123 protein-coding genes and 3 riboswitches (2 of these 126 only partly in view) are annotated in these 115,343 nt (G+C 41.7%); of the genes, 115 read left to right on the forward strand and 8 right to left on the reverse strand.

From position 1 onward, the window contains the following. From EKQ44_RS15250 to EKQ44_RS15340, 19 genes are all read left to right on the forward strand, one after another. Positions 1-54 carry the final stretch of a pyrimidine-nucleoside phosphorylase gene (locus EKQ44_RS15250; protein WP_237664409.1) on the forward strand. Its footprint begins 1,251 nt before the window's first position, so the window shows 54 of its 1,305 coding nt (coding positions 1,252-1,305); its start codon lies off the left edge, out of view; its stop codon occupies positions 52-54. 149 nt (positions 55-203) lie between these two features. After that, complete coding sequence (locus EKQ44_RS15255) at positions 204-1,367, forward strand: D-alanyl-D-alanine carboxypeptidase family protein (protein WP_237664410.1); 1,164 nt, start codon at positions 204-206, stop codon at positions 1,365-1,367. Positions 1,368-1,492: 125 nt separating this feature from the next. Beyond that, on the forward strand, positions 1,493-1,843 hold the full coding sequence (gene spoIIAA / locus EKQ44_RS15260) for an anti-sigma F factor antagonist (RefSeq protein ID WP_063560591.1): 351 nt from the start codon (positions 1,493-1,495) through the stop codon (positions 1,841-1,843). Continuing rightward, positions 1,843-2,283, forward strand: a complete 441-nt coding sequence (gene spoIIAB / locus EKQ44_RS15265; RefSeq protein ID WP_063560592.1) for an anti-sigma F factor — start codon at positions 1,843-1,845, stop codon at positions 2,281-2,283. Before spoIIAA ends, spoIIAB begins: the two co-directional genes overlap by 1 nt. 12 nt (positions 2,284-2,295) lie before the next feature. Beyond that, complete coding sequence (gene sigF / locus EKQ44_RS15270; protein WP_063560593.1) at positions 2,296-3,051, forward strand: RNA polymerase sporulation sigma factor SigF; 756 nt, start codon at positions 2,296-2,298, stop codon at positions 3,049-3,051. A gap of 124 nt (positions 3,052-3,175) precedes the next feature. After that, complete coding sequence (locus EKQ44_RS15275) at positions 3,176-3,796, forward strand: stage V sporulation protein AA (protein WP_237664411.1); 621 nt, start codon at positions 3,176-3,178, stop codon at positions 3,794-3,796. Continuing rightward, positions 3,786-4,208, forward strand: coding sequence for a stage V sporulation protein AB (locus EKQ44_RS15280; RefSeq protein WP_237664587.1), 423 nt, complete (start codon positions 3,786-3,788; stop codon positions 4,206-4,208). The genes EKQ44_RS15275 and EKQ44_RS15280 overlap by 11 nt, the downstream gene beginning before the upstream one ends. Positions 4,209-4,225: 17 nt before the next feature. After that, positions 4,226-4,684 carry a stage V sporulation protein AC gene (gene spoVAC / locus EKQ44_RS15285; protein ID WP_237664412.1) on the forward strand — a complete coding sequence of 153 codons (459 nt, stop codon included), beginning with the start codon at positions 4,226-4,228 and terminating at the stop codon, positions 4,682-4,684. Between the two features lie 12 nt (positions 4,685-4,696). Continuing rightward, positions 4,697-5,704: a stage V sporulation protein AD gene (gene spoVAD / locus EKQ44_RS15290; RefSeq protein WP_237664413.1), complete on the forward strand. Its 1,008-nt coding sequence runs from the start codon at positions 4,697-4,699 to the stop codon at positions 5,702-5,704. Further along, positions 5,705-6,055: a stage V sporulation protein AE gene (spoVAE, locus tag EKQ44_RS15295; RefSeq protein WP_237664414.1), complete on the forward strand. Its 351-nt coding sequence runs from the start codon at positions 5,705-5,707 to the stop codon at positions 6,053-6,055. A 6-nt stretch (positions 6,056-6,061) separates the two neighbouring features. Next, positions 6,062-6,673, forward strand: coding sequence for a stage V sporulation protein SpoVABEA (gene spoVAEA, locus EKQ44_RS15300; RefSeq protein ID WP_237664415.1), 612 nt, complete (start codon positions 6,062-6,064; stop codon positions 6,671-6,673). Next, positions 6,621-8,096 (forward strand): spore germination protein, encoded by a 1,476-nt coding sequence (locus EKQ44_RS15305; RefSeq protein WP_237664416.1) that lies wholly within the window; start codon positions 6,621-6,623, stop codon positions 8,094-8,096. The genes spoVAEA and EKQ44_RS15305 overlap by 53 nt, the downstream gene beginning before the upstream one ends. Positions 8,097-8,321: 225 nt before the next feature. Further along, positions 8,322-9,647, forward strand: a complete 1,326-nt coding sequence (gene lysA, locus EKQ44_RS15310; protein ID WP_237664417.1) for a diaminopimelate decarboxylase — start codon at positions 8,322-8,324, stop codon at positions 9,645-9,647. A gap of 455 nt (positions 9,648-10,102) precedes the next feature. After that, the gene (locus EKQ44_RS15315; protein WP_223489689.1) at positions 10,103-10,543 is read left to right on the forward strand and encodes a peptidylprolyl isomerase; all 441 of its coding nucleotides are present in this window, start codon (positions 10,103-10,105) and stop codon (positions 10,541-10,543) included. A gap of 229 nt (positions 10,544-10,772) precedes the next feature. Beyond that, a riboswitch (FMN riboswitch) is annotated at positions 10,773-10,923 on the forward strand. A 321-nt stretch (positions 10,924-11,244) separates the two neighbouring features. Then, entirely contained in the window at positions 11,245-12,351 is a 1,107-nt protein-coding gene (ribD, locus tag EKQ44_RS15320) for a bifunctional diaminohydroxyphosphoribosylaminopyrimidine deaminase/5-amino-6-(5-phosphoribosylamino)uracil reductase RibD (RefSeq protein ID WP_237664418.1), read from the forward strand. A 4-nt stretch (positions 12,352-12,355) separates the two neighbouring features. Further along, positions 12,356-13,015: a riboflavin synthase gene (gene ribE / locus EKQ44_RS15325; RefSeq protein WP_237664419.1), complete on the forward strand. Its 660-nt coding sequence runs from the start codon at positions 12,356-12,358 to the stop codon at positions 13,013-13,015. 15 nt (positions 13,016-13,030) lie between these two features. Then, positions 13,031-14,233 (forward strand): bifunctional 3,4-dihydroxy-2-butanone-4-phosphate synthase/GTP cyclohydrolase II, encoded by a 1,203-nt coding sequence (locus EKQ44_RS15330; protein WP_237664420.1) that lies wholly within the window; start codon positions 13,031-13,033, stop codon positions 14,231-14,233. A 54-nt stretch (positions 14,234-14,287) separates the two neighbouring features. Continuing rightward, positions 14,288-14,752 carry a 6,7-dimethyl-8-ribityllumazine synthase gene (ribH, locus tag EKQ44_RS15335; protein ID WP_237664421.1) on the forward strand — a complete coding sequence of 155 codons (465 nt, stop codon included), beginning with the start codon at positions 14,288-14,290 and terminating at the stop codon, positions 14,750-14,752. A gap of 155 nt (positions 14,753-14,907) precedes the next feature. After that, positions 14,908-15,270, forward strand: a complete 363-nt coding sequence (locus EKQ44_RS15340; RefSeq protein ID WP_237664422.1) for a GNAT family N-acetyltransferase — start codon at positions 14,908-14,910, stop codon at positions 15,268-15,270. Between the two features lie 285 nt (positions 15,271-15,555). On the opposite strand, the gene EKQ44_RS15345 is transcribed toward EKQ44_RS15340, so the two are convergent. Then, the gene (locus EKQ44_RS15345; protein ID WP_237664423.1) at positions 15,556-16,086 is read right to left on the reverse strand and encodes a DUF309 domain-containing protein; all 531 of its coding nucleotides are present in this window, start codon (positions 16,084-16,086) and stop codon (positions 15,556-15,558) included. A 114-nt stretch (positions 16,087-16,200) separates the two neighbouring features. Here EKQ44_RS15345 and EKQ44_RS15350 point away from each other — a divergent pair, with 114 nt between their 5' ends. The 19 genes from EKQ44_RS15350 to EKQ44_RS15440 all read left to right on the forward strand — a co-directional run bounded on the left by EKQ44_RS15350 (position 16,201) and on the right by EKQ44_RS15440 (position 34,233). Further along, entirely contained in the window at positions 16,201-16,986 is a 786-nt protein-coding gene (locus tag EKQ44_RS15350) for a segregation/condensation protein A (RefSeq protein WP_237664424.1), read from the forward strand. Continuing rightward, entirely contained in the window at positions 16,973-17,551 is a 579-nt protein-coding gene (gene scpB, locus EKQ44_RS15355; protein WP_269151686.1) for an SMC-Scp complex subunit ScpB, read from the forward strand. Before EKQ44_RS15350 ends, scpB begins: the two co-directional genes overlap by 14 nt. A 134-nt stretch (positions 17,552-17,685) precedes the next feature. After that, a complete protein-coding gene (locus EKQ44_RS15360; RefSeq protein ID WP_237664425.1) occupies positions 17,686-18,117 on the forward strand; it encodes a hypothetical protein in 432 nt (143 codons plus the stop codon). A 91-nt stretch (positions 18,118-18,208) separates the two neighbouring features. After that, positions 18,209-18,697, forward strand: coding sequence for a YpuI family protein (locus EKQ44_RS15365; protein WP_237664426.1), 489 nt, complete (start codon positions 18,209-18,211; stop codon positions 18,695-18,697). Between the two features lie 116 nt (positions 18,698-18,813). After that, positions 18,814-19,704 (forward strand): superoxide dismutase, encoded by an 891-nt coding sequence (locus tag EKQ44_RS15370; RefSeq protein WP_237664427.1) that lies wholly within the window; start codon positions 18,814-18,816, stop codon positions 19,702-19,704. A gap of 137 nt (positions 19,705-19,841) precedes the next feature. Next, on the forward strand, positions 19,842-20,996 hold the full coding sequence (locus EKQ44_RS15375; protein ID WP_237664428.1) for a D-alanyl-D-alanine carboxypeptidase family protein: 1,155 nt from the start codon (positions 19,842-19,844) through the stop codon (positions 20,994-20,996). Then, positions 20,990-21,580: a nucleoside recognition domain-containing protein gene (locus EKQ44_RS15380; protein WP_237664429.1), complete on the forward strand. Its 591-nt coding sequence runs from the start codon at positions 20,990-20,992 to the stop codon at positions 21,578-21,580. Before EKQ44_RS15375 ends, EKQ44_RS15380 begins: the two co-directional genes overlap by 7 nt. A 3-nt stretch (positions 21,581-21,583) precedes the next feature. Next, complete coding sequence (locus EKQ44_RS15385) at positions 21,584-22,117, forward strand: spore maturation protein (protein ID WP_063560623.1); 534 nt, start codon at positions 21,584-21,586, stop codon at positions 22,115-22,117. 250 nt (positions 22,118-22,367) lie between these two features. Continuing rightward, positions 22,368-23,096, forward strand: a complete 729-nt coding sequence (rluB, locus tag EKQ44_RS15390; protein WP_237664589.1) for a 23S rRNA pseudouridine(2605) synthase RluB — start codon at positions 22,368-22,370, stop codon at positions 23,094-23,096. 686 nt (positions 23,097-23,782) lie between these two features. Further along, complete coding sequence (resA, locus tag EKQ44_RS15395; protein WP_237664430.1) at positions 23,783-24,310, forward strand: thiol-disulfide oxidoreductase ResA; 528 nt, start codon at positions 23,783-23,785, stop codon at positions 24,308-24,310. Between the two features lie 16 nt (positions 24,311-24,326). After that, positions 24,327-25,988, forward strand: a complete 1,662-nt coding sequence (gene resB, locus EKQ44_RS15400; RefSeq protein WP_237664431.1) for a cytochrome c biogenesis protein ResB — start codon at positions 24,327-24,329, stop codon at positions 25,986-25,988. Between the two features lie 2 nt (positions 25,989-25,990). Then, the gene (ccsB, locus tag EKQ44_RS15405) at positions 25,991-27,154 is read left to right on the forward strand and encodes a c-type cytochrome biogenesis protein CcsB (protein WP_237664432.1); all 1,164 of its coding nucleotides are present in this window, start codon (positions 25,991-25,993) and stop codon (positions 27,152-27,154) included. 69 nt (positions 27,155-27,223) lie between these two features. Then, on the forward strand, positions 27,224-27,943 hold the full coding sequence (locus tag EKQ44_RS15410) for a response regulator transcription factor (RefSeq protein ID WP_064097607.1): 720 nt from the start codon (positions 27,224-27,226) through the stop codon (positions 27,941-27,943). After that, on the forward strand, positions 27,940-29,709 hold the full coding sequence (locus EKQ44_RS15415; RefSeq protein ID WP_269151687.1) for an ATP-binding protein: 1,770 nt from the start codon (positions 27,940-27,942) through the stop codon (positions 29,707-29,709). The genes EKQ44_RS15410 and EKQ44_RS15415 overlap by 4 nt, the downstream gene beginning before the upstream one ends. A gap of 91 nt (positions 29,710-29,800) precedes the next feature. Beyond that, positions 29,801-30,001: riboswitch (cobalamin riboswitch) on the forward strand. A gap of 171 nt (positions 30,002-30,172) precedes the next feature. Further along, entirely contained in the window at positions 30,173-30,589 is a 417-nt protein-coding gene (locus EKQ44_RS15420) for a DUF4430 domain-containing protein (RefSeq protein ID WP_237664433.1), read from the forward strand. Positions 30,590-30,591: 2 nt separating this feature from the next. Then, complete coding sequence (locus EKQ44_RS15425; RefSeq protein WP_237664434.1) at positions 30,592-31,143, forward strand: ECF transporter S component; 552 nt, start codon at positions 30,592-30,594, stop codon at positions 31,141-31,143. 266 nt (positions 31,144-31,409) lie between these two features. Then, positions 31,410-31,946: an RNA polymerase sigma factor SigX gene (gene sigX / locus EKQ44_RS15430; RefSeq protein ID WP_047968999.1), complete on the forward strand. Its 537-nt coding sequence runs from the start codon at positions 31,410-31,412 to the stop codon at positions 31,944-31,946. Continuing rightward, complete coding sequence (locus EKQ44_RS15435) at positions 31,936-33,213, forward strand: hypothetical protein (protein ID WP_237664435.1); 1,278 nt, start codon at positions 31,936-31,938, stop codon at positions 33,211-33,213. Before sigX ends, EKQ44_RS15435 begins: the two co-directional genes overlap by 11 nt. A gap of 207 nt (positions 33,214-33,420) precedes the next feature. Then, entirely contained in the window at positions 33,421-34,233 is an 813-nt protein-coding gene (locus EKQ44_RS15440; RefSeq protein ID WP_237664436.1) for a histidinol-phosphatase, read from the forward strand. A 50-nt stretch (positions 34,234-34,283) separates the two neighbouring features. Here the strand turns inward: EKQ44_RS15440 and serA are convergent, their stop codons facing one another. Further along, positions 34,284-35,858 (reverse strand): phosphoglycerate dehydrogenase, encoded by a 1,575-nt coding sequence (gene serA, locus EKQ44_RS15445; protein ID WP_237664437.1) that lies wholly within the window; start codon positions 35,856-35,858, stop codon positions 34,284-34,286. A 198-nt stretch (positions 35,859-36,056) separates the two neighbouring features. After that, positions 36,057-36,189: riboswitch (FMN riboswitch) on the forward strand. A 176-nt stretch (positions 36,190-36,365) separates the two neighbouring features. On the opposite strand from serA, the gene EKQ44_RS15450 reads away from it, so the two are divergent. Further along, complete coding sequence (locus tag EKQ44_RS15450) at positions 36,366-36,950, forward strand: ECF transporter S component (protein ID WP_237664438.1); 585 nt, start codon at positions 36,366-36,368, stop codon at positions 36,948-36,950. Positions 36,951-37,008: 58 nt separating this feature from the next. Here the strand turns inward: EKQ44_RS15450 and EKQ44_RS15455 are convergent, their stop codons facing one another. Continuing rightward, complete coding sequence (locus EKQ44_RS15455; protein ID WP_063560637.1) at positions 37,009-37,257, reverse strand: ferredoxin; 249 nt, start codon at positions 37,255-37,257, stop codon at positions 37,009-37,011. Positions 37,258-37,512: 255 nt separating this feature from the next. Here EKQ44_RS15455 and EKQ44_RS15460 point away from each other — a divergent pair, with 255 nt between their 5' ends. The 10 genes from EKQ44_RS15460 (at position 37,513) to EKQ44_RS15505 (ending at position 47,202) form a co-directional block, all read left to right on the forward strand. Then, the gene (locus EKQ44_RS15460) at positions 37,513-38,604 is read left to right on the forward strand and encodes a YpbB family protein (RefSeq protein ID WP_237664439.1); all 1,092 of its coding nucleotides are present in this window, start codon (positions 37,513-37,515) and stop codon (positions 38,602-38,604) included. Beyond that, positions 38,576-40,105: a RecQ family ATP-dependent DNA helicase gene (locus tag EKQ44_RS15465; protein ID WP_237664440.1), complete on the forward strand. Its 1,530-nt coding sequence runs from the start codon at positions 38,576-38,578 to the stop codon at positions 40,103-40,105. Before EKQ44_RS15460 ends, EKQ44_RS15465 begins: the two co-directional genes overlap by 29 nt. Continuing rightward, the gene (locus tag EKQ44_RS15470) at positions 40,102-40,719 is read left to right on the forward strand and encodes a CPBP family intramembrane glutamic endopeptidase (RefSeq protein ID WP_237664441.1); all 618 of its coding nucleotides are present in this window, start codon (positions 40,102-40,104) and stop codon (positions 40,717-40,719) included. The genes EKQ44_RS15465 and EKQ44_RS15470 overlap by 4 nt, the downstream gene beginning before the upstream one ends. Continuing rightward, positions 40,712-41,398, forward strand: a complete 687-nt coding sequence (locus tag EKQ44_RS15475) for a LysM peptidoglycan-binding domain-containing protein (protein WP_237664442.1) — start codon at positions 40,712-40,714, stop codon at positions 41,396-41,398. Before EKQ44_RS15470 ends, EKQ44_RS15475 begins: the two co-directional genes overlap by 8 nt. A 71-nt stretch (positions 41,399-41,469) precedes the next feature. Continuing rightward, positions 41,470-41,925, forward strand: coding sequence for a DUF2663 family protein (locus tag EKQ44_RS15480; RefSeq protein ID WP_237664444.1), 456 nt, complete (start codon positions 41,470-41,472; stop codon positions 41,923-41,925). Positions 41,926-42,142: 217 nt separating this feature from the next. Beyond that, positions 42,143-42,919, forward strand: coding sequence for a metallophosphoesterase (locus tag EKQ44_RS15485; protein WP_237664446.1), 777 nt, complete (start codon positions 42,143-42,145; stop codon positions 42,917-42,919). Positions 42,920-43,026: 107 nt separating this feature from the next. After that, positions 43,027-43,938, forward strand: a complete 912-nt coding sequence (locus EKQ44_RS15490; protein ID WP_237664447.1) for a MerR family transcriptional regulator — start codon at positions 43,027-43,029, stop codon at positions 43,936-43,938. A 110-nt stretch (positions 43,939-44,048) separates the two neighbouring features. After that, positions 44,049-44,639 carry a genetic competence negative regulator gene (locus EKQ44_RS15495; protein ID WP_237664448.1) on the forward strand — a complete coding sequence of 197 codons (591 nt, stop codon included), beginning with the start codon at positions 44,049-44,051 and terminating at the stop codon, positions 44,637-44,639. 200 nt (positions 44,640-44,839) lie between these two features. Further along, positions 44,840-46,120 (forward strand): Glu/Leu/Phe/Val family dehydrogenase, encoded by a 1,281-nt coding sequence (locus EKQ44_RS15500; RefSeq protein WP_237664449.1) that lies wholly within the window; start codon positions 44,840-44,842, stop codon positions 46,118-46,120. 95 nt (positions 46,121-46,215) lie between these two features. Beyond that, positions 46,216-47,202, forward strand: a complete 987-nt coding sequence (locus EKQ44_RS15505) for a YpdA family putative bacillithiol disulfide reductase (RefSeq protein ID WP_237664450.1) — start codon at positions 46,216-46,218, stop codon at positions 47,200-47,202. Between the two features lie 421 nt (positions 47,203-47,623). On the opposite strand, the gene EKQ44_RS15510 is transcribed toward EKQ44_RS15505, so the two are convergent. Then, entirely contained in the window at positions 47,624-48,598 is a 975-nt protein-coding gene (locus EKQ44_RS15510) for an asparaginase (protein WP_237664451.1), read from the reverse strand. A gap of 124 nt (positions 48,599-48,722) precedes the next feature. Here EKQ44_RS15510 and prsW point away from each other — a divergent pair, with 124 nt between their 5' ends. The 9 genes from prsW to fni all read left to right on the forward strand — a co-directional run bounded on the left by prsW (position 48,723) and on the right by fni (position 57,331). Further along, a complete protein-coding gene (gene prsW, locus EKQ44_RS15515; RefSeq protein ID WP_237664453.1) occupies positions 48,723-49,397 on the forward strand; it encodes a glutamic-type intramembrane protease PrsW in 675 nt (224 codons plus the stop codon). Positions 49,398-49,752: 355 nt separating this feature from the next. Beyond that, on the forward strand, positions 49,753-50,802 hold the full coding sequence (locus tag EKQ44_RS15520; protein ID WP_237664591.1) for a cell wall hydrolase: 1,050 nt from the start codon (positions 49,753-49,755) through the stop codon (positions 50,800-50,802). Between the two features lie 18 nt (positions 50,803-50,820). Beyond that, the gene (ypeB, locus tag EKQ44_RS15525; RefSeq protein WP_237664454.1) at positions 50,821-52,161 is read left to right on the forward strand and encodes a germination protein YpeB; all 1,341 of its coding nucleotides are present in this window, start codon (positions 50,821-50,823) and stop codon (positions 52,159-52,161) included. Between the two features lie 187 nt (positions 52,162-52,348). Beyond that, positions 52,349-53,002: a flagellar brake protein gene (locus EKQ44_RS15530; RefSeq protein WP_237664455.1), complete on the forward strand. Its 654-nt coding sequence runs from the start codon at positions 52,349-52,351 to the stop codon at positions 53,000-53,002. 69 nt (positions 53,003-53,071) lie between these two features. After that, complete coding sequence (locus tag EKQ44_RS15535; RefSeq protein WP_237664456.1) at positions 53,072-53,254, forward strand: DUF5359 family protein; 183 nt, start codon at positions 53,072-53,074, stop codon at positions 53,252-53,254. A 95-nt stretch (positions 53,255-53,349) separates the two neighbouring features. After that, positions 53,350-54,042 carry a (d)CMP kinase gene (gene cmk, locus EKQ44_RS15540; RefSeq protein ID WP_237664457.1) on the forward strand — a complete coding sequence of 231 codons (693 nt, stop codon included), beginning with the start codon at positions 53,350-53,352 and terminating at the stop codon, positions 54,040-54,042. Continuing rightward, complete coding sequence (locus EKQ44_RS15545; protein WP_237664458.1) at positions 54,039-54,620, forward strand: lysophospholipid acyltransferase family protein; 582 nt, start codon at positions 54,039-54,041, stop codon at positions 54,618-54,620. Before cmk ends, EKQ44_RS15545 begins: the two co-directional genes overlap by 4 nt. Positions 54,621-54,912: 292 nt before the next feature. Next, entirely contained in the window at positions 54,913-56,055 is a 1,143-nt protein-coding gene (gene rpsA, locus EKQ44_RS15550) for a 30S ribosomal protein S1 (RefSeq protein WP_237664592.1), read from the forward strand. A 220-nt stretch (positions 56,056-56,275) separates the two neighbouring features. Then, on the forward strand, positions 56,276-57,331 hold the full coding sequence (gene fni, locus EKQ44_RS15555) for a type 2 isopentenyl-diphosphate Delta-isomerase (protein ID WP_237664459.1): 1,056 nt from the start codon (positions 56,276-56,278) through the stop codon (positions 57,329-57,331). A gap of 222 nt (positions 57,332-57,553) precedes the next feature. Here the strand turns inward: fni and EKQ44_RS15560 are convergent, their stop codons facing one another. Then, positions 57,554-57,685, reverse strand: coding sequence for a YpzI family protein (locus tag EKQ44_RS15560; protein WP_064497390.1), 132 nt, complete (start codon positions 57,683-57,685; stop codon positions 57,554-57,556). 124 nt (positions 57,686-57,809) lie between these two features. Here EKQ44_RS15560 and EKQ44_RS15565 point away from each other — a divergent pair, with 124 nt between their 5' ends. The 38 genes from EKQ44_RS15565 to EKQ44_RS15750 all read left to right on the forward strand — a co-directional run bounded on the left by EKQ44_RS15565 (position 57,810) and on the right by EKQ44_RS15750 (position 92,871). Continuing rightward, the gene (locus EKQ44_RS15565; protein ID WP_237664460.1) at positions 57,810-58,415 is read left to right on the forward strand and encodes a YphA family membrane protein; all 606 of its coding nucleotides are present in this window, start codon (positions 57,810-57,812) and stop codon (positions 58,413-58,415) included. Further along, on the forward strand, positions 58,412-59,308 hold the full coding sequence (locus tag EKQ44_RS15570; RefSeq protein WP_237664461.1) for a YIEGIA family protein: 897 nt from the start codon (positions 58,412-58,414) through the stop codon (positions 59,306-59,308). Before EKQ44_RS15565 ends, EKQ44_RS15570 begins: the two co-directional genes overlap by 4 nt. After that, positions 59,298-59,489, forward strand: coding sequence for a capping complex subunit for YIEGIA (locus tag EKQ44_RS15575; protein ID WP_237664462.1), 192 nt, complete (start codon positions 59,298-59,300; stop codon positions 59,487-59,489). Before EKQ44_RS15570 ends, EKQ44_RS15575 begins: the two co-directional genes overlap by 11 nt. 258 nt (positions 59,490-59,747) lie before the next feature. Continuing rightward, a complete protein-coding gene (der, locus tag EKQ44_RS15580; RefSeq protein ID WP_237664463.1) occupies positions 59,748-61,058 on the forward strand; it encodes a ribosome biogenesis GTPase Der in 1,311 nt (436 codons plus the stop codon). A gap of 17 nt (positions 61,059-61,075) precedes the next feature. Further along, entirely contained in the window at positions 61,076-62,110 is a 1,035-nt protein-coding gene (locus tag EKQ44_RS15585) for an NAD(P)H-dependent glycerol-3-phosphate dehydrogenase (protein ID WP_237664464.1), read from the forward strand. Between the two features lie 605 nt (positions 62,111-62,715). After that, positions 62,716-62,922 (forward strand): DUF2768 domain-containing protein, encoded by a 207-nt coding sequence (locus EKQ44_RS15590; RefSeq protein ID WP_237664465.1) that lies wholly within the window; start codon positions 62,716-62,718, stop codon positions 62,920-62,922. A gap of 22 nt (positions 62,923-62,944) precedes the next feature. Further along, positions 62,945-63,676, forward strand: a complete 732-nt coding sequence (locus tag EKQ44_RS15595) for a hypothetical protein (protein ID WP_237664466.1) — start codon at positions 62,945-62,947, stop codon at positions 63,674-63,676. A gap of 447 nt (positions 63,677-64,123) precedes the next feature. Beyond that, on the forward strand, positions 64,124-65,602 hold the full coding sequence (spoIVA, locus tag EKQ44_RS15600; RefSeq protein WP_148988355.1) for a stage IV sporulation protein A: 1,479 nt from the start codon (positions 64,124-64,126) through the stop codon (positions 65,600-65,602). A 362-nt stretch (positions 65,603-65,964) separates the two neighbouring features. Further along, entirely contained in the window at positions 65,965-66,237 is a 273-nt protein-coding gene (gene hbs, locus EKQ44_RS15605; protein WP_010193643.1) for a non-specific DNA-binding protein Hbs, read from the forward strand. A gap of 328 nt (positions 66,238-66,565) precedes the next feature. Continuing rightward, entirely contained in the window at positions 66,566-67,132 is a 567-nt protein-coding gene (gene folE, locus EKQ44_RS15610; RefSeq protein ID WP_237664467.1) for a GTP cyclohydrolase I FolE, read from the forward strand. Positions 67,133-67,164: 32 nt separating this feature from the next. After that, positions 67,165-67,386, forward strand: a complete 222-nt coding sequence (mtrB, locus tag EKQ44_RS15615) for a trp RNA-binding attenuation protein MtrB (RefSeq protein WP_237664468.1) — start codon at positions 67,165-67,167, stop codon at positions 67,384-67,386. Between the two features lie 231 nt (positions 67,387-67,617). After that, complete coding sequence (locus EKQ44_RS15620; RefSeq protein ID WP_237664469.1) at positions 67,618-68,436, forward strand: heptaprenyl diphosphate synthase component 1; 819 nt, start codon at positions 67,618-67,620, stop codon at positions 68,434-68,436. Between the two features lie 3 nt (positions 68,437-68,439). Beyond that, complete coding sequence (locus EKQ44_RS15625) at positions 68,440-69,153, forward strand: demethylmenaquinone methyltransferase (RefSeq protein ID WP_237664470.1); 714 nt, start codon at positions 68,440-68,442, stop codon at positions 69,151-69,153. 18 nt (positions 69,154-69,171) lie between these two features. Then, positions 69,172-70,134 carry a heptaprenyl diphosphate synthase component II gene (gene hepT / locus EKQ44_RS15630; RefSeq protein WP_237664471.1) on the forward strand — a complete coding sequence of 321 codons (963 nt, stop codon included), beginning with the start codon at positions 69,172-69,174 and terminating at the stop codon, positions 70,132-70,134. 136 nt (positions 70,135-70,270) lie between these two features. After that, positions 70,271-70,717: a nucleoside-diphosphate kinase gene (gene ndk / locus EKQ44_RS15635; protein ID WP_063560669.1), complete on the forward strand. Its 447-nt coding sequence runs from the start codon at positions 70,271-70,273 to the stop codon at positions 70,715-70,717. A 390-nt stretch (positions 70,718-71,107) separates the two neighbouring features. Next, complete coding sequence (locus EKQ44_RS15640) at positions 71,108-71,890, forward strand: CheR family methyltransferase (protein WP_237664472.1); 783 nt, start codon at positions 71,108-71,110, stop codon at positions 71,888-71,890. A 189-nt stretch (positions 71,891-72,079) separates the two neighbouring features. Then, a complete protein-coding gene (aroC, locus tag EKQ44_RS15645; protein WP_237664593.1) occupies positions 72,080-73,252 on the forward strand; it encodes a chorismate synthase in 1,173 nt (390 codons plus the stop codon). Beyond that, positions 73,236-74,330, forward strand: a complete 1,095-nt coding sequence (aroB, locus tag EKQ44_RS15650; protein WP_237664473.1) for a 3-dehydroquinate synthase — start codon at positions 73,236-73,238, stop codon at positions 74,328-74,330. Before aroC ends, aroB begins: the two co-directional genes overlap by 17 nt. 21 nt (positions 74,331-74,351) lie before the next feature. Continuing rightward, entirely contained in the window at positions 74,352-74,732 is a 381-nt protein-coding gene (gene aroH / locus EKQ44_RS15655) for a chorismate mutase (protein WP_237664474.1), read from the forward strand. 290 nt (positions 74,733-75,022) lie between these two features. Continuing rightward, entirely contained in the window at positions 75,023-76,537 is a 1,515-nt protein-coding gene (gene trpE, locus EKQ44_RS15660) for an anthranilate synthase component I (RefSeq protein ID WP_237664476.1), read from the forward strand. Beyond that, entirely contained in the window at positions 76,530-77,555 is a 1,026-nt protein-coding gene (gene trpD, locus EKQ44_RS15665; RefSeq protein ID WP_237664478.1) for an anthranilate phosphoribosyltransferase, read from the forward strand. Before trpE ends, trpD begins: the two co-directional genes overlap by 8 nt. Further along, a complete protein-coding gene (gene trpC, locus EKQ44_RS15670; protein ID WP_237664480.1) occupies positions 77,545-78,309 on the forward strand; it encodes an indole-3-glycerol phosphate synthase TrpC in 765 nt (254 codons plus the stop codon). The genes trpD and trpC overlap by 11 nt, the downstream gene beginning before the upstream one ends. Next, complete coding sequence (locus tag EKQ44_RS15675) at positions 78,302-78,967, forward strand: phosphoribosylanthranilate isomerase (protein ID WP_237664482.1); 666 nt, start codon at positions 78,302-78,304, stop codon at positions 78,965-78,967. Before trpC ends, EKQ44_RS15675 begins: the two co-directional genes overlap by 8 nt. Continuing rightward, complete coding sequence (trpB, locus tag EKQ44_RS15680) at positions 78,942-80,141, forward strand: tryptophan synthase subunit beta (protein ID WP_237664483.1); 1,200 nt, start codon at positions 78,942-78,944, stop codon at positions 80,139-80,141. The genes EKQ44_RS15675 and trpB overlap by 26 nt, the downstream gene beginning before the upstream one ends. Further along, entirely contained in the window at positions 80,138-80,944 is an 807-nt protein-coding gene (gene trpA / locus EKQ44_RS15685; RefSeq protein ID WP_237664485.1) for a tryptophan synthase subunit alpha, read from the forward strand. Before trpB ends, trpA begins: the two co-directional genes overlap by 4 nt. Before the next feature lie 9 nt (positions 80,945-80,953). After that, on the forward strand, positions 80,954-82,048 hold the full coding sequence (gene hisC / locus EKQ44_RS15690; RefSeq protein ID WP_237664487.1) for a histidinol-phosphate transaminase: 1,095 nt from the start codon (positions 80,954-80,956) through the stop codon (positions 82,046-82,048). 57 nt (positions 82,049-82,105) lie between these two features. Beyond that, positions 82,106-83,218: a prephenate dehydrogenase gene (locus tag EKQ44_RS15695; RefSeq protein ID WP_237664488.1), complete on the forward strand. Its 1,113-nt coding sequence runs from the start codon at positions 82,106-82,108 to the stop codon at positions 83,216-83,218. A 15-nt stretch (positions 83,219-83,233) separates the two neighbouring features. Then, the gene (gene aroA / locus EKQ44_RS15700; RefSeq protein WP_237664489.1) at positions 83,234-84,526 is read left to right on the forward strand and encodes a 3-phosphoshikimate 1-carboxyvinyltransferase; all 1,293 of its coding nucleotides are present in this window, start codon (positions 83,234-83,236) and stop codon (positions 84,524-84,526) included. Between the two features lie 372 nt (positions 84,527-84,898). Further along, a complete protein-coding gene (locus EKQ44_RS15705) occupies positions 84,899-85,810 on the forward strand; it encodes a hypothetical protein (RefSeq protein WP_237664490.1) in 912 nt (303 codons plus the stop codon). Between the two features lie 63 nt (positions 85,811-85,873). Then, the gene (locus tag EKQ44_RS15710) at positions 85,874-87,133 is read left to right on the forward strand and encodes a tetratricopeptide repeat protein (protein WP_237664491.1); all 1,260 of its coding nucleotides are present in this window, start codon (positions 85,874-85,876) and stop codon (positions 87,131-87,133) included. Between the two features lie 32 nt (positions 87,134-87,165). Beyond that, complete coding sequence (locus EKQ44_RS15715) at positions 87,166-87,702, forward strand: ReoY family proteolytic degradation factor (protein ID WP_237664492.1); 537 nt, start codon at positions 87,166-87,168, stop codon at positions 87,700-87,702. 154 nt (positions 87,703-87,856) lie between these two features. Next, on the forward strand, positions 87,857-88,315 hold the full coding sequence (locus EKQ44_RS15720) for a YpiF family protein (RefSeq protein WP_237664493.1): 459 nt from the start codon (positions 87,857-87,859) through the stop codon (positions 88,313-88,315). A 247-nt stretch (positions 88,316-88,562) separates the two neighbouring features. Next, a complete protein-coding gene (locus EKQ44_RS15725; RefSeq protein WP_237664494.1) occupies positions 88,563-89,072 on the forward strand; it encodes a ubiquinol-cytochrome c reductase iron-sulfur subunit in 510 nt (169 codons plus the stop codon). Positions 89,073-89,075: 3 nt separating this feature from the next. Then, the gene (qcrB, locus tag EKQ44_RS15730; protein ID WP_047968947.1) at positions 89,076-89,750 is read left to right on the forward strand and encodes a menaquinol-cytochrome c reductase cytochrome b subunit; all 675 of its coding nucleotides are present in this window, start codon (positions 89,076-89,078) and stop codon (positions 89,748-89,750) included. Positions 89,751-89,787: 37 nt separating this feature from the next. Beyond that, a complete protein-coding gene (locus EKQ44_RS15735; protein WP_237664495.1) occupies positions 89,788-90,582 on the forward strand; it encodes a menaquinol-cytochrome c reductase cytochrome b/c subunit in 795 nt (264 codons plus the stop codon). A 76-nt stretch (positions 90,583-90,658) separates the two neighbouring features. Next, positions 90,659-91,252, forward strand: a complete 594-nt coding sequence (gene lhaT, locus EKQ44_RS15740; RefSeq protein WP_414491340.1) for a lipoprotein heptaprenylglyceryl N-acetyltransferase LhaT — start codon at positions 90,659-90,661, stop codon at positions 91,250-91,252. Positions 91,253-91,311: 59 nt separating this feature from the next. Then, complete coding sequence (ypjB, locus tag EKQ44_RS15745) at positions 91,312-92,109, forward strand: sporulation protein YpjB (protein WP_237664497.1); 798 nt, start codon at positions 91,312-91,314, stop codon at positions 92,107-92,109. Between the two features lie 81 nt (positions 92,110-92,190). Next, complete coding sequence (locus tag EKQ44_RS15750) at positions 92,191-92,871, forward strand: zinc metallopeptidase (RefSeq protein WP_237664498.1); 681 nt, start codon at positions 92,191-92,193, stop codon at positions 92,869-92,871. A gap of 398 nt (positions 92,872-93,269) precedes the next feature. Here the strand turns inward: EKQ44_RS15750 and EKQ44_RS15755 are convergent, their stop codons facing one another. Beyond that, positions 93,270-94,145: a YitT family protein gene (locus tag EKQ44_RS15755; RefSeq protein ID WP_237664499.1), complete on the reverse strand. Its 876-nt coding sequence runs from the start codon at positions 94,143-94,145 to the stop codon at positions 93,270-93,272. Positions 94,146-94,329: 184 nt separating this feature from the next. Here EKQ44_RS15755 and EKQ44_RS15760 point away from each other — a divergent pair, with 184 nt between their 5' ends. The 19 genes from EKQ44_RS15760 (at position 94,330) to EKQ44_RS15850 (ending at position 112,139) form a co-directional block, all read left to right on the forward strand. After that, complete coding sequence (locus EKQ44_RS15760; RefSeq protein WP_237664500.1) at positions 94,330-94,668, forward strand: nucleotide pyrophosphohydrolase; 339 nt, start codon at positions 94,330-94,332, stop codon at positions 94,666-94,668. After that, positions 94,668-95,471, forward strand: a complete 804-nt coding sequence (gene dapB / locus EKQ44_RS15765) for a 4-hydroxy-tetrahydrodipicolinate reductase (RefSeq protein ID WP_237664501.1) — start codon at positions 94,668-94,670, stop codon at positions 95,469-95,471. The genes EKQ44_RS15760 and dapB overlap by 1 nt, the downstream gene beginning before the upstream one ends. Before the next feature lie 14 nt (positions 95,472-95,485). Next, positions 95,486-95,905 (forward strand): methylglyoxal synthase, encoded by a 420-nt coding sequence (gene mgsA, locus EKQ44_RS15770; RefSeq protein WP_237664502.1) that lies wholly within the window; start codon positions 95,486-95,488, stop codon positions 95,903-95,905. Further along, the gene (gene bshB1 / locus EKQ44_RS15775; RefSeq protein WP_237664594.1) at positions 95,898-96,608 is read left to right on the forward strand and encodes a bacillithiol biosynthesis deacetylase BshB1; all 711 of its coding nucleotides are present in this window, start codon (positions 95,898-95,900) and stop codon (positions 96,606-96,608) included. Before mgsA ends, bshB1 begins: the two co-directional genes overlap by 8 nt. After that, a complete protein-coding gene (bshA, locus tag EKQ44_RS15780; protein ID WP_237664503.1) occupies positions 96,609-97,748 on the forward strand; it encodes an N-acetyl-alpha-D-glucosaminyl L-malate synthase BshA in 1,140 nt (379 codons plus the stop codon). Between the two features lie 10 nt (positions 97,749-97,758). Continuing rightward, the gene (locus tag EKQ44_RS15785) at positions 97,759-98,970 is read left to right on the forward strand and encodes a CCA tRNA nucleotidyltransferase (RefSeq protein WP_237664504.1); all 1,212 of its coding nucleotides are present in this window, start codon (positions 97,759-97,761) and stop codon (positions 98,968-98,970) included. A gap of 2 nt (positions 98,971-98,972) precedes the next feature. Further along, entirely contained in the window at positions 98,973-99,926 is a 954-nt protein-coding gene (locus EKQ44_RS15790) for a biotin--[acetyl-CoA-carboxylase] ligase (protein WP_237664595.1), read from the forward strand. A gap of 426 nt (positions 99,927-100,352) precedes the next feature. After that, the gene (panB, locus tag EKQ44_RS15795; RefSeq protein ID WP_237664505.1) at positions 100,353-101,183 is read left to right on the forward strand and encodes a 3-methyl-2-oxobutanoate hydroxymethyltransferase; all 831 of its coding nucleotides are present in this window, start codon (positions 100,353-100,355) and stop codon (positions 101,181-101,183) included. A 5-nt stretch (positions 101,184-101,188) separates the two neighbouring features. After that, positions 101,189-102,052: a pantoate--beta-alanine ligase gene (gene panC / locus EKQ44_RS15800; protein WP_237664506.1), complete on the forward strand. Its 864-nt coding sequence runs from the start codon at positions 101,189-101,191 to the stop codon at positions 102,050-102,052. Positions 102,053-102,055: 3 nt separating this feature from the next. Then, entirely contained in the window at positions 102,056-102,439 is a 384-nt protein-coding gene (panD, locus tag EKQ44_RS15805) for an aspartate 1-decarboxylase (protein ID WP_237664507.1), read from the forward strand. Positions 102,440-102,570: 131 nt separating this feature from the next. Next, on the forward strand, positions 102,571-105,144 hold the full coding sequence (locus tag EKQ44_RS15810; protein WP_237664508.1) for an exonuclease domain-containing protein: 2,574 nt from the start codon (positions 102,571-102,573) through the stop codon (positions 105,142-105,144). Between the two features lie 61 nt (positions 105,145-105,205). Beyond that, the gene (locus EKQ44_RS15815; protein WP_237664509.1) at positions 105,206-106,039 is read left to right on the forward strand and encodes a ComEC/Rec2 family competence protein; all 834 of its coding nucleotides are present in this window, start codon (positions 105,206-105,208) and stop codon (positions 106,037-106,039) included. Positions 106,040-106,253: 214 nt separating this feature from the next. Beyond that, the gene (locus EKQ44_RS15820; protein WP_082153472.1) at positions 106,254-106,424 is read left to right on the forward strand and encodes a YpmA family protein; all 171 of its coding nucleotides are present in this window, start codon (positions 106,254-106,256) and stop codon (positions 106,422-106,424) included. A gap of 12 nt (positions 106,425-106,436) precedes the next feature. Then, the gene (locus tag EKQ44_RS15825) at positions 106,437-106,910 is read left to right on the forward strand and encodes a cell wall elongation regulator TseB-like domain-containing protein (RefSeq protein WP_237664510.1); all 474 of its coding nucleotides are present in this window, start codon (positions 106,437-106,439) and stop codon (positions 106,908-106,910) included. A 21-nt stretch (positions 106,911-106,931) separates the two neighbouring features. Continuing rightward, positions 106,932-108,119, forward strand: coding sequence for a pyridoxal phosphate-dependent aminotransferase (locus tag EKQ44_RS15830; protein ID WP_237664511.1), 1,188 nt, complete (start codon positions 106,932-106,934; stop codon positions 108,117-108,119). Between the two features lie 286 nt (positions 108,120-108,405). Further along, the gene (gene asnS / locus EKQ44_RS15835) at positions 108,406-109,698 is read left to right on the forward strand and encodes an asparagine--tRNA ligase (protein WP_237664512.1); all 1,293 of its coding nucleotides are present in this window, start codon (positions 108,406-108,408) and stop codon (positions 109,696-109,698) included. A gap of 514 nt (positions 109,699-110,212) precedes the next feature. Beyond that, positions 110,213-110,914, forward strand: a complete 702-nt coding sequence (locus EKQ44_RS15840; RefSeq protein WP_237664513.1) for a DnaD domain-containing protein — start codon at positions 110,213-110,215, stop codon at positions 110,912-110,914. Between the two features lie 71 nt (positions 110,915-110,985). After that, complete coding sequence (gene nth / locus EKQ44_RS15845) at positions 110,986-111,639, forward strand: endonuclease III (protein WP_237664596.1); 654 nt, start codon at positions 110,986-110,988, stop codon at positions 111,637-111,639. Further along, positions 111,639-112,139, forward strand: a complete 501-nt coding sequence (locus EKQ44_RS15850) for a YpoC family protein (protein WP_237664514.1) — start codon at positions 111,639-111,641, stop codon at positions 112,137-112,139. The genes nth and EKQ44_RS15850 overlap by 1 nt, the downstream gene beginning before the upstream one ends. A gap of 246 nt (positions 112,140-112,385) precedes the next feature. On the opposite strand, the gene EKQ44_RS15855 is transcribed toward EKQ44_RS15850, so the two are convergent. After that, on the reverse strand, positions 112,386-115,064 hold the full coding sequence (locus tag EKQ44_RS15855) for a PBP1A family penicillin-binding protein (RefSeq protein ID WP_237664515.1): 2,679 nt from the start codon (positions 115,062-115,064) through the stop codon (positions 112,386-112,388). Between the two features lie 44 nt (positions 115,065-115,108). Then, positions 115,109-115,343: the 3' end of a Holliday junction resolvase RecU gene (gene recU, locus EKQ44_RS15860; RefSeq protein WP_237664516.1), read on the reverse strand. It continues 362 nt past the right edge of the window; the window shows 235 of its 597 coding nt (coding positions 363-597); its start codon lies off the right edge, out of view; the stop codon is at positions 115,109-115,111.

Below are 115,343 nucleotides of genomic sequence, written 5' to 3' on the forward strand. Positions count from 1 at the left end.
GTAAATGGGGATGTAAAAGTTCCGCCGCTTGTATACGATACGATTTCTGAATAATAATGAATGGTTTTGAGACAGTCCTACCTTAGTGGTAGGGCTTTTTTGTATTCTTAGTTAAAAATATTTCCCTCCACTTCCAAAACTTAGTATAAAACCAATCTTTTTGGAAAAAATGTGAAGTATGGAATATGATTGGAGGTCTAAGGATGAAAAAGTTTATAACCGCAATAATTGCAATTGCTTTTACTTTTTCCGCATTTAGTCCTGTTGTAGGGGCGGAAGAAAAAGGTGTTCAACTTACAGAGAATGCAAGATCTGCTATTTTAATTGAACGAGATACTGGCCAGGTGTTGTATGAGAAAAACGGACACGAAAAATTGCCGCCTGCGAGTATGACGAAAATCATGACAATGCTATTGATTATGGAAGCTATTGATAAAGGTGAATTGACGTGGGATGAGAAAATCAGAACTAGTGAATATGCAGCGTCTATGGGAGGATCGCAGATTTTCCTTGAGCCTGGTGAAGAAATGACTACAGATGAAATGCTGCGTGGTATCGCTATTGCATCAGGGAATGATGCATCTGTCGCGATGGCTGAGCGTATTGCAGGTTCAGAAGCAGCTTTTGTGGAAATGATGAATGCAAAAGTAAAGGATCTGGGGCTTGAAAACACTAACTTTCAAAACCCTACCGGATTGCCTGCGAAAGAACATTATAGTACGGCAAATGATATGGCGGTAATGGCGAAAGAATTACTTAAATATGAAGGTATCACCAAATATACAGGTCAATATGAGGACTATCTTCGCCAAAATACGGATAAGAAGTTTTGGTTGGTCAATACAAATAAACTCGTAAGGTTTTATCCTGGAGTGGACGGTGTTAAAACAGGTTTCACACAAGAAGCGAAGTATTGTTTGACAGCAACGGCGAAAAAAGACAATATGCGAGTGATTGCTGTTGTGTTTGGCGCTCCAACACCAAAAGATAGAAATGCACAAATCACTAATATGCTTGATTTTGCTTTCAGTCAGTACAAAACGCACCCGATGTATGAAAGAAACGAAGCGGTAGCGAAGGTTGATATCAGTAAAGGTTCTGAAAAAGAAGTGGACGTCGTTACAAGCGAGCCGATTTCCGTCTTAACGAAAAAAGGTGAAAATGTTGATAATGTGGAAAAACAGATCACCGTCGACGAAAACGTGAAGGCTCCTGTTAAAAAAGGAGATAAGGTTGGAGAGCTCGTTCTTAAAAAAGACGGAAAAGTATTATCACAAAGCGACCTTGTTGCTGGGAAAGACAGCATGGAAGCTAGCTGGTGGCAATTGTTCAAACGGTCCATGGGCCACTTCTCAAAACTGGATTAATCAACTGCTTTTTTAGAACAAAGGATTTTAGCGAATTAACACTAGTTTTGTCTTTAGGCAGGAATTCCGAATTTAAATATAGAAATTGACTCACTGAACAAAGTTTCCACAAGGGGGAAAGTGCAGTGAGTCTTACCGTTGATTTGGAAGTCAAACAAAATGTTCTTTGTGTTCGTTTAGCAGGAGAATTGGATCACCATACAGCTGAAAACTTGCGGAATCAAGCCACAGCCATTATTGAAAAACACCAGATTTCTCATATTATTTTGAATTTGGAGCAATTGTCCTTCATGGACAGCTCGGGACTTGGGGTCATACTTGGCCGGTACAAGCAAATTAAGAATAACGGTGGAGAAATGGTGGTTTGTTCTATTTCACCAGCAGTTAAACGACTGTTCGAAATGTCGGGATTGTTCAAGATTATTCGTCTTGAAGAAAGCGAACAAAATGCCCTGCAGAAACTGGGGGTGGCATAATGAATAATCAAATGCACCTGCAATTTTCTGCACTTAGCCAAAATGAATCGTTCGCAAGGGTAACGGTAGCGGCTTTCATCATGCAATTGGATCCGACCATGGATGAGTTGACTGAAATAAAGACAGTTGTATCAGAGGCAGTGACAAATGCCATTATTCATGGTTATGACAACGACCCTAAAGCCACTGTTTACATCTCTGTTGAATTAGAGGACGGAGCTGTCCATATCACCATTAAGGATGAAGGTATGGGAATTGATGATGTAGAAGAAGCTAGACAGCCGTTATACACTACTAAGCCTGAGCTCGAGCGTTCTGGTATGGGGTTTACCATCATGGAAAACTTTATGGATTACGTAGAAATTCATTCATCAAGAGAAACAGGCACCTCAATCCGTATGACCAAGTATTTAGCTAAGAGCAAAGCGCTTTGTAATTAAGGAGCTAAGCCTATGGATGTCGAGGTCAAGAACCAAGCACAAACATACTTAAAAGATCATGAAGTGAAAGAACTGATAAAAAGAAGTCAGTCCGGTGAACAAGAAGCGAGAGATACGATAGTCCAAAAGAATATGAGGCTTGTTTGGTCAGTCGTTCAGCGCTTCATGAACAGGGGCTATGAGCCCGATGACCTGTTCCAGATAGGTTGCATCGGCCTATTGAAATCGGTAGATAAGTTTGACCTATCTTATGACGTGAAATTTTCCACTTACGCAGTCCCGATGATTATCGGTGAAATTCAGCGATTCATCCGGGACGACGGAAGTGTAAAGGTAAGCCGCTCCTTAAAAGAAGTGGCCAATAAGATCAGGAAAGCAAAAGATGAATTATCCAAAAGATATGGCAGGGTACCGACCATCAACGAAATAGCAGAGTTCCTGGAGATTACAGCGGAGGAAGTTGTACTTGCACAAGAAGCGGCACGTGCGCCTTCATCCATTCACGAAACCGTCTATGAAAATGATGGAGACCCTATTACCCTCTTAGACCAGATCGCTGACCATTCCGAGCATCGCTGGTTCGATAAAATAGCCTTGAAAGAGGCAATCGAAGAACTCGATGAACGGGAAAAGTTGATTGTGTATTTGCGTTACTATAAGGATCAGACCCAAACAGAGGTCGCACAGCGTCTTGGGATTTCCCAGGTGCAGGTGAGCCGATTAGAAAAGAAAATATTGCAACAAATGAAAGACCGTATGGATGAATGATCTCCATACGGTTTTTTTGTTTGGAGACGTGGTAATTCTTGGTGTTCTTTTTTCCTTTGCATGGTAAAACACCCATTAATCCATACTACCTATACAATATCTTTTGGCAGGATGTGTTTGGAAGATGGATAAACCGCTGTACGTTCGCCTTCGTCATCGGATACAAGCTCGTCCAAATCAATCGATAAAATTGGAGGATGTTGCACAGCTTGTTGGGGATACCGCCATTATAGAGCTCGTTCGCAACATTGCCATTCATCAAGTGAATATGAGCGACAAATCCATCGTGGTGCTGGATGTGATGCGGATCATCAAAGAAATCCGTACAAAAGGGCTGGAATTGGACATCCAAACCTTTGGCCCCGCTCAAACCATCGTGGAAATTGTGTATAAGAAAAAGAGATTTAGGCCTATGTTTTTTGTTGCGGTCTGGTTATTGCTTTTTCTTGGTGCAGCCCTTGCCATCATGAATTTCCATGAGGATGTAAGTATGCGTATCGTCCATCAGAAAATATTCAAGACTATTACCGGGCTTGAGGATGATAAACCATTACTCCTCCAAATTCCATATTCTATAGGTCTTGGGCTCGGGATGATTTTATTTTTCAATCATGTGTTCAGGAAGCGCATTAATGAAGAGCCTAGCCCTCTTGAAGTGGAAATGTTCAATTATCAACAAGATCTCGATCAGTATGTGATTATGCATGAAAACAAGGAGAGCTCGAAGAAAATTGATGACCATTAATATAGTTTTCGTCGTATTTCTGGGGTTGGCTGGTGGTCTTGCAGTTGGTTCTGGCTTTGTTGCTTTTTTGGCGGTTCTCGGAATCATCCCAAGGCTCACACAACTGACCAAAACTACAAAGTTTGTGTACGGATATGAATGGGGAGTGATTGGTGGGGCCTTATTTGGGAGCTGGATTAGTTTGAATAGTGTTTCCTTTCATCTCCCTTCATTTCTAGCTATCCCCATCGGCCTTTTTTGTGGGGTGTTTGTTGGTCTTTTGGCTGCAGCATTGACGGAAGTACTTAATGTATTGCCGATATTGGCAAAGCGTATTGGAGTGGATGGACAGATGGCCATTCTTTTGATGGCAATCGTGCTCGGTAAGATTGTCGGTTCCCTATACCACTGGCTTGTGTTCGTGAATCTGTAAATGGAGGAGAAATAGAAATGGGAGAAAAGCTAAAAGACGATTATAAAAATAACATAAAAAAATTCCAACCGAAGCCACCTTATGTTGTTAACTGTGTAAAAGCCTTTCTTGTAGGGGGGCTTATTTGCCTGATCGGGCAGGGCATTCAAAATTTTTATATGAATGTCTTCAACTTCTCGGAAAAAAACGTAGGTAATCCCACCGTTGCCACCCTTATCCTCCTTTCTGCCCTTCTTACCGGATTTGGTATTTACGACAAGCTTGGTCAATTTGCCGGTGCCGGTTCCGCAGTACCTGTTACTGGATTTGCAAATTCTATGACTAGTGCGGCAATGGAGCACAGAAGTGAAGGAATTGTTCTCGGTGTTGCCACCAACATGTTCAAGCTTGCGGGAAGTGTCATTGTATTTGGTGTGGTGGCGGCTTACGTGGTAGGTATGATCAGATATCTTCTCAATATGAGTTTTACTGGTTAGGGGGAAGAGAGAATGCGTCTCGTAGGAAAACAAAGCTGGATATTTGAAAATCAGATTTATATCCGTTCAACAGGAACAGCTGTGGGGCCAAAAGAAGCGGATGGTCCTCTTGGGGAGTTATTTGATAAGACATACCAGGAGCTTCACTGTGGTGAGGACAACTGGGAGCTTGCGGAAAGGAGACTGATGGAGCAATCCATTCAATCCTGCCTCGAGAAAGAGAACCTGTCATACAAGGACATTGATTTATTTCTAGCCGGTGATTTGTTGAATCAGAATGTGACGGCCAATTATGTGGCACGGCATCACAAAATTCCTTTTTTATGCATGTTCGGTGCATGCTCCACCTCGATGGAAACACTGGCGATGGGTGCGGCCCTAGTGGATGCCGGGTTTGCCAACAGGGTATTGGCATCAACTAGCAGCCATAATGCAACGGCTGAACGTCAATTCCGATATCCAACAGAGTATGGCGGACAAAAACCCGATTCAGCCACCTTCACCGTTACAGGGTCGGGAACGGCCCTTGTCAGCAAAGAGGAAAGTCCAATTAAAATTACATCTGCAACCATCGGAAGAGTGATCGACCTAGGTATCACAGACCCTTTTGATATGGGATCAGCGATGGCGCCAGCTGCTGCAGATACCATTCAGGCACACTTTCAAGATTTGAATGTCAACCCTGATCACTACGATCTAATTGTTACCGGGGATCTTTCCGGAGTAGGCAGTCCGATTCTAAAAGAGCTGTTAAAGGAAGAAGGTTATGACATTACGGTTAAACACAGTGACTGTGGTTTGATGATTTTCAGGCCAGATCAAGAGGTTTTTGCGGGAGGAAGCGGGTGTGGCTGCTGTGCGGTCGTCACATATGCCCACATCATCAATGAATTGAAAACAGGCATGTTGAATAGGGTGTTGGTTGTTGCCACGGGTGCATTGCTGAGTCCAACGATGATCCAACAAAAAGAATCAATCCCGACCATTGCCCATGGTGTCGTGTTAGAGAGGGTGGAGTAGATGGAGTATCTAATAGCTTTCGTTGTCGGTGGATTGATTTGTGTGATTGGCCAGCTTCTCATGGACTTCTTTAAACTGACTCCTGCACATGTCATGAGTAGTTTTGTGGTGGCGGGAGCCATTCTGGACGGTTTCGGTATATATGACAAGCTAATTGACTTTGCAGGTGCCGGTGCAACCGTTCCAATTACAAGCTTCGGTCACTCCTTACTACACGGTGCCATGCATCAATCTGAAAAACATGGCTTTATCGGGATAGGGATGGGAATTTTTGAATTAACCTCCGCGGGGATATCGGCTGCTATTCTTTTTGCCTTTATCGTGGCACTTATCTTTAAGCCGAAAGGGTAGATACTCATGCAAAAAAAACGGGTCATTTTGATAACTGATGGAGATGTATATGCCAAAAAAACAATTCAGCTTGTCGCCAAGCATTATGGAGGTAGATGCATTTCGGCTTCATTCGGCAATCCTACACTGCTAAGTGGGGAAGAACTGGTAAAGCTCATACTGCATGCGAAAAGTGAACCCGTTTTTGTCATGTTCGATGATAGTGGCTTTCTTGGGGAAGGGGCAGGGGAGCGCGCGTTGAGATATGTCGCCACCCACCCTCAGATGGATGTGTTGGGTGTTATCGCGGTGGCATCCAAGACTCATCAGTCGGAATGGACGAAGGTCCATCTCACTGTGGACCGTGATCTTCAAGTCTCATCCCATGGAGTCGATAAAAGTGGAATACAAGAAATGGATATTGGAAGAATAAATGGTGACACCGTGTATTGTTTAGATGAATTACGCTTTCCGCTCATTGTCGGAATCGGCGATATTGGCAAAATGGCACGGAAAGATGACGTAAGTCGAGGAGCTCCCATTACGAGCAAAGCGGTCGAAATCATTTTAGAGAGGAATGGGTACGATGTCTCACAATGGAATGGAAAAAGTACCGATATCACCGAACCTGACGAATAACGAAAAATTCTTTAAGGATGAAGTAGGGCTGGATGTAAGCTTTGATCTAGGTGTAAGGAAAATCACCGTACTTGGGAAAGAGCTGAACATCTATTATGTAAATGGTCTGTGCGATACGATGTTCATCATTGAAATCATGGAAGAATTGCTTCATATCAATGATTTTGAAAAGAAGTCATATAAACTGAAAGAGATTGTGCATAACCGCCTAGTAAACCAACAGGTTAACAGCATTGAATATATGGACGAAGTGGTTGACCAAGTGCTGAGTGGGTTGATCGTCATCTTGCTTGAAGGGGAAGAAAGCGGATATGTGATTGATACCCGTTCGTATCCCGGTCGCAATCCCGAAGAACCTGACACAGAAAAGGTGGTCCGCGGAGCACGTGATGGTTATGTGGAAAACATCATCGTCAACACAGCGTTAACACGCCGCAGAATTAGGGATGAAAGACTTCGTTATGAAATTTTCCAAGTTGGGGAACGTTCTAAAACCGACATTTGTCTTGCGTACATAAAAGATGTTGCAGATCCCGATTTGGTGGATATTGTTCGAAAAGAAACCAAGAACATTGACATAGATGGATTGACGATGGCGGATAAAACAGTGGAAGAGTTCATCGTCAAGCAGGGTTTCAACCCATTTCCGCTAGTACGATATACGGAGAGGCCCGATATCGCTGCGACCCATCTATTAGAAGGCCATGTGGTTGTCATGGTGGATACCTCTCCAAGTGTCATCATCACGCCTACCACGTTCTTTCACCACGTTCAGCATGTGGAAGAGTACCGTCAATCTCCAGCGGTGGGTACGTTTGTCCGGTGGGTACGCTTTTTAGGTATATTTGCCTCTTTATTCCTTTTGCCCCTATGGTTCCTCATGGTCCTAGAACCAAGTCTATTACCAGAGCCAATTGGTTTTGTAGGACCAAATGAAGAATCAAACATACCGATCGTGTTTCAAATCTTTTTAGCTGATATCGGGATAGAATTTCTAAGGTTGGCTGCCATCCACACCCCTACGGCGTTGTCAACCGCGATGGGTCTGATTGCTGCTGTTTTAATCGGTCAAATCGCCATTGATGTAGGACTGTTTGTTCCGGAAGTTATTCTGTATGTGGCTGTCGCGGCCATTGGGTCGTTTACTACGCCAAGTTATGAATTAAGTGTGGCAAATAAAATAGTCCGGCTGTTATTGTTAATTTTGGTTGCGTTATTCCATGTGCCTGGACTTGTGGTCGGTGTGACAATCTTTGTATTGTTCCTAGCGGGAACACGATCCTTAAACACACCATATTTATGGCCGTTAATACCTTTCAGCCCTAAAGCTCTCTTCATGATCATGATCCGCAGAAGTACCCCGGGGGCAAAAATACGTCCAAGTATCGTCCACCCGAGGAATCGATTCAGGCAGCCACAATAACAAACTAGTAAGAATATTCGCTTGATAGAGGGATTTAGATGTGGTAGAGTTTAGTTTAATCAAGTGCAGAATGAAAGTGATTCTTACGAACAGCTAAAGATTCTGTTTAGCTGTTTTTTGCTTAAATTTTGTAAACAGGGCTAGAACACATCCACATCTCTCAAGTAGGGAATATGGTATAAAATAGAGCTACATATAAACTAAACGTGTAAGGGGAAACGGCAGATGTATTTTCATGGAACCAGTAAAGTGAACGCAAAAGGACATTTGGAAATAGGAGGAGTCGACACGATCGGGTTGGCGACCGAATACGGCACTCCACTATATGTATATGATGTGGCGCTAATAAGAGAGCGTGCTCGTGATTTTCAGAAAACATTTAAAAACTTAGGTGTAAAAGCCCAGGTAGCTTACGCTAGTAAAGCTTTTTCTTCTGTTGCCATGTTTCAATTAATTAAAGAGGAAGGCTTATCCTTGGATGTAGTGTCAGGAGGAGAGCTCTATACCGCTTTAGTTGCCGATTTTCCAGTGGAACGCATCCATTTTCATGGCAATAATAAGAGTGTCGAGGAGCTTGAAATGGCAGTGAGAGAGAAAATCGGTTGTGTGGTTGTCGATAACTTCCTGGAACTGAAGCTTCTTCAGGAGGTGTGTGAAGACCATGGCTATGTTATGCCGATACTCCTACGAGTTACGCCAGGAATCAATGCGCACACACATGATTATATTTTAACGGGTCAGGAAGATTCCAAGTTTGGATTTGACTTGCAAAGCGGCCAGGCGCATGAAGCGATGCAAATTGCGTCAACTGCATCTCACTTGGACTTATTGGGGATTCACTGCCACATCGGATCTCAAATCTTTGAAACGACCGGATTCAAGCTTGCAGCAGGAAAGCTTTTTGAAACATTAAAAGAATGGAACGAGCAGGATGGATTTGAAGCACGAGTGGTAAACCTGGGTGGAGGATTCGGGATTCGTTATACAGCCGAAGATAATCCTCTTCCTGCCTCCGTCTATGTAGAAGAAATCATTTCTGATGTACAATCTTTTGTTGGCGAACATGGATTGAACATGCCGGAAATCTGGATTGAGCCAGGCCGTTCTTTAGTAGGGGATGCAGGCACTACCATCTATTCTGTAGGTTCAAAAAAAGAGATACCGAACATAAGACATTACTTGGCAATAGATGGTGGAATGACGGATAATATCCGACCTGCTCTCTATCAAGCAAAATATGAAGCAGTACTTGCAAACAGAGTAGAAGAGGAAGCAGACGACAAGGTATCCATAGCAGGAAAATGCTGCGAATCCGGTGATATGCTCATTTGGGACCTTCCGTTGCCAAAAGCTAACCATGAAGACTTTCTGGCAGTATTCTGTACGGGAGCGTACGGATATGCAATGGCCAACAACTACAATAGGATTACCAAACCGGCAGTGGTGTTTGTTGAAGATGGCGAGGCTCAATTAGTCATCAGACGTGAAACGTTTGAAGATCTAGTGAGATTGGACCTGCCATATCAAGCGAAAAGTAAAATAGTAAAATAATCTGGTTGGAAAAAATGAGTCCATTCTCCTTGGGGCCCACTGAAAAACCCGATAACTTATCATAATGACGATTTCTAGCTGGTGATTGGAGCAATTGGCGAAGACTCCTTGAAAATGCGAGTATTTTCTGCGTGCGATGTATCGCTGTCGCAGCCTTCCTTGTCCAGCGGGGGAGTAGCGACATTATTGAGACCCCGCAGGGTGTAGCCGGAGGAGGCTCAAGGCCGCTCTCTGGATAAGCGAAGCCGTTTGCGGAAATCAACAGCGGTATGGAACAGATTACTAAAATAATGTGCTTTTTCAGTGGCCTTTTCTCCTTGGAGATGGGCTTTTTGATTGTATGAAAGGTAGATGGTTTAATCAACAGAAAATCCATTCGTCATCTTACTTCCTTTTCAACTTAATTTCATGTATGATAAAAACTGGTTCATTTTATTACAAAGGAGATGTTCATAATGGCAAAAACAGGATACATACTAATGGAAAATGGCGAGAAGATCGAATTCGAACTTTATCCAAACGAAGCACCTAATACAGTTGCAAACTTTGAGAAATTAGCGAACGAAGGATTTTACAATGGTGTAACTTTCCACCGTGTTATCCCTGGTTTCGTAAGCCAAGGTGGAGACCCGACTGGTACGGGTGCAGGCGGAAGTGGTACTACAATCAAGTGTGAAACGGAAGGAAACCCACATAATCATGAGGCGGGGAGCTTATCGATGGCTCATGCTGGAAGAGACACCGGTTCTAGCCAATTCTTCATCGTTCATCAACCTCAACCTCACTTGAACGGTGTTCATACGGTTTTCGGTAAAGTGACTTCCGGACTAGAGACTGCTAGAAACATGAAAAATGGCGATGTTATGGAGAAAGTGGAAGTAACTGACGCTGAATAATGTTGCAATAAGCGGGAGCAGAGATGCTCTCTCTTTTTTTACTACAAGAAGGAAGCAGGGAACTACATTGAATAAAAAGAATTGGATATTACTCGGTGTATTGCTAACGATGTCCCTGGTCTGGGGACTCATCTACTGGTTTTTCATCGTATAACAAATTTATCTGAAACTTTAAATTTTACATATGGTGAAGATATGCTAAAATAATAATGATAGATAACTACATATGAATGTCCTTCGGGGGTGGGTGAAATTCCCTACCGGCGGTGATGAAGCCAAGTGCTTCTTAGTCCGTGACCCGGTTTTCTTGAAAAAGAAAGGCGGTGGATCTGGTGCAACTCCAGGGCCGACAGTGAAAGTCTGGATGGGAGAAGGATTATAGATTGCAAACAGTGTAAAATTAATATCAGAACACTGTTTATTTTCCTATACGCAATTTTAATCCACCAAACCTCTAAGGCCAAACCTTAGAGGTTTTTTATATGTAAAGACTGTTTTTGGTAAAATTTGTTGATTTTTTAGTATTTCTGTATCAACCGCTATATTCCATACTGTCGTGCGTTCCTTTCCTTGAGGTACTAAAATTATTATCTGTCTGTTTTGGAGTATGTAAGCAGCAAAAAGTCCAATTTCCGACTTTTTACTAGTGGATAGCAACAGAACAATGAGAAAAGAGCCTAAGTAGAAAAGGAGGGGTCACATTGGACGACCAATACTATATGAAATTTGCAATAGATCTTGCAAAGCGTGCAACAGGCCAGACCTCTCCTAACCCAGTGGTAGGGTCAGTCGTTGTGAAAAACGGGGAGATTGTTGGATTTGGTGCCCATCTTAAAGCAGGTGAATCACATGCGGAAGTAAATGCCATCAAGATGGCAGGGTCCGATAAAACAAAAGGTTCAACGGTTTATGTTACTTTGGAACCTTGCAGTCATTATGGCAAAACTCCTCCATGCTCGGATTTGCTCATCCAATCCGAAGTGAATAAAGTAGTCATTGCATCAGTAGATCCCAATCCTCTTGTAGCAGGAAAAGGGATTGAAAAGCTTCGCAAAGCTGGTATCGAGGTGGAGTTGGGAATATGTCAGGAAGAAGCACTAGCTTTAAATCAAGTGTTCTTTCACTATTTAAAGACGAATCAGCCTTATGTGACGCTTAAAACGGCTGCTAGCCTGGACGGTAAAACCGCTACTCACGCATATGAGAGCAAGTGGATTACAGGGGCGGAAGCACGCTTGGACGTGCATCAATACCGGCATCAACACGATGCCATCCTAGTCGGGGTGGGTACAGTGCTTGCCGATAATCCGAGCCTGACAACCAGACTGCCGAACGGTGGAAAAAATCCGATAAGAATTATCTTGGACACTCAGCTGCGGACACCCTTGCATGCAAAGGTGGTAACAGATGGAGAAGCACCGACTTGGATCATTACTGGTACGAATCGAGATTTAGAAAAAGTGGCAGCTCTTGAGAACAAACATGGAGTAAGAGTCCTATCACTTCCTTCGCTGAAAGTGGACATCCCACTACTCTTATCTTTGTTGGGGAAGGAAGGGGTCACCTCGTTATTTGTGGAAGGCGGGGCTACGGTGAATGGAAGTTTCCTTAAAGAGAAAGCCATTAATCAGGTCATAACCTATATTGCACCTAAGTTGATTGGAGGAATTGACGCTCCGACGTTAATAGGTGGAGAGGGTTTTGCCACAATGGCAGAAACCGTCAATCTGGAAATAAAAGAATTTACGCAACTTGGGAAGGACTTGAAGATTGTCTCGATACCTATTTTAAACGGAAAGGAGGAATGACCACTTGTTTACGGGAATTATTGAAGAAATTGGAACGATCAAACAAATCATCAGGGGTGACCAGGCAATAATTTTAGAGATAGAAGCAAAGAAGGTATTGAATGATGTAAAGCTCGGGGATAGTATTGCTGTCAACGGTGTATGTTTGACTGTTACAACTTTCTCGGCGAACCGCTTTACAGTGGATGTCATGCCTGAAACGGTGCGTGCAACTTCCTTACAGTCTTTGAATGCAGGTTCAAAAGTAAACCTCGAACGGGCCATGATAGCAAATGGTAGATTTGGAGGGCATTTTGTAAGTGGCCATGTCGATGGGACAGGTATCATACACGATAAAAAAAGGGTGGCAAACGCTGTTTACTATACCATAACGGTAGATGCTGAGCTTTCACGCTACTTGATGTTGAAGGGTTCGGTTACAGTAGACGGTACCAGTTTAACGATTTTTGGCGCATCGGATAATAGCTTTACCATATCACTCATTCCACACACATTGAATGAAACCATCCTGGGAGGAAAAGGTAAAGGAGATACCGTTAATATTGAAGTGGACATGCTGGCGAAATATATGGACCATCTGATGAGGCAACAAAATGGAAATGTAGGTGCAACTCCTAAGACCGGTATGTCATCATCATTTTTAGAAGAGCATGGATTTAAATAAGGCGAGGTGAGAACGATGAGTGAATTATTTAATACGATTGAAGAGGCATTAACAGACCTTCGGGAAGGCAAGGTCATCATTGTTTGTGATGATGAGGACAGGGAGAATGAAGGGGACTTTGTTTCCCTTGCAGAAAAGGCAACTCCTGCTGTCGTGAACTTCATGGCCACTCATGGGCGTGGATTGATTTGTGTTCCTGTTCAGGAGGAGCTTGCAGAGAAATTGGACCTTGTTCCAATGGTGAACCACAATACGGATTCACATGGCACCGCATTTACTGTAAGTATTGACCATATCTCGACGACAACTGGTATTTCCGCATTTGAACGTTCCACCACCATTCTGGAACTGTTATCACCCACTTCAAAAGCGGGAGATTTCAAACGCCCTGGACACATTTTCCCGCTAGTAGCAAAAAAAGGTGGAGTGTTAAGAAGGGCAGGTCATACAGAAGCTGCGGTAGACCTGGCTCAAATGAGCAGATCTTCCCCAGCCGGAGTGATCTGTGAAATTATGAACGAAGATGGATCCATGGCGCGTGTTCCCGAACTGAGGAATATTGCCGATAAGTTTGACTTGAAAATGATTACAATTAAAGATTTAATTCAATACCGTAACCGAAAGGACAAACTTGTTCAAAGGGAAGTGGAAATCAAGCTTCCTACTGAATTCGGGGATTTTAGAGCCGTTGGATATTCCAATATCGTAGATGGCAAGGAACATGTGGCCTTGGTAAAGGGAGAAATAAGTCCTGACAAACCGACACTTGTCCGGGTTCACTCTGAGTGCTTGACAGGAGATGTGTTTGGCTCGAACCGTTGTGATTGCGGACCGCAGTTGCATGCAGCATTGGCGCAAATCGATAAAGCTGGCAACGGTGTGCTTCTTTATATGAGGCAAGAGGGTCGAGGCATCGGGCTTTTGAATAAGATGCGAGCCTATAAGCTTCAGGAACAGGGTTACGATACAGTGGAGGCCAATGAAAAGCTTGGGTTTGGCGCAGACTTGAGGGATTATGGAATCGGGGCTCAGATTCTACGGGATCTTGGCGTCTCCCAAATGAAGCTGCTAACCAATAACCCTCGTAAAATTGCTGGATTAAAAGGCTATGAGTTGGAGGTAGTGGACCGTGTGCCACTCCAGATGCCGACAAAAGAAGCGAATGAAAATTACTTAAAAACCAAGCATTCAAAATTGGGGCATATGTTGCATTTTTAATATTAATTATTCCGGTATGATAGTACAGTACCGTAAAAATAGGAGGAACATTAGATGGCAAAGGTATTTGAAGGGAATTTAGTAGGAACAGGACTTAGAGTAGGTATTGTGGTAGGAAGATTCAACGAGTTTATTACAAGCAAGCTTCTTGGTGGAGCACAGGACGCTCTTAAAAGACACGGTGTAGAAGAGGGTCAGGTAGATGTAGCATGGGTACCAGGGGCTTTTGAAATTCCGTTGGTGGCCAAAAGAATGGCTGATTCTGGGAAATATGATGCTGTGATTACACTTGGCACGGTGATTCGTGGATCGACTCCTCATTTTGACTATGTCTGCAATGAGGCAGCAAAAGGAGTATCCCAGGCTTCCATGCAATCTGGAATTCCTGTAATCTTTGGCGTGCTGACAACAGAAACCATTGAACAAGCAATTGAACGGGCAGGTACGAAAGCAGGCAATAAAGGCTGGGAAGCTGCGGCGTCTGCCATTGAAATGGCCAATTTATTAAGAGAATTTTAAGATTTATTTCAAAAGGGTGTACTTTAAAGCTTTGATTGGATAGAATGTATATTTAAGAGTATGAAAATCTTTCAAATAGGAACATTCTGGTGTAATTTTCCTATACTATTTGTAGTTACACTGATGAAAGTTTTTTCGATAATGAGGGGTAATATATGTTAATTCGTTATAAGAAGAGCTTTGAGAAAATTGCTATGGGTCTTATGTCCTTTATGCCAACTGAAAAAGAGCTAAAGAAGTTACAGAAATCCATGAGAGACTACGAAGAGAAAGAAAACTGGCAGCTTTTTCTTTGGAAAGAAGACGATATCATTGGATTGATCGGTATCGAATTGGAAGAGGACAGCTTCACCATTCAACATATCAGTGTCATCCCATCCCATCGTGGACAAGGATTCGGCAAAAAAATGGTTGTGGCGCTCACAGAAACCTATCCAAACAAAGCGGTGAAAACAACACAATATACAACTGCATTTATTGAAAAATGTGATCTAGATGAAAAAGAATGTAGTGAGTAACTGCTGCATATATGAGAAAAACGACGGCTTTCTAATGAAAGCGCGTCGTTTTTTGCGTTGTAAGGGGGAACTTTCGCGTGTGCTACAATTTCGGATAGGTCAGAAAATGAGAATACAAGCGGAACTGAAGCAAATACAGTCCGGAAATTGAAAATACGAGCGGAACCGGGTCAAATGCAGACCGAAAAACTAAAATACGATCGGTAATGCACCAAATACATGCCGTTTGACAACGACAGGAAAAGTACGTTCATTCCCTTTGTCATCCCACTCCATATAACTCGCCTACTCCTTCGCTTCACGTCGTTTCCGCAGATCAAGTTGACGTCGCCTCTCTGCAATCACTTCTGTACGATCTCGGAGAGTATGCCTGTTCACTAATGAACCATTAAGCAAATCACTTGCTGCACCCCAAGTTTTTCTCGTTTTTTTCGCCATGGCCTCACAAGATAGCTGCAATTCAGGGTCTGCTATCGGCAAATTCATACTGCAATATGGGTCCTCCCTTCGTACACCATCAATTCGCTCTTCAAGCAATATAACCAATTTACGACTATCAAGCCCCAATGCATTAATTTTCGCTGACTCTTTATCGATAAGCGAATGGGCATTTTGAAGCATTCTCAAAGCACCTTTGTAATTCCCACGGCGCTGGTGGTAGAGACCGACCGCAATCTGAATGAGCCCGACCCAATGGATCTCCCGCTCTGTTGCATCTTTTTCCTTCCAATATTCCTCTAACACCTCATGGCATTCGAAATAGTCTCTATCACAATGAAAATGGTATAAATAATCAAGATAAGCTTTCGGATACAAAGGATTTCCCCCTTTATGTAAATATAATAATATTTTAACATAATCATGAAAACTCTATAAAATAATGCTGGAATACTCTATACTATTGTATAGTTTGATGTTTATGTTAGGTGGATGGATGTTGTGCAGGAATATAATGTGAAAGTGGAGGCCTTTGAAGGCCCATTGGATTTATTATTACATTTGATAAACAGGTTGGAGATTGATATATATGATATCCCGGTTGCTCAGATTACGGAGCAATACTTATTATACATACATACCATGAAAGAATTGCAATTGGATGTTGCCAGTGAATATCTTGTAATGGCTGCAACGCTGATTGAAATCAAAAGCAAAATGCTTTTGCCGAAACACGATGAAGAGCTCCTAGATGAGGAAGATGAATTTGAGGAGTATGAAGAAGATCCCCGTGAAGAGTTAATGAACCGTCTAATTGAATACAGGAAGTATAAAGAAGCTGCCGATGACCTGAAGGAGATGGAGGAAGAACGAAGTCATCTATATACAAAACCGCCAAGTGACCTTAGTGATCTGATGAGGGATGTGCAACCTGATGAGGTCAGACTCGATGTTTCCCTATATGACATGCTAGGAGCTTTACAAAAGCTGATGCGTAGGAAAAAAATCCAGAAGCCCATGCAAACGAGAATAACAAGACAGGAGATTCCTATTGAAAAGCGGATGGAGGAACTGATACAAGATTTGCGTCAATTTAAGGGTCGTAAACATTTCTATGAACTTTTCCCTGAATCAAGCAAGGAATATATTGTCGTGACCTTTTTGGCCATATTGGAACTTTTAAAGAAAAATAGCATCCTGTTGGAGCAGGATAATAATTTTGCGGATATCTATGTTTCTTACAAGGAAGGAGGAAACGAGGAAATTGACTATTACTAATTGGAAAGCGATTGTCGAGAGTCTCCTTTTTGCCGCAGGGGACGAAGGGCTGACACTTAAGCAACTTACGACGGTACTCGAGGTGGAGGAACATATCGTAATTGATATATTGGATGACCTGCAAAAAGGATATAAGAAAAAGGAACGGGGAATAACGCTAATTGAGCTAGCAGGAACGTATCAGCTGACAACGAAGAAAGAGCACTCTATTTATTTAAAAAGGCTGGTGGAATCTCCCACCTCCCAGACTCTTTCCCAGGCAGCTCTTGAAACATTGGCGATTGTGGCCTATAAGCAACCTATCACCAGGACCGAAGTGGAGAGCATCCGCGGAGTGAAAAGTGAAAGGCCTCTGCAGACATTGGCTGCAAAAGCACTTGTCAAAGAAGTGGGACGCGCAGAAGGTACCGGAAGGGCGATTCTTTATGGCACTACCAAAGAGTTCCTGGACTACTTTGGATTGAAGGATATCAAAGAATTGCCACCACTGACGGTGAACATGGAAGAGATGGATGAGGAAGCGGATTTATTTTTTGAAAAGTTTCAAGAAACATTTGAATCTTAAGATTATTTTTTTAAAATATGGTAAAATAGTAGTATAGAAGGCTTTAGCATAGCCTCGCCTGATAGCACTCCACGTTGATGGTAGTGGAATATCGACAATCAGATTCATGGGAATGAGTGATAGGGAGTGAACGCATGCTTATAACTGAAATTAGAGGGTATGAATTAGAAAAAGCCCAATCTAACACATCGGAGGATTTTTTCAACAGATCCGTTGTGTCATTTGAAGATGCAGGAGAACAAAGGACGTTTCATGTACTTTATATTCGCTATTTTGATGAAACGTTTGCTGAATTTATTCCAAATATGCAACAAAAGGAAGATCCCATTTTTCAAGTGGGAGACAGGCAGATCACGTTCAAAGAGCTGGTAGCCATCATCTGCTTAATCAAAAATCCTAGTTTTCGCCAGAGAAAGCGAATATATATCAACACGAAGGAAGAGCTCGCGAGCTATTTCGAGGGGGTAAATATTTCGATGTTAAAAGAGATCTTCGAAGGCCTGCAGCATAATGGAGAATACCAACTCACCTCTCCCCTAAACTTTTTAGCACAACCATCATCTTGATATGGGCCAAGCAGTAATACTTTTAGCTTACCTTACGTAACTTATAGAAACTGCCAGATAGAAAAAATAATAGTTGGAGGGTCATTCTTAAATGGCAAATACAATTGTTAAATCACAAACAGAACAGGTAGAGAGTTTTTTAGGAAATACAGTACATCAATTGAACGCATTCTTAAACGAGGCTACTTTAACCGCTTTGATGGAGGAATCCTCAACAAAGCAAGAGTACGTGGAACTCCTGTTATTAAATACTCGCCGCCTTGCCGTTTTCTGTGATGAGGGGCTGAATGCTTGTCAGGTCATCCTCAAAAGTGAACCATTCAGGAAATCTGCCGCAGAAAAGGTACTTTATAATATTTATCACCAATGCATTGAAGAGTTTTTTGCTCCAAGAAACGATGCATGGTATGAAGACAGCCGCTCAGCCTATACCGGGAAGAACTCCATTCAGTTTCACGATGCGCCACCAGAGTCTTTAAAAGTGGTGATACGTGGCCTTGAAAGTGAGTTTCAGGCGGTGCGTGAAGAACTGGAATACTATGAAACAGATTACCGCACTAAAATGATCCAAAGCAATTAATCATAGGAAGCACCCAATCCATCTGGACGGGGTGTTTTTTATTTTTACGCCAGCCATTGTTCCTTATTGCCCAATGAGTGCATAGAATACAACGATGAGTGCAGAGGAGGGGAACAATGATCAAGCAAAATCAACTTGTTTTCAAGCAGTTTTTGGAGGATGTGGAGGAATGGTGCCTCGATATACTGACCACCGATCAGAGAGTGAGGAACGACCACCGAAATAACTGGTTGCAAGAAACCAGGGGAATCCTTAAAAGGGTACAGGACGCTGCCCAATCAGAGTACATTTATGAACCGGAAGTCCTCGATATTAAAAAGTGTGTGGAAGAAGTGGCGAAAGGGATGCAGAGTGTAATCGATGGAAGGGTGAATAATGGGAGAGTGCCCATTGGACAACATAAACTGCCTCCACTACCATATCCATATAATGCGCTTGAACCATATATTTCAAGGGATATAATGGAGCTTCATCATTTAAAACATCATAAAAGCTATGTAGATGGGTTGAACAAAGCTGAAATGAAGATGCTGGAAGCAAGGGAAACTGGAGATTTTGATTTAATTAAACATTGGGAACGGGAAGCGGCCTTTCATGGATCCGGACATTATTTACACACCATGTTCTGGGACAATATGTCGCCAAATGGAGGTGGCCAACCAAGCGGTAGATTGATGCAACAGCTCAAACAGGATTTTGGCAGCTACGACAAATTCAAAAAACATTTTTCAGAGGCGGCTGATAAAGTAGAGGGAGTGGGATGGGCATTACTCGTCTGGTCACCACGAGCTCACCGACTGGAAATCCTTCAGACGGAAAAACAACAGCTCTTCACTCAATGGGATACCATTCCTCTGCTTGGTTTGGATGTTTGGGAGCATGCTTATTATCTCCAATATAAAAATGATCGAAAGGACTATATTGAAAAGTGGTGGAATCTGGTGAACTGGAAAGACGTCGAAAAACGTTACCAGGAAGCATCCAAGTTGAAATGGAAATCATATTGAGTGTGGCAAGGGGAGGTGCGAACCTCCCTTTTATTTGTTTTACATTAGCTTCTTTGCATTTCCCCCATAAAAACCATTCATAATTTTGGACAGGTGTCGCATAAACTTGTACAAAAATAGATAAGGGATGGGATTGGATGTCTCTAACGCAAAAGGTGTTCAGCATCGTCTTGGTAGCGCTGCTGATATTTAGTATAAGTTTTACTCAAAAGTCTACAGCGGAGCAGGTTGGGGTCAGTGCGCGAAATGCGGTATTGATTGAACAAGAGAGTGGCAGGATTATCTATGAAAAAAGTGCACACGACAAACAGCGGATTGCCAGCATTACAAAGGTGATGACGGCAATCTTAGCCGTTGAATCCGGTAAAATGGACGAGATTGCGACAGTTAGCCAAAAAGCGATTAGGGCGGAAGGGTCATCCATCTATTTGAAACCAGGAGAAAAGATAAAATTGGAACACCTGGTGTATGGGCTGATGCTTCGTTCAGGAAATGATTCTGCGGTAGCTATTGCCGAGCATGTGGGAGGCAGCTTGGAAGGCTTTGTATACATGATGAACGAAAAAGCTGCTGAACTGGGTATGACCCATACGGAATTTGCAAATCCACATGGATTGGACGATCACGAAAATCATTATTCCACTGCCTATGACATGGCGCTGCTAACAAGGTATGCAATGCAAAACGATAAGTTTAGAGAAATTGCAGGGACGAAAGTGTACCGTGCACCAGCTGCGCCAGGTGAATCATGGGACAGAAGCTGGACAAACAAACATCGCCTTGTAACAGGCATGTATCAATATGCCACTGGAGGCAAAACAGGATACACCAAACGAGCAAAAAGGACACTTATTACGACTGCATCCAAGGATGGGTTGGATGTAATCGCTGTGACATTGAATGGCCCTGATGACTGGAAAGACCATATATATATGTTTAATCGTGCATTTGTCGATTATGAGCTCTATGAAATTGCGGAAAAAGGGAAATTAAGAGACATCAAGGATGATTTTTATAAAGGAAAGGTCACGCTTTCTCGAGATGTCAAATATCCTATGACCAAAAAGGAGAGGGAAAACACACGTGTGAAAATCACGCTCGTGAAGCCTAAGAAGGAATGGAAAGAGGAAAGGAACATTCCGGAAGTGGTAGGTGAATACACCGTAATCGTACAGGATGAGGCTGTGGTGGAGACGCCGATCTATTATGAGAAGAAAACCGAAAAAGAAGGTGGATTCTGGAACATATTTAAGAACATCTTCTTCATCGGGGCAGGGAAGTTACCATGGTAAACATTATCTGGGTGGCGATGACGATTATCGGGATCATATTCGCTATGATTAATGGAACGATGGACAAAGTAAATGAAGCCATATTCACCGGTGCAAAGGAAGCTGTCACCATTTGTATTGGTTTTATCAGTATTTTGGTTTTTTGGCTCGGGTTGATGAGAATCGCTCAGGAAGCGGGACTTCTAGAGAAGTTGGCATCCCTTTTCAAACCAATTGTCCGGAGGATTTTTCCGGAGGTTCCACCAGATCACCCAGCCATGGGGTATATGTTATCCAATATGATTGCAAACATGTTCGGTCTCGGTAATGCGGCAACACCAATGGGGATCAAAGCAATGGAACAGCTTAGGGAATTGAATGGTGGGAAAGTGGAAGCCAGCCGCTCCATGATAACATTTTTGGCCATTAATACATCAAGCCTTACATTGATTCCTACCACAGTAATCGCCATCAGGATGAATTATGGCTCAGCTGCTCCCACAGAAATAGTTGGACCTACTTTAGTTGCAACTTTATGCTCTACCATTGCAGCCATTTCCATAGACCGATTTTTCTATTATCGTAGAATGGCAAAAAGGAGGTAGACGATGCAGGTTATTTCACTAATTTCTTTATGGCTGATCCCCCTCATCATCGGATTCATCCTCCTCTATGCGACATTCAAGAAAGTTCCCACTTACGAAACCTTCGTTGAAGGAGGGAAAGAGGGGATCAAGATAGCCATTTCCATCATTCCATTTTTGGTAGGAATGCTTGTAGCCATATCCATATTTCGGGCATCCGGCGCACTGGACTTTCTTGTAGAATTTGTTCGACCAGCGATGCAGGCCATCGGGGTTCCAGCTGAAATTGTTCCCCTTTCCATTATTCGACCCATATCAGGTACCGCCGCGCTCGGTATGACAACAGATATGATTGCCACATATGGGCCTGACTCATTCATGGGCCGCCTAGCCTCCGTTTTACAGGGAAGTACGGATACGACTCTATATGTCATTACCGTCTATTTTGGGGCAGTGGGGATCAAGAAAATGGGTGACGCGCTAAAAGTAGGGTTGCTGGCGGATATTGTGGGGATTATCGTTTCCATACTGGTTGTGACCTTCTTTTTTGCGATGTAGTGTAACCGGTTCTTCACATATTGGGTTGAGGTCTTCATGGATGAGATGAAGGCCTCTTTGAATTGGAAAAAGAGTAGGGAAGGTCTACATGAAATGTTTCCTCCCGCAAGCCGACAACCATAAATTTTCCTTTCTTTTTAGGAAAGACTGCAGGTATAATTAGAGTTTGTGAACATTGGAAAGAATAGTGGAAGAGAAATCTTGGCTTTTCTTAGGAAAGTCGGGTAAGATGTTGAATGAGGTGAAAGAAATGGAACGGTTACAAAAAGTAATAGCACATGCCGGTGTGGCATCTAGAAGAAAAGCAGAAGAACTGATAAAAGAAGGTAAAGTCAAAGTTAACGATAAAGTAGTCAAAGAACTTGGGGTCAAAGTGTCTTCTAACGATAAGATTGAAGTGGAGGGCGTCCAAGTTGAAAGAGAGGAACCTGTCTACTTCCTATTATATAAGCCAAGAGGCGTCATCTCCAGTGTAAGTGATGATAAAGGTAGAAAGGTCGCTACTGACTTTTTCCCATATATACCAGAACGAATCTATCCGGTAGGGCGTTTGGATTATGATACATCTGGTCTGTTGCTGATGACCAATGATGGCGAGTTCGCAAATGCGTTGATGCATCCCGCTTCAGAGGTAGAAAAGGTGTATGTTGCCAAACTGAAAGGTATTCCTACCCGTGAAGCAATCAAAAGTTTGGAGAGAGGCATCAAGCTTGAAGATGGCAAGACGGCACCAGCCAGAATAAAGTTGCTTTCCATGGAGCGGACTAAAAATACATCCATCTTTGAAATCAGTATTCATGAAGGCCGTAACAGGCAAGTTCGCCGTATGTTCGAAGCAATCGGGCATCCAGTCATGAAGCTAAAAAGGGAACGTTACGGTTTCCTTACACTTCAGGGGCTTTCCGCCGGTGAAGCTCGTGAACTGACACCGCATGAAGTAAAACAGCTGCGGGTAATGGCGACCAAGCCTAAGAAATAAAACTAGTATGAAGGAAAGCGGAGGAAGCTTAATAGGCAGCTTCCGCTTTTGTTTTTGGACATGTGCCGAACTAGTATGATGATGGCGTTTTGGCTGAAAAAATAATTTTGGCACGAATTAGGGGTTGTTTGGCACGAACTCGATGCATTTTGGCACGAACTCGATGCATTTTGGCACGAACTCGATGCATTTTGGCACGAACTCGAAGCGTTTTGGCACGAACTCAATGCATTTTGGCACCAACTCCCCTCAATTGGGCACGAACTTGTTTGATATGCCCATTGTGATAGAGCTCGGAAGCGAATAAATATGGAGATTCTCTCTTTTTCGATGGATAAATGTTCGTTAGGATGGATATGTAGCACTGAAAGATGGATAAAACCTATTTTAGGATGGATATATGCTCCCGTAGGATAGATCAACACTGTCGCCACGACTTAAAACGGGCACCTTCCGCTTTTCAAATTGTCTAGCTACGGCGGCTAGGCCCTCGAGGTCATAAGCCAGTTTTCTGCAGAGGTCAAAGAGCAACCTCTTCCGAAAACTGTCTTATGCTTGTCGGGCCTGAACAAGCCGCCTCCGCTTTTCTTGGTGTCACAAAACCTTCATATTCTATTATCTATGTAAAAAGTAGTAAATGTTATAATAGCAAGGATGAAATGTCTCAGTTTTAGGAGAGTATGTAGATGAATAAAAAGCAACGTTTAGTTATGCGGACAACCATTCTGCTGCTTCTTTTATTAGCGATTGGATATACGATGTACACAACCTTCTTCCAATCCAAAGAAATTGTGGATGTGGGGGATGAGGCACCTAACTTTATTCTGACCGATTTGGAAGGTAATGAAGTGATGCTGTCTGATTACCGCGGTAAAGGGGTCTTTCTGAACTTTTGGGGAACTTGGTGCAAACCATGTGAACGGGAAATGCCCTATATGGAAAACCAATATCAAGCATATAAAGACCAAGGCGTCGAAATCATTGCAGTGAATATCCAAGAAACGAACCTTGCAGTAGAGAAATTCAGGGACCGTCATGGGTTGACGTTTCCCATACCTATGGATAAACACGACCAGGTAAGGCAGGCGTATGGAATTCTTCCTTTGCCGACTACCATTCTTCTTGATGAAAATGGGAAGATAGTGAAAAAACATTCAGGTGAATTGACGGAGGCAAGAGTCAAGGAATTCATGGAAATGATCAAGCCTGACTAGTAGGGAGTTTTTACGTATGAATGATATTAAATGTGAATGTGGACACCTCAACCCAGAGGGTACCATTCTTTGTGAGGCGTGCGGAAAACCGACTGAAAATGACCAAAGCAAAGAAAAACTATTGGATATGCGCTATGAAGGTAGTGCAAGGCGTTCACAAACCTATAACAAAACCATTATTGATAAAGTGTGGAACTTCTTTTCGTCCGTAAAAGTAGGAATTTGGATTATTTTCATTATCCTTGTGGCTTCATCCTTCGGGACGATCTTTCCACAAAAGGATTATATTAACCAAGCAATTCCTCCTCATATCTATTATGAACAGGAGTATGGTTTTGCCGGTAAAATGTACTATACACTTGGATTCCACGACCTGTATGGTTCTTGGTGGTACATGCTTCTGATAGCAGCACTTGGCATATCTCTTGTCATTGCCAGTCTGGATCGATTTATTCCACTACATAAATCGTTAAAAACCCAGAAGGTGACAAGACATGAGAGCTTCATGAAACGTCAACGTGTGTTCGGAACTACCATGGTCGATGGGGATGCGGAAGCGGAAATAGAAAAAGCAAAACAAGGATTGTTAAAAAGAAAGTTCAATGTCAGAGAAGAAGATGGGAATATCCTCGCGGAAAAAAATCGTTTTTCTAGATGGGGCCCATATGTAAACCATATTGGAATCATCATCTTCTTGATTGGTGCCATGCTTCGCTTCTTTCCGGGTATGTATGTGGACGAAGTTGTTTGGGTACGCGAAGGGGAAACAAGGCTGGTACCAGGAACTGGTGGACAATATTACTTGAAAAATGAAGGATTTATTTTTGAAACCTATAATAGTGAATCATCAGACGAAATTTTCAACTCCGCCATCTCCAGGGCTGGGGAGGATGCCATTGCAAGTAACTTCCAAACAAATGCCGTTCTCTATGAGCGACAAGGGGAATTCATTGTGGGGGCAGAGCCGGAATTAAAAGAAGTAAAAGATCATGCCATCCAGGTGAACCAACCATTGAAGCATGACAACTTTGCTTTTTATCAAGTGGATTATAAGTTAAATGAATTTAAAACCATGTCCTTCCATCTTGAAAATAAGGAATCCGGAGATAATTTTGGTACAATTAAAGTAGATCTTTTAAATCCTGAATCTAGTTACGATTTAGGTGAAGGAAGATCCATCGAACTTGTAAACTATTTTCCTGATTTCACCTTAGAAGGTGGAGAGCCAGCAACCAAGACTAGAGTGCCGAACAACCCAGCTTTTGTTTTCCGGATGATCACACCGGATACACCTGAGGGAGAAATTGCCTTGGTCGCAATCAGACAAAACATCGAGCCAAATGGCACCAACGAAAACAAAATGACATTTGCCGGTTTTGAAACACGGAATGTTTCCGGATTGACGGTTCGAAAAGACCTTACTCTTTGGATCCTTGGACTTGGTGGTACTATCTTCATGATTGGTGTCATCCAAGGGATGTATTGGAATCACCGTCGTGTCTGGGTGAGAAAAGTAGGCAATGAGATTTTTGTTGCAGGACATACGAACAAAAATTGGTTTGGGTTAAAAAATGAAATCAACAAAGCCTTTGAACAAACTTCCATCTCCATTCCCGTTGACCAAGTGGAAGCGGAAAAGGAACAGGAAAAAGATAGAGAAAAGAAAGAGGAGGTCTAAAAATGGCACAGCTCAGTGGAAATCTACTTTATGCTGCTTTTATCCTTTACCTTATTGGAACAGCCTTCTTTGGCGGAGCCATACGTGGAAAACAAGGCAATAAAGCTGCTAAAATAGGAATCAGTATTACCATTCTAGGTTTTATTGCCCAGCTAGGTTATTTCATTACACGCTGGATAGCGGGTGGACATGCACCTGTCAGTAATCTGTTTGAATTTACAACATTCTTCGGGATGATGATGGTTTTAGCATTCATTGTCATTTATTTCATTTATAAAACAAGTACATTGGGCATATTTACATTACCGATAGCTTTGTTGCTAATTGCATATGCCGCGATGTTTCCAAGTGATATCTCACCACTTATCCCGGCGCTGCAAAGTCACTGGCTTGCAATTCACGTATCTACGGTAGCATTGGGAATTGCCATCCTTTCCGTTAGCTTTGCCGCAGGTTTGATTTACCTTGTAAAAGTGGTAGATTATACAAAAAAAGGACAAAAGCCATTTTGGGTTGAGTTTACCCTATATGTATTGATTTCCTTCCTAGGGTTCATCCTTATCTCTATCGGATTTGGTGCAGTGGACTATGAAGCTCAATTCTCCTATATCAATAAAGAGGGTGCACAAGCACAAGTGGAATATAATTTATATCCAATTGTCGGACCCAATGAGGGTGAACTATTGACAGAAGGTAGAATGGATTCTCTCGTGAACCTTTCACCATGGATCAATACCCTTAAACTGAACACAGTGATTTGGTCTCTACTTGGGGGAGCCATCCTTTACCTGATTTTACGTCTTGTCTTAAGAAAGCCTATCGGACAAGCCTTAAAACCTGCTGTTTCAAGAGTGAACCTTAACATGGTCGATGAAATTGGGTATCGTGCTGTTACCATTGGTTTCCCTGTATTCACACTTGGCGGTTTGATATTTGCTGCCATTTGGGCACAAATTGCCTGGTCTAGGTTCTGGGCATGGGATCCAAAGGAAGTATGGGCATTCATTACTTGGCTATTTTATGCAGGATATCTTCACTTGCGCCTTTCTAAAGGTTGGGAAGGGGAGAAATCTGCTTGGCTGACGCTTGTCGGTTTTGCCATCATCTTATTCAATCTTATCGGAGTAAACCTAATCATTGCCGGACTTCACTCTTATGCAATGTAATACCTATAATGAGCCTTCACAAAGTTGTGGAGGCTTTTCCTACAGAATCTAGTAAGGGGGCTTAATTTAATGGAAAAAGAAGTGAGAATACTTGTGGTGGATGACGAAGACCGAATTAGAAGGCTTCTGAAGATGTATCTTGAAAGGGAGAATTATGTCATTGAAGAGGCGGATAACGGTCATTCGGCGCTCGAACTAGCATTGGAAAAAGAGTACGATGTCATTCTCTTGGATATCATGATGCCTGGAATGGATGGTATGGAAGTTTGTAAAGAAATCAGAGAAAAGAAGGCAACCCCAATTATCATGCTTACGGCAAAGGGAGAAGAGACCAACCGCGTGCAGGGATTTGAGGTGGGAACTGACGATTATATCGTAAAGCCATTCAGCCCAAGAGAAGTGGTGCTGCGTGTGAAAGCGTTATTACGTCGCTCCTCTAGTACAACATTTCTTACTACCGAAACGACAACGAAGGATGTCATTGTGTTTCCACATTTGACAATTGACAATGATGCTCATCGTGTCACCTCTGAGGGAAAAGAGGTAAATCTTACACCAAAAGAATACGAGCTTCTTTATTTCTTGGCAAAATCCCCAGACAAAGTGTTTGACCGAGAACAACTACTGAAGGAAGTTTGGCAGTATGAATTCTTTGGAGATTTACGTACGGTGGATACCCATGTGAAACGTCTTCGCGAGAAATTAAACAAAGTATCGGAACCAGCATCTAAAATGATTGTCACAGTATGGGGAGTGGGCTACAAATTTGAGGTTGGCAATGAATCATGATTTGGAGAAGTGTCGTTGGTAAGCTCTGGCTTACCATTTTACTTTTAGTTTCCTTTGTATTATTTGTATTGACGATTCTGTTACTTGAATTCTTTGAGAATTACCATGTACAGGAAGCCGAGAAAGACCTGACACAGGCAGCAAGTAAGATTTCGTTGATCATGGAGCAGCATGAAGATATGGATCGTTCCAAGTCCATTGCATGGGAACTGGTGGATGAAGTATCTCGCGTGGTGATTTTCACTGATAAGGGAGAGTACTCCCATTCGCCGAATCCGGAAATCGACCATCTTCCTGCAGAATTTTTCCTGAATGATCCAGAGCTTTCCCTTGTATTTGAAGATCAACCGATTGTTACAAAGAAAACGTACCTTCCAGAACTGAATATCACCGATGAAATGCATGGGGAAGTGATGATTGTCGGTATACCTTTGCATATTGACGGTAATAAAGATGGAGCTGTTTTTGTTTATCAGTCCCTCCTTGCTATAAAAGAAACGACAAAACAAACGACAAAGCTGATTTTGCTTGCAGCTGGATTTGCCATCTTTTTGACGACCATTTTCGCTTTCTTCCTATCAACTAGAATTACTGCTCCACTCAGAAATATGAGGGAAGCGGCCTTTGAAGTTGCGCGTGGGAAATTTGACACGAAGGTTCCAATTCTAACCTCGGATGAAATAGGCGAATTGGGAATGGCTTTCAACCAAATGGGAAGACAGCTCAAATTCAATATCAATGCCCTGAATCAGGAAAAGGAACATCTTGCAAACATTCTCAGTAGTATGGCGGATGGTGTAATCACCCTGAATCGGGATGGGACCATCCTGGTAACGAACCCACCTGCCGAAAAGTTTTTGCAGGCTTGGTTCTATCAGGAGGGGAACGCCAGTGGAGAAGACCTTCCTGGAGAGGTGAAAGAAATGTTCCAGCGGGCCATATCGATAGAAAAAGAGCAAAGTATTGAGTTGACCTACCAGGGGCGCACATGGGTGATTGTAATGAGTCCTCTTTACACGCAAACACATATTCGTGGTGCAGTGGCCGTTATCCGTGACATGACGGAAGAGAGAAGGCTTGATAAGCTTAGGAAAGACTTTATTGCCAATGTCTCTCATGAGCTCCGTACACCTATCTCCATGCTTCAGGGTTACAGCGAGGCAATTGTGGACGATATAGCAGGTACGGAAGAAGAGAAAAAGGAACTGGCTTCTGTGATATATGACGAGTCTTTAAGGATGGGAAGACTGGTAAATGACCTACTCGATTTGGCAAGAATGGAAGCAGGCCATATATCCTTGAACTATGAACAGACCGATGTCGCAACTTTTGTCGAGAAAATCACTCGTAAATTCCAGGGGTTGGCAAAAGAAAAAGCGATTGCCCTGCATTCACTTGTAGACGGAAAGGGCTCTGTCCAAATGGATGTTGATCGGATGGAACAAGTGATGACAAACCTTGTTGATAACGCAATTCGTCACACAGCTGACGAGGGGATAATCTCCATCCAAGTTAAAATGATGGACAATGGTGTGAAAATCGATGTGAAAGACTCCGGACATGGAATTCCTGAAGAGGATCTTCCATTTGTATTTGAACGGTTTTACAAAGCTGATAAGGCAAGAACAAGAGGGCGTGCAGGTACTGGTCTAGGATTGGCAATCGTGAAAAATATAGTGGATGCGCATCAAGGAACCATATCGGTTCACTCCAAAGAATACGAAGGCACGACATTTTCCATGTTTATTCCGCAAAAGCTGAATTAATATGCTGAGCAATAGCGAAAAATCTTGTTTTGTATGAAACATTTTCTTGTCATCGATAGACATATCTTGTAATATGAAACTTAGTAAACTGAATAGCTAACAAATAGTTGGTGTCACGATGTGGCTTAATAGGGAATTTGGTGCAATGCCAAAACTGTCCCCGCAACTGTAAATGTGGACGAAATGAGATGACCACTGTATGAATGGGCTTGAGAAATTAGGTCCCCATATGGGAAGGCTCAAAGTAGGAGGAAGCATAAGTCAGTAGACCTGCCAATTATTTTACCAGTTTCAATACTTCGGGGGTTGAGTAGGAGAGACGGCACAACTATGTTTATTTATTGTAATAATATGCCGTTATCACCTCATCCTGAGATTTGGATGAGGTTTTTTGTATGCTCTAACCTGGGGACCCACGTTTTACAGATCTACCAATACACATACATAAGGGGAAATGAGAAAAATGAAGAATTATTTATTATCACTAGCTGCTGCACTTACATTGGTTCTAGCAGGATGTGCAGGTGAGACCAACGAAGCAAACCAAAACACCAACAACTCGGCTCCTGTTGAAGAACAACAGGAAAACAACTTATCAACTTCCATCAAGCTGACTAAAGAAGGCGAAGAAGTCATTAGTGAGGATACATTTGAGTTTGAAGAAGGGGAATCCCTAATGGACGTGATGGATCGCAATTTTGACCTTACCACAGGTTTTGGTGGAGATTTTATTGTCGGGATTGATGGGATTGGCTCTGAAGATGAAGCGGATTATTATTGGAACATATCAGTTAATGGGGAAAGCTTAATGGTAGGTGCAAGTGATTATACTTTAGAGGAGAACGACGAAGTACATTTTGATTATCAAAAGGTGGAATAAACATGACTACCAAGAAGATAGCGTTACTGGGAATGCTGATTGCCCTTTGTGTTGTAGGAAGGATTGCGTTTGCTTCCGTACCAAATGTGCAGCCAGTAACGGCAATCATCATTATTTGTGCGTTTTGGATGGGCCCTCTCTCAGGAGTCATTCTCGCAGTAGGGACCACATTTGCTACAAACCTTGTCCTTGGTACGGGAATGTGGACGTTTACACAGATTTTTGCATGGTCTGTCATTGGACTAGTAAGTGGAGGGTTGGGAATATGGTTTAAAAAGGTACCAGTTTTTATACTTTCCTTATATGCCGGCCTTTGCGGATTATTTTTCGGTTTTGTTTTCTCCATCCAAAACACGGTCATAGGGGGATTTCCTTTTTTACCTTATTACTTGGCCGGCTTGCCGTTCGATATCAATCATGCCATTGGAAATGTCGTGTTCTTTATCGTGTTATATCCGATCCTTTCCAAATTGCTTAATGAAAAAGCACCCTTTATTGTGAAAAGAAAGGGTGCCTTACCTGAATACATGATGAGCAGTACGTATAAGAAATAAATCGAGGAGCGTCAGTACCCATCGGGTGTTGACGCTTTTTACAATTAGACTAGGAATAGGTCGAAATATGTATAAAGCAAGTGGGGGAAATGCCTACAAATATCCCTATAATCCATCAAGGACATCCAGTATACTTAAAAGAAGGATAGAAATTTGCAAGAAAAAAATACCAAAATACATCTAGTCAAATTGTAATTTTTTTAATATATTTGTAATGTAACTTTTTCACTATAATATGCGACTAATGAAATGAACGGAGGGAAACTATGAATACCGTTTTTCAAGAGCTCTATGAAAAATATCACCAGGATGTATATCAATTCTTATATTACATGGTGAACAATAAGGAGCAAGCGGAAGACCTCGTTCAAGAAGTTTATATAAAAGTTTTGCGTTCCTATGATCGTTTCGAAGGAAAAAGCAGTGAAAAGACATGGCTCTTTTCCATAGCTAAACATGTCGCCATCGATTCCTTCCGTAAACATAAAGGATGGAAAAACAAACTACTTGAAACATTTGACTGGAATAAACAACAAGTCAGAGATCACGCTCCTCTACCAGAAGAGATAGCTCTTCAAAATGAACAAGTCCAACAAATGTACCGGTGTTTGGATAAATGTAAAGTCGATCATCGGCTGGTCCTTGTCCTACGGTACATACAAGCCTTATCTATTCAAGAAACTGCCCAGATTCTGGGTTGGACGGAAAGTAAGGTGAAAACAACTCAGCATAGAGCCTTAAAGGTCTTAAAGGCATATATGGAAGAACTTCAAGAGAAAGGAGGGAACAGCAATGCGTCATAACGATGAAGACCAAATGGAAAAGCTCTTGAGGCAAATGCCTAAAATTAAAGATGATCGGGATCCGAAACATATATATAATGAAATTCAACCGAAGTTAGCAAATGCACCTCGCCGAACGAAATTTATGCCTGCGGTCGCATTGGTGGCAGCCTTATTCATTGTAGCAATTATCGGACCAATGTTTTTCAATAACATGCAATTTGATATGAGTTTGAGCGGTTCTAATGCAAATAGCGGATCAGAAGAGAACATGGATATGGCTACGATGGATGCGCATGAAGCCTTTGATGACTCTGAAGGTGAAACGGAAACAAGCCGCAACCAAATAAGTGAGGAAGAAGATATTTCCCTAAAGGATGAATCGCAAGCAGATGAATTTGCCGCAGCTGAAATAATGACTGCGGATCAAAAAAGCTTTGTAGTTACAAGTTTTAATGAGGCTGCGGAATATGCGGTGACGATAGGTGCTTCCTTATCTGAAGTGGATACCATCCCATTTGGAGGTTCAACTACTACATTGACCCTAATTGTTCCCAAAGAGGAAGGTCAGACGTATGTAGACGCTTTAAACAAAGTTCGTGGCAATATTTCTTATGAAAGCTACGGTTTAGGGAAGCCATTCATTAATGATAATGGAATGGTTACGGAAGAACTTGACGCGGCGGGAAATCGCGTTCCTGTTGTTGATATAACGAAGATGAATAAAGGTCTTTCATCTTTTCAAGACCCATTGTTTCACCAGGAATTAATTAATACTTTCAGTCTACACTACACCCAAGTTCAATTAAGTGATAATGGTAACAAAGTGAATGTAGGGATAGGTAATACAGTATACGAAGGACCTATTGTATTTGAACGAAATCAAAAACGTGCTTATTATAAGTACTATGCAGGCTCGCGTCCGCTTTTAGTTGCAGGCCATGACCGATTTAAAACGATTGGGGATACACTTAAGGCTATGACAAGCGCTCCAGAACAAGCTGATTATAGCAAGCTTGAGCCTTCCATCCCAGACACGGTGAAAGTGGATGGGGTGATGATTGAAAATGATGGAGCGATAGCCCGCATCAAACTAGCTGATAGCAGTGTGCTTGAAGATAACGAAGAAACGATCTTCGCCCTTGAAGCGATGCTGATGGTAGCAAAAGAATTCGGCCTGATGGGTGTAGTTTTTGAGTCCTCCCAAAGCGGAACCATCGGTACCATCACACTCAATGAAGAGGTAAGTGTCCCTTTTTCACCGAATCCAATCCCTTATAGTGAGTAAGTAAAAGCGTGCATTTGTGCACGCTTTTACTGTTTCAAGATGCGTTTTCCTAAAAGGCTAGGTTAGACCCAACATGTCCTTATCTCATATGTAAAGAAAATCATCGCGACTCCCTCCTTATTAAGTTTCCGTTAATTCTGAAAATACTCCCCAAACTTTCTTAGAATAGTAGTATAATTAGCAAAAAAAGAGAGGGGACAACAAAATATGCTGACAGACTACCATAATCATCTGGAACGAGGGACGCTCACGCTTGACTATCTAAAAGAGTTCATAACAACTGCGCAACAAAAAGGGATACAAGAGTTTGGCATATCCGAACACGCCTATCATTTCTATCAGACGAAAGATATTCTTAGTAACCCTTGGGTGGAAGAACGGCGATACTATGATATGGCAGATTATTACCAACTGTTTCAGGAGGCATGGAATCAAGATATCAACGTAAAAATGTCGATCGAGATGGATTATACACCAGGAAAACATTTGGAGATGAAAAGGTTCATTGACACTTATCCGTTTGACTATGTGATCGGTTCCATACACTGGGTGGAAGACTTCGGGATCGATTTAGCCGAATATAGAAAAGAGTGGGATCGTCGGGATACATATGAAGTGTACACCAAATATTTTGACCAGGTGGTCACACTTGCCCAATCAGATATGTTTGATATTATCGGTCACCTGGATTTAGTGAAAATCTTTAAGTACGTACCCCAGGATGAAGAGTTTCTTCTAGAACAGTATGACAGAGCTTCTACGGCACTTGCCAACTCCAAGACTTGTGTAGAAATTAGCACAGCAGGGTTGAGAAAACCCGTAGGCGAACTTTATCCCGATAAACGCTTATTGCAGATGTGCCACGACAAAAAAGTGCCGATTGTCCTATCATCTGATGCCCATGTCCCTGAACATGTCGGGGCGGATTATGATCAAGCGATCGAGCTCGCGAAGGCTGTGGGTTATAAAACCATCATGACATTTAAAAAGGGTGAGCGGATGGAAATGGAATTAGGTTAAAAATTAAAAAGCAGGACAGAAAAATGAACTATTTTTCTGTCCTGCTTTTTTTATAATTCTAACATGATCGCGGAAGAGATATCCGGTATGAGAAGGATTTCATCTACAAGTGACTTTTCCAATGGCTGGTCAAATGAGAGCATCATGATTGCTTTGCCACCTTGCAGCATGCGGCCTACATGCATCGTTGCAATGTTGGTCTCGTGCTTGCCGAAAATGTTACCTAGTTGTCCGATGACACCTGGACGGTCTTGATGTTGGACATATAATAGATGTCCGCTAGGAGCAAAGTCAATATCAAAGCCGTTCATATGAACGATTCTAGCACCGTATCCGTCAATGAATGTAGCTCTTACGATAAGGTGGAGATCTTTCCCTTTCGCTTCAATCTGTATGATATTGGAATAACCGTAGCTTTCGGAAGTATGCTTTTCACCGTAGTTAATGCCACGTTCTTTCGCTATTGTTGCTGCATTGACTTCATTTACGGTCGTATCAACCCGATTACGTAAGAATCCTGCTATGACGCTTTTTGTAAGGATTGAGGTTTCCCATTCCGTAATTTTTCCTGCATAGGTGGCAACGATTTCCTCAATAGGTGTCTTGGCAGATTGAGAAAGGATGGAGCCGACCGTTTTTCCAAGCTGATAAAACGGTTGGATCTTCTTGTATATTTCTTTAGGGATGGTGGGAAGGTTGATGCTTGTATGGACGGATTGCCCATTTAGATAGTCCAGTACATCTTTGGAAACCTGGTATGCTACGTTATATTGAGCCTCTTTCGTCGATGCACCCAGGTGTGGGGTGACAATTACGTGTTCATGCTCTACCAAGTCTCTATTGGTAGGTGGTTCCACTTCGAAAACATCAAGAGCTGCGCCAGCAACATGTCCTGTGTTCAAGTGATATAAAAGGGCTTCTTCGTCAATAATTCCACCACGGGCACAGTTCACGAGATAAACGCCTTTTCTCAAAGAAGAGATATTTTCTCTGTTGAAAAGACCTTTCGTATCTTTGGTGAGGGGAGTATGTACCGTAATAATATCCGCTACCTTCATCACGTCTTCCAAAGGCAAGGAGGTGACACTTAATTTTTCAGCTCTTGTTTCTGTCAGAAATGGATCGTAGACCACGACTTTCATCTGGAAAGCTTTCGCGCGTTTGGCTATTTCACTGCCAATACGACCGAATCCCACAATTCCGAGAGTCTTTCCAAAAAGCTCCGTGCCGATGAACTTCTTACGACTCCATTGGGCACCTTTCACATTCATATTGGCTTGAGGTATATGACGTACCAATGATGATATCATGGCAAAGGTATGCTCAGCGGTGGAAATGGTATTACCATCAGGTGCGTTTACGACCACAACACCGCGTTTGGTAGCAGCCTGTATATCGATATTATCCACTCCGACCCCGGCTCTTGCAACTACCTGCAGGTTAGGAAGCGAGGCGAGCAAATCCTCATCCACCTGGGTTGCACTGCGCACAAGCAGAGCTTGAATGTCTTCATGGTTGTAAATGTCCTCCTCGCGGTCTTTCCTATAAACCTTGACGTTTTCCGCTTCTAGTAGTGGAGTCAGTCCGTCTGAACTAATTGAATCTGCAACAAGCACGTGGAACATAAAAGGTATCCCTCCAAATTTTTATAAAATTTTCTGATAACTTATCATCTTAAAAGGGGACTGTCAATAACTTTGCGACAGGTCGAACCTATGTAAGCGCTTATTGTTGCAAAATTCCCATAAAAAATGAATAAGGGTTCATTTCTCTTTCCTTTTTCCTATTTTACGAGTATAATAAATTCGTAATTAAATAATATGATCTATCTTCGGGGCAGGGTGAAATTCCCGATCGGCGGTGATGAGAGTAACTCTCTAAGCCCGCGAGCCTTTAGGGGCAGGATTTGGTGTGATTCCAAAGCCGACAGTATAGTCTGGATGGGAGAAGATGGAGGTTCAAAGTGGTTGAAAATGCATCATTTTTAACGCTTATTTACTGATGCCTTCAAGACTCCCGTTTGTTAATCGACAAACGGTTTTTTTCGTGATGTGGCATCCTGAGTAAATGAAAACTTTGAAATCTCTCTTTTCGTACGAGGTGGATCTCCATTTGAAAAGGAGAGAAAAGAAATGAATCAATCAAAACGAATCAAAAAGATGGTAACAGTTGGTATGTTAAGTGGTATCTCATATCTGCTCATGTGGTTGAGTTTTCCACTCCCGTTGTTGCCGCCATTCTTATCTGTGGACTTCAGTGACGTCCCTGCATTGCTTGCTGCGATTATTTTTGGCCCTGTTGCAGGTATTACCGTCGAGGCAATCAAAAATATCCTGCATTATATCGTCCAAGGCAGTATGACTGGAGTTCCTGTCGGGCAGTTGGCTAATTTTACTGCTGGAGTGCTATTTATTTTACCGACATACTTCATTTTCAATAAGATCCGAACAACAAAAGGGTTGGGGATCGGTCTTGTGGTTGGAACCTTGTCGATGGCAGTGTTTATGAGTGTCCTTAATTATTATATTTTCTTGCCGGCATTCACCTATTTCTTGAATGTCCCTGCGGAATCATCTGCACAAATGATTGAAGGCATCGTGAAAGGTATTTTGCCTTTTAATATTATAAAAGGGCTTATTGTCACGTTCTTATTCATGTTGTTATACAAGAAGTTGGCAATCTGGCTTGAGCGTCAGTTAGAAGTGAAAAATGTATAAAGTTAATAACATTAGAAAGAACCCCGATTCCTTAAGGAATCGGGGTTCATTTCGTTTACTATTCAAATTTTAATGCGTCGCCGTCGAATGGCTCGTCGGCAATCTTGATGGAATCGGTAGGACACCCTTCGAATGCATCCATCATATCATCTTCCAATACATCAGGAATTTCCACAATTCCTTGGTTGTCATCAAGTGTTACGAACGCGATGCCCTCATCATCGTAATCATAGATGTCCGGAGCAGCAGCTCCACAAGCACCACATGCGATACAAGTATCTTTGTCAACAATCGTATATTTTGCCATGAAAATAAACCTCCCAATTAGTAACTAGTCGATAGGATGAACATTTCCAATTATTAGTTGGAAACGAATTCCTCATACTTTATATTGTAAAGATGTTTTCTCAACTTTTCAATAGAAAACTCAATGAGAATGCTTATCACACAAGGGTTCTGGTAACATATTGTTAGATTACCCGGCGAAAAGATGTGATAAACATGTCGCATTTTACAAAATTTTGATAAAATAACTGTAGGGGAAGAAAGGTGTAGAACTTTGATGAAATCATTCGAATTTTTGTGCTTGTTTTGTCTCCATGCTTTACGTGGAGAAAGGAGCATTTCGGGCATTTTTCATTTACTTAGAGGGAAGAAATCCTCTCAAACGATACAAGATGCCAATATCTTTTCATTGGGTATTCTATATGGTCTTTTTCCGGAATTGAACCGAAACTTCTTGTTGGAGAACATGGAAACTTTGGCAGCGCAAGGTCTTATTGAAGAGATTCAGACAGATCATTATATTATAACGAAAACAGGGAATGACAAATTATCCGAATACAGTAAAGTGTATCCTCTTCCCTCTTATTTGGATGGCTTTTCCTATAAGGAAAAAAGCAAACACTTTTGGAAGAGGTACTCTTTGCTTGTTCAGACTCTTTCCAACCTAGCCGGGAAGGAAAGTTCCTTCCTGCCGGTCCAATATGAGGATTCCGTACAGCGGTGGGTTAAGAACCATCTGTTTCAACAAAAAGGGCGTCTAAAAGCGCAGTTGCTGAATGACTTGTATCAAGAGACAAATCAACTCCTGCTACAGGTAACAACCACACAAGCCACTGTTTTCACCCTGATGTTAACAGGACATCGACAAGTGGGTAGAACAGCAGAGCAAATTGCAAGTCTTCTTCATACCGATCCAATTTGGGTTGAAGTGGAATTCCAAGCCGTGCTGCATTACCTCATGAGCAACCTAGAAAAGGCAGAGTCTAAAGGAACCTACCCGACTCTTTATTCCATATGCCCTGATTTACTCGTACGTCCGAAACTGACGGAAACCACACAGAAAACATTGAAGCTTCTTAATCAAGGTCTTAGCTTACTGGACATAGCCAAAGTAAGACGGCTAAAGGTAAGCACCATTGAGGACCATATTGTCGAGATTGCCTTGCATTCAGACCAATTCTCCATTGAACCATATATGGAAAAGGAGAAAATGAATGAGATCTTAAAGGTCATTCAACAATTACATACACATCAGCTTCGAAGGATTAAAGAGAGATTGACTAATAAAGATATAACCTATTTTCAAATAAGATTAGTTTTGACAAGGACGGGGGATGGCGATGAGTCTAGAAAATCTGTTAAAAGCTAAAACCGGCTTTTCATCCTTCAAAAAAGGTCAAAAAGAAATAATGGAAGATGTGCTTGATTACAAAGACGTCATCGCACTTCTTCCTACGGGCGGAGGGAAATCTCTTTGTTATCAGCTTCCGGGATATGTATTAGAAGGGGCGGTCCTGATAGTTTCTCCCTTATTATCCCTAATGGAAGACCAGGTGCAACAGCTGAGGGCCAGCGGGGAGAAAAGTGTGATTGCGCTCAATTCCTTTCTGTCATTCTCAGAGAGAGAACGGCTGTTGTCCCTCGACCTGAATAGATACAAGTTCATTTTCATCTCGCCTGAAATGCTACAAGTAGAGAGATGGATCAAAAAGCTGCAATCCATCCAAATCGGTCTCTTTGTAGTCGATGAGGCCCATTGTGTGTCGCAATGGGGTCATGACTTCCGAACAGATTATCTAAAATTGTGGAAGGTAAAGGAATCACTGGGAGGGCCACCGAGTTTGGCACTTACAGCAACAGCCACTAGAAACGTTATCAAGGATATTCAAACGTTTTTAAATATGACCACCCCTTCCTTTCATATCAATTCAGTGGACAGGCCAAACATCGCGATGAAGGTAGAGAAGCTTTCAAGCAACCAAGAAAAAAAAGAAAGACTGCTGGAACTGCTTCAAATTCTCAGGACCCCTGGAATTGTCTATTTTTCAAGTCGAGCAAAAACAGAAGCGATTTGTAGGTACCTGCAAGACAACGGTATAAAACGTATTGCCTATTATCATGCAGGCTTGACTCAGGAACAACGAATCTTGATCCAGCAGCAATTTCTGATGGATCAGCTAGATATTATCTGCTGTACGAGTGCTTTTGGAATGGGAATCAATAAAAGCAATGTAAAATTTGTCATCCATTATCATCAACCAACACAACTTGAGGCATATGTGCAGGAAATTGGGCGTGCGGGAAGGGGTGGCAACAGAAGCATTGCCATTTTATTGAAAAGCAAGGAAGATGCGATGCTCCCGGAATTCATTATTGAAAATGAACTTCCCGACCCTGCCTGGATTTCTTACACGGTGCAAGAACTAGTGACCTCATATGGGAAACTCACTGATTTGAACAGAGTCTCGGTGAAAGAATGGATGGAAAAGGCCGCAGGAGAGGAATCCCATTGGAGGTATCTTTCCTACCAAATGAATGAGTTCATTAAGAAGCAAGGGTCCTTATCTTGGGAGACAATCAAAGATTGTATTGCATTCATTCATACCCACATGGAAGAACGCACAACAGTGAAACGAAGGAAATTGGAGGATTTTAACCTTTGGACTACCGCTTTCATGTGCAGAAGAAAAGGTATCCTTCGCTATTTTGATGAAGAACTAATTTCTCCTCCTGTCCCATGTTGTGATGTTTGTGGCTTGGATATGGATTATTTCAAAGGGAAAGAAAAGAGTTTGTCCGAGGAAGAAACTACATCCCTTTCTTGGCAGGGTCTTTTGAAAAATATATTTTGGCAGGAAGTTGAAAAGTGAAAAATAGACAAGCTGAAGTAATTAAAAATATGAGTCCAAAAGAACTCCTATTCCATCTATACTTATCCCAATTGGCATTTTTGGTTATCGGGGTGATTCTTGCTTTTATCCTTTTCGACAACTTTGCTTCCTTCTTTAGAATATTCCCCTGGAAGCCTTTAGAAGTATTGGTAATCGGGACGATAGTTGGAATAAGCGTTGTTGGTATTGACCTGTTATTGATGAAGTGGCTACCGAAGGATCTATTGGACGATGGTGGCATCAACGAAAAGATGTTTCAGACCAGAAGTGTCCCTCATATTTTTTTCCTGGCGATAGTTATTTCAACTGCGGAGGAATTCTTGTTCCGAGGAGTCATTCAGACACATTTTGGAATTTGGGTCGCAAGTATCGTTTTCGCACTTCTACATATTAGATATTTGCACAAATGGGTATTATTCCTCTCCGTTGTTATAATAAGCTTTCTACTCGGATACCTGTATGAAGTGACAGGAAGTCTATATGTCACAATATGGGCGCATTTTCTGATTGATGTATTACTTGCGTTAAAGATTAGATACGATTATGTGAAAATTAAAGACCATGAAAAGGGCAGGAGTGGGGAACATGAATAATGATAAAGGGTTGGATCAAGCAGACGGGTTAAGAGAGGAAGTCCAAAAAGAAACGAACAAGCTACCTTCAAGAAGTGAACTGCACGCTCATAAACGTAACACAAAAACTAAATGGAAGCTGAAATTTCCATTTGTCCGGTTAGTAGGGGTACTGTTTCTTCTTATCCCTATCAGCATTTTGGCAATCCATTATAATGACAAGGATTCCAGTTTCCTCGACAAAATCTTTACACCGCCAGTGAAGAATGTGGAGTCCATCTCCATATCGAAAAATGTCTCCGCTGACAGCGCGGCAAACAAAGAGAGTGAAAAAGAAATGCCTGCGACAGAGCGTGTTTCCAGTATGGAGGCGGACAAAGAAGAGGTGGCTGAAGGGGAAGATGGCAAGGAAACAAGCGGACCAGGGAAGACAGTGGAAACAGAAGAGGTGACCGCAGCTAGCCCTCCTGTGGAAACAAGCTCATCTGGTGGTACGGAAACAGAAGAAACTACGGATACGGAAGAACAGTCTAGTGTGCAATATGTAGAGCATGTAGTTCAAGAAAGTGAAAACCTCTTCCGGATCTCCATGAAGTATTTCAGCAGCAGGGAAGGCGAAAGAATAATCAGTGATTATAATAATCTTGTCAATGACCAGGTGAATGTAGGACAGAAACTACTTATTCCGATAAATAGGTAGGATGGAATTCATACGGTTCCCCTCTATTGCATAATTTCTAATAGGACATGTTATGAAAGAGGGGATAAAATATGGAGCCGATCATCAAAATGCTGAACCATCATACAGATGAAGCGACTAAACAGACATTGCAGCTGTTGGTAAATAAAAAAAGAAAGCAGGACACCTTCAAAAAAAGAGAGTGGAGGTGGAGGATGTTCTGTTGTGTAACGGTTGGATTTTTCTTGGCATATGTTTACTTTTACATCTTCCATCAGTCGCCATCCTATTCTGCAAGCATCTCCTATTTTTTTGATCGATCTGTCCATTTCTGGATGGTAATGTTCATCGCTTTTCAGCTGGGAATGATTAAATATCTTCTTTACAAAAAAGATAAGGCGGAGAAGGAATATCATGACTTGCGAAAAGAAATGGTGAAAAGAAGTGATGATTATTGGTCCAAACCTACCGATTGGAAACAAAGGCATCACGTTTTTGATATGATGAAAAAAGAATTTGACATTAATTTGTATCATGAAACGAAATGAGCTTGCTTGTTTTGGTATAGTTGCGATAGAAAATTATCGCAACTTTTTATTTTTTGGCTCTGTTAATGCATACGTTTATTTATGAAGCAACATAGCTGTTGATTGGAGCAATAGGTGCAGACTCATGAGGAGGCTCAAGGGCGACCTCTAGATAAGTTTGCAAAAATCAACAACGTCGTTTAACAGAGCCTATTTTATAAATGAAGGGAAGTTTCTTATGGTTTGGAGTTTATTTGGGATTGTTGCTGCTTTTGGCATAGCACTTGTTTTCTATATGTATCGTCAGGCTAAGCAAGAAAATATAGTAGAACAGACACTTGCATTCCCTGAGTTTCCAAGCATCTTAGGGAAGGTCAGGATTTTCTTCATTTCCGACATTCATAGGAGGAAAATTGATCCGGATTTTATTAAAAGAATAAATAACATAGATTTGGTGGTAATAGGTGGTGACCTTACAGAAAAGAAGGTTCCGTTTAGTCAGGTAGAGGAGAATATCAAGCAACTGAAGAAAATAGGCATCGTCTTTTATGTGTGGGGAAACAATGACTATGAAGTCGAGCATCATGAATTGGATTCCCTTCTTTTACAACATGGAGTAAAGATACTGGATAACAAAAGCTATTTGTTTGAAAGTGATGCAGGAGACAAGTTAGAGATCGTAGGGGTGGACGATTTGGTGCATGAAAGAGACCATCTCGATGTGGCTTTGGAGGGTACAAGCAAGGACAGTTTCAAGATCTTGGTAAGTCATGAACCGGAAATCGTGGAGAAATTCACTGAAAAAGAGGGAATCAGCCTAGTTTTAAGTGGACATACCCATGGTGGACAAATTCGAATTTTTGGCTTTGGTCCCCATGAGAGAGGGAGGATTACTCATTTACCATATACCACACTATTGGTCAGTAATGGTTTTGGAACGTCGTTGGTTCCACTCCGTTTAGGGGCTCCACCGGAGACGCATATCCTCACTATCACCACTAGAGAAGGATCATGATTTCCACACCTGTAACAGCCTATTCAAAACCTATACAAAGTTTACACAACCAATTTCGTACTATATAATTCAAAGTATGGATTTTGATAGGAGAGAAAGGGATCTGTATGTCAACTAATGAAGGTAAGTACAATATTAAGGCAGCATCAAAAATGCTGGGTATTCAGCCAGGAACATTGAGGGCATGGGAGAGAAGATATCAAATCATTGCTCCAGTCAGAAATGAATCGGGACATCGCTTATACACGGAGGAACATATCAGGATACTTAAGTGGTTAATCCAGAAAGTGAACAAAGGCTTCACTATCAGTCAAGCCGTTTCCCTATTCGAAAAGAACAATCAAGCTCTTTTGGAAACGGAACATGCACATTCGGATCAAGAAGATATGTCCACTGAATTACTTAATCAGTTGATGGAAGCTCTTTTGGAGTTCAATGAAGGGCAAGCCCATGAATTGATGGATAAGATTTTTAGTTTATACTCGGTTGAGAAAGTGCTGATTGATATTTTGGGAACATTGCTCGTTAAAATCGGTGATATGTGGGAGAATGATGAAATTTCAAGTGCCCATGAACACTTTGCCTCTGCATTTCTGCGCTCACGGATCGGGATGATCCTACACGGATTACCGGTAAACGGCTTCCTTCCTAAAACAGTGTCGGTATGCGGACCTGGAGAGTGGCATGAACTAGGATTACTCATATATACCCTATTTGTAAGAAGAAAAGGATTTGAAACGGTCTACCTAGGTACAAGTATCGCAGATGATGATATCCATATCGTCCTAAAAGAGATTGATCCGAAATTTCTTTTTTTATCTTGTACCCTTTCCATCAACCTGCCTAAAACATTGGAAATGGTGACAGCGCTTAAAGAGCAATATCCGTCGCTCATCATAGGACTGGGCGGTACAGCTGTCGATAAAATGCCAGAAAACAAGAAAAGTGAATTCCATGATCACCTTATTGGAAGTACAATGAAAGATTGGGAAGACTGGTTGCGGGTAAGGATGAATTAAATTTCCTTTCCAACAATGGAAGTTCGTCACGAACCAACTTACACCTTTTATCATAAAATGTAAGAAGTTCAAGGGAGTTAAAGGGTGTAAAGGTAGGGGAGGAGTCTTTCATGCGGCTGGAACGATTAAACTACAACAAGATAAAGATATTCCTCACATTTGATGACTTGGAAGATCGCGGGTTAACAAAAGAGGACCTATGGAAGGATTCGCAAAAGGTTCATCAGCTGTTTCGAGACATGATTGATGAGGCTAGTGCGGAGTTGGGATTTGAAGTAAGCGGTTCGTTGAACGTAGAAGTCTATGCACTCCAGGCACAAGGGATGGTGGTCATTGTGACTTCCACCGAGCAGGAAGAATTGGAAGAAGAGTTCAACGATGATTATATAGAGATGCAAGTGACAGTGGATGAAAGTCAGGAACTGTTTTATGTATTCGAGTCTTTTGACCATCTCATCGATCTAGCAAAAAGACTTCAAGCTTTTCATATCCATGGGGGTACCATCTATTCTCATGATCAAATGTTTTACTTGCTGTTATCGGAAGAGGATGTTGACATCATGATGGACATAGACACTTTGATTGCCTTGTTATCCGAATACGGCACACCATCTACGATGACTACACATCGTGTGGAGGAATATGGGAAGAAATTACTGGATCGCCACGCCATGAAGCAATTAAATAAGTACTTTAACTAAAATACGGCCTATTCTACATACGTTTTTCTGTAGTTTAGGCTGTTAGTATTTTCTGACAATTCTTACGTTTTGTAATCGGTTACATTTTTTTAATAAAAGTTTATTTTCCATCTTTGCATAGTGGTACGGAAGGTGTATACTATGTCATGAAGATGGACTAATTCAATCTTATTATGTGAGACAATCTAGGAGGTTTACTTATGGTAGCCGAAAAAAGTAATGATAAAAAGAATACTAACGAAGAGAAGTTGGATGTATTAAAATCAACACAAGTTGTTATACATAAAGCCCTGGAGAGGTTAGGCTATCCTGAAGAAGTATATGAATTGCTAAAAGAACCTATGCGCATGTTAACGGTGAAGATTCCGGTAAGGATGGATGACGGATCTGTCAAAATATTCACTGGTTATCGTGCCCAACATAATGATGCTGTAGGACCGACTAAAGGTGGAATTCGTTTTCACCCCAATGTTTCTGAAAAAGAAGTGAAAGCACTGTCCATCTGGATGAGTTTGAAATGTGGGATTGTAGACCTTCCTTACGGTGGTGGTAAAGGCGGAATTGTCTGCGATCCGCGTGAAATGTCCTTTAGGGAGCTAGAAAGATTAAGTCGTGGTTATGTTCGTGCCATTAGCCAGATAGTAGGACCGACAAAGGATATCCCTGCTCCGGATGTATTTACCAATTCACAAATCATGGCATGGATGATGGACGAATATAGCAGAATCGACGAATTCAATTCTCCTGGATTTATTACAGGGAAACCACTGGTGCTAGGTGGATCTCATGGAAGAGAATCGGCAACAGCAAAAGGGGTAACCATCTGTATCCGTGAAGCTGCCAAGAAAAAAGGCATAAATATCGAAGGAGCACGAGTCGTGGTCCAAGGGTTTGGTAATGCAGGAAGTTACCTGTCTAAATTTATGCATGATGCTGGAGCAAAGGTAGTGGGAATTTCCGATGCTTACGGCGGACTATATGATCCGAATGGCCTGGACATAGATTATCTGCTTGATCGCAGAGACAGTTTCGGAACTGTAACGAAGTTATTCAACAACACGATAACCAATAAAGAACTGTTGGAGCTAGAGTGTGACATTCTTGTTCCTGCAGCGATCGAAAATCAGATTACAGAGGAGAACGCGCACAATATCCGTGCAAAAATTGTGGTAGAAGCTGCGAATGGGCCGACTACCATTGAAGGTACGCAAATTTTGACGGATCGTGGTATCCTACTTGTTCCTGATGTGCTTGCAAGTGCTGGTGGAGTGACAGTATCTTACTTTGAGTGGGTGCAGAATAACCAAGGTTACTACTGGACAGAAGAGGAAGTAGAAGAAAAGCTAGAAAAAGTGATGGTCAAATCGTTCAACAATGTATATGAAACATCACAAAGCCGCCGTGTGGATATGAGACTTTCCGCTTATATGGTCGGTGCACGTAAAATGGCCGAAGCTTCACGCTTTAGAGGCTGGATTTAATATTTGCTTAAGCTTTCCCAATCCCCTATCATATAGTGATAGGGGATTTTTTGCTATACCCAAAAATCAAATTTGTATGACGGAGTTGAACAACGGTGATAAACAGAGATGCCATCATAGTGGGAGGCGGCCCATGCGGGCTATCGGCAGCCATAGCCCTGCAAGACTCAGGACTATCCCCACTTGTCATAGAAAAAGGAAATATAGTAAATGCAATCTATAACTACCCCACACATCAGACCTTCTTTAGTTCAAGCGAAAAGCTTGAAATAGGGGAAGTGCCATTTATTACAGAAAATAGGAAACCAGTAAGAATACAGGCATTGACATATTATCGGGAAGTAGTAAAAAGAAAAAAGATTGAAGTGAATGCTTTTGAACTGGTGGAGCGGGTAGAGAATCTCGAGGATGGCACTTTCGTTGTGCATACTTCCAAACAAAAATATGCAACCGGTTATGTAATCATTGCTACTGGTTATTATGATAATCATAACAAATTGGAAGTGCCTGGGGCGGCCTTAGATAAGGTGTCACATTATTTTAAGGAGGGTCATCCGTACTTTGATAAACATGTAGCGGTAATCGGAGGTAAAAATTCTAGTGTGGATGCAGCATTGGAACTGGTAAAGGCCGATGCACATGTTACCGTTATTTATCGAGGTGAAACCTACTCACCTAGTGTCAAACCATGGATCCTTCCGGAGTTTGAAGCCCTTGTTCGTAACGGGACCATTCGAATGGAATTTGAATCAAAAGTGACACATATTACGGAAAAAGAACTTTCATTTGTCAATAAGAATGGTGAGGAGCAGACCATTTATAATGATCATGTGTTTGCCATGATTGGCTATCATCCGGATCATTCCTTCTTGACTGAAATGGGAGTTGGAATTGATGAAGAGTCGGGACGTCCTATCTTCAACGAAGAAACAATGGAGACCAATGTGAGGGGAATCTTTATTGCTGGTGTCATTGCCGCTGGAAATAATGCTAATGAGATATTTATTGAAAACGGACGGTTTCATGGTGGAATGATTGCGGAGTGTATTAAGGGTAGAAGTAAGACTTTAAAGGGAAAATAAGAAGAACCCGATGAGGACAGAGTAATGTGAAAGGGGCAGTTTCAGTCGTCAAAGAGGTTCAATGAGGACAGAGTAAGCCGTTTAATGGGATCGTCAGTCGTCATAGAGGCTCAATGAGGACAGAGTAAGCCGTTTAATGGGATCGTCAGTCGTCATAGAGGCTCAATGAGGACAAAGTAAGCCGTTTAATGGGATCGTCAGTCGTCATAGAGGTTCAATGAGGACAGAGTAAGCCGTTTAATGGGTTGGTCAGTCGTCAAAGAGGTTCAATGAGGACAGAGTAAGCCGTTTAATGGGATCGTCAGTCATAATAGAGGCTCAATGAGGACAGAGCCAACCTCTGTAAGGGTCAGTGAGTCTTCATTATCGTCCAAAAAAAAATGGAGTGCTCAAAAATCTTGAGCACTCCATTTTTTGTCCTTTATTTTAAAAACAACAGCTGCAACTCTGACGTATCCTTGGTACTTTCTAGTGCTACCATCAGTTTGATTCGTGCCTTTTGACCATTTAGTCCATTGGAGAAGATTACTCCTAATTCCTTCAATTTACGGCCGCCTCCGTCATAGCCGTAAATATCCTGTACAATTCCGTTGAAGCAACGGGATACCATCACAACGGGAATATCCGCATCTCTAAGGGCTTTGATCCCAGCCACTGCTGTAGGAGGAATGTTACCTTGTCCAAGCGCTTCCAAAACAACTCCATCGATCTTCATGTCTTTTAACGAATGAAATATACTTGAATCCATCCCTGCATATGCTTTCAATAACATCACATTTTTAGTTACTGCCCTCACATGGTACTTGTCCTCTGCAACAGGGGAATGGTGAAAGAATGCGCCTCTTTTTGTCACGATTCCGATAGGGCCATATTGTGGACTTTGGAATGTGGCAATATTAGAAGTGTGTGTCTTTGTCACGTTTTTTGCTGTGTGTACCTCATCATTAAGTACAACGAGGACACCTTTGTTCCGTGCTTCCTCACTTGCAGCTACTTTTACAGATGCTAGGAGGTTATAAGGACCATCAGATCCAATTTCGTTACTTGAACGCATCGCCCCTGTCAATACAATCGGAACTCTTGTTTGAACAGATAAATCGAGGAAGAAAGCTGTTTCCTCCAATGTGTCTGTTCCATGAGTGATCACGAAACCTTCTACAGCGTTCTCGACAGCATGGTGATCGATAAACATTGAAAGCTCAAGCATATGTTTAGTGGTAATATGTGGAGAAGGAAGGTTGAATAATTCATAACTTTCGATTTCCACATGAGAATCCACTACCAAAGGAATGGTTGTTAAAGGGTTTCTTTCTCCTGGTGATACTGCACCGGTCTGTTCATCCTCAGACATTGAGATAGTACCACCTGTGTGAATGATCATTATTTTCTTTTTCATATACGTCACCTCATAATAGTAGCCAATCTATTTACAAACAATTTCCAAAAGTTTAGACATCTTATTTCATTAATTACGATAACATGATACGATAAAAAAAAACAGATTGAAACGAGGCTTATTTATGCTGGCAGTTGTATCCGCCGGGATTGCTCCAGGCTTAGCATTGTTGTCCTATTTTTATTTAAAAGATACGTTCACGAAAGAACCCATAGCATATGTATTTAAAATATTCATGTTTGGTGCGTTGCTTGTGTTTCCGCTTATGTTTATCCAATATGTTATCCAGCTGGAACTTGGAGTCACCTCGCATTTTGTAAAGGCCTTTCTCCTCTCTGGTCTGCTTGAAGAGTTCTTCAAATGGTTTATCCTTATCTACCTCGTGTACCAGAACCTCCATTTTGATGAACATTACGACGGAATCGTTTATGGTGTGGCTGTCTCACTAGGCTTTGCAACAGCTGAAAATATTCTTTTCCTACTTGCAAATGGAGTGGAACTGGCATTTGGTAGAGCCGTTTTACCTGTTTCCAGCCATGCGTTGTTCGGGGTCATTATGGGCTATTATTTAGGGAAGGGGAAGTTCACATTTAATACCAGAAAAAAAAGGCTTTGGATTTCTCTATCATTGACCACCCCTATATTTCTACATGGAATGTATGACATGATTATACTATCCCAAAAATATTGGGGGCTTTATATGGTACCATTTATGGTGTTTTTATGGTGGCTTGGTTTAAGAAAAGTCAAACTGGCAAATACAGTAGAAAAATATAGCCCGCAAAAAAAAGTTGTCTAGGGAAACTTTTTTGCGGGCTTTTCTTATTGGTGGCTCAATTAAGCATAAAATGCAACAACGATTGGAGCAATAGGGGGAAGACTCCTTAAGGAGATGACGTTTTAGGGGAGACCCCGCAGGCGAAAGCAGAGAGAACTCCCCAAACGCCCCTAGGAAAGTGAAGCCTAATACAGAAATCTACAGTGGTATCTAACTAACAGAGCCTTATTGATGAATAATCCATTTTATGGAATACCTCTTTTCTCCAAATGACTCTGTATAAAATACCAATATCTACGGAAAATACATTGTAACAATTGTTTAAAGAAGTCAAAGGAGGAAATGTAAGGTGAAACGGTTACTATTAATTTCATGTATGTTCCTTTTTAGCACATGTATGTTATTTTCGATAAATCAAACCTCTGTAGATGCCTTTTCGGAGCAGATCATCCAAAAGGGTGCCACAGGGAATGATGTAGTCGAATTGCAAGCGCGGCTCCAGTATAATGGCTACTACCATGCAAGGATTGATGGCGTGTATGGTTGGTCGACGTATTGGGCAGTAAAGAATTTTCAACAGGAATTTGGTCTCGATGATGTAGATGGGCTTGTTGGTCCAAAGACAAAAGAAATGCTGAACAAATCAACTAAATTCTATAAAGATTGGGTTCATCAGCAAATTAATTCTGGTAAACGCTTTACACATTACGGTGGGATGGAGCTTAAATATCAAGTCGAACCTTCTCCCGCAACGATAGAAAAAGCGAAAAGCGGAGCAACCAATCAATGGCAGAAACAAAAAACACAATACCAAAAACCAGAAGCGGCACCGCAAAAAGGTACTGGCAAACCAGCACCAGAGCAACAGCCACAACAGCCTGCTCCAGGACAAGAACAACCGGCACCAGAACAACAGCCTGCTCCTGAGCAAGAACAACCAGCACCACAACAAGAGCAACCAGCTCCAGAACAAGAACCAGCGCCTGCACCTCAAGAAGAGCCTGCACCTGAAGATCAGCCTGCCGAGGAAGAAGGAGAAGCTCAGAGTGCGACAAATATGCCGGGGGGCTTCTCGGACAACGATATTCAGTTGATGGCAAACGCAGTATACGGAGAAGCACGTGGTGAACCTTACGAGGGTCAGATTGCAGTAGCTGCTGTTATTTTGAACCGACTCAATTCCCCTACATTCCCAAATACGGTATCTGGCGTAATATTCGAACCACTTGCATTCACAGCGGTGGCAGACGGTCAGATCTGGTTGACACCGAATGAAACGGCAAAAAGAGCGGTGGTCGACGCGATTAATGGAATGGATCCATCTGAAGGCGCGACGTATTATTTTAATCCTGACACAGCGACAAGTGGCTGGATTTGGGGACGTCCCCAAATTAAAAGAATAGGAAAACACATTTTCTGTGACTAATGAAGAGGGTGAAAAATTATGTTGAGACTTGTTATTATCGCTGTTTTAGCAATTGCGGTAGCAGGAACAGGGTATTGGGGTTATCAAGAGCATCAAGATAAAAACGCAGTCCTCATTAATGCGGAAAATAACTATCAACGTGCTTTCCATGACCTTGTCTACCACGTGGACCTGCTGCATGATAAGATAGGGACGACTTTGGCAATGAGTTCCAGAGAACAGTTGTCCCCATCTTTTGCTGAAGTATGGAGGATTACTTCGGAAGCCCAGAATGATGTTGGGCAGTTGCCGTTGACACTACTTCCTTTTAATAAGACAGAAGAATTTTTGACAAATACAGGTGATTATACCTATCAAGTAGCGGTAAGGGACTTAGATAAAAACCCATTATCTGATGAGGAATATGGCACACTTCAAGCTCTGTACCAAAAATCTGACGAAATCAGGCAGGAATTAAGAAGAGTCCAAAGCATGGTAATGAGCAATAATCTGCGTTGGATGGATGTGGAGCTCGCTTTGTCAGCGAAGGATCAACCACAAGATAACACCATTATCGATGGATTCAAAACAGTGGAGAAAAATGTAGAAGGGTATGACGAAGCCGATTTTGGACCGACCTTCACTTCCATGAACCAGAAGGATAAGAACTTTAGCAAACTTTCCGGTAAAACCATTACAGAGGAAGATGCTAAGAAAATTGCGGACAAATACTTAGAACTAGAAGGCAATGAAGAAATTATCATCACGGAGAACGGTGAAGGGTCTGAGTTTGGATTCTATAGTTTAAAGATAGTGGATAACAACCAGCAGGACACTTTTATGGATATTGCGAAAAAAGGTGGAATCCCAATTTATCTGGTTCAAGATAAACAGCCTGAAAAGAAAAATATTAGTCTAAATGAAGCGACTGAAAAGGCTAGGAACTTCTTGAAACAGAATAAATTCGATACACTGGATTTATATGAAAGTGTCGAATACAACAAACTTGGAATTTTCACGTTCGTATCCAATGTGGATGGCGTGAGAGTTTATCCTGATGCCATCAAAATGAAAGTGAGTCTGGATACTGGGGAGATCGTTGGTTTCTCTGCAAAAGACTATTTGATGTCACACCATTTGCGTGAAATTCCAGAACCGGGTATTTCGGTTCAGGAAGCAACAGATAAAATCAATGAAAAAGTGATGATCATGGAAGACTATTTGGCCGTCATCAATAATGATCTTGGGGAAGAAGTCCTATGCTATGAGTTCTTGGGAACCATCGACAATGACACATATCAAATCTTTATCAACGCAAACGACGGCCGTGAAGAAAAAGTAGAAAAACTTAAAAATCCAGAACTACTTTACGACTTGTAAAAAAAGCCTTAATCGTTGCACCTGGAAAAAACATTAACAAAACCTGCAAAAAATTGAATTTAAAGGTATTTACTTTAGAGGAAAAGTCGAATTTGGCTTTTCCTTTTTTTCGTAAAATGGTTTAATAGGAATAAATAGAAAAAAGTAGCAAGGAAAAGAAACAACGGGGTGTTAAGGGGGCAATGTTTTGTTAAAGCCAGGGGTCGTATTAACTCTGCAAGTGCGAAATGATGATAAAGTGGAGAAATATAGATGCAAAGTACAAGAAGTGAAAGATAATGAATTCTATGTGGATTATCCGTCACATTACGCAAATGGCAGGACTACATATATATTGAACGGAACACAATTACTTATTTCCTATGTAACAGATGAAGGTGTTGCCTATACATTCGAGAGCGAGGTACTGGGCAGGATTAAACAGGCAATACCAATGATGCAGTTATCTTTCCCCGGTTATGATCAAGTTGCCAAGGTGCAACGTCGACAGTATGTCAGGGTGGAAAGCAATTTGGATGTAGCAGTTCATCCGCTATCCGTCGATTTCGACCCTTTTATAACCGTCACTCACGATATCAGTGCAGGTGGGGCGGCAGTGTTATTACCTGAAAATGCCACGTTGCATGAAAAGGAACATGTCCTGACTACATTTGTTCTTCATCTTAATAATGGGGAAACTCATTATTTAAAGCTGAAAAGCAAAGTGATTAGATTAGTGGAAGTCGATAGGAACAGAATGAGGGCCTCCCTGCAGTTCGATCCCATTAAGGAAGTAGAGAGGCAGGTAATAATAAAGTATTGCTTTGAACAGCAATTGTTATTAAGAAAGACTCTTATTTAAGCATAAAACCTTCCAAAATCATCCATACTATAAGTAACGACTAAGTAGGATGAATGGGAGAAAGGCTATATGAAAAGAGTGGAAAAAATTATCATTAAGTTGATAATCATACAGCTAATTTGTATGATATGTGCACAAGGTTTGCTTCTCTACACCGGTGCTGCCCCTTTTTTAAGCAAGGTAATTCAATATGAGGGAGTAGGCGGTATGAAAATTATGGAACATATAGAAACATTCGACCAAAGTAGATGATTATGATAAAATATAGATGAATGAAAACAGTGGAAATGCAGGGATACCCTGCTTTTTTCATGTAAAAAAGATTAAACGTGAATTCAGGAGGAACTATGAAACAAAAATTATCAGTGGCAATCGACGGGCCTGCAGCGGCAGGGAAAAGTACAGTGGCAAAAATCGTCGCAGACAAATTAGGATATTTATATATTGATACAGGGGCAATGTACAGAGCAATAACTTTTCAAGCCATCAGACATGATGTCAACTTGGAAGATGAAAAGTCATTGCAGGAATTGGTAGAAATGATGGAAATAGATTTGCGTGCCACAAACAATAAAACACAACACGTGTACATAAATGATGAAGATGTAACAGAGCAAATCCGCACGCATGATGTGACAAACAATGTATCCATCGTTGCCAAACATAAAACCGTGCGTGAGGAAATGGTAGCAAGACAACGAGTTCTTGCCAAGCGTGGCGGAGTGGTGATGGACGGCAGAGATATCGGTACGCACGTGCTACCAGATGCCGAGGTGAAGGTGTTCCTTCTTGCGTCCGTCGACGAAAGAGCACATAGAAGACATGCGGAAAACCTTTCAAAAGGCTATGATTCTGATCTGGAAAAACTAAAACAAGAAATTGCAAGACGGGACAAACTTGACTCCGAGCGGGAAATTGCCCCTCTACAGAAAGCAGAAGATGCAAAAGAGATAGATACAACCTCATTATCCATCGATCAAGTGGTAGGTAAAATTATGGAGTTGGTTGTTCTAGAGACAGAAAGGGCAGGGCGTCCATGACTTTCTACTCATTCGCTAAATTCATCGTTTCAGTAGTGCTTAAGCCTTTGTTTCGCATTAATGTAATCGGAAGCGAAAACATCCCTAAAGAAGGACCAGTCCTGATATGTTCGAACCACATCGATAACCTCGATCCTCCTGTTGTAGGAATTACCTCGCCAAGAACCGTACGTTTCATGGCAAAAGAGGAGATTTTTCATGTGCCTATCCTTAAAACCATCCTACCCAAGCTTCATGCGTTTCCTGTAAAAAGGGGAATGAGTGACAGGGAAGCATTACGGAAAGCTCTAAAAGTGTTAAAAGAGGGCCATGTGCTGGGATTATTTCCTGAAGGGACCAGGAGTAAAACTGGGGAACTTGGTAAAGGGTTGGCTGGAGCTGGCTTTTTTGCACTCCGTTCCGATGCTGCAGTCGTACCTTGTGCGATAATCGGACCATATAAGAAATTCCAACCATTAAAAGTCGTATATGGAAAACCAATTGACTTTACCCAACCGCGCATGGAAAAAAAATCCGCTGAGGAAGCAACGTTGCTGGTAATGGATTCCATTCGTGAACTTATCGAAAAAAACAGATAGTTTAAGAGTTTTGACTTGACAAAATGTCCTATTTATTAGAAGTTAGTAGAAGGAAGCTAAATTTGTAGGATTTTGTTTAGTGGTATTCCTGGAAATTTAAACTCGACAGTTCTAATTGATCTGTCCAACAATCAAGTAAGTTAACATCCGTTAATTTATGAATTATTACACGAAACAAATGCAACTTTTGTTAAGTACGTATGCTTAGGCTTCAGCCTGCATACTTACGTAACGTCTACCGTTACTTACATAAATAATGGATTAGCTGGTTTGTATGGAGGAGGTAATAATGATGGTGGAAGACATGAATCAAGTAGAAGTTAACAATTTAGAAGTTGGCAACAAAGTAACTGGAACAGTTACTAAAGTTGAAGAAAAACAGGTCCTCGTATCAATTGAGGGTAGTAAGTTAGATGGAATCATTCCGATAAGTGAACTTTCCAGCCTTCACGTAGAAAAAGCAACAGATGTGGTGGCAGAAGGTCAGGAACTTCAATTAAAAGTGACGAAGGTAGAAGAAGAATTACTTGTCTTATCCAAAAAAGCTGTAGACGCTGATCTAGCATGGGAAGATCTACAAAAGAAATTCGAATCTAAAGAAGTATTCGAAGCGGAAATCAAGGATGTCGTTAAGGGCGGACTTGTGGTAGACCTTGGGGTACGTGGGTTTGTTCCCGCATCCTTGGTTGAAAACTACTTTGTGGATGATTTCTCTGATTACAAAGGAAAGACATTAACATTTAAAGTGGTAGAACTTGAGAAAGAAAAAAATCGTGTCATTCTTTCACACCGTGCAGTGGTAGAGGAAGAGATGCAGAATAAGAAACACAAATTGCTTGATACCATTGAAACTGGTCAAGTACTTGAAGGAACTGTACAACGCATCACTGATTTTGGTGCATTCGTAGATATCGGCGGTGTGGATGGATTGGTTCACATTTCCCAGCTATCCTACGAGCATGTAGGCAAGCCGTCCGATGTAGTGACAGAGGGTCAGAAAGTAAATGTCAAAGTTCTTTCCGTTGACCGTGACAATGAAAGAATCTCTCTTTCCATTAAAGAGACTTTACCTGGGCCGTGGGCGCAAGTTTCGGAAAAGCTATCTGCTGGCAGTGTAACAGAAGGTGTTGTAAAGCGTTTAGTATCTTTTGGAGCTTTTGTCGAAGTATTGCCTGGAGTGGAAGGGTTGGTTCATATTTCCCAAATCTCCAACAAGCATATCGGCACACCTCATGAAGTATTGACAGAAGGTGACAAAGTCCAAGTGAAGGTCTTGGATGTCAACGAAACGGACCAAAGAATCTCCTTAAGTATCCGCGAATTGGAAGAGCCTGAAGAAGAAGAGGACTATAGCCAATACAATCAACCTGAAGAGTCCGGCGGATTCCAATTAGGAGAGATGATCGGGGATAAACTCAGCAAGTTGAAGAAATAATAAAAGCTAAATGTATAGATAGATGGAATATCCAGCTTTTAATTGTAGCACGGGATGAAGACTCCAGCGGGGGAGTAGACAATGTTGAGAGCCTCAGGGCATAGCCAAAAAAGGCTTAAGGTCTCCCAGCAGTGAGCGAAGCCCAGTGGTGAATTCAAAGTTGTTTAAAGTGAATCACAATCGTACAAGTTACAAAATAATTATGTCTAGGTGATAATCGGTGAGCAGAGCACAAAGGAAAATGGACCATATTCAGCATGCACTAACAACAGGGCAGTTAAGACAAACCGGTTTTGACGATGTCATGTTCGTTCATCAGAGCTTGCCCGACCGTGCCGTTACTGACATACAGTTGAATACAAAAATAGGCGAACTTACTTTAAGTTCGCCTATTTTTATCAATGCTATGACAGGCGGGGGCGGAAAGAAAACGCTAGAGATTAATAAAGGCTTGGCTGAAGTTGCAAAAGAATGTAATATCGCTTTGGCTGTTGGATCACAAATGTCGGCTATTAAAGATAGCAGTGAGGCAGCCTCTTATGAAGTGGTGAGAAAAGTAAACCAAGATGGCGTCATCTTTGCCAATCTAGGGAGTGAGGCAACAGTCGAACAAGCCAAGCGGGTCGTTGACATGCTTGAAGCGAATGCGATGCAGATCCATTTGAATGTCATTCAGGAGCTTGTCATGCCAGAAGGGGATCGTGATTTTACTGGAGCCCTTAGGAGGATCGAAGCAATTGTCCGGTCCTTGGAAGTTCCGTTAATTGTGAAAGAAACCGGATTCGGCATAAGTCGAGAAACTGCGAAAAAACTATATGATGTGGGAGTCTCTATTGTGGATGTCAGTGGATTTGGAGGCACCAACTTCTCGAAAATCGAAAACGAGCGTCGTGATAGCAGGCTGGAGTTTTTTGACAACTGGGGAATATCAACAGCCGCTTCGATAGCAGAAGTGAAGAATGCTGTCCCTGATTTTCCTGTTATCGGTTCGGGTGGTATTCAAAGTCCAATAGACATTGCTAAAGCCATCGCACTTGGAGCGTCCGCAGTAGGAATGGCCGGTTTTTTCCTTAAAGTATATATGGATGAGGGAGAACATGCACTTGTAAAGTTGATTCATCAAACGCATGATGAATTGAAATGGATCATGACAGCTTTGGGAGCGTCTACGATTGAGCAACTTCAGCAGGTTCCATTGGTAGTAAGGGGAGAAACGTATCATTGGCTAAATCAACGAGCAGTGGATTGTACTATCTATAGTAACAGGTCGTTTTAAAGAATATTGCTATGTGTTAGTGAAACAAATATTATAGTTATTTTTCATTACGTAAAAGCAACAAAGTTTACGAAAAAAGCCTATAAAAATAAACACTGATAAACTTGACTGTTGATAATCAACTGCGCCTTTTACAGAGCAAAAAAATAAAAAATCGCCTCCATTCCTTTTCAAAAGGGTGGGAGGCGATTTTTTTGTCTTTTTATTCTTACAAAAAAGATTTTACTTGTTTCTTTCACGAGCCTCATCTGGACCTTCCAGGCTTGTTGCTCCAGGGTATTTTAGAGATTGATCTCGATCTGACTCCGTTCTCTTTTGGGCTTTGAGTTTTCTTTCTTGTCTATCTTTTCCCATATGATCACCTCATTTCGGTTAATTGAGGATTATTATTCTCATTTTCAACTAAAACATACTGTCATGCATGATTAGTATTCCTTCTTTTTAGGCATAATGATTTGGTGAAAGGAGGGATGGAGAAATGGAAACGGCAGGCTTATATTTTTATTTTCTAGGATGGATAGGCTGGATTATCATAACGTTTTTCTTCCCAAAATCATCGATTCGGACACTTCTATCTATATTGTTGCTGATGGTGATGGCTGGGTCCACTACTTACTTAAATATTTTTGAGTTCAGTGTGAGTGTAGCATTTATTATTCTCATTTTTACTGCAGTCATTTTATTGACAAAAACGATGAAACAGAAATACTTCCTTCACTATTTTTCCATCTGTACTTTGTCATTGGCATACGTATGCTTCGTCATATTTGAAATATACGATCCGGTTTGGATTATTATTGACAGGACGTGGATGCTTGCTTTCATTCTTCTATACTTATCCTTACTTCTGTTTAAAACGAAGTGGGAAAGGTTCGTCTTTATGCTTACTGGCGTCTTACAGGGAGAAATATTGAACAGCATAGTGTTAAAAAGTATTTTCTCCTATTCTGTTATAGGTTCTTTTGATTTCTTGGCTGTGCTTTTCTTAACGTCTGCCGGTCTTGGCACATGGATGATTTTTGAAACGGTCACTGTCTATCTAGATTCGGTCATACAAAAACGAGTAAGGGAGAGACAAGGATGAACGAATATACATATCCAATCCTTTTCGGAGTTTTAATAGGTCTTGCGACAAGAATGTATATGTTAGTCACGGATTATCGGCAATATCCTACCTATTTACATGGAAAAATCATTCATCTATCGCTTGCTTTTATTGCTTCAGGACTTGGGACGATCGCAGTTCCTGCAATAATGGAACAAGAATTTGCAGCGATTACCTTTCTCGCACTGGCAGCTTCCCAATTTAGAGATGTTCGGAATATGGAAAGAAACACGCTTACCGAATTGGATGCCTATGAATTGGTACCAAGGGGGAACACGTATATTGAGGGAATTGCCATTGCATTTGAGGGAAGAAATTATTTAGTCATGATTACTGCTTTTTTGGCTACACTTGCCTACCTTGCTGCAAACGTATGGGTGGGGTTGGTTGTTGGAGTATCAGCCGCCTTGCTTTCCCATAAACTGATGACTGGTGGACAATTGAAAGATATTGTGGATATTGAATATGTGAAACCTCATTTTGAAGGAGCAGGTTTGTATGTAGATAATATCTACATCATGAATATAGGGTTGCCTGAACGACAGAAAGAGGTATTGAAGTATGGGATGGGCTTTATTCTGAAGCCGAAAAATTTCAATGCGAGGACAACGATTGCCAACTTGGGACAAAGGCAAGCAATCCTTCATGACATGTCGACTGCTTTAGGTGTTTATCGTGATTCCGGGACTCCCGCTCTCGTTCCGCTGGCAAAAAGGGATCTTGATGATGGACGTGTAGGGATATTCCTTCTACCACAAGAACAGGATCTTGAAATTGGGATGGCAATTCTTGAACAGGTCCCGACGTTGGAAAATGCAATCAGAATGCCTACGAAGAACCTGAAGGAGAAGGTGAAGAAAAATGGAAGTTGAAATCGGGAAGTATATCCTTGCTGTAATCACCACAAATCCTTCGAAAATTGCCGGGGGAGCACCCACTTTCACTTGTGAGACGAAAGAGGAAATGGAATTCATCGCTGCCAACTTGGAAGCCATTCTAGATGGAATTGCACATGGGCTTGGTGAAGAATTGTACGTCATCGTCAAGCATTGATAGATATAAATCCTACTTGTTAAAAAAGTCAGACTTCCTTATTGCATCGAATAATGTTAAACTATTCAAGTTAGGCCTTCCTTTTGCAGGAGGGTTTCTTTTATTAGAGTGATATAATGGAGACTGTTTGTCGCATTAAAGTATCTGATAACAGGCTTTAGTAAAGACTAAGATTATGACAAAATTATAAGTAGAATTTCTTGTTTATTCGAATGAGAATATTTACATATATACTAGAAAAATGGGAGGGTGGTCACCATGCCAAAACCAACCGTAGCGATTGTTGGAAGACCGAACGTGGGTAAATCCACTATATTTAACCGAATAGTAGGAGAAAGAATCTCCATTGTAGAAGATGTACCGGGAGTGACAAGAGATAGAATATACAGTTCCGGCGAATGGCTTAATCAGTATTTTAATATTATTGATACTGGTGGAATAGAAATAAGTGATGCTCCATTTATGACTCAAATCCGTGAGCAGGCTGAGATTGCCATTGATGAAGCGGATGTTATCATTTTTATGACAAATGGTCGCGAAGGATTAACAACAGCGGACGAAGAGGTTGCTAAAATCCTTTACCGTTCGAAAAAACCTGTAGTGGTTGCTGTAAACAAAGTGGACAATCCTGAGATGAGAGATACGTTATATGACTTTTATGCATTAGGTTTCGGAGAACCGATTCCGATTTCAGGTTCCCATGGTTTGGGGCTTGGAGATCTACTGGACTTCGTTATTGAGAATTTTCCTAAAAATGAAGAAGATGACTACGATGATGATATTATCAAGTTTTCTTTGATCGGTCGTCCTAACGTTGGAAAATCCTCTTTAGTTAATGCATTGCTCGGTGAAGAGCGCGTTATCGTTAGTGATATTGCCGGTACCACAAGGGATGCCATAGATACCCCATACACATATGACGGCAAAGAGTACGTTATAATTGATACAGCTGGTATGCGGAAAAAAGGGAAAGTGTACGAAACTACTGAAAAGTATAGTGTACTTCGTGCGTTAAGAGCAATTGAACGCTCTGACGTTGTTTTGGTTGTGATTAACGGGGAAGAAGGCATCATCGAGCAAGATAAAAAGATTGCAGGTTATGCGCATGAAGCCGGAAGAGCCATTGTGATCGTAGTAAACAAATGGGATGCGGTTGAAAAAGACGAGAAGACCATGAAGGAGTTTGAACAGAAAATCAGAGATCATTTCTTATTCCTTGATTATGCACCAATTGTTTTCTTGTCTGCAAAAACAAAAAAACGGATCCATACGTTAATTCCTAAAATTGAAATGGCAAGTGAAAATCATTCTATGCGTGTGGTGACAACAGTATTGAATGATGTCATCATGGATGCGGTTGCCATGAATCCAACTCCTACAGACAAAGGACAACGTTTGAAAATCTATTATGCGACACAAGTTGCCGTGAAGCCGCCTACCTTTGTCATTTTCGTTAACGATCCAGAACTGCTGCACTTCTCTTACAAGCGATTCCTTGAGAATCGTATTAGGGATGCATTTGGATTTGAAGGAACACCTATTAAACTTATCGCACGTCCACGTAAATAACAGGGAGGAGTGAGTTAGTGAAAAAGGTAGCTGTTTTAGGAGCAGGAAGCTGGGGGACTGCCCTTGCAATCGTTCTTGCGGATAATAACCATGAAGTCCGTCTTTGGGGACATAAACAAGCTCAAATCGACGAAATAAATCAATATCATACAAATGAGAAATATTTAAAGAACATCAATCTTTCAGATAAGATTATCGGGTACACTTCCATGGAAGAAGCGGTCAGCGGGGTAGAAGCCGTTGTGCTTGCCGTGCCAACAAAAGCGATGCGGGAAGTATGTCAGCAAGTAAAAGGGTACCTGTCCACTCCTACTTTGTTCGTTCATGTCAGTAAAGGGATTGAGCCGGATACTCACTTGAGGGTCTCAGAGGTGATTGAAGAAGAATTGCCTGAATCTGTCCGCAAAGCGGTGGTGGTTCTCTCAGGACCGAGTCATGCCGAAGAAGTGAGCCTAAGGCAACCAACAACGGTTACTGCTGCATCCTTGGATGTGGAAGCGGCTGAGAAAGTGCAAGATCTTTTCATCAATCAGCATTTCCGCGTATACACGAACACAGATGTGGTAGGAGTTGAAATCGGTGGCTCCCTGAAAAACATCATCGCTCTTGCTGCAGGTATAACAGATGGTCTTGGTTATGGGGACAATGCAAAAGCTGCATTGATAACAAGGGGGCTTGCTGAGATAGCACGCCTTGGCAGCTGCTTGGGTGCAAATCCCCTTACTTTCCTCGGACTTACAGGAATGGGAGACCTTATCGTAACCTGCACAAGCGTACACAGCAGAAACTGGCGGGCCGGTAACATGTTAGGGAAAGGCATGAAACTAGATGAGGTGTTGGAAAATATGGGGATGGTAGTGGAAGGTGTCCGCACTACAAAGGCAGCCTATCAGCTATCCCAGAAGCTCCAAGTTAAGATGCCTCTCACATCTGCGCTATACCATGTGCTCTTTGATGGGGTAGACCCAAAAGACGCGGTAGACGAGCTCATGAACCGCTCAAAGACAACCGAACTGGATGACCTGGCACAACTTCTTGGTGACAGAGTTTAAACTCCATTCTAAAAACGCCACTTCCCCTAAAAGGAATGGCTTTTTTTTATGAAGGCTATTTTCGTAAATTTTGTTGCATTTACATACTTATGAACCGATCGGTATATTCCACTGTCGAACTCTTTTCCCTTAAGCTATGTAAATACTTAGAGTATGTACGCAGAAAAAGTCCAATTGCCGATTTTTTACTAGTAAATAACCATCTTTGAGAATTCACCAATGCTATAGAAAGACAACAAAAAAAGCTGAAGTAAAAGGGGCCATTTTTACTTCAGCATGATAAAAAGACTAAATAATCCAATCCCACAGCTCAACCAGTGATATCCTCATACACATCTTATGCGGCAATTTACATACATGCATCGCCAAATGCCTATTTATCGCAAAAAAGCTTGTAAAAATTATGGATTACTACCTAAGCGCACCCTCCTATCGTTTCTTCTTTATAAGTTATGCGCTTGTAAAGTATGGGTGTTTGTTTACTTTTTTCAAAATTTTGTCCAATTTATGACCTCTGCCGCTTTACTGCCCTGGTAACGGGAGGATTGGAGTTTTTTTCATGTAGGTCTTATGCTATAATGTTTCACGGAAAAGGAGAGATGAGGATGTCACCTGCATTGATGAAGATGTGGATTTCATTTGTAGCAATGGGATTCATGTTTATATCCGTTTTAACCGTTTATTTTACTAGATTCAAAATTAAGAACTCCATTGTAAGAGGAATACTGAACACGGTTGCTTTTTTATTAATCGTCCTTGCTGGGCTTATTATTTTCTATGTAGTGTTCAGCGGTCCGGTCCCGGAACAATAAGAGATAAAGGAAGGAATTAACTATGACATTAAATAGGTTCTTCCTACTAGTAGGAATGATGGTTGTCAGCAGCGTGCTGTCAGGCTGTCTGTACCCCCAAGACCGTATGAAGCAAAACCAGGTCCCTTATTTAGATCAGTTGGAAGCCGTACAATCTTCTGTGAATCAATATAGGGAAGCAAGTAGTGGTTTATTGCCGATTAAAGATAGAGATATGGATACTCCAATCTATCAGAAGTATCCCATTGATTTTAACAAGCTTTCTCCAAGGTACATACAAGAGCCTCCAGGCACAGCCTATGAAAGTGGCGGAGTCTATTTATATGTGCTGGTGGATGTGGAGGAGAACCCCACAGTCAAACTGATTGATTTGAGAGTGGCTGAGCAAATCCGAGATATCAATTTAAGAATCGATATGTACAAACGCACGAACAATGGATATGCACCCATCAAAGAAGTTATCAATGATCAGGCATTCAAGATAGATTGGGGAAAACTGGGCTTTTCCACAGAACCATTTGCAGAAAGCCCGATTACCGGGAAGAACCTCCCATTTATCCTTAATAATGCGGGTCAGGCGCAATTGGACTATTCTATTGACTTATATGACTTTCTCCAAAAGCATGACCATAATTATAAACAAGGTGATGACATCCGCGATATCATTGTGGATCATTCTGTCTTTGTACCAGCATATTCTTTGCCTTATACCTTGGATGAGAATAATGAACCAGTAATTTTTAAACCTGAATAGAAAAATTGTCATGAACCCTTTTTTAGAGAATACATTCTAAAGAAGGGTTCTTTATTTTTGGCTCTGTTAAACGTCGCTGTTGATTTCCGCAATAGGCTTCGCTTATCCAGAGGGCGACCTTGAGCCTCCTCGTTCCACTGCGGGGTCTCAAGATTGTCGCTATTCTCCCGCTGGAGTCTACGCCTTTTGCTTCAATCACCAGCTAGAAACAGGTTATTATCAACAACTAACTTTACCAAAGCCTTATTTTTAGTAAAACACGAAAACTTATAATCACTGATATTATGTAATGCCATATTGATGAAAATTATAAAAGAATACCCGGGATGAATTTTCTTATAAATATTAGTCATATTTAATTAGGACAACATCATACACATATAGTGTCATAGATTATATCCTTACTAGAAAATGTAAATCCCAAGATAAATGTCGGGAGGGAATCACTTGGAAAAAGTAGATATTTTCAAAGATATCGCTGAACGTACGGGCGGCGATATATATTTAGGGGTCGTAGGAGCTGTTCGTACAGGGAAATCAACTTTCATCAAAAGGTTCATGGAGTTAGTGGTTCTGCCGAATATAGGAAACGAGTCTGATAAGGCTCGTGCTCAAGATGAGCTGCCACAAAGTGCAGCTGGAAAAACGATCATGACAACAGAGCCTAAATTTGTTCCTAACCAGGCAGTAAAGGTTAAAGTGGATGAAGGCCTTGATGTGAATATTCGACTTGTAGACTGTGTGGGCTATACAGTACCGGGTGCTAAGGGGTATGAGGATGAAAATGGCCCAAGAATGATAAACACACCTTGGTATGAGGAACCGATCCCGTTCCATGAAGCTGCTGAAATCGGCACAAGAAAAGTAATCCAGGAGCATTCCACCATTGGTGTGGTCATTGCCACAGATGGGTCCATAGGCGAGATTCCACGCCGAGATTATATCGAGGCTGAGGAAAGGGTAGTGGAGGAGCTAAAAGAGGTTGGTAAACCATTTATCATGGTAATCAATACTGTTCAACCGCATCACCCGGAAACGGAATCCCTAAAACGTGAGCTATGCGAAAAATATGACATCCCTGTAATCGCGATGAGTGTGGAGAGCATGAGGGAGTCAGATGTGTACAATGTGCTAAGAGAAGCATTATTCGAATTCCCAGTACTTGAAGTGAATGTGAACCTTCCAAGCTGGGTGATGGTTCTGAAAGATAACCACTGGCTACGTGAAAGCTATCAGGAAGCTGTGAAGGACACGGTGAAGGATATCAAGCGGCTTCGCGATGTAGACCGAGTGGTGGGTCAATTCAGCGAATATGAATTCATTGACCGCGCAGGTCTGGCGGGAATAGAAATGGGGCAGGGGATTGCAGAAATCGACCTCTACGCTCCAGATGATTTGTATGATCACATCCTGAAAGAAGTGGTAGGGGTGGAGATCAGAGGGAAAGATCATCTACTACAACTGATGCAAGATTTCGCGTATGCCAAGGCGGAATACGATCAAGTATCAGATGCTTTGAAAATGGTAAAGCAGACTGGTTACGGCATCGCATCCCCGGCATTGACAGATATGAGTTTAGAAGAGCCGGAAATCATCCGACAAGGCTCTAGGTTTGGGGTCAGGTTAAAAGCTGTTGCACCGTCCATCCATATGATCAAAGTGGATGTGGAGTCTGAGTTTGCTCCAATCATTGGAACGGAAAAACAAAGCGAGGAGCTTGTTCGTTACCTGATGCAGGACTTTGAGGATGATCCACTTTCCATCTGGAATTCCGATATTTTCGGACGCTCCCTGAGCTCCATCGTAAGAGAGGGGATCCATGCCAAGATTTCGCTAATGCCTGAGAATGCAAGGTATAAGCTGAAAGAAACATTGGAGCGTATCATCAATGAAGGCTCTGGCGGGCTTATAGCGATAATTTTATAAAAAGTTTAGTATGAGTATGTTTAAGAGCTTCCCGACTGTGGTATAAACACACAGACGGGGAGCTTATTTTTGTAGGGAAATGGAGAATCTCTTGATATAACAGGATTCTTATGTTAATCTACAATCAGAAAATCTTCTCTGAAATGGCGAAATATTCCTGTAAACACAGTTTTTTGCGAGAAATTTGTTGAAATCTAGTGTTTTATGGGTTAATATAAGCCTAGTTACAAGATTAAGCGATTCTATCATGTATAGAATCAATCAAAATTGTGAACAAATGTTAATACTAAAGGCTTTTACTAGACTAAAACAGAGTTTTGGTTTAGAATAGCGATTAACTCCTTTGGGAGGAGGTGAATGGCATGAACAAGACAGATCTAATCAATGCAGTTGCTGAAGCTAGTGAACTTTCCAAAAAAGATGCTACTAAAGCAGTTGATGCTGTTTTCGATACAATTCTTGACGCACTTAAAAACGGTGACAAAGTACAATTAATCGGTTTTGGTAACTTTGAAGTACGTGAGCGTGCTGCACGTAAAGGTCGCAACCCACAAACTGGGGAAGAGATCGAAATCGCTGCAAGCAAAGTACCAGCTTTCAAACCTGGTAAAGCACTTAAAGATGCTGTGAAGTAATTGACAGCTACATAGTCAAATGAATGTCAGCATAAAGAGGCGCACAGTTAGCGCCTCTTTATTTTTGCTTTTATAAAAAAACTTATGCTAGAATCAAATTACAGGTATTTTTTGCAAAACTCTTTTATCAAAGGTTTGTTGCTATTCGCCAGTAAAAAGTCGGCTTAAAGACTTTTTACCGCACTCCTACTCTAAAACAGTCAAGCCAGACTTTTCTGTGCAACAGGAAAGAGCACGACGGTAAGATGTATAACGGTTAGTGCAAATATACGATAAAGCAACAAAGTATAAGAATAAAGCTTTTGCGGTAATGTAGGAGGATAAATAAATGACTGAAGTGAATAAAGCTCAAATAGAACAAGCAGTACGAATGATTTTAGAAGCAATCGGGGAAGACCCTAATCGCGAAGGCTTGCTAGACACTCCAAAACGAGTGGCAAAAATGTATACAGAAGTATTCTCGGGGCTAAACGAGGATCCAAAAGAACACTTTAAGACAGTTTTCGGAGAAGCGCATGAAGAGTTAGTGCTAGTTAAGGACATCTCCTTCTTTTCCATGTGTGAACATCATCTTGTACCATTTTTCGGGAAGGCGCATGTTGCATACATACCTAAAGGCGGAAAAGTGACTGGCTTAAGTAAACTTGCCCGTGCAGTGGAGGCGGTTGCAAAACGTCCTCAGCTACAGGAACGAATCACATCGACGATTGCCGAATCCATCGTAGAATCATTAGATCCTCATGGAGTGATGGTAGTGGTGGAAGCAGAGCATATGTGCATGACAATGCGTGGAGTAAAGAAACCGGGAGCGATGACCATCACATCTGCAGTCCGTGGTGTCCTGGAGAATGATCCAGCTGCAAGAGCGGAAGTACTATCATTGATTAAAGGTTAATAGTTAGGAACATAGAAACAAGGAGGATGGTCATGGGTCAAACAAACTCGAACGATTTCATTGTAATAAAAGCAAAGGAAGATGGAGTTAGTGTCATAGGTCTAACTCGCGGAACGGATACTCGTTTCCATCATTCTGAAAAGCTTGACAGGGGAGAAGTAATGATAGCCCAATTCACGGAGCACACCTCCGCCATCAAGATCAGAGGGAAAGCCCTCATCCAATCTTCTCACGGAGAAATGGAAACAGACTGATACGCTTTTGCACAATCTAACCCAAAAGGTATACCAATGAAAGCAGATGAATATTTATTTCTCTGCTTTTCTTATTATCCACTCCTTGCAGGGTTAAACTAAAGAAAGATAGCCCATTCTAACAATATGCTTCACTAATGTGCTATAATTAACTTTGTCTATTTTAGTTAGGTCTTGTTCGCCTGCGCGAAACGGCCGTCAGTCAAGAAAAGGGAACAAGGGTGGTCTTTAGTGAGTCATATACATATATCCATAATTAAAGAAAAGCTACATAATCTGATTACACATCCATATTTAATAAAACATATTGAATACCCTATCATAGATGAGGATAAGCTGTTGCTCCTCTATTCCGTGCTGGAATCCATCGAGATGTCCGATGAAACAAAAGAACAATACATATTATCGACCATGCTTGTTCAAATTGCTCTTGATACCCATGATATGGTTACAAACGCGAAAGCGGACCAATTGGAAGAGGGCGATGCGAAGAGCCGTCAGTTGACTGTTCTCGCTGGTGACTACTATAGCGGTCTATACTACAGACTGCTGGCAGATGTTAATGACATCACCATGATAAAGACATTGGCCCATTCGATCAAACAGATCAACGAACATAAGATTGCTTATTATCAAAAAGAACTGGAAGGCATCGAGAACTTGATGGATAGCCTAGGAAAGATAGAATCATCTTTGATACAGTCGGTATCCAGTTATTTTTCCAACACAGTGCTTAAAGAATTAAGTGTCAATTTCTTATTATTAAAGCGCTTAATTCATGAACGTAAGAGCTTTTGTCAAGAAAAGTCTACCTTCCTCTTTGAAACATTAAGACGGATTGCCTTTTCCAAAGGAGAGAAAAATGACCCCTCTAAGGATCAGGAAACCTATATGCTTTATCTAATGGACAGATATATTGATCATGTAAAAGGGAAGATTGAGCAAATCACTCATTCTATTCCCAAAATGAATAACTTATTAGAAACAAGAATACAGGAACTTTTTTATGAAATACCATTTTCATCGAAAAAGTATGCGGAAGAAGGGTAAGCCATGCAACATCCATCCAAAGAAGAGCGAGTGCATAATGTCTTTGAAAAAATATATAAAAACTACGACAAGATGAATTCTGTCATCAGCTTTCAGCGTCATGTAGCATGGCGGAAGGATACGATGAAAAGGATGAATGTAAAGTCAGGCTCAAAAGCGTTGGACGTATGTTGTGGCACTGCTGATTGGACCATTTCCATGGCGGATGCTGTCGGTAAAAACGGTAAAGTGGTGGGGCTGGACTTCAGTGAAAATATGCTTTCCATCGGGAAGGAAAAAGTCAAACAGCTTGGCGCTGACAATATTGAACTGATTCATGGTAATGCCATGTCACTTCCTTTTGAGGATAATTCCTTTGACTACGTAACCATTGGCTTTGGGTTAAGGAATGTACCTGACTATTTTCAAGTGTTGAAAGAAATGTACAGGGTCGTCAAGCCGGGTGGGAAGGTTGTCTGTCTGGAAACATCACAGCCTACCATGCCAGGTTTCCGTCAAGTGTATTTTCTCTATTTCCAATATGTCATGCCGATGCTTGGAAAGGTATTCGCCAAGAGCTATAACGAATACGCATGGTTACATGAGTCGGCAAAAGACTTCCCGGGAATGAAAGAGCTGAAAGAAATGTATGAAAAAGTAGGTTTCCGACCAGTAGAGGTAAAAGCTTATACAGGTGGAGTCGCTGCCATGCATTTAGGAGTTAAACCTAGAAAATAGTTTGTAAAGGTGACCTACATGAAATTAAAGATGATGTATTCCTTTTTAAATAATGATTTGCAAATAATTGAAGATGAACTAGAAGCCACCATTCAGACGGAACGTGCTCTGCTTCAAGAGGCTTCTTTACATCTGCTACAGGCAGGCGGAAAAAGAATTCGCCCTGTCTTTGTGCTGTTGGCGGCCAAGCTTGGAACATATGATATACATAAGGTCAAGAATGTGGCTGTGGCACTCGAACTCATGCATATGGCCTCCCTTGTCCACGACGATGTCATTGATGATGCCGAGTTGAGGCGTGGTAAAGCCACCATCAAAGCAAAGTGGGATAACCGAATCGCCATGTACACCGGAGACTATATTTTTGCCAGATCGCTTGAAATGATGACCAAGTTGGATGACATCGAGGCACACCGCATTCTGTCCAATACCTTGGTTGAGCTTTGTAAAGGCGAAATCGAACAGATCCGAGATAAATACAATTATGGTCAAAACCTTCGGACTTACCTGAGAAGAATCAAAAGGAAGACCGCCATTTTAATCGCAGTCAGTTGTCAACTGGGGGCCATCACTGCCGGAGTTCCTGCTTCTGTTCATCAAAGCCTTTATTGGTTTGGATATTATGTTGGAATGTCCTTTCAGATTACCGATGATATATTAGACTTTACGTCCACCGAAGAACAGCTCGGAAAGCCTGCCGGAAGTGATCTTCTTCAAGGCAATATCACATTGCCTGTCTTATACGCGATGGAGAATCCGGTATTAAATGAGAAAATCAGACAAATACACGAGCAAAGCGATGCGAACGAAATCAAAGAAATTATTGATCTGATTAAAAGCTCTGACGCTATTCAACGCTCATTTGCTTTAAGCGACCGCTATTTGGAGAAGGCATTCAAGGAGCTAGAGAAACTTCCAAACGGTATCGCCAAACGGACCTTCAACAATGTGGCAAAATATATTGGTAAACGAAAATATTAGGCTTCATTTCATGAACTTTGTAAAATATTACGATAATTCTCCATCTTCTGTTGCGAAACTGCAAAAACCGTGATATATTTTGGTAGGTTAGGGTTTACCTAACCTTACATAATCGTAATGGGGTGGAGAAATTATTATGGAAAAAACATTTTTGATGGTAAAGCCTGATGGCGTACAACGTAACCTTGTTGGTGAAATCGTTTCTCGTTTTGAAAAAAAAGGTTTCCAACTTGTAGGTGCTAAATTAATGCAAATTCCAACAGAATTGGCAGAAGAGCACTACGGTGAACATAAAGAGCGTCCTTTCTTCGGAGAGCTTGTAGACTTCATTACTTCTGGTCCGGTATTCGCAATGGTTTGGCAGGGCGAAAATGTAATCGCTACCGCGCGCCACATGATGGGTGCAACAAACCCTAAAGATGCTGCTCCTGGAACAATCCGCGGAGAGTACGGCGTAATCGTTGGAAAGAACATCATCCACGGATCTGACTCCTCTGAGAGTGCTGAGCGCGAAATCGGTCTATTCTTCAAAGGGGAAGGCCTTGTTGAGTACAAAAGAGACGTGAACAACTGGATCTACTAATACCATGAATTGAAAACGCTTTATCACGGGCACCTTTCTCAAGTGAAATATTTTGAGAGAGGTGTTTTTTGTTTGCTTTTTTGAGGTGGAGGGGACTGAGTATTTATTTTTAAAATAGGTAAACGTAGGTGGCGAAGTTGTAGAACATCGGAGTGAAGATGTAAAAGGTGAGAGTAAAGTTGTAGAACATTTATGCGAAGTGGTAGAAGGGAGGTCGGGAAATGTAGAAGGAGAGCTGGGAAATGAAGAAGTACCCCTTTAAATGGTAGAACCAGCAGGTGAAGTGGTAGAATTCACAAATTGACCTTTCAAGTAAAAATAGAGAAAAACTTTCTCCTCTTCCACCCTAATTCAGCTATACTGTAGTTATTAGATATAGAGAGAAAGAAGATGAATGGGATGAGGGACGATTACAATCATTTTATAGAACAGATTAAAAGAAAGACGGGTATTGACTTGTCCTTATATAAAGAAGGGCAAATGAAGAGAAGGCTGACCTCCCTTTATGAGAAAAAGGGATATAGTAATTTTAAAGAGTACTATCAGCTACTGGAAAAAAATCAGGAAGAGCTAATAGAATTCCTTGACCGGATGACCATAAATGTTTCCGAATTTTATCGGAATTATAAACGGTGGGAGATCTTGGAGAAGAAAATTCTACCCGAGATGCTAAAACATAATAAAAGACCGAAAGTTTGGAGTGCTGCATGCTCAACAGGTGAGGAGCCTTATACAATCTCCATGGTTATTAGTAACTTTATGCCGTTAAATGAAATCCGGGTAAGAGCAACTGACATTGATTCTAACGTCATTGCAAGAGCCAAGCTTGCAACTTACCAGGAACGTTCCCTTCAAGAGGTGCCAGCCGAAGTCAAACAAAGATATTTTAAAGAGCAAGATGGACTTTTTAGAGTATGTGAGGAAATAAAAAGAACCGTTAGCTTCCATAAACAAAACCTGTTATCGGACCCATTTGAACCAGGTCACGATTTAATAGTCTGCAGGAATGTCCTGATCTATTTTACAGAAGAAGCTAAAGAGCAACTTTACCATAAATTCAGTAATGCGCTGAAAAAAGGGGGAATCCTCTTTGTGGGAAGCACGGAGCAGATATTCCAGCCTGCCAAGTACGGGCTTGAAGTGGTAGATACATTTTTTTATCGGAAGGCTTAGGAAATCCCCTGGAAACAGGGGATTTTATCATTCCTCCTACCCGCTCCCATCCACTCTCCTCTAATAAGTTCTCTCACAACCTGCTTTTTTTTACTAGAACAATCCGCTACACTTATGATATAGTATTACATAATTAATTTTACTTACATGCTTAAAAGCTTTAAAGAGATAAAGGAGAGGCTGATGACGATGAGATATTTGACTGCTGGCGAGTCGCATGGACCGCAATTGACAACCATTTTGGAAGGTGTCCCAGCTGGGCTGCCATTGACTGTCGAGGATATAAATGAGGATCTTTCAAGAAGACAGAAGGGGCATGGCCGTGGCAGAAGAATGCAGATTGAAAAGGATACCGTAGATATTCTGAGTGGGGTTCGTCATGGTCAAACGTTAGGTTCTCCCATAACCCTGGCGGTAACGAATGATGATTGGAAGCATTGGACGAAAATTATGGGGATCGAGCCCCTTTCTCAGGAAGATCAGGAAGAGGTCAAGCGAAAGGTGACAAAGCCTCGTCCTGGACATGCAGATTTAAACGGTGCGATTAAATATGGTCATCGTGATATGAGAAATGTCTTGGAGCGCTCTTCCGCCCGGGAGACGACTGTAAGGGTTGCTGCTGGAGCTGTTGCAAGAAAGTTCCTCGCTGAACTTGGAATCAAGGTTGCCGGGCATGTGACGGAGATTGGCGGAGTGAAAGCGGAGTCTCAGCAAGTCAGCAACCTTGAGGATCTAAAATTGAAAACGGAGGCGTCCCCTGTTCGTTGCTATGATAAAAAGGTGGAACAGGCAATGATGGATGCCATCGATACTGCTAAAGAGAACGGGGATTCCATTGGTGGCATAGTGGAAGTGATTGTTGAGGGTGTTCCTGCCGGTGTAGGAAGCTATGTGCATTATGACCGCAAATTGGACGCCAAAGTTGCAGCATCCATCATGAGCATCAATGCTTTTAAGGGTGTGGAGTTTGGAGTAGGATTCCAAGCGGCAAGCCTTCCTGGCAGTAAGGTTCATGATGAGATCGCTTGGAGCGAGGAACGTGGCTACTACCGTCTATCCAATAATCTTGGAGGGTTTGAGGGTGGCATGACGACAGGGATGCCAATTGTAGTAAGAGGTGTCATGAAACCTATCCCAACCCTTTACAAGCCACTTCGAAGCGTAGACATTGATACAAAGGAACCATTTCAGGCAAGCATCGAACGGTCCGACAGCTGTGCGGTTCCGGCGGCGAGTGTAGTGGCAGAAGCGGTAGTCGCGTGGGAAATTGCGCAAGCCATCGTGGAACAATTCGGGCAGGATCGAATGGACCTGATCAAGGAAAATGTCCAAAGGATGCGAGATCATGCCGCAAAATTTTAATGCTAAACAGGTTACTGTCCAGACTGCTTCTAAGGAGTATCCAGTATTTTTAGGAAAAGGGACGATAGAAAACCTGCCAGGATTACTTGGTTCTTTTCAAAAGAAACCGAGCAAAGTGTTGATTGTGACAGATGACCTTGTTGCAAACTTATACCTATCAGAAATAGTTGCAAGTCTTGATCAAACTTTAACTGTCCTTGCCTTTGTACTTCCAAACGGGGAAGAAGCCAAGTCATTTGAAAACTATCATGCCATTCAGACATATGCGCTTGAAAATGGCTTGGATCGCCATTCTGTCATTATTGCTCTAGGAGGTGGGGTGGTAGGAGATGTAGCTGGATTTGTCGCCTCTACTTTCATGAGGGGAATCAAGTTCATTCAAGTTCCTACTACACTCCTAGCACATGACAGTGCAGTGGGAGGAAAGGTTGCTATCAATCATCCTCTGGGAAAAAATATGATTGGATCCTTCTATCAACCAGAAGCGGTCATTTATGATGTGAATTTCTTAAAGAGTTTGCCAGGGAAAGAGATGCGCTCGGGCTTTGCGGAAGTGGTGAAGCATGCCCTTATATGGGACAGAGATTTCCATCAATGGATTATTAGCAATATACATGATCTGAACGACCTCACAGGAGACCGACTTCTTGTTTGCCTGGAAAACGGTATTAAAATTAAAGCGGAAGTCGTGTCCAATGACGAAAAAGAAACAGGTTTGCGGGCGATTTTGAATTTTGGCCATACATTAGGCCATGCACTTGAGGCAGCCTATGGATATGGAAAAATCACGCATGGTGACGGAGTGGCACTGGGGATGCTTTTTGCAACAAGGTTAAGTGAAAAGTTGAATCCAGCGCTACAGCTAAGTAATAACTTGTCAGAAGCTTGGAAAGGTTATGGCTTTCCAACCAAAATTCAATCATCCGTTCCCCCTCAGGAACTATTAACTTGGATGAAAAAAGACAAAAAAACTCAGAACAGTCATATACATATGGTATTGATACAGTCGGTTGGAAATGTTGAACTGCGTTCCGTACCAGATGAGCTTATATTTGAAACTTTAAAAGAATTTTATTGAAAATCTCAAAGGGGGAATTCGGTGATCCGTGGTGTAAGAGGCGCAACGACCATAGAGGAAAATACGGATAAAGAAATTATCTGTAAAACAGAAGAATTACTGCAAAACATGATCAAGTCGAACAACATTATGGCAGAAGACGTAGCGCAAGTGTTAATCTCCGTAACGGCAGATATCACGGCATGTTTCCCTGCCAAGGCGCTCCGCAACCTTGAGGGATGGGATTATGTTCCGGTCATGTGCACGAAGGAAATCGCTGTACCTAACTCACTGCCTTCCTGTATCAGGGTCATGATGACAGTGAACACAGACGTGTCCCAAAAAGATATCCGCCATATTTATCTGCATGAGGCGGTAAGCCTGCGACCAGACCTTGCAAAAACAATTTCGGTTGACAATTAGCAATATTCTATCATATAGTACTTACAAGTAATAAAACAGTTTAGAGATTAGTTTAGAGAATGAAGTTGAGGGCTAAAGAGCCAAGCAGTTTTACCAATCATAATATTTTTTAATTTAGCCGAGTTGAGAAGAGAATAGCTGAGAATGAGTCGAGATTAGCTGAGGTTAGAATGTATTTTATCTATCTACCCAAAGACTATCCTCTGTCTTTGGGTTTTTGTTTTTTCCTCATTCTGTAACGCCTCGTTACAAAAACTCATTCTCCATTTCTTGAAAATGGAGGAGATCCGATGCAACAGTTTGCAGAGTTCCTACATGCAAGCAAGCAATTTAAAACCATTCCCATTATGGAAAGTTTTTTTGACGACACGTTAACACCAGTTTCGATTTTTCAGGCGCTAAGGAAAGAAGCGGTTTATCTTTTAGAAAGCAAAGAGCCCAATTCCGCATGGGCAAGGTACTCCTTTATTGGAATGAATCCTTTTATGAAAATTACAGCTGAGGATGCCACCATTTCATTACGAGATGACAAGAGCGATAATGTCCTTTACCAATCTAGTGATTTGAATGAAGTCATTCATCACGCCAATGGATTGTTACAAGTTAAGCAGTTGGAAAAAAAGATAGGATTTACCGGTGGGGCGGTTGGCTATTTAAGTTATGATTTTATCCCAACTATCGAGAAAGTGCCGATGCATCCATCCTATGGCGGGGAATACACGGCAAATCTTTTGTACTGTGAGGATATCGTGGTATGTGACCATAAGGAAAATGAATTGCATTTTATCCATTACATCCGTCTAGATGGAAAAGAAAATGAAAAAGAGCTGCAGAAGAGATTTACGGAGGCGAAACAATCGATCCTCACTAAAGTCTCTTTGATTAGAAGGCGGCAAGAGAACGATGGACTTGTGGAGGTGAACGCTGAGAAAGAAGAAATTCCTGTTCAGTCCAATTACACAAAAGAAAGATTTATTGAACATGTAGAAAAGATAAAAAAATATATTCAGACAGGTGATATCTTTCAATGCGTTCTATCTCAACGGTTTGAGTTAGAAGCAGACATGGAAGGATTTGATGTATACCGAGTACTAAGGAGGCAAAATCCATCCCCATACTTGTTTTATCTGAAATATGACGAGATGGAGTTGATAGGAAGTTCACCTGAGAGATTGATACAAATTCATGACAGGAAGTTAGAGATCCATCCGATAGCAGGTACGAGAAAAAGAGGGAAAACAGAAGCGGCAGATCAGATATTAGCCCAAGATCTTATGCAAGATGAAAAAGAACAAGCAGAACATTATATGCTCGTGGATCTTGCGAGAAACGATTTAGGAAGGGTTGCTTCCTATGGTTCCGTTCATACGCCGGTGATGAAAGAACTTGTTTACTTTTCAAGAGTCATGCACTTGATTTCCATCGTAAAAGGAGAGCTGGCACCAACCTTTACCCCTGTGGAAGCCTTACTTGCGGCTTTTCCGGCTGGAACGGTTTCAGGCGCACCGAAGGTAAGAGCGATGCAGATCCTGCAAGAGCTTGAACCTACCGTGAGAAACACATACGCAGGAGCGATTTGTTACATCGGATTTGACGGAAATATTGATTCTTGCATTACCATCAGGACAATCCAAAAGCGTGGTAACAGCTTTTATGTGCAAGCTGGTGCAGGCGTGGTAGCAGATTCTGTTCCGGAACTAGAGTACAAAGAAACGATTAATAAAGCTTCGGCATTAATAGAAACAATCCAGCTAGCAAATAAATATTTTGCAAAAAAGACAGGAGGGTCATGCAGCTATGTTTAAAGCCTATTTAACCAAACTAATAGATGGCGTTAACCTTACAACGGATGAAGCAGAAAGTGCGATGGATTTGATGATGAAAGGGGAAGTGACATCCAGTCAGATTGCAAGTTTTATTTCTATTCTTAGATTCCGAGGCGAAACGTCAGAAGAAATGTTGGGACTTACGAAAGCGATGCGAGGACATATGAAGCCGATAGCTTATGAGCATCCTTATTTAATAGATACATGCGGAACCGGTGGGGATGGAGCATCGACTTTCAATATTTCCACCGCCTCTGCAATCGTGGCAGCAAGTGGCGGGGCAAAAGTAGCCAAACATGGAAATCGGGCTGTATCCTCCTCTAGTGGAAGTGCAGATGTGTTAGAGCACCTACAAATACCTGTACAGCAAACTATAGAGGAAGCTACATTAACCCTTCAAGACCATGGAATGAGCTTTCTATTTGCTCCTATCTATCATGAGGCAATGAAGCATGCTGTCGCTCCGAGAAAAGAGATTGGATTTAGGACGATCTTTAACCTTCTGGGACCACTCGCCAATCCTGTTCGTTGTAAAAAGCAGGTGATCGGGGTGTTTTCAGCGGATTATGCTTATAAAATGGCCGAAGTATTGAATAAACTCGGTTCGGAACATGTATTGATTGTAGCGGGAGAGGACGGATTAGATGAAATCACCATCACTGCAAGCACGCATGTGGTGGAAGTGAAAAATGGGGAAATTCATTCTTATTCCATAGCGCCAGAGGATTTTGGGTTTAATCGAGGCAGGCTGGAAGACATACAAGTATCCAATAGCTTACAGAGTTCTCATCTTATCAAACAGATTTTTCAAAATAAGAGCAATGAAAGTGCACGAAACATTGTTTGTTTAAATGCCGGTGCCGCTATCTATGTTTCAGGAATGACCGAAACCATCCATAAGGGTGTCGAACTTGCCGGGCAACTGATTGAGGCAAATAAACCGTACGAACTACTACAGCAACTAAAGAAGGCAGGGGTGAACGAGCATGTTAACTAAAATTGTGGAAACGAAAAAGATAGAAGTGGAAAACTTAACATTACCTCCACAGAAAAGGGTAGAGCGCTTTTCGTTTTACAATGCACTGGCAAATCCGAAGCGACAATTAGGTGTGATTGCTGAAATGAAGAAGGCCTCTCCGTCCAAAGGGATCTTAAAAGAAAGTTTTGCACCAATAGACATTGGAGCGGAATACGAAAAAGTAGGTGTGGATGCGATTTCCGTACTTACCGATCAGACATATTTTAAAGGATCAAAGCATGATTTGATGATGGTAAAGGAAACCACAAACCTGCCTGTTCTTAGAAAAGACTTTATCATCGATTCGATACAGGTTGAAGAAAGTGCGCGAATTGGAGCAGATGCAATTTTATTAATTGCTGAAATCCTTCCTGATGAAAAGTTAGCAACGTTATATAAACAAGCAACAGATCTAGGATTGGATGTACTGGTGGAGGTGCACAGCTTGGATAGGCTCACACAGCTCCTTCAAAAAATTACGCCAAAAATCATCGGAGTCAACAATAGAAACCTTGCAACTTTTGAAACGGATATACAAACGACAAAGAAACTTGCCGCGCATATTCCAAGCTCATCCTTGCTCGTTAGTGAAAGCGGCATCCTGACAGCAGATGACCTTCATCAAGTAAAAGATTTTGGTGCTAAAGCCGTACTTGTAGGAGAAGCGTTTATGAAAGATCAAACACCCGGTACAGGGGTAAGAAGGCTATTTGGAGAGCTTGAGCATGTCTAAAACGAAGATAAAGTTCTGCGGAAACAAAAGTTTGGAAGATTATGAGGCTTCTGTGCAGACTGAGGCAGACTATATAGGGTTCGTTTTTGCCGAAAGTAAGCGTCAAGTGAAAGTCGAAAAGGTGGCAAATTGGGTAGCGACCTTGCCGCCTCAGAAAAAGCTGCTCGTAGGGATATTTGTCAATCAAAGCAAAAAGGATATTCTACAAGCTGTCCGCACGGTACCCCTTGATATCATTCAGTGCCATGGGGATGAGGACCTGAATTTTATTAAAGAGTTAAAGGCATCTTGTGAGGTGAAGATTTGGAAAGTGATTCACCACGAAGATGAAACGAGCGTCGAGAAATTAAAACCGTTCCTTGGTTTGCTAGACGGATTTGTTATTGATAAAAAGAATGGAACTCAGTACGGCGGAACGGGAACAAGCTTCAACTGGGGCCACATACCACTCTATGCCAGGCTTTCCACCCAATATAATATTCCATACTTAATTGCTGGTGGAATAAATGAGGAGACACTCCCGGAATTATTAACTTATGACCCACAAGGAATTGACTTATCAAGTGGGACGGAAGTGGATTTTGTTAAAAGTAAGGAAAAATTGAATCTGATAGAAAGTATGGTGAGGGAACATGACAAGCGTACAAACACCAGATAGCTTTGGTAGATTTGGGGAGTTCGGGGGGAAATATGTACCTGAAACGTTGATGCTACCATTAGAAGAATTAGAACAAGGCTTAAAAGAGGCCCTGAAAGATCCAACCTTTCTAGAAGACTATCATTATTACTTAAAAGAGTATTCAGGCAGACCTACCGCTTTAACGTTTGCTGAGAAACTTACTAGTCGAATTGGCGGAGCGAAAATCTACCTTAAGCGAGAAGATCTGAATCACACAGGTGCCCATAAGATAAATAATGCAATCGGCCAAGCTTTGCTTGCAAAACGCTTGGGTAAAAAGAAAATTATCGCGGAAACTGGGGCTGGACAACATGGTGTAGCAGCCGCGACGGTTGCTGCCAAGTTCGGACTGGAGTGCAAGGTGTTCATGGGCGAGGAAGATATTGAGCGCCAGGCATTGAATGTATTTCGAATGAAGCTATTAGGAGCAGAAGTCATCCCTGCAACTAGCGGCAATAAAACGTTAAAAGATGCGACAAATGAAGCGATTCGTTATTGGGTCCAACATTGTGAAGATCATTTCTATATGATTGGTTCTGTTGTTGGTCCGCATCCATACCCATATATGGTGCGTGAGTTTCAACGTGTGATCGGAGAAGAATCCAAACGGCAGTTCCAGACAAGAGAAGGCAGGTTGCCTGAAAAGATCATAGCTTGTGTGGGCGGAGGTTCCAATGCAATCGGAATGTTTGCTCCATTCGTGGACGACGATGTGGAACTTATCGGAGTGGAAGCGGCAGGGAAAGGCGTTGATACAACCCTTCACGCTGCAACGTTAACGAAAGGGACGAAGGGAGTTATTCATGGGTCCCTGACTTACCTGATTCAAGATGAAAACGGTCAGATTATAGAGCCATATTCGATTTCAGCGGGCCTTGACTATCCTGGTATCGGGCCAGAGCATGCATACCTTAAGGACAGCAACAGAGTACAATACCAAAGTGTAACAGATGAGGAAGCCTTAGAAGCGCTTCATATTTTAGCAAAAGAAGAAGGTATTATACCGGCAATCGAATCTGCCCATGCACTTGCAACGGCGTATAAAGAAGCGGAAAAATTGCCAAGAGATAAAACGATTCTCGTTTGTTTATCAGGACGAGGAGATAAGGATGTTCATACACTAATGAATCGAATGGAGGGAACAGTGGAATGAGTACCTATCTAGAGCGATTACCTAAACATGAAAAGATGTTCATTCCATTTATCATGTCCGGAGACCCTACCCCGGAACTCACAATAAAGCTTGCACTTCTTTTGGAGGAAGCAGGCGCATCTGTACTGGAGCTTGGGGTTCCATACTCCGATCCGTTGGCGGACGGACCTGTCATCCAGCGTGCTTCCAAGCGTGCTTTGGCACACAAAACGACCATTACGAGTACGATGAAGCTTGCTGGAGAAATGAGGAGAAGAGGACTGAAAATTCCGATCATCCTCTTTACGTATTATAATCCTGTGTTACAATTAGGGGAAGAATCCTTTTTCGCTTTAGCGAAGCAAAATCAGGTCGACGGGCTCCTTATTCCTGACCTTCCTCTTGAAGAGAGCGGACGCATACGAGATAAATGTAGCGAACATGCTATAACATATATCTCACTTGTCTCTCCAACTTCAAAAGAAAGAATGGACAGGATCACAGAACATGCTCAAGGATTCCTTTACTGTATTTCTTCCCTTGGAGTGACAGGGGTGCGCAAGGAATTTTCCGAGGAGTTGTATACTTTTCTTGAAAAGGTTAAAAAGAAAAGTACCGTCCCGACTGCAGTAGGGTTCGGGATTGCAGAGAGTGAACACATACAAACCTTAAAGCCATATTGTGACGGTTTTGTGGTGGGAAGTGCGCTCATTAAAATGATTGAACAAAAAGAAAAGCAATTTAAAGTTGATGAAGAACAGGCATTGCAGGAATTAAAGCAACAAATAGAGGAGCTTATTTCTCCACTTTTAGCAGAAAGGTGAATGTTGAAGATGGATGTTAAAGAACAACTGCTTAACTTAACCCCGTATCAACCTGGAAAAACAATGGAAGAGGTCAAGAGGGAATTGGGTTTAGAGAAAATAGTGAAACTCGCTTCCAATGAAAATCCTTATGGCTGTTCGCCGTCCATCAATCAGGCATTGATGGCGGAGCTTAGCAAGTCAGCCACCTACCCGGATGGTTACGCAAGAGACCTGCGAGAAGTGCTTGCAGCTCAAACAGGGGTAGGAGAAAAAGAACTTATTTTCGGTAATGGATCTGATGAGGTTATCCAAATTCTTGCCAGAGCGCTATTGAAACCAGGTAAGAATACGGTCATGCCAACGCCTTCTTTCCCTCAATACAAGCACAACGCCATTATAGAAGGCGCAGAAATAAGAGAAGTTCCATTGAAAGATGGTTATCACCAGCTGGATGAAATGCTGAACTCTATTGATGAAAACACAGCTATCGTTTGGTTATGCAGTCCAAATAATCCTACAGGGACCTATATCGATGAGGAACTTCTTCTATCTTTTATAAAAAAAGTACCTAGCCGCACGCTAATAGTGGTAGATGAAGCATACAAGGAATATGTGACAGCAGCGGATTACCCTGAAACGGTGAAGTTGCTAAAGGATTATCCAAACCTTTTGATTACCCGTACTTTCTCGAAAGCATACGGCCTTGCAAGTTTCCGGATCGGATATGGCATAGCGAATGAGAAGCTTATTCGTCTGATTGAACCTGCAAGGGAGCCTTTTAATACTAACTCCCTTGCACAAGTTGCTGCCAAGGCTGCAGTAGCAGACCAATCTTTTATCAATGAATGTGTATCCAAAAATAAAGAAGGGTTGGAGCAGTATTATTCTTTTTGCGAAGAAATGAAGCTTGCCTACTATCCTTCTGAGGGGAATTTCATTCTGATCGATTTCCAAACAGACTCCGATGTATTGTTTCAATACTTAATGAAAAAAGGATATATTGTGAGATCTGGAAAAGCTTTAGGATTCCCGACTTGCTTACGTATCACAGTCGGAACACAGGAACAAAATGCAGAAATCATTTCTTATTTAAAAGAATTTAAAATGAAGCAAGCCATCTAATAGAGAGGAGATATCCTCTCTATTTACATATACATAGACATCAGGCGGTGAAGTGACATGAAAGGGAAAGTGTTAGTGATTGGCCTTGGGCTCATCGGTGGGTCGATAGCCCTTGCTATAAAGAAAGAACATCCTAATGCAGATATAATCGGGTACGATATTAATCTACAACAGGCAAAATTGGCGAAATCGTTGAAAGTCATTGATGAGTTCTGTGAAGAGTATGATACGGAAGCGAAACATGCAGACTTTATCGTCATTTCTGTACCTGTCATGCAGGCAAACGAAGTACTAAAGCGTTTAAGCAAGCTTACTTTCACGAAACCACAGGTTGTGATTACCGATGTAGGAAGCACAAAAAATAGTATTACAACTTTAGCGTCTACCCTTTTCCCCCAAGATAATGTTACATTCATAGGGGGACATCCAATGGCGGGATCACATAAAAGCGGAGTGATTGCTGCCAAAAGCCATCTTTTTGAAAATGCTTTTTATGTGCTTACTCCATTTAAGGAGGAAGCCAACCCAAAAGAGATAGCCTTAACAAAAATGTGGCTTGCCGGTACGAAGGCCAATTTTATTACCATGTCAGCGGCAGAACACGATTTGGTGGCGGGAGTCATCAGCCATTTCCCTCATGTCGTGGCGGCTGGCCTTGTTCACCAGGCAGAAGACATGCAATCTGTTAATCCTTTTGTCTCAAGACTTGCAGCTGGTGGCTTTCGGGACATCACAAGGATCGCATCGAGCAACCCGACTATGTGGAAAGACATCTTGATACATAATAAAGAAACCATTTTATCACTCTTAAATCAATGGATGGAGCAAATGGAAGTCGTGAGGGACCACTTGTCACAAAATAACGAAGCCTTCTTGCTTGAATACTTCAGCAAGGCTAAGGAGTTCCGTGACGGCTTGCCGGTAAAGGCAAAGGGAGCAATACCATCCTTTTATGATTTGTACGTAGATGTTCCTGACTACCCTGGTATCATTTCTGAGATAACAGGCATTCTTGCAAAAGAAAAAATAAGCATCACCAATATTCGGATCATGGAAACAAGAGAAGAGATTTATGGGGTGTTGAGACTTAGTTTCCAATCAGAGGACGATCGACAATCTGCAGAAATATGTTTACGGAAATACACCATGTACGAAACATATATTGTTTAGTTAGGAGAGAGTGTAATGAAAAAACTTACAGGTACAGTAAGTGGGTTGAAAGGAACCATACAGATTCCAGGAGATAAATCGATATCTCACCGTTCCGTCATGTTTGGTTCCATGGCTAGTGGCAAAACAACAGTGGAAAATTTCCTTCCTGGTGATGACTGTCTAAGTACGATCAGTTGTTTCTCCAAACTTGGCGTGAAGATTGAACAGGACGGCTCTAATGTGACGGTATATGGAAAGGGATTGAAAGGACTGAAAGAGTCATCAGAAATATTGGATGTAGGAAACTCAGGAACAACAGCCAGGTTAATGATGGGGATTCTCTCCGGCTTACCTTTTCACTCTGTGCTGATAGGGGACGAGTCTATCGCTAAAAGACCAATGAAGCGGGTTACTGTTCCATTGCGTGACATGGGAGCTAGGATACAAGGGAACCAGGATGGCAATTTCACGCCCATCTCTATTCAAGGTGGAGGTTTAACCGGCCTTGAATACGTGTCACCTGTAGCAAGCGCACAAGTGAAATCTGCCATTCTTTTGGCAGGGTTGCAGGCAGAAGGGGTAACGAGCGTCAAGGAACCTTTTAAATCTCGCGACCATACGGAGAGGATGCTACGGGCGTTTGGTGTGGACGTTTCAGAAGGGGAAGGCGGAAAGGTGAGTGTAGCTGGCGGTCAAGAGTTGGTTTCCGACCTTCACATTGTCGTTCCTGGAGACATCTCGTCAGCTGCCTTTTTCTTAGTGGCAGGTGCGATTGTGCCGCAAAGCAAGCTAACGTTGCAACGAGTCGGGTTGAATCCTACTCGAACAGGTATATTGGAAGTGCTGAAGAATATGGGGGCGAGCCTTTCCTATTCCAATGTTGTAGAGGATGGTCCGGAACCATATGCTGATATTACAGTGGAAACTTCAGATCTTAATGGAGTGGAAATTAGCGGAGACATCATTCCGCGGTTGATAGATGAAGTGCCGATCATCGCTTTGATGGCGACGCAAGCGGAAGGGACAACCATCATCAAGGATGCGGAAGAGCTGAAGGTAAAAGAAACAAACCGTATCGATACAGTCGTGAACGAGTTGAAAAAACTCGGAGCAGACATAGAAGCAACAGAGGACGGCATGATTATAAAGGGCAAAACAAAGTTGCATGGCGGCACCCTTGATAGCTACGGGGACCACCGGATAGGCATGATGGGGGCCATTGCAAGCTTGATTGCGGATGGAGAGACAATCCTTCAAAATGATATAGCTATCAACGTTTCCTACCCAAGCTTCTTTGAGCATATGGAGAGTTTGAGAAGAGGGTAACGAAGATGAGGGGGTCCATGGTGGTGGGCCCTTTTAGTTTGCTGTATTTTTTTGCTTTAGCCCTCGGATCTAGAAGGTGGGGGTATATGAAGAGTTTTGGGCGCGGATGATTACAACGGTTCGCCCGTAAAATCTTATTTTCGCCCGTAAGTTGAGATTATCGCCCAATAAGTCCTTAGAATCGCCCGTAAATCCAAATTTTCGCCCGATTTAGATCTAAAATAGCCCGAATCCGAAAATGGTACCGCGAGGGGGTATGTCGGTTATCTAGCAATTCCCCAATATTTTCTTACCTTCAATCACCAAGTACATAGAATATATCCCCCTTCTCAAGCATAGCTTGTCTTAAGACGAATATAAGAGGGGGATGCTATGGAATATATTATGGAAGCAGCAAATATGGTCAAGAACAATAACTCACTCCTCAAAAGCAACATACTCGTGAAAAACAATAAAGTCCATTATATGAAAGAAGGACCTTTTACGAGTTCACGTTCCATGAGAATGGATATTTCCCCTTATGTGCTGACACCCGGCCATGTCATGATTGTAGATAACCTTGAACAGATGCCCTTTCTGGACTTTAAGCAATACATCACTGAGAACTATCTGAAAAAAGGCTGTACAACCCTTCTCTCCTTGATAACCATCCAACGAGAACAAGATCTTTTGCCCGCACTCAAAAAAGCCAGGACCAATTTATTGAATAGCCCTTTAGATTATTATTTTGCCGTGAGGATTCCCCTGAAAAGACTGACAGCATCTTTTGCGAGGCAATGTAGACGCCAAAAAATCTCGGCTGTCTTTCTGCAAATGGAGGATGATAGTGAATTTCCATCCATTCCATGGGGCTGGGTCAAGGATAGCCTTTATCAGTTCCCGATAACCTTCTTGCCGTGTTGGCAGAACCTCACCTCCTCCAAGAAAGCGAAGAAGAAAAAAGAGTGGAAAGTAATGATGAAAAAAGAAAGGTTGTCCCATTCCATCCATTGTCCGGAAGCCGGAAAGCCCCTTGATTTAGACCTTCTCATGAAAATTGGTATCTATCCAACTAAAGGAGAATTGAGGGTTGGTGGAGAATTAGACTATAATCTCTATTTGTCACCCGAGGGCCATATTATTGAAACTATTGAAAATCTGGATTATGATAGTCATATTCCAGAAGTTACGGTCAATAAAGGTACCATTATCAGAGTTGGCGAGGATGTTTTATTCCGACCCGGTTTTGGTAATGAATGTACGGTGACAATGCCCGGACATTTCTTGCTGAACGAGAAGGTTTAGAAATAGAAATGCTGTTTCCGGCCGGCGGGACTCTAGGATTTTAAAACGAAGGGAAGTAGTATTTTGTCTTACACAGTAATCGATCAAGCTTTAGAACTAATAGATAATGGAGAAATCGAAAAAGGACTTTCCTTGTTGAAAGAGAATGAAACTAAGTTCGGGGAAGAGGACCTGTTCCAGACTGCACAGATCTATCAGCAGCTGGGAATGCTAGAAGATGCCAAGGAACTTTTCAAGAACCTCCTTTACCAATTTCCGAATGAATCAGATCTGATCATTTCTTTGGCGGAAGTACACATCGATCTGGATGAAGAAGACGAAGCGATGGGCTTGCTTGAAAATATTTCGGAAGAGGACGATGTTTATGTCCAGTCCCTGCTTCTTTTGGCAGATCTTTATCAGGCACAGGGATTATACGAAGTGAGTGAGCAGAAATTGCTTGCTGCCAAAAAGCTTGCTCCCAATGAACCAATTATCAGTCTGGCACTTGGAGAGGTATATTTATCCCAAGGTGATTATAAAAAAGCCATTCCATTTTATCAATCAGTACTTCCACATGCAGATGAACTAGACTTCTCCTTACAAGAAAGATTGGCGGAATGCTACAGTGCCACAGGCCAATTTGAAGAGGCGATGCCTTATTTCGACCAGGCGTTGCAAAAAGAGTTGAAAATTGACGTATTATTTCAATACGGTTTTACCGCTTTTCAGGCAGGATATTTCAAGACAAGTATCGAAAAACTTAATCAGGTAAAAGAATTGGATTATGAATACTCCTCTCTTTATCTGTATCTTGCAAAAGCATATGAGCATGAAGGACTATTGGAAGACAGCCTGCGCGTTGCAAAAGAAGGTTTGGCAGTAAATGAATATAACAAAGAATTGCAGGTTTATGGAGCAAAGGTGGCAATGAAACAACAGAATGTTGAGGAAGCCGAAAAATTGCTAAGGGAAGCCATTGCCATTGATCCAGGTTATGTAGAAGCAGCTTTAACACTAACGAAAATCTTCTTGCAGGAAGAACGCTATGAAGATGTTATAGACTGCCTGAAAGAACTTATCAACTTTGGTGAAACAGATCCTCAGTACGATTGGGACCTGGCCGTCGCTTACCAAAAAACAGAAAGATATTCTGATGCATTAAACCATTACCGTCATGCATATACTTCTTTTAAAGATGACAGCAGCTTCCTTTATGATTATGCACACTTTTTATTAGAGGAAGGGAAACGAGAAGAAGCAAAGCCGCTTTTTGAGAAACTAATACAACTAGACCCAACCAACATAGAGTTGCAGGATCTGTATTTAAATTTACAAGAGTAGGGAATATTCTACGCAGAGGAGGGACGATAGTTGTGGCTACCCCTGTATCTGTCAACGAGAAGAAGGACTTTATAAGGTGGTTCTTGGGAAACTATCAGTTAAAAAGACGTGAATGTGTATGGATTTTAAACTATTTGATGAGTCATGACCAGTTGATGAAGAAAGTTCACTTTGTCGAGCAAGCCCAATTTTGCCCACGCGGTATTATCATGTCAACCCATTGTGTAGAAGAAGTGCCGTTCCGATTCTATAAAGAAAATGTCATGACAACAGATGCTGAAAAGTCCTTTCATGATATTAGGCTCAATCGAGATGAGGACATCTACATCCAATTGAATTTCCGTTCTGTTTATCACTCGCCTCAATATGCTGCGGTGCTTGAGGATAATCCTTTTATGCCAAAGCAGTCCCAAATCAATGAGAAGGACCGGATCCTCGCAGAACGGATGCTAGAGGAGTCCATTTACACCTTCCAAAAAGAGAAACTGCTTAAAATGATTGACGATGCCCTTGATCGACAGGACGAAGATGCATTTCGGAAATTGACAAGTCAATTGAAGAGACTATAAGTTTCCTTCACCCCCAATTCATCAATTGGGGGTTTTTATTTGCTTCTAAAGCTTTCAAAGATCATGCGTTCTTTAAAATATTTGACCTCTACAAGTACAGAACTTATATTTAAAGAACGACACTAAATCCAAAGAGAAAGAGCTGAAATCACTCATGAAATGGACAAGCAAGGATATCACCCAATACGTACAAGCAAAAGAATATATTGATACCGTCATCATTCCCCTTATGCCAATCAGCTTCAGTGACAACATCAAAACGATCGCGTCCCATGGTGAGTATATAAACATATTGAGTCATGAATTAGAAAGGCAATTTAAAGGGAGAGTGATATTATTACCTTCTTACACCTATATAGAATCAGACTTACCGGAGAACAAAGTCAACCAATTGAATAATTTAAGTCTACATATTAAAAAGGATAATATTAAACATGTTTTCCTTATGACCTCCGACGCTTCCTGGAGCCAGTCAGAACAAGAGCTTGAAGGAAAACTAGTTAGGTTGCCTGCGATCCCGCTGGAGGATATGGAAGAAAAGTACAAAAAGAAAATCATCCAGGATCAAATGAATCAACTACTGCCGATGTTCATTCAAAAATGGCAAGACTAAAAGTGCCAGAAATTGCACAAAATACCCCCAAAGGGACCCTTGTAAGCAAAATGATATTAAAAAAGCAATAGAAATGAGAAAATATTTTCAAAGTATCTGAAATAAGTCACAACCTTGCCATTTTTTCGGGTCAGGAGATTATTGACCTTGGGACAAGATTGATATATCATGAGAATGTCCTAGTTTTCTATGTGTTATCATCTACTGTCCGTATGGACTTAGTTCTTTCTATAGAGGGGGGAAAACAATGAGCGAGAAAAACCATCGCGTGTCTAGACGTCAATTTTTGAACTATACCCTTACTGGTGTAGGCGGTTTCATGGCAGCAGGTATGCTGATGCCAATGGTCCGTTTTGCAATTGATCCAGTTTTGAAAGCTGGTGCAGACCAAGAAATGGTTTATGTTTGTGAAGAGAGTGAACTGACAACTGAACCAGAACGTTTTGACTTTAAAATCGATCAAGTTGATGCATGGTACGAATCCGAAGAACCAAGATCGGCATGGATTTTCAAATCCGAAAATGGTGATGTAATTGCTTTATCACCTGTATGTAAACATCTTGGCTGTACGGTGAACTGGGCATCCGACGAAGCAAATCCTAACAGATTCTTCTGTCCATGCCACTACGGCTTGTATGAAAAAAATGGTGACAACGTACCTAATACTCCACCACTTGCTCCACTTGATGTGTATGAACACAAAGTGGAAGATGGAAAAGTATACCTAGGTAGCGCGAAGCCTAAAGGGGAGGCGTAATAATTGTTAAATAAGATTTATGACTGGGTTGACGAACGATTAGATATTACGCCGATGTGGCGCGATATCGCTGACCACGAGGTACCTGAGCACGTAAACCCAGCACATCACTTCTCCGCATTCGTTTATTGTTTCGGTGGATTGACGTTCTTCGTAACAGTCATCCAGGTATTATCGGGTATGTTCCTGACCATGTACTATGTTCCGGATATTAAAAATGCGTGGGAATCCGTTTATTATCTTCAAAATGAAGTAGCGTTCGGTCAAATCGTTCGCGGTATGCATCACTGGGGAGCGAGTTTGGTTATCGTAATGATGTTCTTACATACACTACGTGTTTTCTTCCAAGGTGCATATAAAAAACCACGTGAACTTAACTGGGTTGTAGGAGTACTTATCTTCTTCGTCATGTTAGGTCTTGGTTTTACAGGTTATCTATTACCTTGGGATATGAAAGCGTTATTCGCGACAAAAGTAGGTCTTGAGATTGCTGCAGCAACACCGATCATCGGGGATGCAGTGAAGACATTACTTGCCGGACACCCTGAAATCGTCGGTGCACAGACGTTGACTCGTTTCTTTGCGATTCATGTATTCTTCTTGCCGGCTGCCCTTTTCGGATTGATGGGAGCTCACTTTGTCATGATCCGTAAGCAAGGTATTTCAGGACCGCTATAAGATTCATTATTACTGATAACAAAGGAGGGGAACCTATATGCATAGAGGAAAAGGTATGAAGTTTGTTGGTGACTCCCGTGTCCCAGCAGTACGAAAACCTAACATCCCAAAAGATTACTCAGAGTTTCCTGGTAAAACGGAAGCATTCTGGCCGAACTTCTTATTAAAAGAATGGATGGTCGGTGCGGTTTTCCTAATCGCATTCCTTTGCTTGACCGTCGCTCATGAGCCGCCTCTAGAGCGTATCGCAGATCCAACTGATACTGCGTATATCCCGTTACCAGACTGGTACTTTTTATTCTTATATGAACTACTTAAATATCGTTATGCAGCTGGACCATACACTGTAATCGGTGCAATGATCATGCCAGGTCTTGCGTTCGGTGCTTTATTATTAGCTCCTTTCCTTGATCGTGGACCAGAGCGTCGCCCAAGTAAGCGTCCAATTGCCACTGGATTAATGCTTTTAGGTATCGCATCTATCTTCTTCTTAACTTGGCAGTCTGTAGATTCTCATGACTGGGAAGCTGCTGCAGAGCAAGGGGAAATCACGGATGAGTTAGCAATTGAAATTGATGAAGAAGCAGAAGGCTACCAGCTTCTACAAGCAAGCTGTTTGTCTTGTCATGGTGATAACCTACAGGGTAACCCGGGCTTGGCACCTTCATTACTCGGACACCACGAGGAATATACTGCGGACGACTATAAAGATATTGCTGTTAATGGTATTGGCACAATGCCTGCTGGGCAATTCCAAGGATCGGACGAAGAGCTTCAAGTCCTTGCTGACTACCTAGTTGAAATGAATGAACTTGCTGCGGAAGCAGAATAATGAGAAAGCTGGCTAATTTAGCCAGCTTTTTTGTATAATGGAAACATCTATCGAGAAAAAGTGAGGATAAATTATGTTGACTTGGTTTATACACCTTCTAAAAACACCAGTGATGTTATGGTTGGTATTAATCATCAATGTCTTAGGAACAATTTACGGATATATATGGTATGGGTATCAACTTGAACAAACACCTGCCATCTTTCTTATATTTGTTCCAGACAGTCCCACTGCCAGCCTGTTTTTCTGTTTTGTTTTGGTAGGCTTTATTTTGAAAAAGAATTTTAGGCTTTTTGAAGCATTAGCGATCATTACGCTTGTGAAGTATGGTATCTGGGCAGTCGTAATGAATATTTTAACCCTCGTGGAAACGGGTCACTTGCCGATAGAAGGCTATATGCTGATTGTTTCCCATGGTGCAATGGCTGTGCAAGGCATATTATATAGCCCATATTATCGTTTTAAAATATGGCATCTTGTCGCAGCAGGGATTTGGACTTTACATAATGATGTTATTGACTATGTATTCAAAATGATGCCTTGGTACGGCAGTCTTATGAAATATTTACCACAGATCGGCTATTTTACATTCTGGCTTAGCATATTTTCCATTGCGGTCGCGTATTATTTTTCGTTAAGGCATAACAGGATGAAGTTATCCTTGGATTAATGTTCTAACCTTGTCCACCCTCTCATAACATGTAGTAGAGAATATGGGAGGGACAAGCGATGAAAGCAAAAAATCTAATTATTGCCATACTACTATTACTACTTCTTTTTCCTAGTGGAATAAAGGCACACTCTCATGAACCGTTGCAGCCGTTTGCTTTGAATTTCATCATGGATGATGCCCTTCAACTTGTAAGAACCGAAAGATATGTGGAGGCACATAATCTGCTTGATATATTTTCGGATGAGTTTACAAAGCTTATGGTTGGAAATCAGCAAATACCAATGAGTGAAGTCCGAATCATTTCTGTTGCTCATCAGCAATCACTCAGTTCGCTTAGCGATGTTACCTTGCCACACGAGGAGAAGGTGAGGGCGGTCATAAGATTGCGTTTGGCAGTGGATGCTATGACATCCCAGCACCAGCCGATGTGGGTAGAGATGGAAGATACGATGGTAATGACGTTTCAACAGCTGAAAGATTCTGTGGACACGCGTGATAGTGATTCCTATGAACAATTGTATAGACGTCTTTTGCTTGAATATGATATGATCCATCCAAGCATTCGCCTGGATGTTAAACCTGAACACATCCAAAAGGTTGATGCTCACATCGATTATTTGGATAAAAATAGACAAGCATTACTTTCCCATAGTGAGGAATTCAATGACATGGAAGTTATTGAAGCAGACCTGAAAGCCCTCTTTAAAGAGCTCAAGGAAGACGAAACAGATCCATCACTTTTATGGGTGATGATTTCTACAGGAAGCATTATTTTGCTGACTCTGTCCTACGTTGGCTTCCGAAAATACCTCGGTGCCAAAAAGCTGGAGATGCGGAAAAAGCTTAAAGATTGACAGGGATAAAAAAGAACAAATAAAATAATCCTAATAGGAAGACTACATTTAGCGGATATAGAGCTAAGGAGGGACTTACTAATGGGATTAGGAATGTATCTGATCTATTTCGCTTTCTTGCTGATTGTCCCATTGTGGGCACAGTCAAGAGTAAAGAGCGCTTATAAAAAATATTCCAGAGTTGCTTCTTCTTCAGGAATGCCTGGGGCAGAGGTCGCACGAAAAATACTACACGATAACGGGATTTACGATGTGAAGGTGGAGGAAACAAGGGGACATTTGACTGATCACTATGATCCAAGATCGAAAACGATTCGTCTATCCTCTCACAACTATCACGGAAATTCCATCGCAGGTGCAGCGATAGCAGCTCATGAGGTGGGCCATGCGATTCAGGATAACCAGGATTACGCATTTTTGCGCTTCCGCCATTCGCTTGTGCCTGTAGCAAGTCTCGGTTCGAATATGTCTTTTTTCCTCATATTCGCGGGTCTTATTTTTGGAGCAAGCAACCTGATCCTTATCGGAATCATCTTTATGGCTGCTGCTGTATTGTTCCAGCTAGTGACACTACCAGTGGAGTTTGACGCTTCCAACAGGGCAATGGACCAAGTGGTATCACTTGGGATAATCAATAACTATGAGGAACGAGAAACCAAGAAAGTATTGAATGCGGCCGCGTTGACATATGTTGCAGCAGCTGCTGTGGCTGTGGCGGAGTTGACGAGATTCATCTTAATATATTTGGGAAGTCGGGAATAGGATACGTAGATGATTTTATGGAGCAGCCCTTTTGTGGGCTGCTTTTTGTTAAAAGACAATTTGGAGCGGTTTCTTAGGGTGAGATTGTCATTATAAGGTGATTAAAGACAATCTGGAGCGGTTTACTAAGGTGAAATTGTCATTGTATGGTGGATAAAGACAATTTGGAGCGGTTTACTAAGGTGAGATTGTCATTATGAGGTGGATAAAGACAATCTGGAGCGGTTTACTAAGGTGAGATTGTCATTATGAGGTCGATAAAGACAATCTGGAGCAAATTTCTAGGATGAGCTTGGGTTGATAACAATCTCTAGCAGTAATCCAAAAGTTAAGACCTTCATCACCAGGATGAAGGCCTATTAACCAATATACAGCTGCCAACTTAGTGCAATCTAACCTTACCGCTCCACCGGATTCTTATTCTCATCCAATGTAAAACCTTCGCCAAGCACATCATGAACATCACTGACCGCGACAAAGGCGTGTGGATCAACGGAGGTGATGACATTTTTCAGCTTGACCAACTCGTTTTTCGCGACTACACAGTAGAGAACATTGCGCTCGAGCTTTGAGAAGGAACCTTGCCCACGCAGGATGGTAACCCCGCGGTCCATTTCCTGATGGACTTTAGTGGCGATCTCTTCATGCTTATCGGAAATGATGGTTGCACCCTTAGCTGCATAAGCACCTTCCTGCATGAAGTCGATGACACGGGCTGCAACAAAAACTGCCACAAGTGTATACATAGCTTCCTGATAGGTAAGATACATGATGAGTGACAATACGATGACCACTGCGTCAAAAAGGAACATTGCCTTCCCCATGCTCCACCCGATATATTTATGAGCGAGGCGCGCAATGATATCGACTCCCCCTGTCGTTCCTCCGTATCTAAAAATGATACCCAATCCAATACCGATGAACACTCCGGCAAACAAAGCAGCCAACGTCAAATCATCTTCAAGGGACGGGAACATTAACGGAACTCTTTGAAAAATCCATAAGAAAACCGACAAACTAAATGTGCCAATCAATGTATAAAAGAACGTATTCCTTCCAAGAAGCTTCCATCCGATAAAAAATATCGGGATATTCAGCAATAGATTTGTGTAGGAAGGGTCAAATCTGAAAAGGAAATATAAAAGTAGGGTAATACCTGTAAAGCCGCCTTCTGCAAGATTGTTTTGCATATTAAAGTTTACTAAACCAAATGCGAAGATGGCAGATCCAATTAATATGTAGATGATATTTTTGATTTTTAAGCCTTTTAACATGGTGAACCTCCAAGACCTAGATAGTTTACAGCCTCTCCATTATAATAGACATGGAAGAGAGAAGTAAATGGGATTTAAGAAATGGTATAGCTTCCTACCGATTTTTGAACACATTCTTCCATCAAGCTCAAACATTTGTCAAATGATAGGGTTTTAGCTAACATGATAAAGTGAGGTGACGTGTATGAGTGAAAAAACAATGCAAGAGATGCAACAGGAAGTGGACAAGTATATCTCCCAGTTCAAAGAAGGGTATTTTAGCCCTCTTGCCATGCTTGCAAGAATGACGGAGGAACTTGGCGAGCTTTCTCGAGAGATCAACCACTATTACGGTGAAAAGCCGAAAAAGAGTACAGAAAAAGAGAATACGGTAGAAGAAGAGTTAGGTGACATGTTGTTTGTCATGATTTGCTTTGCCAATTCTTTGAATATAGATTTACAAGAAGCGCACGACCGCGTGATGGAAAAGTTTCAGACGCGGGACAAAGATAGATGGACAAGAATTGAGGAGGAAGAGGAATAATGGACAACATCAAGATTATACTGGCTGGACCGCGTGGACGCATGGGGCGTGAAGCGGTTGATTTGATACATAATGTAGATCATTTTCAATTAGTGGCGTGTCTGGATAGGGTGAACGAAGGGAAGTTGCTTTCCGAAGTTGATGGGTTTCCATCCATTGCGGCACCTATCTATAGCGATCCGGAACAATGCTTTCAAGAAGTGGAAGCGGATGTCCTGATAGACCTGACCACACCTGAAATTGGAAAAATTAATACAAAACTTGCGGTGGAGTATGGCATACGTCCTGTTGTCGGTACGACAGGATTTAATGAAGAGGAACTTCAGGAACTGACAGAGCTTGCCGAATCCAAAAAGATCGGTGTTATCATAGCCCCGAACTTTGCTGTGGGAGCCATCCTGATGATGAAATTCGCGCAAATGGCAGCAAAACATTTTCAGGACGTGGAAATTATGGAATTACATCATGATCGAAAACTGGATGCACCGTCTGGCACGGCAATCAAGACAGCTGAGTTGATATCAAAGACAAGGGAGCCGAAACGTCAAGGCCACCCTGAGGAAGAAGAAACAATCAAAGGGGCAAGAGGGGCTGAAACTAAAGACGGAATACGTATACATAGTGTGAGACTTCCAGGTCTTGTTGCACACCAAGAAGTGATGTTTGGCGGAGAAGGACAGTCCTTGACAATCAGGCACGATTCTTACAATCGGGCAAGCTTCATGTCAGGAGTGAAGCTATCAGTCGAAACGATTATGTCCTTGGAAGTACTGGTGTATGGTTTGGAAAATATTATCGAGTAACGGGGGAAACGGTCATGAAGGTAGCATTGATTGCACACGATAAGAAAAAACCGGATATGATACAATTTGCGACAGCTTATAAAAATGTACTGGAGAAGCATGAGATATTTGCCACAGGTACAACAGGACTTCGAATTTCAGAAGCCACGGGCCTGAATGTACATAGATTCCAATCGGGACCACTTGGAGGAGATCAGGAAATCGGGGCATTGATTGCTCAAAATAAGATGGATATGGTCATCTTTTTCCGCGACCCGTTGACTGCCCAGCCTCACGAGCCAGATGTCACTGCTTTGCTGAGACTATGTGATGTTTATTCCATTCCGCTTGCAACCAATATGGGAACAGCGGAGATATTGATTCACGGGCTTTCAAGAGGAGAACTTGGTTGGCGGGAAATTGTACATGGCAAAGAAGCGGAAACCGATGAGTGATCAACTAGACATCCTGGCATTCGGGGCCCATCCAGATGATGTGGAGATTGGCATGGCCGGCACTCTTGCAAAATATAAAGAACAAGGCTATAAAACCGGAATCTGTAATTTGACCTATGCGGAAAGATCATCCAATGGAACCGTTGAGATTAGGCAAAAGGAAGCAAATGATGCTGCTAAAATCCTTGAATTGGATGCACGCATTCAGCTTTCTTTACCAGATAGAGGTCTTTACCTAAGGGAAGAATACATACTTGAGATTGTGTCTGTCATCCGGAAATACAAGCCGCGTCTTGTTTTTGTACCATTTTACGAAGATCGTCACCCTGACCATGGGAATTGTGCCAAGTTGGTAGAAGAAGCTGTATTTTCCTCAGGTATCAAACGTGTGGCAGATTCTAAGGGGCAATCTGCACATAAAACTGAAAACCTTTATTTTTATCAGATAAATGGGTTACATAAACCGGAATTCTATATAGATATATCCAGCCAGATCGAGAAGAAGACAAAGGCGCTTGAAGCCTACACAAGCCAGTTTGAGAAAAACCCCGAAGGAGTGGACACACCGTTAACCAACGGGTATGTGGAGGCTGTCATCAGCCGGGAACGTGCATACGGAAAACAAATTGGTTCCATGTATGCAGAAGGATTTTTTGCAAAAGGACCAATTGTTCTTAACTATGATTTATTAGGTGGGATTTAATTGAAATTGAAAATCGGCATTACTTGCTATCCGACAGTTGGCGGATCAGGGGTAATTGCAACGGAATTGGGGAAGCTTTTGGCGGAAAAGGGACATGAGATCCATTTCATTTCCTCGAGTATGCCATTTCGACTAAACAAAGTATATAGCAACATCTATTATCATGAGGTGCAGGTGAATCAATATTCTGTCTTCCAGTACCCACCATACGATTTAGCCTTGGCTAGTAAAATGGCAGAAGTAGCAAAACGGGAAAAACTGGATCTATTGCATGTTCACTATGCCATTCCACATGCGGTATGTGCCTACCTGGCCAAAAAAATGACAGACGATAGACTGAAGATTGTGACGACCCTTCACGGGACAGATATAACGGTACTTGGCTACGATCCTTCTCTCAACGACATGATTCGATTTGGGATTGAGGGGTCTGACGTGGTGACAGCCGTATCCGAGTCACTTGTGCAACAGACATACGACTTACTTCAACCAAAGAAATCCATTCAAACCGTTTATAACTTCATTGATGAACGGGTCTATTTTAAAAAAGACACCCAGGACCTTAAAGTCCAATATGGAATAGCAGATGAAGAGAAGGTCATCATCCACGTCTCTAATTTCCGCAAGGTGAAACGTGTACAAGATGTAGTGAAGTCCTTTCACCTTATAGAAAAGAAAATCCCATCAAAGTTGCTGCTTGTCGGGGATGGACCAGAGATATCGGTCGTATGTAATCTTGTGAGAGAACTGGGCCTTAAAGATAAAGTGTTGTTTCTTGGTAAGCAAGAGAATCTGGAAGATTTATACTCCATTAGTGACCTTATGCTTCTTTTATCTGAAAAAGAGAGCTTTGGACTTGTATTACTTGAAGCGATGGCGTGTGGCGTTCCATCTGTCGGTACAAAAATCGGAGGTATACCTGAAGTAATCGATAATGGAAAAACAGGTTACCTCAGTGATGTGGGAGATGTAGAAGATATTGCCCGAAATGCCATAGAGATATTGGGAGATACCACTTTACATACTAAATTTGCGGAGAATGCCATATCAAGAGTAAAAGAACACTTCAGTTCACAAAGAATAGTAGAACAGTACGAAGAGATGTACAAGCAATTGATCGATAACCCAAGTGAAAGTTGAGGGAATAACGATGCACAAAGCCTTCCATCAAGGTAGTCTGATTATCGAACGTTTAGAAGAAAACGGACATGAAGCTTACTTTGTGGGGGGCTCTGTTCGCGACACCTTAATGAATAGAGTAATAGGTGATATAGATATTGCCACATCTGCCACTCCCGAAGAAATTCAGGCTATTTTTCCAAAAACGATAGATGTCGGAGCAGAGCATGGAACCATCATTGTCGTGACATCCGAGCAGGAGAGCTATGAGGTGACGACGTTTCGGACAGATGGAACCTATACTGATAACCGCCACCCTGACAACGTGACATTTGTGAAAAGCTTGGAGGAAGATTTAAAACGCAGGGACTTCACCATGAACGCCATTGCCATGGACAAGGATGGTAAAATACTGGACCCTTTCCATGGAGAAAGTGATATTGAAAGAAGAGTTATTAGAACCGTTGGGAAAGCAACAGAGCGATTCAAAGAAGATGCCCTACGAATGCTTCGTGCCGTTCGCTTTTCCAGTCAATTGTCCTTTTTCGTGGAAACGGACACGTTTATCGCTATACAAAAAGATCGAGCCCTTTTAGAGATGGTTTCCATTGAAAGGAAAACGATGGAAATGGAAAAGCTACTAAAAGGACAAGGTGTTAAAAATGCTCTGGAGCTTTTGGTGACAACTGGACTTCACACATTCCTCCCTCATTTTGAAGAAAAGGGCAATCATTTGAAAGAGCTTGCTAAACTACCTGTATATGAACTTCAAAGTCGTTCTGCTTTATGGGCGTTGTTGGTCATTGTCTTAAATGTGGATGATGTGGAAACATTCCTGAACAGTTGGAAGCTGCCGAAAAAGGTAACGAAGGCTGCACAAGAGAATCTGAAGGTGATAGAACAGGTCAAACGAATGGGATGGGTAAAGGAAATCATCTACAGGTCAGGACTTGAGCAATCATTAGAAGCTCATCAAGTAATGGCTGTCTTAGGATGGGAGAACAAGAGTAAGAGTGTCCAAATCCATAAAATATACAACGCTCTGCCTATTCACAGTCTTAAAGATATCGTTTTGGATGGTCATGACCTTGTAGAAATTGCAGGAGAGAAACGGGGAAAATGGATCGCCATGCTTTATCAGGATTTGGAAATGGCATTGATTCATGAGAAAACACAAAATGAGAGAGCGGCTTTGAAGGAGTGGGTATGTAATTGGCTACAGAAATACGATCAAAACTACTGAAAATGTTTACGGAAATAGAGGGTGACTTCCTATCTGGCCAAAAGATTAGCGAAGAGCTCGGATGTTCAAGGACGGCTGTGTGGAAGCATATAGAAGACTTGAGGCAGGAAGGTTATGAGCTCGAGGCAGTGAGAAGGAAAGGTTACCGTATTAAAACGATTCCTGATAAAATCTCCCACAATGAAATCTCACTGGGATTGAAAACGGAAGTTCTCGGGAGGAAGGTCCATTTTGAGGAATCGGTCACTTCCACTCAAAGGATCGCGCATCAACTAGCGTATGACGGCGCACCGGAGGGGACCTTAATTGTTGCGGAAGAACAGACGGCCGGCCGGGGTAGGTTGAGCAGGGAGTGGTATTCACCAAAACACACAGGTATCTGGATGAGTCTCATCCTCCGTCCTAATCTTCCACCTGCAAAAGCTCCTCAATTGACACTTTTAACGGCAGTAGCAATCACACAAGCCATTGAAGAGGTGACAGGTTTACGCCCGGATATAAAATGGCCGAATGATATATTGATTAACAAAAAGAAAACGGTGGGTATACTGACGGAAATGCAAGCAGAGGCGGACAAAATAAATTCCGTTATCATCGGTACCGGTATTAATGTAAATCAAGCAATAGAGCACTTCCCGGAAGAACTTCACTCTATTGCCACCTCTCTTTCCATTGAGCTTGGTGAAACTGTCAATCGTGCCGAGCTTATTCAAACGATTTTATTCAAATTTGAAAATTTATACCATAAGTATCTGGAGCATGGGTTTTACCCAATAAAGTTACTGTGGGAGTCTTATGCGATCAGTATCGGCAAGAGGATCATTGCCCGTACCATATCAGGCACTTTAGAGGGTAGGGCAATAGGGATTACAGAGGATGGAGTACTAATGCTAGAAGATGATCAAGAACAGATCCATTATATTCACTCAGCGGATATTCAACTTGGAAGCGATTAATGATAGCATCTTTCCCAAACATATTCTATAATAGTGGTGATGGGCAGTATCTTATAGAACTGCACCTTCAGAATTATTGAGTAATGAAGTAATACCAACCAAATATCTGCCTTGATCCAAAGGACTGGGACAGAGGGATTGAACTGAATTTGTTTAATTATGCTATACAACCATCCTTCTTTCGCATGCGCAAAAGAAGGATTTTTTTCGGTTCATTTCCTCTCCTTATCAAAAAGGTTCTAATAATTTTCTTGATACTCTAGCTGTTGATTATAGCAAAAGGCGAAGACTCAGGCGGGAGGTGGCGCTTAGGGGAGACCCCGCAGGTTTACCGAGGAGGCTCCCCAAGTGCCCCGCGGAAAGCGAAGTCCATTGCGGAAATCAACAGCGGCGATCAATGGAGCCTATCAAAAAGGAGGAAGGAAAATGAAAAGTACGTCGGATTTTTTGAAAATGAAGAAGAATGATGAAAAAATCGCCATGCTGACGGCATACGATTACCCATCTGCCAAGCTGGCAGAAGAAGCAGGAGTGGACATGATCCTTGTAGGTGACTCCCTGGGGATGGTCGTCCTTGGATACGAATCCACTGTACCTGTGACAGTCGAAGATATGATCCATCACACCAAAGCAGTAAAACGTGGAGCGACCTCCACCTTTATTGTGACAGACATGCCATTCATGTCGTACCATCTTTCTATGGAAAACACCCTTCAAAATGCCAAAAGGATTGTCCAGGAGTCGGGAGCGCATGCGCTTAAAGTGGAAGGTGGGGGAGAGGTCTTCCATGTCATTTCTTCACTGACCAGTGCAGGGATCCCGGTGGTGGCACATCTTGGCCTTACCCCTCAATCAGTAGGAGTCCTCGGAGGGTATAAAGTCCAAGGAAAAGATGTGGAAAGCGCCAAGAAAATGATACAGGATGCAAGAACTGCTGAAGAAGCAGGTGCCATGGCACTTGTCCTGGAATGCGTGCCGAAACAGCTCGCGAGGGATATTGCCGCACAGCTTTCCATTCCTGTCATCGGGATCGGGGCAGGTGTGGAAGTGGACGGACAGGTACTGGTGTACCATGATGTGGTCAAATATGGCGTAGACCGTGTACCAAAGTTTGTACAATCGTATGCCGACTCCCAGACATCGATGAAGGACGGCTTGCGTCAATTTGTAGGGGAAGTGAAAGATAAGACATTTCCCAAAGCGGAACACAGTTTTACCATGAAAGAGGAGACATTGCATCGACTATACGGGGGATAACTAGCGTGGAGATTATAAAGAAGATTAAGGACATGCAGCATGTCATAAAAATAGAAAAACAAAAAGGCAAGAAGGTTGGCTTCGTTCCCACAATGGGCTTTTTGCATGAAGGGCATCAGACATTGCTCAAGGAAGCAAGGGACAATAATGATATCGTCGTATTGAGTATTTTTGTCAACCCGCTTCAATTTGGCCCAAATGAAGATTTTGATGCCTATCCGCGTGATTGCATTCGGGATGAAGGCATTGCCAAGAATCTGGGTGTAGACTATTTGTTTTACCCGAGTGTGGATGAAATGTACAAAGGTGAACGAACAACATTGATAAAAGTGGAGAAGCGAGTGGACGTTCTTTGCGGAAAGCATCGTCCAGGACATTTTGATGGGGTAGCAACCGTCGTCATGAAGCTGTTTCAGATTGTGTCACCGGACAGGGCTTATTTTGGCATGAAAGACGCACAACAAGTGGCAGTGATTGACGGACTGATCAATGATTATCATTTACCAATTGAATTGGTACGTGTGGACACGGTAAGAGAGGAAGACGGACTCGCGAAAAGTTCGCGAAATGTGTACTTGAGTGAGAAAGAAAGAGAGAAGGCTCCATATCTATATAAAGCGCTCATCCTTGGAAAAGAGAAAGTGCTGGAAGGACAAAAGGATTTCCTGAAAGTGAAGAAGGACTTGGAAGAATATATCACCCTTCATACTGGAGCCCATGTGGAATATTTGGAAATATACGCCTACCCTACTCTTCAGGAATTACAAGCGCCAATGGAGGATCAGAACATCATTATAGCCTTGGCAGTGAAATTCTCTAAGGCAAGACTAATCGACAACATTGTTTTTTCATATAATAAGGGGGAATAGTAAGTGTTTCGTACTTTAATGAATGCAAAAATACATCGCGCCCGAGTAACAGAATCCAACTTGAATTATGTAGGGAGCATTACAATCGACGAAGATATCTTGGATGCAGTAGGCATGGTAGCCAATGAAAAAGTCCAAATTGTAAATAACAACAATGGTGCACGCTTTGAAACCTATATCATTCCAGGTAAAAGAGGTGGTAAAGACTTCTGCCTTAACGGTGCTGCAGCGAGATTGGTTCAAGAAGGCGATGTCATTATCGTCCTATCCTATGCAATGATGGCAGAGGAAAAAGTAAAAAATCATCAGCCTAAGGTTGCTGTTATGAATGAATATAACGAAATTGTAGAGATGCTAGGCACAGAGCCGGCTGCTACTATTATGTAATTTTGATCCCCCTTATGAATAGGGGGTTTTTCTATTCCTTCTATGGGAAAAATAAAAATACATATTACTTTCAACGGGTGTCTATGGTACCTTTTATATATGCTTAAACAGATGTAATGAGGTGTAGTTAAATGAAACAGCGATATGTGGTTCTCGACTTGGAAACGACAGGGAATTCCCCGAAAAAAAAGGACAAAATAATACAAGTTGGCGCTGTTTTGATTGAAGAGGGCGAAATAGTGGAGCGTTTTTCGAGCTTTGTAAATCCTGAATGTGCCATTCCTCCATTTATTGAGCAGTTAACAAATATAAAACAGGAAATGGTCGATCGTGCTCCAACCTTCCAGCAGATTGCACCAATGTTGAATGAAATGCTTGAAGGGTCCTCTTTGGTGGCACACAATGTCCCGTTTGATCTTTCTTTCTTACAACATGAATTGAGGTCAAGTGGCTTTCCGGCTTTTTCAGGAAACACCTATGATACAGTGGAACTAGCCAGGATTCTGCTACCAACACAAAAAAGCTATAAATTGACGGACCTATCCGTCTATTATCAGCTGGATCATGATAATCCACATAGAGCTGACAGTGATGCTGAAGCTACCGCTATTATATTCCTAAAGCTTTTAGAGAAGATAAATATGCTTCCTTCCATCACAATCAAGCAGTTACATACATTTCTACATACCATGAAAAGTGACATTCACCTTTTATTTCAATCACAAGGAGGAATCACTTCAGAAGAATATGCCCTATACGAAAATAAGCTGGTGGTCAAAAAAAATAGGGAATACAGTTTGAAGGAAAAAGCCCAATATAAAAGTGATATTTTGACACGTTTGACCACTCTTTTGAAGCAGGTGGGGAATGATGTGAGTGATCTCTTGGATTCAAGGCAGCATGGATTACTGGAACTCCCTTCTTCAGAGACAAAGAAATTAAATCATATACTAGGCGCCTTGGTGTTTGCGCTCCATAAAGGCAAACAGGTTGGAATCTCTTCTATGAGGTCGGATACAAAAAGAATGTTTGAAAAGTTGATCCATACCAGTACACCAGGTTCTGCTTTCATCACTTCTGAAATAAAAGGGAGATATTATTATCTTAGCTTACCTAGATTCTCTGCTACCCTGGAAGAGGAAGATGATAATTATGACGCTGTACTCACAAAAGCACAGATATTAGTGTGGTTAACGGAAACGGAAACAGGCGATATGGAGGAGCTTTCTCTGTCTTCAGGCGGAAGGTTGTTATGGGATGAGATTAACTGTACATTCGATAGGACCCAGGAAAAAGAAGAGATTGATTTTTGCTTTTATCGGCGTGCCATCAAGAAAATGGATGAAGCCTATGTTATTTTTACCAACCATCACTTTCTCGCCAAGGAGATTTGGAAGCCGGATGTTTTTAAGGATTTAGATTATTTTCTCGTAGAGGATGCTAATTTCTTTCAACAAAATGTCAGCAGGTTTCTTGGCAAGCAAATAAGCTATCTTGATATATATTTTGCTTTAACGAAACTAAAGGAAACACCTATTGTAACGCAAGCAAAAGAAGAGCTCGATGAAGCATTCAGGATGATTAGAAGCTATTGTCTTTCAAGGACAAAGAAGACTAAGCAAAGAGCCGTATATAGATTTGATCTATTGAAAGAGAAGTCTCCTGGCTGGTTTGCTGTCTTGGAAGCGGCACAGCGTCTCAGCATGAAACTAACAGAGGTACTTCATTCGTTGGAAAACCGCGGGGGAGAAGTGGGAACACACCAAGAGTCCGACTTACTTCCGTTGAGAAAAATGAGGGACACCTTTTATTCGCTCTTATTTGTGGGAAGGGTCAATGCATTGACATGGTTCGATGTCCTAGCAAAAGGTGCTAAGAATTCAGTTACCATCTATGAACAACCCATCGATATTTCACAGAGCTTGGCGGAAAAATTCTATCAGAAAAAAAGCAGTATCCTATTCGTTTCACAGGCATTAAGTGTGGATGACCACTTTGATTATATGATAGAAGAATTAGGGTTGACCGACTTCTATCCTAAAACAGTTACTTATAAAGATAATGGTGATGTTGGGTATCCGGGAGTTTATATCCCTACGGATATGCCAACCATCACAAGGGGTAAGAATGAAATGTTTGTACAAATGGCGGGTATTCAAATTAAAGAGTTACTTGCCGAGAAAGGTGGGAGGATCCTTGTCACATTTTCTTCGCTTGAAATGTTAGGAGCCGTATACCAGGAAATCAAGTCTCTTCCCAATTCCGATGAAACAGTAGTGGTCAGTCAAAGTAGCATGACCGGTGGCAAACAGAAGATCCTGAAGGCAGCCTCTAATTTTGAAAAAGCCATTCTCCTAGTCTCTAACAGCTTTTTAGAAGACGTATCCTTGAATGATGAGCAAATAGACACATTAGTGGTTATACGTTTACCATTTAAAGCGATGGATGAACCCGTGATGGCAGCGAGAATTTCCAATGTGGAAGGTCAAGGGCGAAATTCCTTTACAGATGTATCCCTGCCAATGGCCGTTTTGAGTTTCAAGAAAATGATAGGGGTCTTCCTAGAAGAAGGTCGTTCAAAGGATATTTTTATCTTTGACAGAAGAGTCGTGGATAAACGGTATGGTAGTTCGTTTATCGATGCCATTCCGAATGCCATCGTGAAAAAAGATTCTTTTTTTTCCATATTGAATAGTATGAATTAGTTCCTTTTTAGTTAGGTTAATACAGTGTATATCTAACTAAGAAGCGGAATGGATGAATTTGATGTGGAATTTGGTGACCATTTGTATCTTGCTGTTCAATTGGGGAATATTTCAGCCAGAACTTCCCCATGATGTGGAAAAAATCAATTTGAATTTATCCAAAGAGGAAATAGCCTTCACATTTTTTGACCTGTCACAAGGGGAAAGTACATTGATACAATCAAGTACAGGGGACAACATCCTCCTAAATACCGGCGGACCGGAAGCAGGGGAAGAGCTATTATATTACCTTGATATATATGGTGTGGAAGAACTGAAAACTGTTATTGTCACAAGTGAAGCAGATGAGTATATCGGTAATCTTCAAAGTGTTGTGAAAAATATACAAGTTCAAAATATCGTGCTCCCCGATGCTTCCATGGATCTTCCATTACAAATGAAGAAAGAGACATGGGAAGAAGGGGATATCACTCAACTTTTCGAGGGTCTAAATGGTGAATTATTAAGTAAGGGTAATAAAGATGATCATTTTACCATGGATATCTTACTGGAATATAAGGGCACGAATATTCTCTACATGACAAGCGCAATGGAAGAAGTAGAAAATAAACTAATGGCAAAGAAAGATTTAAGTGTGGTAAACATTCTCAAAGTGGGGGATTTTGGAAACCCTTCCGGTACGACCGAAGCTTTTCTTGAGGAATGTGATCCACAAGTAGCCATTGTATTTTATAAGGACGACCAAAAAGGTATTACAGACGTACTGGAGCGTCTTCACGAAACGTGGATGGATATTTATCAGACCCGCCAAGTGGGTAATATTTCTGTGAAGGCAAAAGATCATGATTACCAGGTGTATACGATCACACTTGACGCATATAGATCCATGTCCTAAAAAAGGGTGAATCTTCCTTTTAGAAAGATTCACCACTCAAACTGGTGTGGGATAGGAGTAAAATTTTATACATTCATGTACATCAATGTACTAAACTGAATAGAAACTGTTATAATGTGTTTGAACACTATAGGTGATTCAGTACTTATATTCTAACCGACTCTGAGGGTGAGTATGAGTAACAAAAATTGTTTGGACGCAGGAGGATTTTGGGATGGAAAGCAAAATCGAAATATTATCAACCGTAACAGTGGAGAATTCATCCGATTTGTACAAGATTGTGGATACATTGAACAGAACGTTAAAAAGAGAAAATCTAATGTTTGGTCTTGCACTTGACCAGGAAAACCAGGAAAAAGCAGTTTTTACCATATATCGTACATAAAGAAGTGATGAAATGAAAAAGTGGATTATCTTCAGCATTATCATGGTTGCCATTATAGTTTTGTGGCAAGTCATCAGTATATATCTAACCGCTATGTCTCCTGTTAAGGATGAGATGGAGCGTGCAACAGAAATTGTAAAGCAGGAAGCAAATCTGAATACAATGGAAGAAGTTACAACATATAATGGAACACATTCTTACATCATTGTGCAAGGTACCAATGAGGACAATGAAGAGATGGTTGCATGGGTGAACGAGGAAAATGAAATCGTTCATTTAGCGAAAGCAGAAGAGGGAATCCCAAAGGAAGAGGTACTAAACTATCTTCAAACTGACAGAGAACCAAAAGAAATCATTTCTGTCATGTTGGCAATGGAAAAGAATACGCCCCTGTGGGAAATCAAGTTCAAAGATAATAATGATCAATATAATCTCCATTACATCCGATATGAAAATGGAGAATACTTTCAACGAATAATCTTTTAATGGTAGCGGGAGGAACTATAGATGAAATTAGCCAAGCGAGTATCAACACTAACACCATCAACGACATTGGAAATCACGGCAAAAGCAAAGGAATTGAAGGATGCGGGTCATGATGTAATCGGGCTTGGTGCAGGGGAGCCGGACTTTAATACGCCTGCTCATATTTTGGAAGCCGCCAAAGAAGCGATGGATAAAGGATTTACAAAATATACGCCGTCTGGTGGTTTACCGGCTTTGAAAAAGGAAATAATCAATAAACTTGAGCGTGATCAAGAGCTAACTTATAAGCCTTCCGAGGTAATCGTATGTATCGGTGCTAAACATGCTCTTTATACGTTGTTCCAGGTTATCCTTGATGAGGGCGACGAAGTAATCATCCCTACTCCATATTGGGTCAGCTATCCCGAGCAGGTGAAATTGGCTGAAGGTGTCCCAGTATATGTAGAAGGCAAGGAAGAAAATCAATTTAAAATTACAGCCGAACAACTAAAAGCAACGATCACGGACAAGACAAAAGCGGTAGTATTGAACTCCCCAAGCAATCCCACAGGAATGGTTTATAGCAAGGAAGAACTTGTGGAGTTAGGAAAAGTATGTTTAGAGCATGATATCTTGATCGTTTCTGATGAGATCTATGAAAAGCTTCTATATGATGGAAACAAACATGTCTCCATTGCCCAACTGTCTCCAGAACTCAAAAATCAAACAATCATCATCAATGGGGTGTCCAAATCACACTCTATGACAGGATGGAGAATAGGATATGCAGTCGGTAACCAGACCATAATCAGTGCGATGACGAACCTGGCAAGCCACAGCACATCAAACCCTACTTCCATTTCACAGTATGCAACAATCGCTGCCTATCAAGGGCCTCAGGATGATGTAGAATTGATGAGAACAGCATTTGAAGAACGACTGAATATCATGTTTGATAAGTTGAATCAGATTCCTGGCTTTCATTGCCTTAAGCCTCAAGGAGCCTTCTATCTATTCCCAAAAGCGATAGAAGCGGCTAAATTGGCAGGTTTTGACGACGTGGACAGCTTTGTAAAAGCATTATTGGAAGAGGAAAAAGTAGCGCTTGTACCAGGATCCGGCTTTGGAGCGGATGACTATGTCCGACTATCTTATGCCACAAGCCTCGATCTTTTAGAAAGTGCAGTGGAAAGAATCGCAAACTACATGGCAAAAGTAACGGCTAAGTAACAAAGCCTCTCAACAGCGGTGATTAAACAATACCTTAAATCAAAGACTTTTTCAGTGGCCTCCAACGAAGTGAGGAGGCTTTCGGAATAGCGGAAGCGCCTGTAACAGTGTTCAACGGTTATATGCAAATCTAATCTTCTAGAGGTGTCGAAAGGCTAAGTACCATTACTTAGCCTTTCTCTGTTTAGAAAGTGTTTGCTTACAATATTACAGGCTTGTATAATAGAGGATATGTACATAAATGTGTAAATATATTAGCTAGAACAATGTTGGAGGGAACAAAGAAGTGAAAACAACGATAGCAGAAGTACATAAACATGTTGGAGAAGAAGTAACCATCGGTGCTTGGATTGCCAACAAACGATCAAGTGGAAAGATTGCTTTCTTACAACTAAGGGACGGCTCCGGTTTCATTCAAGGAGTGGTTGTGAAAGCGGAAGTGGACGAGTCTGTATTCCAAGCAGCCAAATCTGTTACGCAAGAAACATCCGTATATGTTACTGGTGTTGTGCGTGAAGATGAAAGATCTCCATTTGGATACGAATTAGGAGTTACAGGAGTGGAAGTCATTCATGAAGCGGTGGATTATCCAATCACTCCTAAAAATCACGGTACAGAATTCCTTATGGATAACCGTCATTTATGGTTACGCTCCAAAAAGCAGCATGCCATCATGAAAATCCGAAATGAAGTAATTCGTGCAACTTACGAATACTTTAACGACAATGGGTTCTCCAAAGTTGATCCACCAATCCTGACCGGAAGTGCGCCAGAAGGGACATCCGAACTTTTTGCGACCAAGTACTTTGATGAGGATGCCTACCTTTCACAAAGTGGACAACTTTACATGGAAGCGGCAGCGATGGCACTAGGGAAAGTATTCTCCTTTGGTCCTACATTCCGTGCAGAAAAATCCAAAACCAGACGCCACTTAATCGAATTCTGGATGATCGAACCGGAAATGGCGTTCTACGAATTTGATGACAACCTTGTTGTACAGGAACAATATGTGTCATACATTGTTCAGTCGGTAGTAAAGAACTGCAAATTGGAACTAGGTATTTTGGACAGAGATGTATCAAAGCTTGAAAAGATCCAAGCACCATTCCCTAGAATCTCGTATGACGATGCCATTAAATTCTTGAATGAGAAGGGCTTTGACGATATTAAGTGGGGCGACGATTTTGGAGCTCCTCATGAAACAGCGATTGCAGAGACCTATGATATGCCTGTATTCATCACGCATTATCCTGTAGGAATCAAACCTTTCTACATGCAACCACATCCAGAGCGTGATGACGTTGTATTGTGTGCAGACTTGATTGCACCAGAAGGCTATGGCGAAATCATCGGTGGATCTGAGCGTATCCATGATTATGAACTATTGAAACAGCGTTTAAAAGAGCACAACTTAGAATCTGATGCTTATAAATGGTACTTGGAGCTTCGTCAATACGGTTCCGTGCCTCACTCAGGCTTTGGACTTGGCTTGGAACGTACTGTTGCATGGATCAGTGGAACAGAGCATGTAAGAGAAGCTATTCCATTCCCAAGATTGCTTAACCGATTGTATCCTTAATATTATTTTTATTATGATGGGTCACCCGTTTTTTGCGGGTGCCTGTTTTTATTGTTGGGGTAGTGTTTGAAGTGGTGCGGGGAATTTGTCTATTAAGCTGCTTCGTTGGACCTTGGTGCTTCTAAGCAAAAAAACATTGAAATATTATAGAAAAATGCTTATTTTTATGATGAAAATTTACTTCGGACATTCTTCTTCATCATTCGGACAAAAAATGCTGAAATTAGCTTAGGTACGGACATAGAACAGAGGGCTTTGGACAATTTTTACAAGGCCTTTGGACATTGATTTTTTTGGTTCGGACAATTTATGAAAAACTTCAGTCAAGAATGCAAAATCTTTGGACAACTTTAAGAAAACTTTGGATAAGATTAAGAAATCTTCGGACATTTGAACTGCCCAGTTTGTTTTGACTCATCATTCCCACCAAAAGCTTTCTTTAGATCTCTTTGAAAAATATTCCCCTATGAAGATGTCCTATAAATTTGTTATACTTATCGAAGAGGTGTCTCAAATGAAAAAAGAGCAATTTATTGAATTTATGGAAGAAGGGAACCTTACCGTCCCTAAATACTTATTAAATAATTATGTCAATCTTGGGCTAAATGAAAAAGAATTTTTACTTCTCCTACATGTACATTCTTTTGTGGAAAGCGGAATAATTTTTCCAACCCCAATGGAAATCGCAGATAAGATGACGATAGACCCCACTGAGTGTATGGAAATACTACGTCATCTACTCCAAAAAGGGTATGTATCCATCAGTGATGAAATGGATGAATACTCCATCAAATACGAACGCTATTCTCTCCAACCCCTCTGGGAAAAAATGATTCACTACATGATGGACCAAAACAAGCAAGCCGCTCAACAGTCGAACCATGAGCATGAAGTAAACTTGTATACAGTGTTTGAGCAGGAATTTGGAAGACCTTTGTCTCCTTTTGAATGTGAATCATTAAATATGTGGATGGACCAGGATCACCATGATCCAACTATAATAAAAGCTGCGCTAAGAGAAGCGGTCATTTCAGGGAAATTGAATTTCCGCTATATTGATCGCATTTTATTTGAATGGAAAAAGAATGGAATAAAAACAATCAACCAAGCAAATGAGTATGGCAAAAAGTTTCGTAAGAATCAACACAAGCCTACTTCTGTACCACCAAATAAGTCGAACAACAACACGGTTCCATTTTACAACTGGCTTGATTAACAACAAGGGGGCACGTAATGAAAGAATTGCGTGTTCCTTTTTCTATCAATAGTGAAAGGCAGGACCTACTGATGTTAAACCTGAAACAGATAAAAGAGGTAGTAGAGGTCATGGGCGAAATGTTTCCCGATGCCCATTGTGAATTAAACCATAAGAACCCATTTGAACTTGTGATTGCTGTAGCACTATCAGCCCAATGTACCGATGCACTCGTCAACAAAGTGACAAAGAATTTGTTTGAAAAATATCAAAAACCTGAGGACTATCTTGCTGTTTCGTTGGAAGAGTTGCAACAGGACATCCGTTCCATCGGTCTTTTCAGAAACAAAGCAAAGAACATTCGCAGTCTATGTCATATGTTACTTGAAGACTATGGTGGGGAGGTACCTAGAGAGCGGGATGAACTCGTTAAACTACCGGGAGTAGGAAGAAAAACGGCTAATGTAGTGGTATCCGTAGCCTTCGGTGTACCGGCTATCGCAGTGGATACTCATGTCGAAAGAGTTAGCAAACGACTGGGGATCTGCAAATGGAAAGATAGTGTTTTAGAAGTGGAAAAAACATTGATGAGAAAAATTCCAATGGAAGAATGGTCAGCTACTCATCACCGCCTCATCTTCTTTGGTCGCTATCATTGTAAGGCTCAAAATCCTCAGTGTGAAAGTTGTCCGTTGTTGGAGATGTGTAGAGAAGGAAAGAAGAGAATGAAAAAGAAGGTGGGTTAATGAAGATTCCTGAGGCGTTTGTTCATCCTTACTTTTATACCAAACTGGACTCCATCCATATCACTCATTTTGATGTGGAGGATATCATCACCGTCCCGTTTAAATATGATATTGCCTACTACCTTGGCGCTGCCCCACATGGTTTACCTTGGGAGAATACAAGTGATAGCATTCCATCACTCCTTTCGAGCTGGAAGGCAAAGGAGGATATTCTCAACAGCCTGCATCAAAAAAGGGATAGGAAAGCAGCGAAGGATGAGATGATACCTGCCATAGCATGGTATCTTCAAATGCAGTTTTGGATCAATGGACAACCTGTCAGAAGTATAAGTGATTGGAAGAGGGACGTTAAGTCGTTAAAGTGGAAGCCAGTGAATGTAGAGGAGAGGCTTGACTTTATCATAAAGAAACCGGAGTTGTTTCATGCTTATATTCAATTACAACAACTCTTTACGGAATGTACCAAGCTCTTTTATAAAAGCAAAGCGTTACAAAAGTAACCCAAGAGGCTACCGAATACAGGGTAGCCTCTTGTGGTATAAAAATTAGTTTGCCCATTTATTTCATGGCTTCGCTTTCCGCGGGCTGTCAGGAAGCCTCCTTGGGCTGATACCCTGGACCCGCGAGGTCTTTCTTCCCTCTTCAGTCTACGCTCCTTACGCTTCGATCAACTAGAGTATTTCATCATTTAAGCTACATCATAAATAAAGAGGCTACCATGTAGATGGTAGCCTCTTTGTTCTGTATTAGTCGTTGTCGTCAGAGTCATTATTATTGCCACGGCCCTGACCATTACGGTTGGTGTTGCTCTGTGTATTGGTACCGTCTGTTTCCTCACCGTCCCCAGGAGGCTCTTCGCCATCTCCAGGAGGTTCCTCACCGTCTCCAGGGGGCTCTTCGCCATCTCCAGGAGGTTCTTCACCGTCCCCAGGAGGCTCTTCGCCATCCCCAGGAGGCTCTTCCCCGTCCCCAGGAGGAGTTGGAATTTCTGGGATGATGCTATCATCTTCATCCTCTACAGCTTCAGGAATAGTAATGGTTTGAGAGGCTGCGTCACTTCTGTTTTCGTTGTTTTCATCCTGTACGGCAATCAGTTCAAATGTGAATGTTGCTCCAGGGTCTGGTGATTCTACAACTAATCCAAGATCTTTTGTTTCTGTCAATGGTTGAGGGGAACCTTCATTAACAGCTACGTTAATGACGAAGGTTACACCCGCGATGCGGTCTTCTGGATAATCCCAGTTTAGATTGATAACATTTGCTTCTTCATCATACTGAGCGGTAAAGCCAGTAGGGGCAGGAAGCTTGTCATATTCTTTTGAGACCTCAGTTGGTTCTGTTCCTTTAACAAAGTATTCGTTCGTAATCTGATCAGAAGGTGTAAACTCGCTCGCTTTTAATGGAGGATTCGAGCCCTTCTCGATTGGGACACGCACGACACTGTTAGGAACAGGGAAATCCGCTTTATCTTCACTTGTAGTGGAAATTCTCTCCATCAATTGCTTGAAGATAATCCGTGACAAATACTGATCTTGATTCACACCATCAATAGGGCGCAAATAATTATCTTCGCCTGTTCTTCTGAAACCGGTCCAAACTGCAGCAGTATAGCTTGGCGTGTAACCTGCAAACCATGTACTAGGGACACCGCCATTTGGAATACCAAATTCATTGATCGTATCTTTTGAAAAGTTGGTCGTTCCCGATTTACCGGCAATATTCAATCCGGGTACGTTTGCAGCGGTAGCTAAGCCGCTTCTGACAGATGTTTTCAGCATATCTGTAATCATAAACGCGGTAGAGTCTTTCATCACAACTTCTGACTCTTTATTTAAATTGACACTTGTACCGTCTTGGAAGACAACTTTGGTTACAGCAAAAGGTTCCGTGTAAACCCCACCACTACCGAAAGAGCTGTATGCTCCAGCCATTTGAAGAGGCGACACACCATTTGTGAATCCACCAATCGCATAGGCCTCGTTGATTTCTTCCTCTAAAGGGATTCCCAATTTAACGGCAAAATCACGGGCACGGTCAAGACCAACTTCTTGTAGCGCTTTTAGTGCAGGAATGTTTCGGGAGTCCGCTAAATGCTGTCTCATGCTAAGATAGCCTTTATGTTTGTTGTCCCAGTTATTCAACTCGGTACCGGATGAGTACTTGTATGGTTCATCATTAATCTGATGATAGGTGGACCAATCCAAATATTCGATTGCAGGTGCATAATCCAGTATCGGCTTGATTGCGGAAGCAGGCTGAACCTTGATGTCGGTGGCGTAGTTAGTTCCTGTCTTCATATGATTGCGTCCGCCACCGATAGCTCGAATCTCCCCACTTTGTGTATCTATTAGAGCGATGCCTGCTTGATAGTCTTCATTGTCTAGATGTGGGATACCACTTTCATCTGACAAGATATATTCCACTTCTTCTTGTGCATTTACATCTAGGGTAGTATAAATCTCCAACCCATCCGCTTGAGGGTCGACATCGCCTAACTGATCCGAGATCTCTTCAATGACACGGTCAATAAAAGCGTTGTATTTGTTGGAGTAGTTTGTTTTTTCTACATCGTCGGTGAGCGTGGCATCAACAGGTGTTGCTTTTGCTTCATCGGCTTCTTCCTGCGTAATCTTGCCATGTTTCACCATCAGGCTAAGGACGATATTACGTCGCTTTTCCGCATTTTCAGGGTTTGTTACAGGATTATAGCTGTTAGGACTCTGAGGAAGTCCTGCAAGCATGGCAGCTTCATGTAACTCAAGTTCGTCCAAAGTTTTCCCATAATAATTATTTGCAGCATTGGAAATTCCATAAGCATAGTTAGAAAAATAGATTCGGTTTAAGTACATTTCCAATATTTCGTCTTTTGTAAAACGAGATTCCAATTGATAAGCTAGGTAAAATTCCTGTGCTTTACGTTTTAAGGTTTTATCGGTAGAAAGGAAAGATAGTTTTACAAGTTGTTGGGTGATGGTACTACCACCCTCGGAACCAAATCCTCTTGTGACGTTAGCCAATACAGCCCCCGCGAGTCGTCGGTAATCCACTCCGTTATGCTCATAAAATCGTACATCCTCTGTTGCAAGGAAAGCATCTTTTACAAGATCCGGTATATCATCTGAATCTACATATTCCCTTGCTTCATGGCCACCGATCTCAGCAGCTAACTCCCCATCCATTCCATAAACTTTCGATGGAACAGGAACCTTAAGTAACGTTTCGTCTAAAGGGGGGGTACTTTGTACATAATAAGCGAATGTTCCTATACCGGTTAATAAGCCAACAAGTCCAATAATAAGTGCGGATAAAAATATCTTTTTGAAAAGGCCTTTTTTGGAACCTTTCTTCTTTGTTCCGTTCTTGGCATTTCTTTCTTCTGCCATCGCTTTTCTTCTTTGTTCTCTCGATTGATACTTTTCAGTCATGTTTCAGACCTGCCTTTCTTTACTCTTACAGATATCCAGGGCTTCTAATAATACATGTCGATAATTTTAATGTAATCGATTCTAGGCTGGTAGCCTTGTGGAATCAAGTATCCATCCCGTTCCACTTCTAGTTTTGTAATAGATTTTCTTTCCCCGGATTCTTTCCTTTCCCAATAATGAAATAGTTTCTCAGCTGGTAATAAATACACTTCATTAAAAAGACTGAACATTAATATGACGAAACAAATCCCATTTTGTTTCACAACCTGCCGCATATGT

It is taken from the genome of Sutcliffiella horikoshii, from assembly GCF_021991925.1.
GTDB classification, from domain to species: Bacteria; Bacillota; Bacilli; order Bacillales; family Bacillaceae_I; genus Sutcliffiella_A; species Sutcliffiella_A horikoshii_F.

Coding starts and splice junctions, on each gene's coding strand:
- der (WP_237664463.1), top strand. CDS start 59,748: ATGCCAAAACCAACCGTAGCGATTGTTGGAAGACCGAACGTGGGTAAA.
- spoVAD (WP_237664413.1), top strand. CDS start 4,697: ATGCGTCTCGTAGGAAAACAAAGCTGGATATTTGAAAATCAGATTTAT.
- EKQ44_RS15815 (WP_237664509.1), top strand. CDS start 105,206: ATGTGGAATTTGGTGACCATTTGTATCTTGCTGTTCAATTGGGGAATA.
- EKQ44_RS15460 (WP_237664439.1), top strand. CDS start 37,513: ATGAAATCATTCGAATTTTTGTGCTTGTTTTGTCTCCATGCTTTACGT.
- resB (WP_237664431.1), top strand. CDS start 24,327: ATGAATGATATTAAATGTGAATGTGGACACCTCAACCCAGAGGGTACC.
- EKQ44_RS15485 (WP_237664446.1), top strand. CDS start 42,143: ATGGTTTGGAGTTTATTTGGGATTGTTGCTGCTTTTGGCATAGCACTT.
- EKQ44_RS15695 (WP_237664488.1), top strand. CDS start 82,106: ATGAAAGGGAAAGTGTTAGTGATTGGCCTTGGGCTCATCGGTGGGTCG.
- cmk (WP_237664457.1), top strand. CDS start 53,350: ATGAAACAAAAATTATCAGTGGCAATCGACGGGCCTGCAGCGGCAGGG.
- EKQ44_RS15450 (WP_237664438.1), top strand. CDS start 36,366: ATGAATCAATCAAAACGAATCAAAAAGATGGTAACAGTTGGTATGTTA.
- EKQ44_RS15280 (WP_237664587.1), top strand. CDS start 3,786: ATGACCATTAATATAGTTTTCGTCGTATTTCTGGGGTTGGCTGGTGGT.
- EKQ44_RS15735 (WP_237664495.1), top strand. CDS start 89,788: ATGCATAGAGGAAAAGGTATGAAGTTTGTTGGTGACTCCCGTGTCCCA.
- EKQ44_RS15705 (WP_237664490.1), top strand. CDS start 84,899: ATGGAATATATTATGGAAGCAGCAAATATGGTCAAGAACAATAACTCA.
- EKQ44_RS15480 (WP_237664444.1), top strand. CDS start 41,470: ATGGAGCCGATCATCAAAATGCTGAACCATCATACAGATGAAGCGACT.
- EKQ44_RS15855 (WP_237664515.1), bottom strand. CDS start 115,064: ATGACTGAAAAGTATCAATCGAGAGAACAAAGAAGAAAAGCGATGGCA.
- hisC (WP_237664487.1), top strand. CDS start 80,954: ATGGATGTTAAAGAACAACTGCTTAACTTAACCCCGTATCAACCTGGA.
- rpsA (WP_237664592.1), top strand. CDS start 54,913: ATGGTGGAAGACATGAATCAAGTAGAAGTTAACAATTTAGAAGTTGGC.
- EKQ44_RS15810 (WP_237664508.1), top strand. CDS start 102,571: ATGAAACAGCGATATGTGGTTCTCGACTTGGAAACGACAGGGAATTCC.
- EKQ44_RS15675 (WP_237664482.1), top strand. CDS start 78,302: ATGTCTAAAACGAAGATAAAGTTCTGCGGAAACAAAAGTTTGGAAGAT.
- EKQ44_RS15420 (WP_237664433.1), top strand. CDS start 30,173: ATGAAGAATTATTTATTATCACTAGCTGCTGCACTTACATTGGTTCTA.
- EKQ44_RS15820 (WP_082153472.1), top strand. CDS start 106,254: ATGGAAAGCAAAATCGAAATATTATCAACCGTAACAGTGGAGAATTCA.
- EKQ44_RS15305 (WP_237664416.1), top strand. CDS start 6,621: ATGTCTCACAATGGAATGGAAAAAGTACCGATATCACCGAACCTGACG.
- EKQ44_RS15365 (WP_237664426.1), top strand. CDS start 18,209: ATGGCAAATACAATTGTTAAATCACAAACAGAACAGGTAGAGAGTTTT.
- ypeB (WP_237664454.1), top strand. CDS start 50,821: ATGTTGAGACTTGTTATTATCGCTGTTTTAGCAATTGCGGTAGCAGGA.
- EKQ44_RS15370 (WP_237664427.1), top strand. CDS start 18,814: ATGATCAAGCAAAATCAACTTGTTTTCAAGCAGTTTTTGGAGGATGTG.
- trpC (WP_237664480.1), top strand. CDS start 77,545: ATGTTAACTAAAATTGTGGAAACGAAAAAGATAGAAGTGGAAAACTTA.
- EKQ44_RS15840 (WP_237664513.1), top strand. CDS start 110,213: ATGAAAAAAGAGCAATTTATTGAATTTATGGAAGAAGGGAACCTTACC.
- spoVAC (WP_237664412.1), top strand. CDS start 4,226: ATGGGAGAAAAGCTAAAAGACGATTATAAAAATAACATAAAAAAATTC.
- EKQ44_RS15830 (WP_237664511.1), top strand. CDS start 106,932: ATGAAATTAGCCAAGCGAGTATCAACACTAACACCATCAACGACATTG.
- serA (WP_237664437.1), bottom strand. CDS start 35,858: ATGTTCCACGTGCTTGTTGCAGATTCAATTAGTTCAGACGGACTGACT.
- resA (WP_237664430.1), top strand. CDS start 23,783: ATGAATAAAAAGCAACGTTTAGTTATGCGGACAACCATTCTGCTGCTT.
- EKQ44_RS15475 (WP_237664442.1), top strand. CDS start 40,712: ATGAATAATGATAAAGGGTTGGATCAAGCAGACGGGTTAAGAGAGGAA.
- EKQ44_RS15425 (WP_237664434.1), top strand. CDS start 30,592: ATGACTACCAAGAAGATAGCGTTACTGGGAATGCTGATTGCCCTTTGT.
- EKQ44_RS15380 (WP_237664429.1), top strand. CDS start 20,990: ATGGTAAACATTATCTGGGTGGCGATGACGATTATCGGGATCATATTC.
- EKQ44_RS15575 (WP_237664462.1), top strand. CDS start 59,298: ATGGAAGTTGAAATCGGGAAGTATATCCTTGCTGTAATCACCACAAAT.
- EKQ44_RS15825 (WP_237664510.1), top strand. CDS start 106,437: ATGAAAAAGTGGATTATCTTCAGCATTATCATGGTTGCCATTATAGTT.
- trpA (WP_237664485.1), top strand. CDS start 80,138: ATGAGTACCTATCTAGAGCGATTACCTAAACATGAAAAGATGTTCATT.
- EKQ44_RS15640 (WP_237664472.1), top strand. CDS start 71,108: ATGAATGGGATGAGGGACGATTACAATCATTTTATAGAACAGATTAAA.
- spoVAEA (WP_237664415.1), top strand. CDS start 6,062: ATGCAAAAAAAACGGGTCATTTTGATAACTGATGGAGATGTATATGCC.
- EKQ44_RS15490 (WP_237664447.1), top strand. CDS start 43,027: ATGTCAACTAATGAAGGTAAGTACAATATTAAGGCAGCATCAAAAATG.
- spoIIAB (WP_063560592.1), top strand. CDS start 1,843: ATGAATAATCAAATGCACCTGCAATTTTCTGCACTTAGCCAAAATGAA.
- aroA (WP_237664489.1), top strand. CDS start 83,234: ATGAAAAAACTTACAGGTACAGTAAGTGGGTTGAAAGGAACCATACAG.
- EKQ44_RS15750 (WP_237664498.1), top strand. CDS start 92,191: ATGGGATTAGGAATGTATCTGATCTATTTCGCTTTCTTGCTGATTGTC.
- EKQ44_RS15785 (WP_237664504.1), top strand. CDS start 97,759: ATGCACAAAGCCTTCCATCAAGGTAGTCTGATTATCGAACGTTTAGAA.
- prsW (WP_237664453.1), top strand. CDS start 48,723: ATGCTGGCAGTTGTATCCGCCGGGATTGCTCCAGGCTTAGCATTGTTG.
- sigF (WP_063560593.1), top strand. CDS start 2,296: ATGGATGTCGAGGTCAAGAACCAAGCACAAACATACTTAAAAGATCAT.
- mtrB (WP_237664468.1), top strand. CDS start 67,165: ATGGGTCAAACAAACTCGAACGATTTCATTGTAATAAAAGCAAAGGAA.
- trpE (WP_237664476.1), top strand. CDS start 75,023: ATGCAACAGTTTGCAGAGTTCCTACATGCAAGCAAGCAATTTAAAACC.
- EKQ44_RS15455 (WP_063560637.1), bottom strand. CDS start 37,257: ATGGCAAAATATACGATTGTTGACAAAGATACTTGTATCGCATGTGGT.
- bshB1 (WP_237664594.1), top strand. CDS start 95,898: ATGAGTGATCAACTAGACATCCTGGCATTCGGGGCCCATCCAGATGAT.
- EKQ44_RS15495 (WP_237664448.1), top strand. CDS start 44,049: ATGCGGCTGGAACGATTAAACTACAACAAGATAAAGATATTCCTCACA.
- EKQ44_RS15760 (WP_237664500.1), top strand. CDS start 94,330: ATGAGTGAAAAAACAATGCAAGAGATGCAACAGGAAGTGGACAAGTAT.
- EKQ44_RS15725 (WP_237664494.1), top strand. CDS start 88,563: ATGAGCGAGAAAAACCATCGCGTGTCTAGACGTCAATTTTTGAACTAT.
- lysA (WP_237664417.1), top strand. CDS start 8,322: ATGTATTTTCATGGAACCAGTAAAGTGAACGCAAAAGGACATTTGGAA.
- ccsB (WP_237664432.1), top strand. CDS start 25,991: ATGGCACAGCTCAGTGGAAATCTACTTTATGCTGCTTTTATCCTTTAC.
- ribH (WP_237664421.1), top strand. CDS start 14,288: ATGGCAAAGGTATTTGAAGGGAATTTAGTAGGAACAGGACTTAGAGTA.
- EKQ44_RS15850 (WP_237664514.1), top strand. CDS start 111,639: ATGAAGATTCCTGAGGCGTTTGTTCATCCTTACTTTTATACCAAACTG.
- EKQ44_RS15595 (WP_237664466.1), top strand. CDS start 62,945: ATGACATTAAATAGGTTCTTCCTACTAGTAGGAATGATGGTTGTCAGC.
- EKQ44_RS15350 (WP_237664424.1), top strand. CDS start 16,201: ATGGATGTTGTGCAGGAATATAATGTGAAAGTGGAGGCCTTTGAAGGC.
- aroC (WP_237664593.1), top strand. CDS start 72,080: ATGAGATATTTGACTGCTGGCGAGTCGCATGGACCGCAATTGACAACC.
- nth (WP_237664596.1), top strand. CDS start 110,986: ATGTTAAACCTGAAACAGATAAAAGAGGTAGTAGAGGTCATGGGCGAA.
- ndk (WP_063560669.1), top strand. CDS start 70,271: ATGGAAAAAACATTTTTGATGGTAAAGCCTGATGGCGTACAACGTAAC.
- panB (WP_237664505.1), top strand. CDS start 100,353: ATGAAAAGTACGTCGGATTTTTTGAAAATGAAGAAGAATGATGAAAAA.
- EKQ44_RS15410 (WP_064097607.1), top strand. CDS start 27,224: ATGGAAAAAGAAGTGAGAATACTTGTGGTGGATGACGAAGACCGAATT.
- sigX (WP_047968999.1), top strand. CDS start 31,410: ATGAATACCGTTTTTCAAGAGCTCTATGAAAAATATCACCAGGATGTA.
- spoVAE (WP_237664414.1), top strand. CDS start 5,705: ATGGAGTATCTAATAGCTTTCGTTGTCGGTGGATTGATTTGTGTGATT.
- rluB (WP_237664589.1), top strand. CDS start 22,368: ATGGAACGGTTACAAAAAGTAATAGCACATGCCGGTGTGGCATCTAGA.
- EKQ44_RS15275 (WP_237664411.1), top strand. CDS start 3,176: ATGGATAAACCGCTGTACGTTCGCCTTCGTCATCGGATACAAGCTCGT.
- EKQ44_RS15360 (WP_237664425.1), top strand. CDS start 17,686: ATGCTTATAACTGAAATTAGAGGGTATGAATTAGAAAAAGCCCAATCT.
- EKQ44_RS15625 (WP_237664470.1), top strand. CDS start 68,440: ATGCAACATCCATCCAAAGAAGAGCGAGTGCATAATGTCTTTGAAAAA.
- EKQ44_RS15330 (WP_237664420.1), top strand. CDS start 13,031: ATGAGTGAATTATTTAATACGATTGAAGAGGCATTAACAGACCTTCGG.
- EKQ44_RS15755 (WP_237664499.1), bottom strand. CDS start 94,145: ATGTTAAAAGGCTTAAAAATCAAAAATATCATCTACATATTAATTGGA.
- EKQ44_RS15440 (WP_237664436.1), top strand. CDS start 33,421: ATGCTGACAGACTACCATAATCATCTGGAACGAGGGACGCTCACGCTT.
- EKQ44_RS15465 (WP_237664440.1), top strand. CDS start 38,576: ATGAGTCTAGAAAATCTGTTAAAAGCTAAAACCGGCTTTTCATCCTTC.
- EKQ44_RS15790 (WP_237664595.1), top strand. CDS start 98,973: ATGTTTACGGAAATAGAGGGTGACTTCCTATCTGGCCAAAAGATTAGC.
- EKQ44_RS15435 (WP_237664435.1), top strand. CDS start 31,936: ATGCGTCATAACGATGAAGACCAAATGGAAAAGCTCTTGAGGCAAATG.
- EKQ44_RS15535 (WP_237664456.1), top strand. CDS start 53,072: ATGAAAAGAGTGGAAAAAATTATCATTAAGTTGATAATCATACAGCTA.
- EKQ44_RS15720 (WP_237664493.1), top strand. CDS start 87,857: ATGAAATGGACAAGCAAGGATATCACCCAATACGTACAAGCAAAAGAA.
- EKQ44_RS15500 (WP_237664449.1), top strand. CDS start 44,840: ATGGTAGCCGAAAAAAGTAATGATAAAAAGAATACTAACGAAGAGAAG.
- EKQ44_RS15570 (WP_237664461.1), top strand. CDS start 58,412: ATGAACGAATATACATATCCAATCCTTTTCGGAGTTTTAATAGGTCTT.
- EKQ44_RS15545 (WP_237664458.1), top strand. CDS start 54,039: ATGACTTTCTACTCATTCGCTAAATTCATCGTTTCAGTAGTGCTTAAG.
- trpB (WP_237664483.1), top strand. CDS start 78,942: ATGACAAGCGTACAAACACCAGATAGCTTTGGTAGATTTGGGGAGTTC.
- hepT (WP_237664471.1), top strand. CDS start 69,172: ATGAAATTAAAGATGATGTATTCCTTTTTAAATAATGATTTGCAAATA.
- EKQ44_RS15565 (WP_237664460.1), top strand. CDS start 57,810: ATGGAAACGGCAGGCTTATATTTTTATTTTCTAGGATGGATAGGCTGG.
- EKQ44_RS15510 (WP_237664451.1), bottom strand. CDS start 48,598: ATGAAAAAGAAAATAATGATCATTCACACAGGTGGTACTATCTCAATG.
- EKQ44_RS15590 (WP_237664465.1), top strand. CDS start 62,716: ATGTCACCTGCATTGATGAAGATGTGGATTTCATTTGTAGCAATGGGA.
- EKQ44_RS15520 (WP_237664591.1), top strand. CDS start 49,753: ATGTTCCTTTTTAGCACATGTATGTTATTTTCGATAAATCAAACCTCT.
- dapB (WP_237664501.1), top strand. CDS start 94,668: ATGGACAACATCAAGATTATACTGGCTGGACCGCGTGGACGCATGGGG.
- aroB (WP_237664473.1), top strand. CDS start 73,236: ATGCCGCAAAATTTTAATGCTAAACAGGTTACTGTCCAGACTGCTTCT.
- EKQ44_RS15255 (WP_237664410.1), top strand. CDS start 204: ATGAAAAAGTTTATAACCGCAATAATTGCAATTGCTTTTACTTTTTCC.
- mgsA (WP_237664502.1), top strand. CDS start 95,486: ATGAAGGTAGCATTGATTGCACACGATAAGAAAAAACCGGATATGATA.
- hbs (WP_010193643.1), top strand. CDS start 65,965: ATGAACAAGACAGATCTAATCAATGCAGTTGCTGAAGCTAGTGAACTT.
- EKQ44_RS15560 (WP_064497390.1), bottom strand. CDS start 57,685: ATGGGAAAAGATAGACAAGAAAGAAAACTCAAAGCCCAAAAGAGAACG.
- ypjB (WP_237664497.1), top strand. CDS start 91,312: ATGAAAGCAAAAAATCTAATTATTGCCATACTACTATTACTACTTCTT.
- EKQ44_RS15315 (WP_223489689.1), top strand. CDS start 10,103: ATGGCAAAAACAGGATACATACTAATGGAAAATGGCGAGAAGATCGAA.
- EKQ44_RS15385 (WP_063560623.1), top strand. CDS start 21,584: ATGCAGGTTATTTCACTAATTTCTTTATGGCTGATCCCCCTCATCATC.
- EKQ44_RS15340 (WP_237664422.1), top strand. CDS start 14,908: ATGTTAATTCGTTATAAGAAGAGCTTTGAGAAAATTGCTATGGGTCTT.
- EKQ44_RS15375 (WP_237664428.1), top strand. CDS start 19,842: ATGTCTCTAACGCAAAAGGTGTTCAGCATCGTCTTGGTAGCGCTGCTG.
- trpD (WP_237664478.1), top strand. CDS start 76,530: ATGTTTAAAGCCTATTTAACCAAACTAATAGATGGCGTTAACCTTACA.
- folE (WP_237664467.1), top strand. CDS start 66,566: ATGACTGAAGTGAATAAAGCTCAAATAGAACAAGCAGTACGAATGATT.
- EKQ44_RS15415 (WP_269151687.1), top strand. CDS start 27,940: ATGATTTGGAGAAGTGTCGTTGGTAAGCTCTGGCTTACCATTTTACTT.